Origin of the sequence: Sphingomonas sp. SORGH_AS_0879, assembly GCF_030819175.1 — a bacterium.
GTDB lineage: Bacteria > Pseudomonadota > Alphaproteobacteria > Sphingomonadales > Sphingomonadaceae > Sphingomonas.
On record NZ_JAUTBJ010000002.1, the window covers coordinates 1425156 to 1538512 of the forward strand.

106 protein-coding genes, 2 tRNA genes and 1 pseudogene (2 of these 109 cut by a window edge) are annotated in these 113357 nt (G+C 67.2%); 62 read left to right on the forward strand and 47 right to left on the reverse strand.

Features of this window, described 5'->3' with window-relative positions; genetic code table 11:
- Both QE379_RS07525 and QE379_RS07530 read left to right on the forward strand, forming a co-directional pair.
- Window positions 1-461, forward strand: the 3' end of a protein-coding gene (locus tag QE379_RS07525; RefSeq protein ID WP_306999353.1) for a deoxyguanosinetriphosphate triphosphohydrolase. The gene continues 706 nt to the left of window position 1, outside the view; only the last 461 of its 1167 coding nucleotides appear in the window; the start codon falls outside the window, past its left edge; it ends in the stop codon at window positions 459-461.
- A gap of 72 nt (window positions 462-533) precedes the next feature.
- The gene (locus tag QE379_RS07530) at window positions 534-1154 is read left to right on the forward strand and encodes a DUF4240 domain-containing protein (protein ID WP_306999355.1); all 621 of its coding nucleotides are present in this window, start codon (window positions 534-536) and stop codon (window positions 1152-1154) included.
- A 375-nt stretch (window positions 1155-1529) separates the two neighbouring features.
- Here the strand turns inward: QE379_RS07530 and QE379_RS07535 are convergent, their stop codons facing one another.
- Window positions 1530-1829, reverse strand: coding sequence for a hypothetical protein (locus tag QE379_RS07535; RefSeq protein WP_306999357.1), 300 nt, complete (start codon window positions 1827-1829; stop codon window positions 1530-1532).
- A gap of 231 nt (window positions 1830-2060) precedes the next feature.
- Between QE379_RS07535 and argS the strand changes: the two genes are divergently transcribed.
- The 8 genes from argS (at window position 2061) to tatC (ending at window position 8654) form a co-directional block, all read left to right on the forward strand.
- The gene (gene argS, locus QE379_RS07540) at window positions 2061-3797 is read left to right on the forward strand and encodes an arginine--tRNA ligase (RefSeq protein ID WP_307003132.1); all 1737 of its coding nucleotides are present in this window, start codon (window positions 2061-2063) and stop codon (window positions 3795-3797) included.
- Window positions 3797-4537 carry an SPOR domain-containing protein gene (locus tag QE379_RS07545; protein WP_306999359.1) on the forward strand — a complete coding sequence of 247 codons (741 nt, stop codon included), beginning with the start codon at window positions 3797-3799 and terminating at the stop codon, window positions 4535-4537. Before argS ends, QE379_RS07545 begins: the two co-directional genes overlap by 1 nt.
- A gap of 52 nt (window positions 4538-4589) precedes the next feature.
- Window positions 4590-5594, forward strand: coding sequence for a glycoside hydrolase family 3 N-terminal domain-containing protein (locus tag QE379_RS07550; RefSeq protein ID WP_306999361.1), 1005 nt, complete (start codon window positions 4590-4592; stop codon window positions 5592-5594).
- 111 nt (window positions 5595-5705) lie between these two features.
- Entirely contained in the window at window positions 5706-6428 is a 723-nt protein-coding gene (locus QE379_RS07555) for a ScpA family protein (RefSeq protein ID WP_306999364.1), read from the forward strand.
- Window positions 6425-7033 (forward strand): SMC-Scp complex subunit ScpB, encoded by a 609-nt coding sequence (gene scpB / locus QE379_RS07560; protein WP_306999366.1) that lies wholly within the window; start codon window positions 6425-6427, stop codon window positions 7031-7033. The genes QE379_RS07555 and scpB overlap by 4 nt, the downstream gene beginning before the upstream one ends.
- Window positions 7034-7174: 141 nt before the next feature.
- Window positions 7175-7411: a Sec-independent protein translocase subunit TatA gene (locus QE379_RS07565; protein ID WP_007405493.1), complete on the forward strand. Its 237-nt coding sequence runs from the start codon at window positions 7175-7177 to the stop codon at window positions 7409-7411.
- A 29-nt stretch (window positions 7412-7440) separates the two neighbouring features.
- The gene (tatB, locus tag QE379_RS07570; RefSeq protein WP_306999368.1) at window positions 7441-7872 is read left to right on the forward strand and encodes a Sec-independent protein translocase protein TatB; all 432 of its coding nucleotides are present in this window, start codon (window positions 7441-7443) and stop codon (window positions 7870-7872) included.
- Window positions 7869-8654 carry a twin-arginine translocase subunit TatC gene (gene tatC / locus QE379_RS07575; protein WP_267434816.1) on the forward strand — a complete coding sequence of 262 codons (786 nt, stop codon included), beginning with the start codon at window positions 7869-7871 and terminating at the stop codon, window positions 8652-8654. Before tatB ends, tatC begins: the two co-directional genes overlap by 4 nt.
- A gap of 250 nt (window positions 8655-8904) precedes the next feature.
- Here the strand turns inward: tatC and QE379_RS07580 are convergent, their stop codons facing one another.
- From QE379_RS07580 to QE379_RS07590, 3 genes are all read right to left on the reverse strand, one after another.
- On the reverse strand, window positions 8905-9039 hold the full coding sequence (locus QE379_RS07580; RefSeq protein WP_007405456.1) for an entericidin A/B family lipoprotein: 135 nt from the start codon (window positions 9037-9039) through the stop codon (window positions 8905-8907).
- A gap of 262 nt (window positions 9040-9301) precedes the next feature.
- Window positions 9302-10888, reverse strand: coding sequence for a sensor histidine kinase (locus QE379_RS07585; protein WP_373461743.1), 1587 nt, complete (start codon window positions 10886-10888; stop codon window positions 9302-9304).
- Between the two features lie 11 nt (window positions 10889-10899).
- Window positions 10900-11049: a NepR family anti-sigma factor gene (locus QE379_RS07590; protein WP_267434814.1), complete on the reverse strand. Its 150-nt coding sequence runs from the start codon at window positions 11047-11049 to the stop codon at window positions 10900-10902.
- A 269-nt stretch (window positions 11050-11318) separates the two neighbouring features.
- Between QE379_RS07590 and QE379_RS07595 the strand changes: the two genes are divergently transcribed.
- From QE379_RS07595 to QE379_RS07610, 4 genes are all read left to right on the forward strand, one after another.
- Window positions 11319-12119, forward strand: coding sequence for a response regulator (locus tag QE379_RS07595; protein ID WP_306999374.1), 801 nt, complete (start codon window positions 11319-11321; stop codon window positions 12117-12119).
- Window positions 12120-12192: 73 nt separating this feature from the next.
- Entirely contained in the window at window positions 12193-12330 is a 138-nt protein-coding gene (locus QE379_RS07600; protein WP_306999376.1) for a hypothetical protein, read from the forward strand.
- Between the two features lie 118 nt (window positions 12331-12448).
- Window positions 12449-13087, forward strand: a complete 639-nt coding sequence (locus QE379_RS07605; RefSeq protein WP_306999377.1) for a sigma-70 family RNA polymerase sigma factor — start codon at window positions 12449-12451, stop codon at window positions 13085-13087.
- Between the two features lie 241 nt (window positions 13088-13328).
- Window positions 13329-13721, forward strand: a complete 393-nt coding sequence (locus QE379_RS07610) for a class I SAM-dependent methyltransferase (RefSeq protein ID WP_306999379.1) — start codon at window positions 13329-13331, stop codon at window positions 13719-13721.
- Here QE379_RS07610 and QE379_RS07615 read toward each other — a convergent pair.
- On the reverse strand, window positions 13709-13900 hold the full coding sequence (locus QE379_RS07615) for a hypothetical protein (RefSeq protein WP_306999381.1): 192 nt from the start codon (window positions 13898-13900) through the stop codon (window positions 13709-13711). The two genes, QE379_RS07610 and QE379_RS07615, sit on opposite strands and share 13 nt — an antisense overlap.
- A 107-nt stretch (window positions 13901-14007) precedes the next feature.
- On the opposite strand from QE379_RS07615, the gene QE379_RS07620 reads away from it, so the two are divergent.
- The 7 genes from QE379_RS07620 to QE379_RS07650 all read left to right on the forward strand — a co-directional run bounded on the left by QE379_RS07620 (window position 14008) and on the right by QE379_RS07650 (window position 20900).
- Window positions 14008-16698: a bifunctional [glutamine synthetase] adenylyltransferase/[glutamine synthetase]-adenylyl-L-tyrosine phosphorylase gene (locus QE379_RS07620; RefSeq protein ID WP_306999383.1), complete on the forward strand. Its 2691-nt coding sequence runs from the start codon at window positions 14008-14010 to the stop codon at window positions 16696-16698.
- Window positions 16685-17140 carry a peroxiredoxin gene (locus QE379_RS07625; protein ID WP_306999385.1) on the forward strand — a complete coding sequence of 152 codons (456 nt, stop codon included), beginning with the start codon at window positions 16685-16687 and terminating at the stop codon, window positions 17138-17140. Before QE379_RS07620 ends, QE379_RS07625 begins: the two co-directional genes overlap by 14 nt.
- The gene (locus QE379_RS07630) at window positions 17137-17961 is read left to right on the forward strand and encodes a ferritin-like domain-containing protein (protein WP_306999387.1); all 825 of its coding nucleotides are present in this window, start codon (window positions 17137-17139) and stop codon (window positions 17959-17961) included. The genes QE379_RS07625 and QE379_RS07630 overlap by 4 nt, the downstream gene beginning before the upstream one ends.
- 85 nt (window positions 17962-18046) lie before the next feature.
- Window positions 18047-18793: a M23 family metallopeptidase gene (locus QE379_RS07635; RefSeq protein WP_306999390.1), complete on the forward strand. Its 747-nt coding sequence runs from the start codon at window positions 18047-18049 to the stop codon at window positions 18791-18793.
- Window positions 18794-19150: 357 nt separating this feature from the next.
- Complete coding sequence (gene erpA, locus QE379_RS07640) at window positions 19151-19489, forward strand: iron-sulfur cluster insertion protein ErpA (RefSeq protein WP_306999391.1); 339 nt, start codon at window positions 19151-19153, stop codon at window positions 19487-19489.
- 1 nt (window position 19490) lies between these two features.
- The gene (xth, locus tag QE379_RS07645; protein WP_306999394.1) at window positions 19491-20267 is read left to right on the forward strand and encodes an exodeoxyribonuclease III; all 777 of its coding nucleotides are present in this window, start codon (window positions 19491-19493) and stop codon (window positions 20265-20267) included.
- 198 nt (window positions 20268-20465) lie between these two features.
- Window positions 20466-20900 carry a hypothetical protein gene (locus QE379_RS07650; protein ID WP_306999396.1) on the forward strand — a complete coding sequence of 145 codons (435 nt, stop codon included), beginning with the start codon at window positions 20466-20468 and terminating at the stop codon, window positions 20898-20900.
- A 53-nt stretch (window positions 20901-20953) separates the two neighbouring features.
- Here the strand turns inward: QE379_RS07650 and QE379_RS07655 are convergent, their stop codons facing one another.
- Window positions 20954-21214, reverse strand: a complete 261-nt coding sequence (locus QE379_RS07655; protein WP_007405135.1) for an SWIB/MDM2 domain-containing protein — start codon at window positions 21212-21214, stop codon at window positions 20954-20956.
- Between the two features lie 57 nt (window positions 21215-21271).
- Complete coding sequence (locus QE379_RS07660; RefSeq protein WP_307003134.1) at window positions 21272-21475, reverse strand: DUF2945 domain-containing protein; 204 nt, start codon at window positions 21473-21475, stop codon at window positions 21272-21274.
- 107 nt (window positions 21476-21582) lie between these two features.
- Here QE379_RS07660 and QE379_RS07665 point away from each other — a divergent pair, with 107 nt between their 5' ends.
- The 9 genes and pseudogenes from QE379_RS07665 to QE379_RS07705 all read left to right on the forward strand — a co-directional run bounded on the left by QE379_RS07665 (window position 21583) and on the right by QE379_RS07705 (window position 28645).
- Window positions 21583-22695 carry an S-(hydroxymethyl)glutathione dehydrogenase/class III alcohol dehydrogenase gene (locus QE379_RS07665; RefSeq protein ID WP_306999398.1) on the forward strand — a complete coding sequence of 371 codons (1113 nt, stop codon included), beginning with the start codon at window positions 21583-21585 and terminating at the stop codon, window positions 22693-22695.
- Complete coding sequence (locus QE379_RS07670; RefSeq protein ID WP_306999400.1) at window positions 22695-23081, forward strand: VOC family protein; 387 nt, start codon at window positions 22695-22697, stop codon at window positions 23079-23081. Before QE379_RS07665 ends, QE379_RS07670 begins: the two co-directional genes overlap by 1 nt.
- Window positions 23081-23470 (forward strand): VOC family protein, encoded by a 390-nt coding sequence (locus QE379_RS07675; RefSeq protein WP_306999403.1) that lies wholly within the window; start codon window positions 23081-23083, stop codon window positions 23468-23470. The genes QE379_RS07670 and QE379_RS07675 overlap by 1 nt, the downstream gene beginning before the upstream one ends.
- Window positions 23467-24327: a formyltetrahydrofolate deformylase gene (gene purU, locus QE379_RS07680; RefSeq protein ID WP_306999405.1), complete on the forward strand. Its 861-nt coding sequence runs from the start codon at window positions 23467-23469 to the stop codon at window positions 24325-24327. The genes QE379_RS07675 and purU overlap by 4 nt, the downstream gene beginning before the upstream one ends.
- Window positions 24324-25168: pseudogene (fghA, locus tag QE379_RS07685) on the forward strand (S-formylglutathione hydrolase). The gene purU and the pseudogene fghA overlap by 4 nt, the downstream one beginning before the upstream one ends.
- A gap of 190 nt (window positions 25169-25358) precedes the next feature.
- Entirely contained in the window at window positions 25359-25985 is a 627-nt protein-coding gene (gene folE / locus QE379_RS07690; protein ID WP_306999407.1) for a GTP cyclohydrolase I FolE, read from the forward strand.
- A complete protein-coding gene (locus QE379_RS07695) occupies window positions 25982-26728 on the forward strand; it encodes an SDR family NAD(P)-dependent oxidoreductase (RefSeq protein ID WP_306999409.1) in 747 nt (248 codons plus the stop codon). The genes folE and QE379_RS07695 overlap by 4 nt, the downstream gene beginning before the upstream one ends.
- Entirely contained in the window at window positions 26725-27078 is a 354-nt protein-coding gene (locus tag QE379_RS07700) for a dihydroneopterin aldolase (protein ID WP_306999411.1), read from the forward strand. The genes QE379_RS07695 and QE379_RS07700 overlap by 4 nt, the downstream gene beginning before the upstream one ends.
- A gap of 175 nt (window positions 27079-27253) precedes the next feature.
- The gene (locus QE379_RS07705; protein WP_306999413.1) at window positions 27254-28645 is read left to right on the forward strand and encodes a porin; all 1392 of its coding nucleotides are present in this window, start codon (window positions 27254-27256) and stop codon (window positions 28643-28645) included.
- 3 nt (window positions 28646-28648) lie between these two features.
- Here QE379_RS07705 and QE379_RS07710 read toward each other — a convergent pair whose 3' ends face one another.
- The 7 genes from QE379_RS07710 to miaA all read right to left on the reverse strand — a co-directional run bounded on the left by QE379_RS07710 (window position 28649) and on the right by miaA (window position 37149).
- Window positions 28649-29425, reverse strand: coding sequence for a hypothetical protein (locus QE379_RS07710; protein WP_306999415.1), 777 nt, complete (start codon window positions 29423-29425; stop codon window positions 28649-28651).
- Window positions 29426-29530: 105 nt separating this feature from the next.
- Window positions 29531-31189: a 2-isopropylmalate synthase gene (gene leuA / locus QE379_RS07715; protein WP_306999417.1), complete on the reverse strand. Its 1659-nt coding sequence runs from the start codon at window positions 31187-31189 to the stop codon at window positions 29531-29533.
- A gap of 439 nt (window positions 31190-31628) precedes the next feature.
- The gene (locus QE379_RS07720; protein ID WP_306999419.1) at window positions 31629-32243 is read right to left on the reverse strand and encodes a YceI family protein; all 615 of its coding nucleotides are present in this window, start codon (window positions 32241-32243) and stop codon (window positions 31629-31631) included.
- Between the two features lie 308 nt (window positions 32244-32551).
- The gene (gene ilvC / locus QE379_RS07725) at window positions 32552-33571 is read right to left on the reverse strand and encodes a ketol-acid reductoisomerase (RefSeq protein WP_306999421.1); all 1020 of its coding nucleotides are present in this window, start codon (window positions 33569-33571) and stop codon (window positions 32552-32554) included.
- 138 nt (window positions 33572-33709) lie between these two features.
- Complete coding sequence (ilvN, locus tag QE379_RS07730) at window positions 33710-34225, reverse strand: acetolactate synthase small subunit (RefSeq protein WP_306999423.1); 516 nt, start codon at window positions 34223-34225, stop codon at window positions 33710-33712.
- A gap of 148 nt (window positions 34226-34373) precedes the next feature.
- Complete coding sequence (gene ilvB, locus QE379_RS07735; protein ID WP_306999425.1) at window positions 34374-36131, reverse strand: biosynthetic-type acetolactate synthase large subunit; 1758 nt, start codon at window positions 36129-36131, stop codon at window positions 34374-34376.
- 85 nt (window positions 36132-36216) lie between these two features.
- Window positions 36217-37149 carry a tRNA (adenosine(37)-N6)-dimethylallyltransferase MiaA gene (gene miaA, locus QE379_RS07740; RefSeq protein ID WP_306999427.1) on the reverse strand — a complete coding sequence of 311 codons (933 nt, stop codon included), beginning with the start codon at window positions 37147-37149 and terminating at the stop codon, window positions 36217-36219.
- Between miaA and serB the strand changes: the two genes are divergently transcribed.
- On the forward strand, window positions 37148-38032 hold the full coding sequence (gene serB, locus QE379_RS07745; RefSeq protein WP_306999429.1) for a phosphoserine phosphatase SerB: 885 nt from the start codon (window positions 37148-37150) through the stop codon (window positions 38030-38032). The genes miaA and serB overlap by 2 nt on opposite strands.
- Before the next feature lie 12 nt (window positions 38033-38044).
- On the opposite strand, the gene QE379_RS07750 is transcribed toward serB, so the two are convergent.
- Window positions 38045-39121, reverse strand: coding sequence for an SPOR domain-containing protein (locus tag QE379_RS07750; RefSeq protein WP_306999430.1), 1077 nt, complete (start codon window positions 39119-39121; stop codon window positions 38045-38047).
- Window positions 39122-39293: 172 nt separating this feature from the next.
- Here QE379_RS07750 and QE379_RS07755 point away from each other — a divergent pair, with 172 nt between their 5' ends.
- Window positions 39294-40646 carry an SPOR domain-containing protein gene (locus QE379_RS07755; protein ID WP_306999433.1) on the forward strand — a complete coding sequence of 451 codons (1353 nt, stop codon included), beginning with the start codon at window positions 39294-39296 and terminating at the stop codon, window positions 40644-40646.
- A gap of 3 nt (window positions 40647-40649) precedes the next feature.
- Here QE379_RS07755 and QE379_RS07760 read toward each other — a convergent pair whose 3' ends face one another.
- On the reverse strand, window positions 40650-41837 hold the full coding sequence (locus QE379_RS07760) for an NAD(P)/FAD-dependent oxidoreductase (protein ID WP_306999435.1): 1188 nt from the start codon (window positions 41835-41837) through the stop codon (window positions 40650-40652).
- A gap of 294 nt (window positions 41838-42131) precedes the next feature.
- The gene (locus QE379_RS07765) at window positions 42132-42587 is read right to left on the reverse strand and encodes a GreA/GreB family elongation factor (RefSeq protein WP_306999437.1); all 456 of its coding nucleotides are present in this window, start codon (window positions 42585-42587) and stop codon (window positions 42132-42134) included.
- Window positions 42588-42797: 210 nt separating this feature from the next.
- Here QE379_RS07765 and QE379_RS07770 point away from each other — a divergent pair, with 210 nt between their 5' ends.
- A complete protein-coding gene (locus QE379_RS07770; RefSeq protein WP_306999439.1) occupies window positions 42798-44540 on the forward strand; it encodes a DEAD/DEAH box helicase in 1743 nt (580 codons plus the stop codon).
- A 154-nt stretch (window positions 44541-44694) separates the two neighbouring features.
- Here the strand turns inward: QE379_RS07770 and QE379_RS07775 are convergent, their stop codons facing one another.
- The 4 genes from QE379_RS07775 to QE379_RS07790 form a co-directional block, all read right to left on the reverse strand.
- Entirely contained in the window at window positions 44695-45912 is a 1218-nt protein-coding gene (locus tag QE379_RS07775) for a dihydroorotase family protein (RefSeq protein WP_306999441.1), read from the reverse strand.
- Window positions 45909-46892 (reverse strand): aspartate carbamoyltransferase catalytic subunit, encoded by a 984-nt coding sequence (locus QE379_RS07780; RefSeq protein WP_306999444.1) that lies wholly within the window; start codon window positions 46890-46892, stop codon window positions 45909-45911. Before QE379_RS07780 ends, QE379_RS07775 begins: the two co-directional genes overlap by 4 nt.
- Before the next feature lie 190 nt (window positions 46893-47082).
- Entirely contained in the window at window positions 47083-47547 is a 465-nt protein-coding gene (gene ruvX, locus QE379_RS07785) for a Holliday junction resolvase RuvX (RefSeq protein ID WP_306999446.1), read from the reverse strand.
- Window positions 47544-48650, reverse strand: a complete 1107-nt coding sequence (locus tag QE379_RS07790; RefSeq protein ID WP_306999448.1) for a DUF3089 domain-containing protein — start codon at window positions 48648-48650, stop codon at window positions 47544-47546. Before QE379_RS07790 ends, ruvX begins: the two co-directional genes overlap by 4 nt.
- 138 nt (window positions 48651-48788) lie before the next feature.
- On the opposite strand from QE379_RS07790, the gene gatC reads away from it, so the two are divergent.
- From gatC to gatB, 4 genes are read left to right on the forward strand one after another with little or no spacing between them, the layout of a single operon-like run.
- A complete protein-coding gene (gene gatC / locus QE379_RS07795; RefSeq protein WP_037568622.1) occupies window positions 48789-49076 on the forward strand; it encodes an Asp-tRNA(Asn)/Glu-tRNA(Gln) amidotransferase subunit GatC in 288 nt (95 codons plus the stop codon).
- Complete coding sequence (gatA, locus tag QE379_RS07800) at window positions 49076-50557, forward strand: Asp-tRNA(Asn)/Glu-tRNA(Gln) amidotransferase subunit GatA (RefSeq protein ID WP_306999450.1); 1482 nt, start codon at window positions 49076-49078, stop codon at window positions 50555-50557. The genes gatC and gatA overlap by 1 nt, the downstream gene beginning before the upstream one ends.
- Window positions 50551-50967 carry a hypothetical protein gene (locus QE379_RS07805; RefSeq protein WP_306999452.1) on the forward strand — a complete coding sequence of 139 codons (417 nt, stop codon included), beginning with the start codon at window positions 50551-50553 and terminating at the stop codon, window positions 50965-50967. Before gatA ends, QE379_RS07805 begins: the two co-directional genes overlap by 7 nt.
- A complete protein-coding gene (gene gatB / locus QE379_RS07810) occupies window positions 50964-52445 on the forward strand; it encodes an Asp-tRNA(Asn)/Glu-tRNA(Gln) amidotransferase subunit GatB (protein WP_306999454.1) in 1482 nt (493 codons plus the stop codon). Before QE379_RS07805 ends, gatB begins: the two co-directional genes overlap by 4 nt.
- 338 nt (window positions 52446-52783) lie before the next feature.
- Here gatB and QE379_RS07815 read toward each other — a convergent pair whose 3' ends face one another.
- Both QE379_RS07815 and QE379_RS07820 read right to left on the reverse strand, forming a co-directional pair.
- On the reverse strand, window positions 52784-53026 hold the full coding sequence (locus tag QE379_RS07815; protein WP_306999456.1) for a hypothetical protein: 243 nt from the start codon (window positions 53024-53026) through the stop codon (window positions 52784-52786).
- Between the two features lie 11 nt (window positions 53027-53037).
- Window positions 53038-53196 carry a hypothetical protein gene (locus QE379_RS07820; protein ID WP_230483265.1) on the reverse strand — a complete coding sequence of 53 codons (159 nt, stop codon included), beginning with the start codon at window positions 53194-53196 and terminating at the stop codon, window positions 53038-53040.
- A 122-nt stretch (window positions 53197-53318) separates the two neighbouring features.
- Here QE379_RS07820 and QE379_RS07825 point away from each other — a divergent pair.
- The 7 genes from QE379_RS07825 to QE379_RS07855 all read left to right on the forward strand — a co-directional run bounded on the left by QE379_RS07825 (window position 53319) and on the right by QE379_RS07855 (window position 60494).
- A tRNA-Leu gene (locus QE379_RS07825) sits at window positions 53319-53403 on the forward strand.
- A gap of 60 nt (window positions 53404-53463) precedes the next feature.
- Window positions 53464-55125, forward strand: a complete 1662-nt coding sequence (gene tig, locus QE379_RS07830) for a trigger factor (RefSeq protein WP_306999459.1) — start codon at window positions 53464-53466, stop codon at window positions 55123-55125.
- Between the two features lie 296 nt (window positions 55126-55421).
- Window positions 55422-56354, forward strand: coding sequence for a glycosyltransferase family 2 protein (locus QE379_RS07835; RefSeq protein ID WP_306999461.1), 933 nt, complete (start codon window positions 55422-55424; stop codon window positions 56352-56354).
- Window positions 56355-56476: 122 nt separating this feature from the next.
- Window positions 56477-57166 carry an ATP-dependent Clp endopeptidase proteolytic subunit ClpP gene (gene clpP / locus QE379_RS07840; protein ID WP_306999463.1) on the forward strand — a complete coding sequence of 230 codons (690 nt, stop codon included), beginning with the start codon at window positions 56477-56479 and terminating at the stop codon, window positions 57164-57166.
- Between the two features lie 111 nt (window positions 57167-57277).
- On the forward strand, window positions 57278-58549 hold the full coding sequence (gene clpX, locus QE379_RS07845) for an ATP-dependent Clp protease ATP-binding subunit ClpX (protein WP_306999465.1): 1272 nt from the start codon (window positions 57278-57280) through the stop codon (window positions 58547-58549).
- Between the two features lie 93 nt (window positions 58550-58642).
- Window positions 58643-59239 carry a GNAT family N-acetyltransferase gene (locus QE379_RS07850; protein WP_306999467.1) on the forward strand — a complete coding sequence of 199 codons (597 nt, stop codon included), beginning with the start codon at window positions 58643-58645 and terminating at the stop codon, window positions 59237-59239.
- 127 nt (window positions 59240-59366) lie between these two features.
- Complete coding sequence (locus QE379_RS07855; protein ID WP_306999468.1) at window positions 59367-60494, forward strand: calcium:proton antiporter; 1128 nt, start codon at window positions 59367-59369, stop codon at window positions 60492-60494.
- A 178-nt stretch (window positions 60495-60672) separates the two neighbouring features.
- Here the strand turns inward: QE379_RS07855 and QE379_RS07860 are convergent, their stop codons facing one another.
- A complete protein-coding gene (locus QE379_RS07860) occupies window positions 60673-62430 on the reverse strand; it encodes a M1 family metallopeptidase (protein ID WP_306999470.1) in 1758 nt (585 codons plus the stop codon).
- 135 nt (window positions 62431-62565) lie between these two features.
- Here QE379_RS07860 and lon point away from each other — a divergent pair, with 135 nt between their 5' ends.
- The 3 genes from lon to QE379_RS07875 all read left to right on the forward strand — a co-directional run bounded on the left by lon (window position 62566) and on the right by QE379_RS07875 (window position 65615).
- A complete protein-coding gene (gene lon, locus QE379_RS07865; protein WP_306999472.1) occupies window positions 62566-64995 on the forward strand; it encodes an endopeptidase La in 2430 nt (809 codons plus the stop codon).
- 211 nt (window positions 64996-65206) lie between these two features.
- Window positions 65207-65479 (forward strand): HU family DNA-binding protein, encoded by a 273-nt coding sequence (locus tag QE379_RS07870; RefSeq protein ID WP_267435307.1) that lies wholly within the window; start codon window positions 65207-65209, stop codon window positions 65477-65479.
- A gap of 61 nt (window positions 65480-65540) precedes the next feature.
- Window positions 65541-65615: transfer RNA gene (locus QE379_RS07875), tRNA-Val, on the forward strand.
- Between the two features lie 516 nt (window positions 65616-66131).
- Here QE379_RS07875 and QE379_RS07880 read toward each other — a convergent pair.
- From QE379_RS07880 to QE379_RS07905, 6 genes are all read right to left on the reverse strand, one after another.
- On the reverse strand, window positions 66132-67169 hold the full coding sequence (locus QE379_RS07880) for a c-type cytochrome (RefSeq protein WP_306999475.1): 1038 nt from the start codon (window positions 67167-67169) through the stop codon (window positions 66132-66134).
- On the reverse strand, window positions 67166-67744 hold the full coding sequence (locus QE379_RS07885) for a cytochrome c oxidase assembly protein (RefSeq protein WP_306999477.1): 579 nt from the start codon (window positions 67742-67744) through the stop codon (window positions 67166-67168). Before QE379_RS07885 ends, QE379_RS07880 begins: the two co-directional genes overlap by 4 nt.
- Entirely contained in the window at window positions 67741-68118 is a 378-nt protein-coding gene (locus tag QE379_RS07890) for a hypothetical protein (RefSeq protein WP_306999479.1), read from the reverse strand. Before QE379_RS07890 ends, QE379_RS07885 begins: the two co-directional genes overlap by 4 nt.
- On the reverse strand, window positions 68115-70625 hold the full coding sequence (gene ctaD / locus QE379_RS07895) for a cytochrome c oxidase subunit I (protein WP_306999481.1): 2511 nt from the start codon (window positions 70623-70625) through the stop codon (window positions 68115-68117). Before ctaD ends, QE379_RS07890 begins: the two co-directional genes overlap by 4 nt.
- Window positions 70622-71590: a cytochrome c oxidase subunit II gene (coxB, locus tag QE379_RS07900; RefSeq protein WP_306999483.1), complete on the reverse strand. Its 969-nt coding sequence runs from the start codon at window positions 71588-71590 to the stop codon at window positions 70622-70624. Before coxB ends, ctaD begins: the two co-directional genes overlap by 4 nt.
- 71 nt (window positions 71591-71661) lie before the next feature.
- On the reverse strand, window positions 71662-72174 hold the full coding sequence (locus QE379_RS07905) for a TspO/MBR family protein (protein ID WP_306999485.1): 513 nt from the start codon (window positions 72172-72174) through the stop codon (window positions 71662-71664).
- Window positions 72175-72477: 303 nt separating this feature from the next.
- Between QE379_RS07905 and QE379_RS07910 the strand changes: the two genes are divergently transcribed.
- From QE379_RS07910 to QE379_RS07920, 3 genes are read left to right on the forward strand one after another with little or no spacing between them, the layout of a single operon-like run.
- On the forward strand, window positions 72478-75021 hold the full coding sequence (locus QE379_RS07910) for a PAS domain-containing protein (RefSeq protein WP_306999487.1): 2544 nt from the start codon (window positions 72478-72480) through the stop codon (window positions 75019-75021).
- A gap of 39 nt (window positions 75022-75060) precedes the next feature.
- Window positions 75061-75801: a hypothetical protein gene (locus tag QE379_RS07915; protein ID WP_306999490.1), complete on the forward strand. Its 741-nt coding sequence runs from the start codon at window positions 75061-75063 to the stop codon at window positions 75799-75801.
- A gap of 32 nt (window positions 75802-75833) precedes the next feature.
- Complete coding sequence (locus tag QE379_RS07920) at window positions 75834-76529, forward strand: HAD family hydrolase (protein WP_306999492.1); 696 nt, start codon at window positions 75834-75836, stop codon at window positions 76527-76529.
- A gap of 25 nt (window positions 76530-76554) precedes the next feature.
- On the opposite strand, the gene QE379_RS07925 is transcribed toward QE379_RS07920, so the two are convergent.
- The gene (locus QE379_RS07925; protein ID WP_306999494.1) at window positions 76555-77490 is read right to left on the reverse strand and encodes a cell wall hydrolase; all 936 of its coding nucleotides are present in this window, start codon (window positions 77488-77490) and stop codon (window positions 76555-76557) included.
- A 114-nt stretch (window positions 77491-77604) separates the two neighbouring features.
- The gene (locus QE379_RS07930; protein WP_306999496.1) at window positions 77605-80028 is read right to left on the reverse strand and encodes a TonB-dependent receptor; all 2424 of its coding nucleotides are present in this window, start codon (window positions 80026-80028) and stop codon (window positions 77605-77607) included.
- Between the two features lie 180 nt (window positions 80029-80208).
- Between QE379_RS07930 and QE379_RS07935 the strand changes: the two genes are divergently transcribed.
- Complete coding sequence (locus tag QE379_RS07935; RefSeq protein WP_306999498.1) at window positions 80209-81873, forward strand: alkaline phosphatase; 1665 nt, start codon at window positions 80209-80211, stop codon at window positions 81871-81873.
- A 21-nt stretch (window positions 81874-81894) separates the two neighbouring features.
- On the opposite strand, the gene QE379_RS07940 is transcribed toward QE379_RS07935, so the two are convergent.
- The gene (locus QE379_RS07940) at window positions 81895-82644 is read right to left on the reverse strand and encodes an AcvB/VirJ family lysyl-phosphatidylglycerol hydrolase (protein WP_306999500.1); all 750 of its coding nucleotides are present in this window, start codon (window positions 82642-82644) and stop codon (window positions 81895-81897) included.
- A 451-nt stretch (window positions 82645-83095) separates the two neighbouring features.
- Here QE379_RS07940 and QE379_RS07945 point away from each other — a divergent pair, with 451 nt between their 5' ends.
- Window positions 83096-86398 (forward strand): glycosyltransferase, encoded by a 3303-nt coding sequence (locus QE379_RS07945; protein ID WP_306999502.1) that lies wholly within the window; start codon window positions 83096-83098, stop codon window positions 86396-86398.
- Window positions 86399-86539: 141 nt separating this feature from the next.
- Here QE379_RS07945 and QE379_RS07950 read toward each other — a convergent pair whose 3' ends face one another.
- Genes QE379_RS07950 through QE379_RS07960 form a run of 3 tightly spaced genes read right to left on the reverse strand, consistent with a single transcriptional unit; the run spans window position 86540 to window position 88960 of the window.
- Window positions 86540-87865 (reverse strand): sensor histidine kinase KdpD, encoded by a 1326-nt coding sequence (locus QE379_RS07950; protein ID WP_306999504.1) that lies wholly within the window; start codon window positions 87863-87865, stop codon window positions 86540-86542.
- 8 nt (window positions 87866-87873) lie between these two features.
- Window positions 87874-88563, reverse strand: a complete 690-nt coding sequence (locus QE379_RS07955) for a response regulator transcription factor (protein WP_267435591.1) — start codon at window positions 88561-88563, stop codon at window positions 87874-87876.
- Entirely contained in the window at window positions 88532-88960 is a 429-nt protein-coding gene (locus QE379_RS07960; RefSeq protein ID WP_306999507.1) for a PDZ domain-containing protein, read from the reverse strand. Before QE379_RS07960 ends, QE379_RS07955 begins: the two co-directional genes overlap by 32 nt.
- Before the next feature lie 163 nt (window positions 88961-89123).
- Between QE379_RS07960 and mprF the strand changes: the two genes are divergently transcribed.
- Window positions 89124-91865, forward strand: a complete 2742-nt coding sequence (gene mprF, locus QE379_RS07965) for a bifunctional lysylphosphatidylglycerol flippase/synthetase MprF (RefSeq protein WP_306999509.1) — start codon at window positions 89124-89126, stop codon at window positions 91863-91865.
- Between the two features lie 132 nt (window positions 91866-91997).
- Here the strand turns inward: mprF and QE379_RS07970 are convergent, their stop codons facing one another.
- Window positions 91998-93029 carry a N(4)-(beta-N-acetylglucosaminyl)-L-asparaginase gene (locus QE379_RS07970; protein ID WP_306999511.1) on the reverse strand — a complete coding sequence of 344 codons (1032 nt, stop codon included), beginning with the start codon at window positions 93027-93029 and terminating at the stop codon, window positions 91998-92000.
- Between the two features lie 380 nt (window positions 93030-93409).
- Between QE379_RS07970 and QE379_RS07975 the strand changes: the two genes are divergently transcribed.
- Window positions 93410-96478 (forward strand): TonB-dependent receptor plug domain-containing protein, encoded by a 3069-nt coding sequence (locus QE379_RS07975; RefSeq protein ID WP_306999513.1) that lies wholly within the window; start codon window positions 93410-93412, stop codon window positions 96476-96478.
- Between the two features lie 189 nt (window positions 96479-96667).
- On the opposite strand, the gene QE379_RS07980 is transcribed toward QE379_RS07975, so the two are convergent.
- From QE379_RS07980 to QE379_RS07990, 3 genes are read right to left on the reverse strand one after another with little or no spacing between them, the layout of a single operon-like run.
- Complete coding sequence (locus tag QE379_RS07980) at window positions 96668-97609, reverse strand: Gfo/Idh/MocA family protein (protein ID WP_306999515.1); 942 nt, start codon at window positions 97607-97609, stop codon at window positions 96668-96670.
- 5 nt (window positions 97610-97614) lie between these two features.
- On the reverse strand, window positions 97615-98244 hold the full coding sequence (locus tag QE379_RS07985) for a 2-dehydro-3-deoxy-6-phosphogalactonate aldolase (protein ID WP_306999518.1): 630 nt from the start codon (window positions 98242-98244) through the stop codon (window positions 97615-97617).
- Window positions 98241-99131 carry a 2-dehydro-3-deoxygalactonokinase gene (locus tag QE379_RS07990; RefSeq protein ID WP_306999520.1) on the reverse strand — a complete coding sequence of 297 codons (891 nt, stop codon included), beginning with the start codon at window positions 99129-99131 and terminating at the stop codon, window positions 98241-98243. Before QE379_RS07990 ends, QE379_RS07985 begins: the two co-directional genes overlap by 4 nt.
- Before the next feature lie 435 nt (window positions 99132-99566).
- Between QE379_RS07990 and mqo the strand changes: the two genes are divergently transcribed.
- The 3 genes from mqo to QE379_RS08005 all read left to right on the forward strand — a co-directional run bounded on the left by mqo (window position 99567) and on the right by QE379_RS08005 (window position 103268).
- The gene (gene mqo, locus QE379_RS07995; protein WP_306999522.1) at window positions 99567-101282 is read left to right on the forward strand and encodes a malate dehydrogenase (quinone); all 1716 of its coding nucleotides are present in this window, start codon (window positions 99567-99569) and stop codon (window positions 101280-101282) included.
- Window positions 101283-101639: 357 nt separating this feature from the next.
- On the forward strand, window positions 101640-102134 hold the full coding sequence (locus QE379_RS08000; RefSeq protein WP_306999524.1) for a GAF domain-containing protein: 495 nt from the start codon (window positions 101640-101642) through the stop codon (window positions 102132-102134).
- 144 nt (window positions 102135-102278) lie between these two features.
- The gene (locus QE379_RS08005) at window positions 102279-103268 is read left to right on the forward strand and encodes an RcnB family protein (protein ID WP_306999526.1); all 990 of its coding nucleotides are present in this window, start codon (window positions 102279-102281) and stop codon (window positions 103266-103268) included.
- 112 nt (window positions 103269-103380) lie between these two features.
- Here QE379_RS08005 and QE379_RS08010 read toward each other — a convergent pair whose 3' ends face one another.
- Entirely contained in the window at window positions 103381-104643 is a 1263-nt protein-coding gene (locus QE379_RS08010; RefSeq protein WP_306999528.1) for a M20/M25/M40 family metallo-hydrolase, read from the reverse strand.
- Window positions 104644-104812: 169 nt separating this feature from the next.
- On the opposite strand from QE379_RS08010, the gene QE379_RS08015 reads away from it, so the two are divergent.
- Window positions 104813-105190 carry a hypothetical protein gene (locus QE379_RS08015; RefSeq protein ID WP_306999530.1) on the forward strand — a complete coding sequence of 126 codons (378 nt, stop codon included), beginning with the start codon at window positions 104813-104815 and terminating at the stop codon, window positions 105188-105190.
- 63 nt (window positions 105191-105253) lie between these two features.
- Here the strand turns inward: QE379_RS08015 and QE379_RS08020 are convergent, their stop codons facing one another.
- The 6 genes from QE379_RS08020 to QE379_RS08045 form a co-directional block, all read right to left on the reverse strand.
- Window positions 105254-106114 carry a manganese catalase family protein gene (locus tag QE379_RS08020; protein WP_306999532.1) on the reverse strand — a complete coding sequence of 287 codons (861 nt, stop codon included), beginning with the start codon at window positions 106112-106114 and terminating at the stop codon, window positions 105254-105256.
- A 31-nt stretch (window positions 106115-106145) separates the two neighbouring features.
- Window positions 106146-106667, reverse strand: a complete 522-nt coding sequence (locus QE379_RS08025; RefSeq protein WP_306999534.1) for a ferritin-like domain-containing protein — start codon at window positions 106665-106667, stop codon at window positions 106146-106148.
- A 26-nt stretch (window positions 106668-106693) separates the two neighbouring features.
- Complete coding sequence (locus tag QE379_RS08030) at window positions 106694-107551, reverse strand: SDR family oxidoreductase (RefSeq protein ID WP_306999536.1); 858 nt, start codon at window positions 107549-107551, stop codon at window positions 106694-106696.
- A 65-nt stretch (window positions 107552-107616) separates the two neighbouring features.
- A complete protein-coding gene (locus QE379_RS08035) occupies window positions 107617-108450 on the reverse strand; it encodes a hydrolase 1, exosortase A system-associated (RefSeq protein ID WP_306999538.1) in 834 nt (277 codons plus the stop codon).
- Window positions 108438-109133: a hypothetical protein gene (locus QE379_RS08040; RefSeq protein ID WP_306999540.1), complete on the reverse strand. Its 696-nt coding sequence runs from the start codon at window positions 109131-109133 to the stop codon at window positions 108438-108440. Before QE379_RS08040 ends, QE379_RS08035 begins: the two co-directional genes overlap by 13 nt.
- A complete protein-coding gene (locus QE379_RS08045; protein WP_373461850.1) occupies window positions 109130-109402 on the reverse strand; it encodes an acyl carrier protein in 273 nt (90 codons plus the stop codon). The genes QE379_RS08040 and QE379_RS08045 overlap by 4 nt, the downstream gene beginning before the upstream one ends.
- Before the next feature lie 412 nt (window positions 109403-109814).
- On the opposite strand from QE379_RS08045, the gene QE379_RS08050 reads away from it, so the two are divergent.
- The 4 genes from QE379_RS08050 to QE379_RS08065 form a co-directional block, all read left to right on the forward strand.
- Entirely contained in the window at window positions 109815-111305 is a 1491-nt protein-coding gene (locus tag QE379_RS08050) for an AMP-binding protein (protein WP_306999544.1), read from the forward strand.
- Window positions 111302-112528: a pyridoxal-dependent decarboxylase, exosortase A system-associated gene (locus QE379_RS08055; RefSeq protein ID WP_306999546.1), complete on the forward strand. Its 1227-nt coding sequence runs from the start codon at window positions 111302-111304 to the stop codon at window positions 112526-112528. Before QE379_RS08050 ends, QE379_RS08055 begins: the two co-directional genes overlap by 4 nt.
- 91 nt (window positions 112529-112619) lie before the next feature.
- A complete protein-coding gene (locus QE379_RS08060) occupies window positions 112620-113258 on the forward strand; it encodes an XrtA/PEP-CTERM system exopolysaccharide export protein (RefSeq protein WP_306999548.1) in 639 nt (212 codons plus the stop codon).
- 12 nt (window positions 113259-113270) lie between these two features.
- A protein-coding gene (locus tag QE379_RS08065) for an XrtA system polysaccharide chain length determinant (protein WP_306999551.1) crosses the window boundary here: on the forward strand, window positions 113271-113357 show its 5' end (the start). 1425 nt of this gene lie beyond the right edge of the window; 87 of the gene's 1512 nt are visible here — the first part of the coding sequence; the start codon lies at window positions 113271-113273; its stop codon lies beyond the right edge, outside the window.

Here is a 113357-nt window from a genome sequence, read left to right on the forward strand (position 1 = left end):
AATTCCCCGATGTCGCCCCCAAAAGGCTGGCAAGCGAACTCATCCGGTCGCAGATCGGGGTGATGGTCAATGATCTGGTCGCCGAAACGCGCACCCGCATCGCCGAGAGCGGGGTGGGGGACGTGGCGGACGTTCGCGCGGCGGGCCGGGCGCTGGTCGGCTTTTCGGATGCGATGCGGGTCGAGGAGCGCGACCTGAAGCGCTTCATGTACGCCAATCTCTATCACCACCCGCGCCAGTTGGCGGCGGCGGATGCGGCGCATGGCATCGTGAAGGGGCTGTTCGCGGCCTATCGCGCCGACCCGTCCCAACTTCCCGAGGAATGGCGGGAGCGCTTGCCCGAGGAAGAGCCCGCGCGCAGTCGGCATATCGCAGACTTCATTGCGGGCATGACCGATCGCTATGCCGTGCGGTGCTATCAGCAGGTGGTGGGCGACATCGACCTGCCGGAGGGCTTTTGACGCCGCGATCAAGGGCGTATCGGGGAGTGGATCAGGGTAATGGGGGTGAGAGAAATTCTTGTCTTGGGCATCGTGGCAGCGGCGCTGGCGATGCTCTTCGCTTATGCAGGCGGCGCCCGTGCGGCGAAAAGCGGCAAGCCCAGCCCCGTCAGCATCGGCGCCGGACCATTGAGCCGCGACGATTTTTGGGCGCTGGTCGATCACTCCGCCATCTGGCGCACGGATGCGGACGCGCAAATGGCGGACCTTCGCGCCTCGCTCAATCGGCTGACCCCTGCGCAGATCGTCGCGTTTCAGGGATATTTCGACGAGGCGATGATCGGGGCCTATCGCTGGGACCTATGGGGTGCCGCCTATGTCGCCAAGGGCGGGGCGTCGGATGACGGGTTCGAATATTTCCGAAGCTGGCTGATCGCACAGGGGCACAGCGCCTATGTCAAGGTTCTCGCCGATCCCGATGGATTGGCCGAACTGGCGATCCCGGACGCGGATGACGATCTGGAGTTCGAATCCTTCGCCTATGTCGCGGGGGAGGTCTGGTCGGCGAAGACCGGGCAGGCGGTCACGCGCATGCCGGGGGCGGACGGACGGTCATACCCGAGCCAGCCGGTCGGCGAGCCGTTTCGTGAGGATTCGGCGGAACTCGCCAAGCGCTACCCTGGGCTTTGGAAGCGTTTCGGAAGCTGGTTTTAAGGCGGATCGAGATTCATTTTCACACGAAGACGCGAAGACGCGAAGAATGTGTTCGCGCGGAGGCGCGGAGGGCGCAGAGATGTGGTGCCCGGGGCGATGGCAGTCCATTTTCTTTGCCATACGACGAATAGTGAGGCGCGGTGCCGCGCCTGCCTGATTTCTCTGCGTCCTCTGCGCCTCTGCGCGCAAAAAAGTTGGCGTCTTCGCTTGAAGCTTCACGCTGACGAATGCTGATCCCCCTTGGATCGGAACCCTGTCGGGCTCCCCCAGTCTTCCTTCCTGATCGAGGCGAGAAGGAAGCAAGCAGCCTAAAACGAAAACGGCCCACGCATCCCATCGGATACGCGGGCCGTTCCCCAAGAAAGGGAAGTCGGATCAGCGAGCGCTGGTCTCGACGCCCGAGCCGAGTGCGCCACGGGCTTCGTCGGTGGTGAACGAAACCTGGGTGTTGCCGGTCGTGCCGGTCACGCGGTGGCCCTTCACGACGAAGCGGAACGGCTCGTTGCCCGGATAGCGGCGGCCTTCGATCACGGCTTGGCCGTTCGCGTTGGTGCGGGTGTAGACATAGGTGCTGCCTTCATGGACGAACGACTTCTCGCCCTCGGCGGCGACGGCACCGACGGTGGGGATGGCGGTCGCGGCGATGGCGGCCAGGGTCAGGATGGTCTTGCGCATGATCGAAACTCCCGCTTGTTGGCGTTGAGCCGGATCAGGTCCTCTCGCGCGTTTTCGCGCTTAAACTTTCGTATACCGAAATATTGCGTTGCAGCATGGGCGGCAACTGCAAAGGATTTCCGATCGAGTGCACTGCGCGCAATCGCCCGATCAGGCCATCAAGGCATGATTTGAAGCCGGGCTCCGATTTCGCTAGAGCGCAACGCTTTGCTACCCCGATCGGACGATGTGATGACGCTCTACACCCGCTTTGCCGCGCATATCGATGCGGCGCTGGACACGCTGGTCGCCGCCGGCACGTTGCCCGGCGGGCTGGATCGCCGCAACGTCACGGTCGAGCCGCCGCGCGACGCGAGCCATGGCGACCTCGCCACCAACGCCGCGATGGTGCTCGCCAAGCCTGCCGGAACCAACCCCCGCGCGCTGGCGGAGGCCATCGCGGCCGAACTGGGCAAGCTGGACGAAGTGGAGAGCGTCTCGGTCGCGGGGCCGGGCTTTCTCAACATGCGACTGACCGATGCGGCATGGCGCGACGAGCTGGCTGCGATCCCGCAGGCGGGGGCCGACTATGGCCGATCGACGCGCGGGGCTGGCGTGACCGTCAATATCGAATATGTCTCGGCCAATCCGACCGGCCCGATGCATATGGGCCATTGCCGCGGCGCGGTGGTGGGCGACGCGCTCGCTACCCTGCTGGAGTTTGCGGGGCACAAGGTCATCCGCGAATATTATGTCAACGATGCGGGCGGGCAGGTCGACGTCCTCGCCCGCTCGGCGCATCTGCGCTACCGCGAGGCGCTGGGCGCGACGATCGAAATCCCCGAGGGGCTCTATCCGGGCGAGTATCTGAAGCCGATCGGTGCCGAACTCGCCGCCGAATATGGCGACTGTTACGTGTCCGCGCCGGAGAGCGAATGGCTGATCCTGTTCCGCACCCGCGCGGTGGCGGCGATGATGGCGATGATCCGCGAGGATCTGGCGCTGCTCGGCATCCATCACGACCTGTTTTCCTCCGAGGCAGAGTTGCAGGCAGCGGGCAAGCCCGAGGCCGCCGAGGCCGAATTGCGGTCGCGCGGCCTGGTCTATGACGGCGTGCTGGAGGCTCCCAAGGGCGAGACGCCCGAGGATTGGGAGCCGGTCGAACTGCCGCTGTTCCGCTCCAGCCAGTTCGGCGACGACCAGGACCGCCCGATCAAGAAGTCGAACGGCGCCTGGACCTATTTCGGCGCCGACCTGGCCTATCATTACCAGAAGGCACAGACGGCGGACCAGTTGATCGACATCTGGGGCGCCGACCATGCGGGCACCGTCAAGCGGATCGTGGCGGCGGTCGAGGCGCTAACCGGCGGCAAGACCAAGTTCGACGTGAAGCTGGTCCAGATGGTCCGCCTGCTGCGCGGCGGCGAGCCGGTGAAGATGTCGAAGCGCGCGGGCAATTTCGTGACGCTCGCCGATGTGGTGCGCGAGGTCGGCAAGGATGTGGTGCGCTTCACCATGCTGACCCGGCGCTCGGACGCGCAAATGGACTTCGACTTCGCCAAGGTGGTCGAGGCGTCGAAGGACAATCCGGTCTTCTACGTGCAATACGCCCATGCCCGTATCGCCTCGCTGAAGCGGCGCGCGGCGGAGGCGGGTATCAGCCTGGACAATGGGGGCGGCGCGGCCGACCTGTCCCTGCTTGATACGGAAGACCTGGCGCTGGTGAAGCTGGCGGCGCAGTTCCCGCGCATCGTCGAGACGGCGGCGGCGGCGCGCGAGCCGCATCGAATCGCCTTTTATCTCTATGATCTGGCGGCGGCTTTCCATGCGGCGTGGAATGTCGGTAACGACCGTCCCGACCGCCGCTTCCTGATCGCCGAGAATGCCGAGGTCACGCGCGCGCGTCTTTTCCTCAGCGACGGGATCGGGCAAATCATTCGTAACGGTTTGGCGCTCATGGGTGTCGAAGCGGTTTCGGAGATGAAGTGATGGCGAACGAGATGAACCTGCGCGGCGACGACCGGGAAGAGGATCGCCTTCCCTGGCTGGAAACCGTCGAGCCGGACGAGCCCGAGGGCGTCGGCATCGGCAAGGTGGTGGCGCTGGTCATACTGGGCCTCGCCTTCCTCGCGGCGGTCGGCTTCGGCCTGTACAAATGGCAGGCGCATAGCGCGGCGGCGGACGGCGGCGGTGCGCTGATCGCCGCGCCGGAGGGCGATTACAAGGTGCGTCCGGCCGATCCGGGCGGGCTGAAGGTGAAGGGCGAGGGCAATACCGCCATCGCGACCAGCGCGGGCAAGCCCGGTGGCAACGGGGCGATCGATTTGCGCGCCGTGCCCGAGGCACCGATGAACGGCACCCGCGTCGTCCAGAAGCCTGCCGAGCCCAATGGCGGTCGCAATGCCGTGGCACAGGTGCCCGAATCGGGCGGCAAGCTGGTCGCCCCCGCGCCGGTCACCGCCGCCCGCGCCCCCGCCGCCGCACCGACCGCCAACGGCGCGATGGTGCAACTGGGCGCCTATCCCAGCGAGTCCTCGGCCAACGCCGCCTGGGACCGCTTCTCGAAGCGCTTCTCCTATGTCGCGGCGCTGGGCAAGGTGGTCCAGCCCGTCGAGTCGAACGGCAAGACGCTGTACCGTCTGCGGGTGAATGCCGGTTCGGCCAACCAGGCCGCCAATATCTGCGGCCGCCTTCGCGTGGCGGGCGAAAGCTGCTTCGTCGCCAGCTGATCGATCACGCCCTCCGCCCGCCATGCCGGGCGGGGGGCCGGAGCCTGTTGCCATGATCCCCGTTATCTTCGGCCTGTCGGGCCCGGTGCTGACCCCCGACGAGCGCGCCTTCTTTGCCTCGGTCGAACCGGCGGGCTATATCCTGTTCAAGCGTAATATCGTCGATCGCGCACAGGTCCGCGCGCTGACCGACGATCTGCGCGTGCTGGCGGGACGGGAGGATCTGGCGATCCTGATCGATCAGGAAGGGGGCCGCGTCGCCCGGATGGGGCCGCCCGAATGGCCCGCTTTCCCGGCGGGACCGGCCTTCGCCAGACTCTATGGCACCGCGCCCATGTCGGCGATCCAGGCGATGCGCGCCAATGGCCAGGCACTGGGCGTAATGTTGCGCGAAGTCGGGATCACCGTCGATTGCGCACCCTTGCTCGACGTCGCGCAAGCCGACACGACCGAGGCGATCGCCTGCCGCGCTTATGGGGCCGAGCCGATGCAGGTCGCCGCGCTGGGCCGGGCGATGCTGGAGGGGCTGGCGGCGGGGGGCGTGGTCGGCGTGGTCAAGCACATGCCGGGCCATGGCCGCGCGCTGGTCGATTCCCACCATCTGCTCCCCACCGTCACCGCCAACGAGACGGAACTGGAGGCCGATCTGGAACCCTTCCGCACCCTGAACGCCGCGCCGATGGGCATGACCAGCCATATCGTCTTTCAGGCATGGGATGCCGAGCGCCCCGCGACCCTGTCGCCGGTCATCGTCGAGCAGGTCATTCGCCAGCGGATCGGTTTCGACGGACTGCTGATGACCGACGATATCGACATGAAGGCGTTGTCCGGCACCGCAGGCGAGAAGGCGGCGGGAGCCCTGTCGGCGGGGTGCGATCTGGTCCTGGATTGCTGGGCGCGGATGGACGAGATGGTCGAGATTGCGGGCCGCGTGCCCCCGATCACCGAACAGGCCCGCGCCCGGCTGGACCGCGCAATGGCGAGCGTCGGACCGGGCGAGGGTGATTTCGACGAACTGATCGCCCGCCGCGACGCGCTCTTGGCCCTCGTCAACTAGCAGCGATCGACATTCAGATAGGTCCTTCTTTTCCCTCTCCCCGATCCACGGGAGAAGGAATGATCGACCATGGCTCGCCAATAGGGTTGCCTCAGGCTAAGGTTCCGTTCGATGACGGGGGAACAGCTGACGCTCGATCTGGACGGGTGGGAAGGGCCGTTGGACCTGTTGCTGTCGCTCGCGCGGTCGCAAAAGGTCGATCTGCGACAGATTTCCATCCTCGCCTTGGTCGAGCAATTTCTGCGCTTCGTCGATCGGGCGGGGCGGATGCAGCTGGAACTGGCCGCCGATTATCTGGTGATGGCGGCGTGGCTCGCCTATCTCAAATCCGCGCTGCTGCTGCCGCGCCAGCCCGAAGAGGAGCCCGATCCGGAAGAGATGGCGCTGCGCCTGCAACTCCGGCTCGAACGGCTGGCGGCGATGCGCGAGGCGGGCGCGCGATTGATGGCGCGCGATCGGCTGGGACGCGACGTCTTCCCGCGCGGCGCGCCCGAAGGGCTGGCGGTGCAGCGCAAGGCGATGTGGCAAGCCGAACTCTATGACCTGATTGCCGCCTATGGCCGGATCAACGCCCGCACCCGCCCGGTGATGCATGTCGTCGCCGACCGGCAGGTGATGACGCTGGAGGCCGCGCTGGAGCGGGTGTCGATGCTGGTCGGCAGCCGCATCGACTGGTCGGCGATCGAGACCTTCCTGCCGGACGGCAGCGAGCGGCTGCGTCGGTCGGCGCTGGCGTCGAGCTTCCTGGCGGTGCTGGAACTGGCGCGTCAGGGTAAGGTGGAACTCTGCCAGACTGCCCCCTTCGCGCCGCTGCTGATCCGTCAGCCCGCATGAGCCCGATCGACCCGGTCGTCCGCGCGGTGGAGGCGGTGCTGTTCGCCTCGCCCGAGCCGATGAGCCTCGATTCGATCCGCGCCTATGTCGGCACCGGCAAGGGCGGCGACATCCGATCCGCGCTCGATACGCTGGAAGAACAGTATCGCGGGCGGGGGATCACGTTGGTCCGTCGCGGCGACCGCTGGCATTTCCAGACCGCGCCCGATCTGGCGCATCTGCTCCGCCGCGACCGCGAGGAGGCGCGGCGACTGTCTCGTGCCGGGATCGAGACGCTGGCGATCATCGCCTATCACGAACCCGTCAGCCGCGCGGAGATCGAGGCGATTCGCGGCGTCGCCATTTCCAAGGGCACGCTCGACGTGCTGATGGAGGCGGGCTGGGTCCGCCCCGCCGGGCGGCGCGAGGTGCCGGGGCGGCCGCTCCTCTATGCGACGACGCCAGCCTTCCTCCAGCATTTCGGGCTGACCAGCCGACGCGACCTGCCCGGGATCGAGGATCTGCGCGCCGCCGGGCTGCTCGATCCGGTCGATCTGGCGCTGGAGCGGATGGGCGAGGACGACAGGCCCGCCGATGCGCGCGACGATGACGGCCAGGACGATTGATCGCTTTCCTTTGCGTCATGGCCGCGTCACAATGCTCCGCCACGGCACCACCTCATCCTCATCGTGCCGTTCGCATCGCTCGACCATTGCCGCTGGCGATGCCAAGGCCTAGATAGATGATAGATTCCTAGGAGACGTGCCATGGGCAGCTTCAGCCCGATTCACCTTCTCGTCCTCGCGATCGTCGCGATCCTTCTGCTCGGCGGTGGCCGCTTCTCCAACCTGATGGGCGACGTCGCCAAGGGTGTGAAGAACTTCAAGAAGGGCATGGCCGAGGAAGACGAGAAGCCCGCCAAGCCATCGGCGCGGATCGAGGCGCAGAAGTCCGCCGAGCCCGCCTTCGACCGCGATGGCGAGCGCGTGCGCGACGATCGTTGATCCGGTTCGCCTTCTAACACCGGATTTTCATGTTCAACATCGACTCGAGCGAGTTCCTGCTGGTCGCCATCGTGGCGCTGGTCGTGATCGGTCCCAAGGATTTGCCCAAGGCGATGCGTGTCGTCGGCTATTGGGTGGGCAAGGCGCGTGGCGTGTCGCGCCAGTTCCGGCAGGGCTTCGACAATATGGTGCGCGAAGCCGAGCTGGAGGAAATGGAGAAGCGCTGGGCGGCGGAGAATGAGCGCATCATGCGCGAACATGCCGCCGACGCGCCGTCCGCTCCTGCGCTCGACGCCCCCCATGCCGGTTCCGAACCCGCGGCCCATGCGGCGGACGGGGACCAGGCGGCGCATCAGGACCATAGCGACCAGCCGGTCATGGTCGAAAAGCCGGTCGTCGCTCCCGCACCCGCCGAGCCCGCGCCGCATGGCCCGCGTCCCAATGAGGGGGCGGCGTCATGAGCGAGGATCATGACGAGATCGACGCCAGCCGCGCGCCCCTGCTCGAACATCTGATCGAGCTGCGCCGCCGCCTGCTCTATTGCATCATCGCGATCGCGCTGGGCTTCGGCGTGTCGATGTATTTTTCGGAATCGATCTTCGGCTTCCTGGCCAAGCCGCTCTTGGCGGCGGGGCAGGGCAAGCTGGTCTATACCGAGATTTTCGAGGCGTTTTTCGTCCAGGTGAAGGTCGCCTTCTTCGCCTCGGTGATGATCGCCTTTCCGGTGATCGCGAACCAGCTTTGGCAGTTCGTGGCACCGGGGCTGTATCGCAAGGAAAAGCGCGCGCTGTTGCCCTTCCTGCTGGCGACGCCGGTGCTGTTCCTGATGGGCGCGGCGATGGCCTATTACATCGCCATCCCGATGGCGCTGCACTTCCTGCTGGGCTTTGACGGCGTGGTCGGCGGCGTGCGGCGAGAGGCCTTGCCCGCGATCGGCAATTACCTGTCCTTCATCATGCAGTTCCTGTTCGCCTTCGGCCTGGCGTTTCTGCTGCCGGTGCTGCTGATGCTGCTGGAGCGCGCGGGGATCGTGACGCGCAAGCAACTGATCGGTGCGCGGCGCTATGCGATCGTCGCGGCGACGGCGGTCGCGGCGGTGCTGACCCCGCCCGACCTGATGTCGCAGGTGCTGCTCGCGGTGCCGCTGATCATCCTGTACGAGCTGGCGATCATCGGTATCTGGTTCACCGAGCGGTCGCGGTCGAAACAGGCCGCGGTCGAGGATGCCGACGCGACGGCGTGATCGCTTCCGGGTTTTTGGGGAGGGTCTCGACGGAAGTCGGGGCCCTTTTCGTTTGGGGTGGGGGCAGGGCGTGGCCTTCGACTTCGCTCAGGCTGAACGGAGCGAGGGGGGCGATGATCCCCAACCGCCGTTCAGCCTGAGCGAAGTCGAAGGCCAAGGGACCTCACTCCCCCCCGGCACCACTCCATAACGAAAAAGGGCCCCGACGCTGTCCGTCGAGGCCCTTTTGCCTGTCAGCCGGGTGAGGGGCTTACTTGGCGTCGTCCGCCGTCTTGGCGACCGTGTTGCCCGCCGAGCTGACGTCGCGACCCACGCCTTCGACGGTGTTGCAGGCGCTGACCAGCAGCGCACCGGCGACGATCGCCAGACCCATGAGCTTACGCATTCTCTGTCTCCTCTACGAAATCCGTCTCGGCCCAATGCCTCAACACGGCATTCGTTCCGGTGCTGTCACGGATGATCGGGGGAAGGCGGTGAAAAAGATTAAGGCCTGGAAGCGTCACCGGGGGGGGGAGGGTGGACGCTTCCAGGCCTATGTCTTGGACAGCGAGAGCGGGGGGGCATAAGTTCGCTATCCGAAGAGCAGAACCCACCGCCGGGCCGTCGGTTCCCGGCTTTTTTCGCAATTGCGAATCTTTTTCCGAACGTCAGTCGCGCCCGACGATCGGCACGGCGATCTCATAGGCGCCGGTCAGCGGATCATGGTGCAGCGGGGCGCGAAGCTGTCGTGCCAGCCCTTCCATCACGCGGCCATAACGCTTGCCGATCAGGTGGCGAAGCTCGTCGGTTTCGACCAGGGCGCGCGATACGACCCGGACTACCGCACGACCCTCCCGCTCGGTAGGCTTGATCGCGACGCGGATCTGCGCCGCTGGGTCGCAGTTCATCGCCAGTTCGATCGTCTCGGTCACGAGGAACGCGACGGCGACCGCCACGTCCTGGTTGACCAGCAACGGCGCAACGTCGAGCGAGATGCCGATCCCGGCGGCATTCTCCGGCGCGGTGGCGCGGATATTGGCGGCCAACTCGCCGATCATCGTGCGCAGGTTCAGCCCGCGATTTTCTTCCAGCTCGGCGAAATGATGGCGGTGGACGACCGCCAAGGCATCGACCCGCCGCTGGATCGAGGAATAGGCCGCCATCGCCTCGGGGCCCGTCGCGCCGCGCGCGTGGAAGTTGATGAGGCTGGAGATGACCTGAAGGTTGTTCTTGACCCGGTGATGCACCTCGCGGGTCAATTTGGTCTGGCGTACCAGTCCTTCGGCAAGCCCCGCCTCATGGGTGGCGACGGTCCGGGTGATCGCCTCGAATGTGTCGGCCAGGTCGCGGATTTCCTGGGCGGGGGCCGCCTCGACCCGACTGATGTCCAGGACTTCGCCGGGCTGATAGGTGGCGACGATGCCCCGCAACTGGCGGAGCGGCCGGATGAGCAGCCGGTCCACCACGAACCATCCGATCAGCACCGCCGCCAGCCACATCAGCAGCGGCAGCGCCAGCGCGACGATCAGCGACGAGGTGATGGGGGCACTCGGCGCCGAGGTGCGCAGGACCAGGCCCGCAATGCCCAGGTCGGTGCGGATGGACTTCATCCGCTCCAGCGCCCCGCGCTTCGGCATGTCCTCCAGGGTCAGCGATTCACCGTCCAGCTCCAGTGCCGAGGCGATCGGGCTGGCATGGCTGTTCTGATCGATCAGCGATTGAAGGAAGGGCAGCGGGAAGAAGGCGCGGGCCTGGGCCCGTCCATCCTGATGCGCGACCGACAGGACCAGTCCCTTGCCCGGCAGGATGTCGGCCCCGATCGGCGATCCGCTGACCGGCATGGGCAGCGCGGCGGGCAGGGGATCGCCGCACAGCGTCCGCCCCGAACGATCGGTGATCAGGAACCGCGCGCCGGTCAGCGACTGCTGGGCGAAGACGCCCTGTGCCCGTGCGCAGCTCGGCGTGTCGAGCGGGTCCTGGCCCATGGCGCGGACCGCGACGCGCAGCGCGGTCATGTCGCCCATCAACTCGGTGGCGATGGCACGCGCGTCCTCGTTCGCGGCGATGCGCAACCGGCCGCTGGCCTCGCTATCGGCGAGCCGCGTCGTCTGGAGCGTGGCGAAGACCGCGATGGCGGCCAGGATCAACAGGGTACCGCCAAGAACGAAAACGAGTTTCGCGCCCGTCGTCAAACGCGGCGGGGCGGGGCGGAGGCGTTCGGGAACCTCTGTGTCTTGGGATGGTGCGCTGGCCATGCGGCCGGTCGTCAACCCAGCTTGCTGAGAAGGTCAAGCATCTCGTCAGGAATCTTTTCGTCGACGGTCTTTTGATACGCCTGGCGAAGTGCCGAGCCCGCATCCTTCTCGCCACCCTTTTGAGGAGCGGATGACGGCGTCTTCTTCGTCTTGTTGCCCAAACTCAAAATATCCCCCTGCAACGACCCACAAAGCGGGGCAACCGACGTGTCGACGCACCATGGCGCCGCCGGTCGGCGTTACGCCAGAGCCATAGTTGATGTGGCGATGAAACCAAATTCGATCTTGTTGGTTCCCGATGCGATACGAAAAATCCGAAGGTCGGTTCCGTTCGCGGCTGCCAGAGGGGATTTCGGGAAACGGCATTGAAAACCGGCGCGGCGGCCAGCACATGAGTCACCGCGAATATCTCAGGGAGTGATTATTACCCATGTCGCTTGGACAGCAGCTTGCGCCCCATCTTCCCTTCCTGCGGCGCTACGGCCGGGCCCTGACGGGCAGCCAGATGCACGGCGACAAATATGTTCGCGCCACGCTGGAGGCAATCGTGGCAGCCCCCGACCAGTTCCCGCGCGACGTCGATCCGCGCCTGGGGCTGTACCGGATGTTCCAGGGCATCTGGTCGTCGGCCAATTACGACGAACTCGACAATGACGGTGCGGATGCCGACGGCAATGAAGGGGTGGCGCGCGCGCGTCTCGCCCGCATGACCCCCTTGTCGCGTCAGGCGCTGTTGCTGACCGCGATGGAGGGTTTCACGCCCGAGGATGCGGCCTATCTGATCGATGTCGAGCCCAGCGAGGTCGAGGCGCTCGTGTCCGAAGCGCTGGCCGAGATCGAGCAGCAGACCCGTGCCCGCGTGCTGATCATCGAGGACGAACCGATCATCGCGATGGATATCGAGACGATCGTGCGCGACCTGGGCCATGAGGTGACCGGCGTCGCCGTGACCCGCGACGAGGCGGTCGCGCTGGCGATGGAGGATCGTCCGGGCCTCGTCCTGGCCGACATCCAGCTTGCCGACGACAGTTCGGGCATCGACGCGGTGAAGGACATTCTGGCCGAATTCGAGGTTCCGGTGATCTTCATCACCGCCTTCCCCGAACGGCTGCTGACCGGCGAGCGGCCGGAGCCGACCTTCCTGATCACCAAGCCCTTCCAGCGATCGACCGTGAAGGCGGCGATCAGTCAGGCGCTGTTCTTCGATCAGAGCACGGTCCCGGCCGAATAAGACCGGGCGGGGTGTTCATGGGGAAAGATCGTCGGTTACGGACCCAAAACGGTTAACAAGCGTTGAGGTGGACATGGCTGATCCAGAACACCCCATTCATGTTTCCCGAGAGGATGCGCGGGCAGGATCGACACCGCATGTCACGCGGTACATCCTGCCCATATCGCTGGCCCTGGTGATCGTGATCTTCGCCTATCTGGTGTTGCGCTGATCCGCGTGCGACGACCGGACGGGGCTATTATGACCTTGGCAAGGCTGGCCTTTCCCGGCCGACAACCCTATATTCCGAAGCGGTCGTACCGTCGGCCGTTTCCGACGATCGGATTTTCATGACGCAGCCACAGACGCGGGACGATATCGAGGCCGACGCACCCGTCGAGCACGTCGCCCTGCCCGATTCCGAATTCAAGGCCGAGCTGGCGCGTGTGATCCCGCATCTTCGCGCTTTCGGACGTTCGCTGTCCGGCAGCCGCGATCTGGCCGACGATCTGGTGCAGGAAACGCTGCTCAAGGCCTGGGCCGCGCGCCAGCGATTCCAGGCGGGCACGAATATGCGGGCCTGGACCTTCATCATCCTGCGCAACCTGTATCTGTCGCAGATGCGTCGTGCGCGCTTCAAGGGCGAGTGGGACGATCTGGTCGCCGACCGTATCCTGGCGGCTCCGGCCAGCCAGGACCGCCATGTCGAACTGGGCGATATGCAACGCGCGCTGATGCACCTGCCGCAGCCGCAGCGCGAAGCGCTGATCCTGGTCGGTGCGGGTGGCTTCGCCTATGAAGAGGCGGCGGAAATCTGCAACGTCGCGGTCGGCACGATCAAGAGCCGCGTCGCGCGTGGCCGCGTCGCGCTGGAGGCGATCCTGACCGAAGGCTCGCTGCCATCGCGTCGCCTGCACGAAACCGACAGCAGCAAGACCGCGCTCGACACGATCATGGGCGATGTCGACCAGTTGAGCGGCGGGCGGTAATTCCGCGTCCGATGATTTCGCGACCGCCTCGATCCATGGGTCAGGGCGGTCGTTTTGCGTCCGGTCCCGGCGGTGAGTGATCCCTCGCTGGGTTGGGAAGGGGTGGCGGAGCGGTTCGCCGCTCTCCGAACCGATATCGGCGTCGATGTCCTGCTTCGCTGGGCCGAACATGTCCGTCCCGGCGGCGCTATCGTGGATATCGGATGTGGGACCGGCCTTCCGATCGGGCGGGCGCTGAGCGATGCGGGCTTTCGCATGTTCGGGATCGATCCGTCGCCGCCATGTGCCAAGCGCGGTCACGGCGGAGGAAGGGGTCGAAGCCAGCCGCTTTTTCGACCGCCGATACGATGGCGCGGTCATGGTCGGACTGCTCTTCCTGCTCAGCGAGGAGCGACAGCGCCAGGTCCTCGCCCGCATCGCCGACATTCTGCACCCCGGTGGGCATTTGCTGTTCAGCGCACCGGAACAGTCATGTCAGTGGACCGACAGCCTGACCGGCCAACTTTCCCGATCGCTCGGTCTTGCGGAGTATCGCCGCATTCTCAACGAGATCGGTTGCCCACTGGTCGAGTGCTATCGGGATGAGGGGGGCAACCATTATTGCTACGCCCGGCGGTCGGATTATCGAAGCTGATCCGACCGGGTGCCGGACACGCCGCGAATCCGGTCGAGGTGCGCCAGGAGCCGGACCCAGGGATCGGGTAGCCGCGACGGCTCCGAAAAGGCGGCGCGCAACGTCATGCCGATATCGTCCACGCGGCGCGGCGCGGGCACGATCCGGATATCGTTGGTCCAGGGGTCTGTAGTCGTCATACGATCATAACGAACTTGGTCTTGACAAGTTCAAAACATTATGAAGCGATTCTCGTCATCACATGGAAAGCCTTGGTCCATATGCCGCGTCGGGATAGACGGGACGCATGAATGCGTTTCCGGCCAGCGGCCCGATCATGAGCCTGCCCGATGCGGTCGCCCGCGCGCGGCGGCATTCCTCCTTCCTGGCGATGCTGCTCGATCGGGAGCGGGGGATCGAGGCCAAGGCGCTGGACGGTATTCTGGCCGAGCCGAGCGCGCCCGACCCCGATCTATCGGTGGGAACGGCACTGCGGCGGCAGCGGCGCGCATTGGCTTTGACCGTGGCGCTGGGCGATCTGGCGGGGGTCTATGACCTGACCGAGGTGACGGGGCGGCTGACCGATTTTGCCGACCATGCGCTCGACCGTGCGATCCGGGCGGCGATTGAGGAGCGGACGCCGGGTGCCGAGCCCGTCGGCTTCGCCGCCATCGCCTTGGGCAAGCAGGGCAGCCGCGAACTCAACTATTCGTCCGACATCGACCCCATCCTGCTGTTCGACCCGAAGACCCTGCCGCATCGCCCGCGCGAGGAGCCGGAGGATGCGGCGGTCCGGATCGCCAAGCGGGTGGTCGAACTGCTCCAGGCGCGCGACGGCGAGGGCTATGTGCTGCGCGTCGACCTGCGGCTGCGCCCCTCGCCCGAAGCGACACCGATCGCGATCCCGGTGGAGGGGGCGATCGCCTATTATGAAAGCCAGGCGCTGACCTGGGAGCGGGCGGCGTTCATCCGCGCCCGCGCGGCGGCGGGGGACATGGCGCTGGGACAGCGCTTCCTCGACGCGATCCGCCCGTTCGTCTGGCGGCGGGCGCTCGATTTCGGGGCGGTGGGCGAGATTCGCGACCTGACCCACCGCATCCGCGACCATCATGCGCAGGGGCAGGCGATGGGCCCCGGCTATGACCTCAAGCGCGGGCGTGGCGGCATTCGCGAGATCGAATTCTTCGCGCAAATCCATCAGTTGATCCACGGTGGCCGCGACCCCGCCCTTCGCGCGCCCGCCACCCGCGACGCGCTGGCGCGGCTGGCGGAGGCCGGGCGGATCGATGCGGGAGAGGCGGCGGCGCTGTCCGATGCCTATGTCCTGCTGCGGACCATCGAGCACCGGGTGCAGATGATCGACGATCGCCAGACCCATCAATTGCCGCTGGGCGATGGATTGGGGCGGGTGGCGCAACTGCACGGGCTGGCCGATGGCGAGGCGCTGGTCGCGATGCTGGCCCCGGTGACGGCAAAGGTCGGGCGGTTCTACGACGCGCTCGATGTCGATGAGCGGCCGCGCCTGCCGCATGATCCGGTGCTGCTCAACCAGCGGCTGGCGGCGGCGGGGCTGCGCGATATCGAGGCGGCGGCGCGGCGGATCGCGGCGTGGCGCGGCGGCGACTATGCCGCCTTGCGCAGTCCGGCGGCGCGTGAGGCGCTGGACGCGGTGCTGCCGACCCTGGTCGAGGCCTTGGGCGAGGCGCCGGACCCCGATGCGGCGCTGCTCAAGCTCGATTCGCTGTTCGAGCGGATGACCAGCGCGATCAACATCTTCCGCCTGCTGGAGGCGCGACCCGGCCTCGCCAGCCTGACAGTCGAGATCCTCAGCCATGCGGCGCCCCTGGCGGGCGAACTGGCCCGGCGTCCCGCGCTGCTCGACGGGTTGATCGACGCCTCCGCGTTCGAGCCGCTGCCCGCCGTCGAACATCTGGAACGCGCCATGCGTGGGGGTGAGGCGGGGCAGGATTATCAGGACAGGCTCGACCATGTCCGCCGGGTGGTCGGCGAATTGCGGTTCGCCTTGGGGGCGCAGATCGTGGCGGGGCGGGCCGATCCGCTGGAGGTGGCGGGCGGCTATGCGCGCGTCGCCGAGGCGGCGGTGGGGGTGCTGGCACAGGCGACGGTGGACGAATTCGTCACAGCGCATGGCCGGGTGCCCGATAGCGAACTCGTGATCCTGGCATTGGGCCGGATGGGCGGCGCGGCGCTGACCCATGCATCGGACCTCGACCTCGTCTATCTGTTCACCGGCGATTTCGCCGCCGAGTCCGATGGCCCCAAGCCGCTGGGGGCGACGCTTTACTATAACCGGCTGGCGCAGCGGGTGACGGCGGCGCTGTCGGTCCCGACCCAGGCGGGGCCGCTCTATCCGGTCGATACGCGACTGCGGCCCTCGGGTACGCAGGGGCCGCTGGTCGTCTCGGTGGAGAGTTTCGCGCGCTATCAACGCGAGGATGCCTGGACCTGGGAGCATATGGCGCTGACCCGCGCCCGGCCCATCTATGGATCGGCGAAGGCGCGGAAGGCTGTCGCGTCCGTTATTGCCGACGTGCTGAACGGCAACCGCCCCCCGCGCGATGTGGCGGCGGAGGCGGGAGAGATGCGGACCGAGATGGCACGGCACAAGCCGCCGCAGGGACCGCTGGACGTGAAGCTGCTGCCAGGCGGGCTGGTGGATCTGGAATTCGCGGTGCACCGGACGCAACTGACCCGGCGGACCGGTTTCGACCCCGATCTGGGCCGGGCGATCGCGGCTCTGGTGGGGCAGGGGCTGATGCCCCCCGGCATGGCGACGGCGTATGACGTGCTGACCCGCGCACTCGTCGCCTTCCGCCTGCTGGTCCCCGATGGGCAGGAGCCGCCAGAGCCGACCCGCCCGCTGATCACACGCGCCATGGGGCTGGCCGACTGGGACATGGTGGTTGCCACGCTGGAGGCGACGCGGCAGGAGGTCGGCCAAGTCTGGCAAGAAGGAGTGGGCGATGGAACAGGGTGATCCGATTCCGGCGGTGACGGTCGCGACGGCGGCGGGCGAGCCGCTGGCACTGGGCGAATTGGCCGGGCCGTTGGTCGTCTATTTCTATCCCAAGGACGACACCAGCGGCTGCACGCGCGAGGCGCAGGACTTCACCGCGCTGGCCGGGGCGTTCGCCGAGGCGGGCGTGCGGGTGCTTGGCATTTCCAAGGACAGCCCCGCCAAGCACCGCAAATTTGCCGAGAAGCACGCGCTGACCGTCGAACTGGCGAGCGATGAGGACGGCGCGGCCTGCGAAGCGTTCGGCGTCTGGGGCGAGAAGATGCTCTACGGCAAGGCCTATATGGGGATCGAGCGCGCGACCTTCCTGTTCGGTCGCGACGGGATGCTTGCGCGAAGCTGGCGCAAGGTGAAGGTGCCCGGCCATGCCGAGGCGGTGCTGGAGGCGGCGCGCGCGCTTTGACGACGATCGCCGGACGGTGCGCGGCGGTGCTGCGCGAGAGCGAGCCGCTGGCCAAGGTACGGCTGGCGCGGCAGGTCGCGCGCGAGTGGCGGCGGGGGGCGCTGGCGCATCGTTTCGACATCGCCATGCCCGATGCGCCGGGGCGGCCCGACCGGCCCGAATTGCTGCCCCCCAATCGGATGCCCAAGCGCGGGCGCGGGGGTTCGGAAAAGGGGCGGATCGCGCTGCTCCACGCGCTGGCGCATATCGAGTTTTCGGCGATCGACCTGGCGTTCGACGCGGCGGGGCGGTTCGGCGGGCAATTCCCACGCAGCTTCGTCGACGACTGGATTTCGGTCGGCGCGGACGAGGCGATGCACTTCGCCGTGCTGCACCGGCGATTGCGCACCTTGGGTTCGGGCTATGGCGAATTGCCCGCCCATGCCGGATTGTGGGAGGCGGCCGAGGAAACCGCGCATGACGCGATGGCGCGCCTCGCCATCGTGCCGATGGTGCTGGAGGCACGCGGGCTCGACGTGACGCCGGAGACGGTGGCGCGGTTTCGCGGCGGCGGTGACGAGGCGTCGGCGCGCATCCTCCACCGCATCTATACCGATGAGATTCGCCATGTCGGTTTCGGCGCAAAATGGTTCGGCTATCTGGCCGCCGGGCATGACATCGAGCCCGCCGCGTACTGGCAGATGCTGGTCCGCCGCCATTTTCGGGGGGCGGTTAAGCCACCGTTCAACGTTTCGGCGCGCGAGTCAGCCGGTTTGACGCGGGATTTCTACGAACCACTTGCGGACATGGAACCCATGACGGCACAAGCTGACCGTCTGTAACGCGGTGGGGCTGCGAAACAGCATTGGATGGACGAAGCCGGCAAACCCGCCATGGGGGTGTCTGGCGCAGAAGTGTCGGGGTTCGATGACGCAGCTTCAGTTTACGGGTAAATCGATTGCGTCGCGCGTCCGATCGGCTCTGGGTGCCGCCGCCGTCATCGCACTGACCGGCAACGCCGCGATCGCAGCATCCTCCGCTCCCGTTGCACCCAAGGCGCCGCATCATGCGCCGACCGCCGTCGGCGGCGAGTTCATCCCGGCCAACAGCACCGAGGCTTCCGCCGATATCCGCGCCGACCAGCAGTTCCGTACCCTGTTCCAGACCTGGAAGAAGATGGACACGGGGCAAAAGGGCGTGATCGCGATCCCCTCGGTCCATCCGGTCGAAAAGCTTCAGTTCACCAGCAATTTCGGCATCCGCTCCGACCCGTTCCGGGGCACCGCCGCGATGCATGCCGGGGTCGATATTCCGGGCCCCGTCGGCACGCCGATCTACGCCACCGCCGACGGCATCGTCGATCATGCGGGCTGGCAGGGCGGTTACGGCAATCTGGTCGAGGTCAATCATGGCAAGGGCATCGCCACCCGCTATGGCCATCTTTCCAAGATCCTCGTCGCCGATGGTGCCCGCGTGACGCGCGGCCAGTTGATCGCGCTGATGGGCTCGACCGGGCGTTCGACCGGCCCGCACCTTCATTATGAGGTCCGCATGGACGGTCACGCCGTCAACCCGGTCCCCTTCCTGACCACCGGCGATTATCTGACCGCGTCGCAGGATCATGCGATCCACCAGATCCCCGTCTCCACCGACGGCCCCGCCGCGCAGGATTGACGAATATTCCTCCCCTATGAGGGGAGGGGGACCATGCGCAGCATGGTGGAGGGGTGTCGCCGCTCGCGATCCCTTTCCCGACGGACGGTGACACCCCTCCGTCAGGCCTGCGGCTTGCCACCTCCCCTTGCAGGATTCCTCTGCAAAGCTCCTGCCAGCACCATCCTGGCGAAGGCCGGGATCCAGTTGCGGGGTGATTATAAGTGCCTCTCATCGCTTCCAAACTGGACCCCGGCCTCCGCCGGGGTGGTCGATGTTCATGGGCGGCGTCCCGACTTTCGCAGAGGAATCCTTGCAGGGGAGGAAAGTCCCCTCGCTGGGATTGCCCCACTCGCCCCCCACGCCTATCTGAACGCGATGGCCACCAGCATTTCCGAAATCGCGCTGACCCCGGCCGCTGCGTCTCGCGTCGCGGCGATCGCCGAGCGGCAGAACAAGCCCGCCATCCTGCGCCTGTCGGTAGAGGGCGGCGGCTGTTCGGGCTTCCAGTATAAGTTCGGGCTGGCCGATGGCCCGGCGGAGGACGATGTCATCGCCGAAACCGACGGCGTGCGTCTGGTCGTCGACAGCATCAGCCTGGACCTCGTGCGCGGTGCGGAGGTGGATTATGTCGAATCGCTCGGCGGCGCGGCATTCCGGGTGACCAATCCCAACGCGGCCTCGGGCTGCGGCTGCGGCACCAGCTTCGCGGTCTGACGTGAAGATCACCACCTATAATGTCAACGGGATCAAGGCCCGTCTGCCGCGCCTGCTTGAATATCTTGGCGAGGCGGAGGCCGATATTGTCTGCCTTCAGGAATTGAAGGCCAGCGACGAAAGCTTCCCCATCGCCGAGATCGAGGCGGCGGGATATGGCGCGGTCTGGCACGGGCAGAAGAGTTGGAACGGCGTCGCGATCCTGGCGCGCGGCACCCAGCCGGTCGAGCGGCAACGCGGACTGGCCGGCGAGCCGGACGACGAACAGAACCGCTATCTGGAATGCGACGTCGATGGGCTGGTGGTCGCTTCGCTCTATCTTCCCAACGGCAATCCGCAGCCGGGGCCGAAATTCGATTACAAGCTGCGCTGGATGGAGCGACTGGCCGCGCGGGCGCGGGACTTGCTGGCGGAGGAGGTTCCGGCCGTGCTGGCCGGGGACTATAATGTCATCCCCAACGACGACGACACCTTCTCCGTCCCCGCCATGGCGAGCGACGCGCTGATGCAGCCGGAGAGCCGGGCCGCCTATCGTCGGTTGCTGGCGCAAGGCTGGACGGACTCGCTGCGCACCCGGGCGCCCAAGGGCGGGGTGTGGACCTTCTGGGACTATCAGGCGGGCTCGTGGCAGCGTGACGCGGGCTTTCGCATCGACCATCTGCTGCTTAGTCCGCAGGCCGCCGACCGGCTGGTCGATGCAGGTGTCGACAAAAGCTATCGCGGGCGGGAAAAGGCCAGCGATCATGCCCCGACCTGGGTGAGATTGCGGGCCGAGTAAGCGGCGTACCCATTCCTCCCCAAGCTATGCTTGGGGAGGGGGACCAGCGAAGCTGGTGGAGGGGCATGGGCGGACGTGAGTCATTCGCCCGCTAACGGTGACACCCCTCCGTCAGTCCTGCGGACTGCCACCTCCCCTTGCAGGGGAGGAATTCACGGGTTTATCCCGGCCCCAATCCGATACAGTCGAGACCCGCCCATGCGCCGCGCCGCTGCCCTGATCCTTCTCACCCTGGCCCCGACCCTGACCCTGACCGCCTGTGACCAGCGCGGCAGTCCCGACGCGCGGGTCGCCGATGGGGACGCGCAGGAGCGGTCGCGCCAAGAAAAGGCGGCCAACGACATCGTCGGGCAGACCGAGGATCAGGTGCGGGTGAGGGTGCTGGAACAGCGTGTGGCGGCGCTGGAGGTGCAGGTCGCGGCGATGCAGGGCGATCGCAAGTTGCTCGACGCGCAACTGGTCGAGCAGCGGCTGAACCAGATCGAAGCGCGGAATGTCGGCGATACGGCGTCTTCGCCGATATCGAATGCGCAAGGCGACACCGTGTCGCCCGATCGGGCCGCGAAGACGCGGGCACCGGGCCCGTCCGCGACGCCCGCCGCGCGCAAACCGCTGGTCCTCGACCTGCGATAGCGGCGCGGCGGGGAAGGGCGCTCCGGCCCGACGGACCGGAGCGCGGTGAAGGCTTACTTCTTCAGGTGCGCCGAGATGAACTTGTTCATCTCGAACATGGTGCACTTGTCCTTGCCGAACACCTTCTTCAGCTTGTCGTCGGCCAGGATTTCCCGCTTGTTTTCCGGGTTCTGCAGGTTGTTGGCCTTGATATAGTCCCACACCTTGCTGATGACCTGGCTGCGCGGCAGCTTCTCGTTGCCGACGATCGCGCCCAGTTCCTCGGACGGCTGGACCGGTGCGTGGATGCCGGTGCCCGTGGTTGCGGTGGCCATGTGTTTCCTTCCCTTAATCCTTCTGCGTCCCGGCCTGGTCGGCGGGTCGCGCGTGAATCACGCCTTCTTAAGCGCGTCCGCCTTGTGCGCTGCCTTTCCGCCGTTGTCACTCTCTACTATGTATTGCGGTGCATCCTTGGATGCGCGGACGGTGTGGCCCTTGATGGTCGTGTCGCTGGTCTGCTTCTTCACGACCTTGCCCTCGGCGGTGCCGCCATGGCTGTTCCATTCGACATGGTCGCCCTTCTTGAATTCGGTCATCATCGCTCTCCCGGGTTGTGATCCGCATCAATCCGCCGGGGTCATCCTTGGTTGCATGGGCGCGCGCGACGCGGCATCAGGGCGGCCATCCAAGGAGACAGGAACCCATGAAGACCCGCGCCGCCGTCGCCTTCGAAGCGAAGAAGCCGCTCGAAATCGTCGAACTCGATCTGGAAGGCCCCAAGGCCGGTGAAGTCCTGGTCGAGATCATGGCGACCGGCATCTGCCACACCGACGCCTATACGCTGGACGGCCTCGACAGCGAGGGACTGTTCCCCAGCGTGCTGGGCCATGAAGGCTGCGGCATCGTGCGCGAGGTCGGCGCGGGTGTCACATCCGTGGTGCCGGGCGATCACGTCATCCCGCTCTACACGCCCGAATGCCGCCAGTGTAAGTCGTGCCTGTCGGGCAAGACCAACCTGTGCACCGCGATCCGCGCGACGCAAGGGAAAGGGCTGATGCCCGACGGCACGACCCGCTTCAGCTACAAGGGGCAGCCGATCTTCCATTATATGGGCTGCTCCACCTTCTCGAACTTCACCGTCCTGCCGGAGATCGCGGTGGCGAAGATCCGCGAGGACGCGCCGTTCGACACGAGCTGCTATATCGGCTGCGGCGTGACGACGGGCGTGGGTGCGGTGGTCAACACCGCCAAGGTTCAGCCGGGCGAGAATATCGTCGTCTTCGGGCTGGGCGGCATCGGCCTGAACGTCATCCAGGGGGCCAGGCTCGCCGGTGCGGGCCGGATCATCGGCGTCGACATCAATCCCGATCGCGAGGAATGGGGGCGGCGCTTCGGCATGACCCATTTCCTCAACTCCAAGGGGCTGAGCCGCGAGGAGACGATCGCCAAGATCCTCGAACTCACCGATGGCGGCGCGGATTACAGCTTCGACGCGACCGGCAATACCGAGGTGATGCGCACCGCGCTGGAGGCGTGCCATCGCGGCTGGGGCACCTCGATCATCATCGGCGTGGCCGAGGCGGGCAAGGAGATCAGCACGCGCCCGTTCCAACTGGTGACGGGGCGCAACTGGCGGGGCACCGCGTTCGGTGGCGCGCGCGGGCGGACCGACACGCCCAAGATCGTCGACTGGTATATGAACGGCAAGATCGAGATCGACCCGATGATCACCCACCGGCTGACGCTGGAGGAGATCAACAAGGGCTTCGACCTGATGCACGCGGGCGAGAGCATCCGCAGCGTGGTGATCTTCTGATGTTCAGCCATGTCGTGCTCGGGGCGAACGATATCGCCCAGGCCAAGCGCTTCTACGACGCGATCCTGGGCGCGATCGGCGTACCCGAGGGGGTGGTCGATCCGCTCGGGCGGCTGGTTTACAGCCATAAGGGCGGGCGCTTCCTGATTACCCGTCCGCTGAACGGCGAGCCCGCGACCCATGCCAATGGCGGGACGCTGGGCTTTGCGGTGGGCTCGCCAGAACAGGCCGATGCCTGGTACGCGGCGGGGCTCGCGCATGGCGGCATGGCGATCGAGGACCCGCCGGGCTATCGCCATCCGCCGGTGGGCAAGGTCTATCTGGCTTATTTGCGCGATCCAGCCGGCAACAAGCTGTGCGCACGGCATCTGGTGGAGGCGAACTGATGTACACCCATATCATGGTCGGATCGAACGACATTGCCCGGTCCAAGGTGTTTTACGACGCGCTGTTCACGGCGCTGGGCGGCCAGCCGGGGCGCCAGCATCCCGAGCTTGAGCGCGTCATGTATCTGCACAATGGGTCGATCTTCATCGTGACCCGCCCGATCGACGGACAGCCTGCCACCCACGCCAATGGTGGCACGATCGGCCTGGGCGCCGCCGATCCCGCACAGGTCGAAGCGGCCCATGCGGCGGGTGTGGCGCATGGCGGCACCGCGATCGAGGGGCCGGTCGGTGAGCGTGATACCGGCATGGGCAAGGCCCATCTCGGCTATCTGCGCGACCCGGACGGCAACAAGCTGTGCCTGGGTTGTCGCCTCCCTGCCGCATGAGCGCCGACTATATCCTGACGCTGGCGTGCCAAGACCGGGTCGGCATCGTCGCCGCCGTGTCGGGTGCGCTGGCCGGGATCGACGGGTTCATCCTCGACAGCCAGCAATATGCCGATCTGGAGACGGGGCGCTTCTTCCTGCGCATCGTCTTCACCGGGCAGGGCGCGCGGTTCCCGGCCTCGGTCGAGGGGGTGAAGGCGGCGCTGGCCGAGCCCGCCGCGCGCTTCGGATTCGACTGGCACGTCGCCCCCGCGACCGAGCGGCCCCGGATGCTGATCGCCGTGTCGAAGGGCTCGCACTGCCTGAACGACCTGCTGCATCGCTGGCGGACCAACACGCTGCCGGTCGAGATCGTCGGCGTGGTGTCCAACCATGACAGCCTGCGTGGCTTGGTCGAGTGGCATGGCCTGCCCTGGCATTATTTGCCGGTCAGCGACCCCAATCGTGCCGAGCAGGAAGCGGCGATGCTGTCCCTGATGGACGAGACGCGGGCCGATTACCTCGTCCTCGCCCGTTACATGCAAGTGCTGGGCGAGCGGCTGGTCGCCGCGTTGCCGGGGCGGTGCATCAACATCCATCACAGCTTCCTGCCCGGCTTCAAGGGCGCACAGCCCTATCATCGCGCCCATGCCCGCGGGGTGAAGCTGATCGGCGCGACCGCGCATTTCGTGACGGCGGATCTCGACGAAGGGCCGATCATCGAACAGGCGGTGGAGCGTGTCGATCACCGCGCCAGTATCGACGACCTGATCCGCATCGGCCGCGATATCGAGGCACAGGTGCTGGCCCGCGCGGTCGCCTGGGTGGGCGAGCGGCGGGTGTTTCTCAATGACAACCGGACGGTGGTGTTCCGATGACGATCGAGACGATTTCGACCTCCAAAGCGCATGGCGGCGTGCAGGGCGTCTATGCGCATGACAGCGCGGCGACGGGGACGCGGATGACCTTCTCGGTCTTCGTGCCCGCGCATGAAGAGGGGGAGAAACTGCCCGTCCTCTGGTATCTGTCGGGCCTGACCTGCACCCACGCCAATGTCACCGACAAGGGCGAATTCCGGGCACCGTGCGCCGAGCACCGGGTGATCTTCATCGCGCCCGACACCTCGCCGCGTGGGGAGGGGGTCGCCGATGACGACGCCTATGACATGGGGCAGGGCGCGGGCTTCTATGTCGATGCGACGGAGGAGCCCTGGGCGGAGCATTTCCGCATGCGGACCTATATCGAACAGGAACTGCCCGCGCTGATCGCCGAGCATTTTCCGGTCGCCGATATGGGAGCACAAGCGATCACCGGCCATTCGATGGGAGGCCACGGCGCGCTGACCATCGGGCTGCGCAATCCCGATCGTTTTCGCAGCGTGTCGGCCTTTGCCCCCATCGTCGCGCGCCGTCACAGGTGCCGTGGGGCGAGAAGGCGCTGGGCGGCTATCTTGGGCTGGAGCGGGAGGCATGGCGTCAGGCGGACGCGGTCGCGCTGATCGAGGACGGCGCGCGGCGGCCCGACCTTCTGGTCGATCAGGGCGATGCCGACCAGTTCCTGGCCGAGCAACTCCGCCCCGAACTGCTGGCCGAGGCGTGCGAAAAGGCCGGGATGGCCCTGACCCTGCGGATGCAGCCGGGATACGACCATAGCTACAACTTCATCTCGACCTTCATGGCCGACCATGTGGCCTGGGCGGCGGAGCGGTTGCGGCGCTAAATCCCCAACCTCCGTTCAGCCTGAGCGAAGTCGAAGGCCAAGGGAAACCGTTCGGTTCAGGCGTTTTAGCATGGCCTTCGACTTCGCTCAGGCCGAACGGGCGTGGGGTAGGGGTGGGGATGAAAGGACGCATCTTTGCACCCTCACAAACGATCCGCTATCGCACCCGCTTTGACGTGAAGGACGAGATATGAGTTGCGCCCATGGCGACCCGGAGGATGGCGACCTGATCGGTGAGGACGGCAAGATTGCCGTGCCGGATCATGTCGCCGACGCCATCCGCACGCTGATCGCCTGGGCGGGCGACGACCCCACGCGCGAGGGGCTGGTCGATACGCCGAAGCGTGTCGCGCGGGCATGGGCCGAATATTGCGCGGGCTATGGCGACGACCCCGCCGTCCACCTGTCGCGGGTGTTCGAGGAGGTCGGCGGCTATGACGAGATCGTGCTGCTGAAGGATATCCCCTTCCAGTCGCATTGCGAGCATCACATGGCCCCGATCATCGGTCGCGCGCATATCGCCTACCTCCCGCGCAATCATGTCGTCGGCATCTCCAAGCTCGCCCGCGTCCTTCACGGTTTCGCGCGCCGCTTGCAGGTGCAGGAGCGGCTGACCGCCGAGGTCGCCGATTGTATATGGGAGAATCTGAAGCCTTTGGGCGTCGCGGTGGTGATCGAGGCGACCCATGCCTGCATGACCGCGCGCGGAGTCCGCACGCCGGGCGTGTCGATGGTGACCAGCCGGATGATGGGCGTGTTCCGCGACGACGATCGCAGCCGCAAGGAAGTCCTGTCGCTGATGGGGCTGGGCGGATGAGGAGCCGCACCGTCCTGGTGACCGGCGCGGCCAAAAGGCTGGGCGCGGCGATCGCGCGGCGGCTGGCGGCGGACGGGCATCGGGTGGTGATCCATTATAACGGCTCGGTCCATGAGGCGGCGGCGCTGGCGGTGGAGTTGGGCGCGGTGGCCGTACAGGGCGACCTGTCCGACCTCGACGGCATCGATGCGCTGTTCTGCCGCGCAAGGGACGCGGCGGGCGGCCCGATCGACGGACTGGTCAACAGCGCCTCCGCCTTCGTCTTCGATCGACCGCCGGAGCCGGACGCGACCCTGATGGCGAAGCTCTACGCGATCAACGCCGCCGCCCCCGCGCTGCTCGCGTCGGCGCTGGCGCGGCAGGACGATGTGACGGACGGCGCGGTGGTCGATATCCTCGACCAGAAGCTGGCCAATCCCAACCCCGATTTCTTCGCCTATAGCTGCGCCAAGTTCGCGCTGGCGGGGGCGAACACGATGCTCGCCCAGGCGCTGGGGTCGCGCATCGCGGTCAACGCCGTCGCCCCCGGCCTGACCCTGCAAAGCGGCGACCAGAGCGATGCGGAATTCGCGGCGGCCTCGGCCAAGAACCTGCTCGGTCGTCCCATCGGCGCAGGCGCCGTGGCGGAGGCGGTGTCCTTCCTGCTGACCGCCAGCGGCATTCGCGGCCAGACGCTGTACGTCGATTGCGGCCAGCGCTTCTGCCGCCGCGACGGCGACGTGATGTTCGAGGGGCGGGTATGAGCGCGACCTATACCATCCTGCTCGACGAACTGCGGGTCGCGATGCGGCTGGGCATCCACCCGCACGAGGCCGAGCCGCAGCCGGTCACCCTGTGGGTCGCCATGACCGTCACCTATCCCGCCGCCCCCGGCACCGACCGGATCGAGGAGGTGCTGGACTATGATTTCCTGCGCGAGGGCATCGTGGCGATGGCGGACGGTCCGGGCTTTGCATTGCAGGAAAGCCTGTGCGAGTCGATCGCGACGCTCTGTCTGGCCGATGCGCGCGTCACGGCGGTCAGGGTCCGGTCGATGAAGACCGGCATCTATCCCGATGCGCGCGTGGGGTGTGAGATCGAGCGGACGCGCTGATGCGCTGACGCTGTCACGGAAATATCACTGGACTGTCATCAATCTGTTGCGAAAGGGGCCGGAGCCGTCCTAAGCCGCCGCCGCAAACAGGGCGGAAAGCAGCACGGTGATCAAGTCGAGACCCCAGCGGACCCTTTACCGGGTTGCCGTAGCGATGCTGTTGGCGAGTTGCCCTATGCCCGCATTCGCGCAGACGGTGCAGGAATTGCAGCGTCAGATCGATGAACTCAAAGCCCAGATCAAGGCGCTGACCGATGCGCAAAAAGGTATGGCGGCCTCCGCCGCCCCGGCATCGCCGGTCCCACCCGCGCCCCGTATCGCCTCGGCCGAAACGCTCGCCCCCATGGCTGCCGTACCCGCGGCCGCTCCGGCCTCCCAACGCGTCGCGAGCATCGCCAGGCCGCCATCCAACCGCGCGCCCTGGTATGAGCGGATGCGCCTGCGTGGCTATACGCAGCTTCGCTACAATGCGGTGCTGGATGAGCATGAGCCGCTGTCCGCCACCGGTTCGCGGCTGCGTTCGGTTCACGACACGTCGATCAACGACGATGGCGGCTTCCTGCTCCGCCGGGTGCGGCTGGTGTTACAGGGGGACATCACCGACCGGCTGCAACTCTATTTCCAGCATGATTTCGGCGCGGCGGTGAACAACCAGTCGAGCACCGAGCGGCGTGAGAATTTCGGGCAGTTGCGTGATGTCTATGTGGACTGGTTCCTCGATCCCGAACGCCGCCTGCGGCTGCGCTTCGGCCAGTCCAAGGTGCCGTTCGGATGGGAAAATCTGCAATCCTCGTCCAACCGCCTGCCGCTTGACCGGTCGGATGCGATCAACAGCGGGGTGCCGGGCGAGCGCGATGTCGGGGTCAACGCCTATTACACGCCTGCTCCGGTCCAGGCGATCTGGGACCGGCTGACCAGGAACAAGCAGAAGCTGTTCGGCAATTACGGCGCGTTCGGCGTCGCGCTCTATAACGGGCAGGGGACCAACCGGACCGAGCGCAACGGCAACCTGATGAAGGTCGCGATGGCGACCTGGCCCTTCGCGCTCGACGGGCTGGGGCCGTTGTTCCGGGGACAGGTTCTGGAGGTCGGCGGATCGGCGATGTTCAACCGTTTCCGGCCGGAGATACGCAGCGGCGGCGTCAGTCCGATCGACTATCGCGAGGACCGGGTGGCGTTCCACGCCATCCTCTATCCCCAGCCCTTCGGCATCCAGACCGAATGGACGACCGGCTGGGCGCCGCAATATGACAGCGACCTGCGCACCATTCGCACCAGCCGGGCGGGCGGCGGCTACGTCCAGTTGATGGTGGATGCGGGCCGGACCCCGGCCGGCCGGATGATCCCCTATGCCCGCTGGCAACGCTATCGCGGCGGGTGGAAGGCCAATGTCGATGCGCCGCGTCTGGAAACGGACGAGTGGGAATTGGGCAGCGAGATCCAGTTGGTCGAGGCGCTGGAACTGACCATCGCCTATGCCCGGATGGAACGGCGCGAGGCGGATTCTCGGCGCGTAGGTCGCGCGACGGGCGACCTGATCCGCACCCAGTTGCAATTCACCTATTGACGGTCAGTCTCCGCCCGTCGTCGTGAAGTCTATGCGGATACGCACCCATTCGCCGACCATCACCTTGCCGCCGACGCGCGGTGCGCGGACACGGAATTGCCACGCCGCTTCGCGCATCGCGCGGGCCAGGCCGGAGCCGCGCGGGGATTCGCCCAGGATCTGGCAATTCTCGACCCGATAGTCGGGGATCGTCCGGCACGCGATCAGCGCCCAGCTACCCGGTGGCGGTGCGCTGTGCAGATAGCCGTTGAGTTCGGCATTGGTGGGGCGGCGCGGATACCATTCGGCATTGAAGAGCCTCTGCCCGCCCGGCCCTTCGCCGGGACCATAGGCCGAGGCGCTATCCTGTCCGCGATCGTCGCCGTCGCTCGATCCCACGCCTTTGCCCGAACCCTTGGGCAGGGCGGCGATGTCGCCCGCGTCGAACATCGACTTGTCCCCCCATTGCCACGGCGTCGGGGCGGAGGCGTCGGCCTTCTTCTCGGCGGGCGGGTTGGGGGTGTCGGGCTGTTTGGGGGTGACGGGGGCCTTGGATCCCCCCGCCGCCGCCGGTTTGCGCGTCGTGGTGCGCGTCTCCGGGACCGGCGCGCCTGCATCCTTGTCGGAGGGTGAAAGGGAGAAGGTGCTGAGCGACGAGGATTTCTCCGGTTCGATCAGCTTGGGCGCGAGGTGGAAGAGCAGCCAGGCGAGCAGCAGATGCGCGAGCACCGTCAGCGTGATCGACGCACCCCGCTCGCGCAGCTTTTCCCGGTAGCGTTCGGGGATGAAAGCCCATGGCACCCCTCTGTCGGACCTTCGGCCCGCCACCTCCTCTTGCAGGGGAGGAATGGGAGAGGGTTCGACCGCCGCCATCATCCTAGCCGAGAAGGGCGGCGGTCGGGCGCATCAGGCCCGGTTGGCGGCGGACAGCACCGCGCGGACGCTGGCGGTGGCGATGTCGGTGTCCAACCCGACGCCGAACACGATCCGGCCATCGGCGGTCCGCGCCTCGACATAGGCGGCGGCCTGCGCATCCGCGCCGTGGCCGATCGCGTGTTCGTTATAGTCGATGACTTCGAGGTTCGGGCCGGTGGTATCGGCCAGCGCCGCGATCACGCTGGAGATCAGGCCGTTGCCGCGCCCGGCGATCGACCGTTCCTCGCCATCCACCAGCACGCGCCCGATAAAGGTCCGCTGTCCCGCCGAGCCGCTTTCCTCATAGTCGCGCAGCACGAACCGGTCGCCTTCGCGCGGCAGATAGGTCGCCTCGAACCCCGCCCAGATATCGGCGGCGTTGAGTTCGCGGCTGGTCGCGTCGGCCAGCGCCTGGACATGGCGGCTGAAATCCGCCTGGAGCCGCTTGGGCAGTTTCAGCCCCTTGTCCTGCTCGATCACCCAGGCGACGCCGCCCTTGCCCGACTGCGAATTGACGCGGATCACCGCCTCGTAGCTGCGGCCCAGGTCGGCGGGATCGATCGGCAGATAGGGGACTTCCCACAGATCGTCGTTGCGCTGGCCTTGCGCCGCAAAGCCCTTCTTGATCGCGTCCTGATGGCTGCCCGAAAAGGCGGTGAAGACCAACTCGCCCGCATAGGGGGTGCGCGGATGGACGGGCAGGTTGGTGCAGTAGTTGACCGTGTTCACCACCTCGTCGATGTCCGACAGGTCGAGGCCGGGGTTCACCCCTTGCGTATACATGTTGAGCGCGACGGTCACGAGATCGCAATTGCCGGTCCGCTCGCCATTGCCGAGCAAACAGCCCTCGACCCGGTCCGCGCCTGCCATCACGCCCAGTTCGGCGGCGGCGACGCCGGTGCCGCGATCGTTATGCGTATGCAGCGAGATGACCACCGAATCGCGGTTGGGGATGTTGCGCCCGAACCATTCGATCTGGTCGGCATAGACATTGGGCGTCGCGCACTCGACCGTGGCGGGCAGGTTCAGGATCAGCGGATGGTCGGGCGTCGGCTTCAGCACGTCCATGACGGCGGCGCAGACCTCGACCGAGAAATCCAGCTCGGCGGTCGAGAAGGTTTCCGGGCTATATTCGAAGAACCAGTCGGTGTTCGGGCGCTTGGCCGCCTCGTCGCGCAGGATCTTCGCGCCCTCGACCGCGATCTGCCGGACCTCGTCGCGGGTCATGCCGAACACGATCTTGCGCCAGGCCGGGCTGACCGCATTGTAGAGATGGACGATCGCGGTGCGCGCGCCCTCCAGGCTCTCGAAGCTACGCTCGATCAGGTCGCGGCGCGACTGGGTGAGGACCTGGATTGTCACGTCCTCGGGGATGCGATCGTCGCGGATCAGGCCGGAGATGAAGTCGAACTCGGTCGCGCCAGCGCTCGGAAAGCCGACTTCGATCTCCTTGAGGCCGACCTTCACGAGCAGGTCGAACATCCGCGTCTTCTTCTCGGCGTCCATCGGATCGATCAGCGCCTGGTTGCCGTCGCGCAAATCCGTCGACAGCCAGCGCGGCGCCTGGGTGATCGTGCGGTTCGGCCATTGCCGGTCGGGCAAGGCGATCGTGGGGAAGGGGCGGTATTTGGTCGAAGGGTCGCGCAACATGATCGTCGGGTCTTCCAGCATTCTCGGCCGCGTCTGGCCAGAGGCACGGCGGGGACAGGCTTATCGGTTCATTCAGCCCTTAGGGAAGTCGCGCATGGCCACGCCGATCCTCCCCTAAGGGCGGATAAGTCGAAGCGAACGGAGCAGCGGCGCGGCGATCATGGTGCGCGGTTCATGCCGTGTCGAACGCGGCTTGTCCATATCGAGAATGATGACGGGCGGCTGACGCGAGTGGCACGAAACGACAAGGCCGCCCCCAATGGGGAGCGGCCTTGCGATATCGGCACCGGTGCACGAACGGGATTTCCACGCCCGCCTTGGCTCCACCCCGGCGGAGGCCGGGGTCCAGTTACGGAAGGATGGGAGTGGCTTACCCGCGCTCCCCACCCAACTGGATCCCGGCCTTCGCCGGGATGGTGTTCTGGGTTCGGGGCGGGACTTACTGCGCCGAGAAGGCCGCGTTGATCGTCAGATCGACCTCGTCACCCACGACCGGCACATAGGCGCCGACGCCGAAGTCCGAACGCTTGATCTTGCCCGTGGCGCGGAAGCCGATGTTCAGCTTCTTCGACATCGGGTTGGTGCCTGCACCGAAGAAGGTGGCGTTCAGCGTCACCGGCTTGGTCTGGTCCTTGATGGTCAGGTTGCCGGTGATGACCGCCTTGGTGCCCATGACCTTCACGCCCGTCGAGACGAAGCGCGCGGTCGGATAGGTCGCGGCGTCGAAGAAGTCCTTCGACTTCAGGTGATGGGCGAAGGGCGCGGCGGTGACCGAAAGGTTGTCGATGTTGAAGGTCACGTCGACCTTGGCGGCCTGTGGGCGGGCCGGATCGAGGGTCAGCGAGCCCTCGGACGCGCCGAACTGCCCCTCAAGCGTCGAGAAGCCCATATGGTTCAGCGACCAGGTCACCTGGGTATGGGCGGGGTCGACGGCATAGGTGCCCGCGACGACGCGCGAGGCGACGGGCGCGCCGGGCGTGCCCTGCGGCGCGGTCTGGGCGATGGCGGGGGCGGCGAGGACGAGCGCCAGAGCGGCGGGAAGGACGAAACGCATGGGTATACTCCCTGTTGAACCAGCCCTTTCTGGTCGGTGCGCATAACGCACGTCAAAGGCCAAGGTCGCAACGATGCGTTTCCGGGTTGGGGTGGAGGGTGGTCTCTGCGAGGCACCTTTCCCTCCCCCATCCCCTCCCGCTTGCGGGAGGGGAGCGTCACTGGGCAGCCGTTATGAATAACCGCTAGCTATCGGCAAATTGTTAAGTTTGTCAGCGCGCTTACCGTAGCCGCAAGCACGCCCCTCCCGCAGGCGGGAGGGGATGGGGGAGGGCAACGGTGTCTCACCGAGCCCACCCCCGAGAACAATCAGTTCTTCGCCTTGTCCACCAGCTTGTTCGCGCCGATCCAGGGCATCATCGCGCGGAGTTCGCTGCCGACCTGTTCGATCGGGTGGCGCTTGGCGGCGATGCGGCTGGCCTTCAGTTCGGGCTGGCCGGCGCGGTTGTCGAGCACGAAGTCCTTCACGAAGCGGCCCGACTGGATGTCGGCGAGCACGCGCTTCATTTCCTTCTTCGTCTCTTCGGTGATGATGCGCGGGCCGGTCTTGATGTCGCCATATTCGGCGGTGTTCGAGATCGAATAGCGCATGTTGGCGATGCCGCCCTCATACATCAGGTCGACGATCAGCTTGAGTTCGTGAAGGCACTCGAAATAGGCCATTTCGGGGGCATAGCCCGCCTCGACCAGCGTTTCGAAGCCCGCCTGGACCAGCGCGGTCGCGCCGCCGCACAGCACGGCCTGCTCGCCGAACAGGTCGGTTTCGCACTCTTCGCGGAAGTTGGTCTCGATGATGCCCGAGCGACCGCCGCCGACGCCGCTGGCATAGGCCAGCGCCACGTCATGCGCGTTGCCGCTGGCGTCCTGATGGATCGCGATCAGGCAGGGCACGCCGCCGCCGCGCACATATTCGCTGCGCACGGTGTGGCCGGGGCCCTTGGGCGCGATCATGATGACGTCGATGTCCGCGGGCGGCTCGATCAGGCCGAAATGCACGTTCAGGCCGTGCGCGAAGGCGAGCGCGGCGCCGGGCTTCAGATTGCCCTTCAGGTCGGCGTCATAGATCGCGGCCTGATGCTCGTCGGGGGCCAGGATCATCAGGATATCGGCCCAGGCGGCCGCTTCCTTGTTCGACAGGACCTTGAAGCCCGCCGCTTCCGCCTTGGCGGCCGAGGCCGAACCGGGGCGCAGCGCGATCGCGACATTCTTGACGCCCGAATCGCGCAGGTTCTGCGCATGGGCATGGCCCTGCGAGCCGTAACCCAGGATGGCGATGTTCTTCTCGGAGATCAGGTTCAGATCGGCGTCGCGATCGTAATAGACACGCATTGGTTTCTTCCCTTTCGATACGTCCGTCATGCCAGCGCAGGCTGGCATCTCGTGCAGTGAGGCCCGGAGCCTTCCAAGAGACCCCAGCTTTCGCTGGGGTGACGATGGTGGTTGTGATGTGGTGGTTGTGATAATCTTCTAGGCGGCCTCGGCCCCGCGCGAAATGGCGGCGATGCCGGTGCGGGCGACCTCGACCAGGCCGACTTCGCCCATCAGTTCGACGAACTTGTCGATCTTGGCGATGGTGCCGGTGACCTCGAACACGAAGCTGGAAATCGTCGCATCGACCACGCGGGCGCGATAGACTTCGGCCAGGCGAAGCGCCTCGATCCGGCGGTCGCCGGTGCCCGCCACCTTCACCAGCGCCAGTTCGCGCTCGACATGGTCGCCCAGCACGGTCAGGTCGGCCACCTTGTGGACGGGGACCAGCCGGTCGAGTTGGGCGATGATCTGCTCCATTACCGGCGGCGAGGCGCTGGTAACGATGGTGATGCGACTGACCGCCTTGTCGGCGGTGATCTCCGACACGGTCAGGCTCTCGATATTATAGCCGCGCGCGGTGAACAGCCCCGCGATCCGGGCGAGAATGCCCGGTTCGTTGTCCACGATCACCGCCAGCGTGTGGCGTTCCACCTGTTCGGTCTTGATGTGCATATTCAATTCCTCCCCGGAACGGGGAGGGGGACCATGCGGAGCATGGTGGAGGGGGCCCTCCACCCATGCTGTCCTACGCGGTGATCCCCCTCCACCGTGCCGCTTCGCGTCACGGTCCCCCTCCCCGTGCCGGGGAGGATCTCGAAGGTCAGACCAGTGCCTTGGCCTCGTCGTCCATGGTGCCCGATACCTCATTGGCCTGAAGGATCATGTCGGTATGGGCCGCACCACTCGGGATCATCGGGAAGCAGTTGGCAAGCTTGGCGACGCGGCAATCGACGATCACCGGTCCGTCATGGTCCAGCATCGCGGCGATGCCGTCCTCAAGCTGGTCGCGATGCTCGATCAGGATGCCCTTCCAGCCGTACGCCTCGCCCAGCTTCACGAAATCGGGCAGCGAGTCCGAATAGCTCTCCGCATAGCGGCTCTCATAGGTGAGTTCCTGCCACTGGCGGACCATGCCCATATATTCGTTGTTCAGGATGAATATCTTGACCGGCAGGCGGTATTGCGTCGCCGTCGCCAGTTCCTGGATGTTCATCTGGATCGAGGCTTCACCGGCAATGTCGATCACCAGCGCACCCGGATTGCCCAGTTGCGCCCCGATCGCGGCGGGCAGGCCATAGCCCATGGTGCCCAGACCGCCCGACGTCAGCCACTTGTTGGGCTTCTCGAAGCCGAAATGCTGGGCGGCCCACATCTGGTGCTGGCCGACTTCGGTGGTGATGATCGGCTGGCGCGCCTTTGTCGCGTCGTACAGCGCGCGGATCGCCCGCTGCGGCATGATCGCGTCGCCATTCTCCGGGAAGGAGAGACAGCCGACCGCGCGCCAGCCCGCGATGCGGTGCTGCCACTCGCTGGTGTCGGGCTTGGGATGCTGGCGCGACTTCCAGATGCGGACCGCATCCTCCAGCGCGTGGCCGACATCGGCAATGATGGCCAGGTCGACGCGGACATTCTTGTTCACGCTCGACCGGTCGATATCGACATGGACCTTGCGGCTGTTGGGGCTGAACGCGTCCAGACGGCCGGTCACGCGGTCGTCGAACCGGCTGCCCAGCGCCACCACCAGGTCGGCCTGGTTCATCGCCATATTGGCTTCGTAGGTGCCGTGCATCCCCAGCATGCCCAGCCATTGCGGATCGCTGGCCGGGAAGGCGCCCAGGCCCATCAGGGTCGAGGTCACGGGTGCGCCGGTGATGCGGGCCAGTTCGCGTAAGAGTTGCGACGCGGCCGAGCCCGAATTGATGATGCCGCCGCCGGTATAGAGGATCGGGCGTTCGGCGGCCGCCAGCATGTCGACCAGTTGTTCGATCTGCGTCTGGTCGGCCTTCACCTGCGGGCGATAGGTCTTGTGACGGATCGGACCCGGCTTCTGATAGCGGGCGGTGGCGACCTGCACGTCCTTGGGGATGTCGATCACCACCGGACCGGGGCGGCCCGAGGTCGCGATGTGGAACGCCTCATGGATCACTTCGCCCAGCCGCGCGGGGTCCTTCACCAGATAATTATGCTTGGAACAGTGGCGGGTGATGCCGACCGTGTCCGCTTCCTGAAACGCATCGGTGCCGATCAGCGCTGTCGGCACCTGGCCGGTGATGACCACCATCGGGATCGAATCGAGCAGCGCGTCGGTGATGCCGGTGACCGCATTGGTCGCGCCCGGCCCGGAGGTGACGAGCACCACGCCGGGCTTGCCGGTGGAGCGCGCATAGCCCTCCGCCGCATGGGTCGCCGCCTGTTCGTGGCGGACCAGAATGTGGCGGATGCGCCCTCCGTTCTTGCCGCTGCGAAACAGCGCGTCATAGATCGGCAGCACCGCACCACCCGGATAGCCGAAGACGACCTCCACGCCGAGATCGCACAGCGCCTCGACCAGGATATCGGCTCCGCTTTTCTCGGTCATCGTCTTCGTCCTTCTGCGTCCGTGCCCACTGACGGGGCTTGTCGGGAGAGGCGCGGCTACAAGTTTAAAAAGTGCGCGTCAACCGTCAATCGCGCAATAAAGTTTCTATTATGTTGCGGCGCACATGGGGGGCCGTGTCGGTAATCACGGCCCAATCGGGGCCGGGCTGGTGACGGAACCAGGTAAATTGCCTTTTGGCGTAACGCCTTGTCGCGAGAGCGCCCGCCGCTTCGGCCTCCGGGCGGGTCATGGTGCCCGCCAGCAGCGCGGCGGCCTCGGGGACGCCGATCGCGCGGCGGATCGGGGCGTCGGCGGGCAGGTCGGGGCGGGCAAGGAGCGCGGCGGCTTCGTCCAGTCCTTCGTCTAGCATCTCGCCGAAGCGCCGGTCGATCCGCGCGTTCAGCCATTCACGGTCGGGCAGCAGGATCACGGCGGACAGCTTTATGCGCTCACCGATCCCGCCTTGCCTTTGCGCCTGCCATTCGTGGAGCGGTCGCCCGGTCGAGCGCACCACCTCCAACGCGCGGGCGACGCGGGTGGTGTCGGCGGGGTTGAGCCGCAGGGCGGCTTGAGGGTCTTCGTGCGACAGGGCGGCGTGCGCGTCGGCGACGGGCAGGGCACGAACCTCGGCGCGGATGGCGGGGTCGATCTCGGGCACCGGTGCGATGCCGTCCAGCAGGGTGCGCATATAAAGGCCGGTGCCGCCGACCAGAATGGGGAGCGATCCCGCCGCCACGCTGTCTTCGATCGCCACCCGCGCCTCCGCCGCCCAGCGCGCCGCCGAATAGCCGGTGTCCGCCCCGTCGACATGACCGAACAGCCGGTGCTGCGCCTGGGCTTCCTCTTCGCGCGAGGGGCGGGCGGTCAGGATCGAAAGGTCGCGATAGACCTGCGCCGAATCGGCATTGATGATCGTGCCCCCGGTCGCCTTCGCCAGATCCAGCGCCAATGCGGACTTGCCGCTGGCGGTCGGCCCTGCGATGAGCGCGACCCTGGGTCGGTCAGAGGAGTTCGCCATGTTCATCGCCACGCTGATAGCAGCCAAGGGCCGACTGGCCGATGCGGATTTGTCGTCCGCGCAGGGGAAACTGGCGGCGGCGGGCTGCACCGTCTCGGCGACTCGCTGGATCGACACTGGCATTGCCGTCGATTTCGACTTCACCGGCGATCCGCTGGCGGCGCGCGAAGCGCTGGAGGGTAAATTCGACGCGACCGACGTGATCGTGCAGGCTGCCGAGGGGCGTGAGAAACGGCTGCTGGTCGCCGACATGGACTCCACGATGATTACCGTCGAGTGCATCGACGAACTGGCCGACTATGCCGGGATCAAGGCGCAGGTCGCCGAGGTGACCGAGCGGGCGATGCGCGGCGAACTCGACTTCGCCGCCGCGCTGGATGCGCGGGTCGCGCTGCTCGAAGGACTGGATGAGGCGGTCATCGAACAGTGTCTGGCCGAGCGCGTCACCCTGATGGCGGGCGCGCGGACGCTGATCCGTACGATGAAGGCGCGCGGTGGCCATGCGATCCTGGTGTCGGGCGGCTTCACCCGCTTCGCCGAGCCGGTCGCGGCGGAGATCGGCTTCGACCGCGCCATCGCCAATGTGCTGGAGATCGCGCACGGCAAGCTGACCGGCACGGTGCGCAAGCCGATCGTGGGTTCGGACACCAAGGAAAAGACGCTGGTCGAAGCGCTGGCCGATCTGGGGCTCGATACATCGGCCAGCATGGCGGTGGGCGACGGGGCGAACGACCTGGCGATGATCCGCCGCGCCGGCTTGGGTGTCGCATACCGCGCCAAGCCGATCGTCGCGGGCGCGGCGGCGGCGCGCGTCGATTATAACGACCTGACCGCGCTGCTCTATGCCCAGGGGATTCCGAGCGCGGAGTGGGTCACGGCGTAATCGAACGTCCCGTTACGGCGCCACCACCATACAGGACTGGCCGGAACGGCTGCACGCGGCCTGTGCCTCGCCGCGACCGGCATAGCCGCCCGCCTGCAACCGGGTGACGCCGCCTGCCGTGACATAGAAGGGCTCCGCGCCGCCGAGACGCGCGCGAAGCTTCTGCCACAGGCTGCTGGCGTTTTCCTTGTCGCGGAAGGCACCGAGCTGGATACGCCATGCGCCGCCGCTCTTGCGGGCCGGGGTCGGTTTCGCCGGAGCCTTGGCGACGCTGCGCGGGGTGGTGGCGCGGGGGGCGGCGGCTTTCGGAACCTCGGGAACGCGATCCGGGGCCACCGCCGCCGCGCCCGGAACGGGGTAGCTCGCCCCCGGCGCGACGGGACGCGAAGGCGCGACGGGGACCGGCTGGACCGCCGGACGCGCGGCGGCGACGGGCGTGCCGGTCGCGCGAGGCGGTTCGCCACCCACCACCACCCGGGTCGGCCCACCGGGAGCCGGGGCGGGCGTCGCGGCCAGCCTTGCGCTATAGTCCTGCACCAGTTGCGTGCCCCGCTGCCGGTCGGCGGGGGTGATATACTGGTCCATCTGCGCCAGCGTCTCGGATGCGGACTGCAACCCGGCCTGCGACGCCAGCGTCATCAGCGCATAGGCGCGCGGATAGTCGCGGGTCACGCCGTCGCCGTTGAACAGCATCGTGCCCAGCACCAGTTCGGCACGCGGCTCGCCCCGCGCCACCGACTTTTCGAGCCAGGGCAGCGCTTCGGCCCGCTTGCCCGCCTGGAACAGCGCCAGGCCGTAATTGTCGGCCGCCGGGACATGCCCCTGCATCGCGGCCTTGCGGAACCAGCTTTCGGCCAGTGCGGGGTCGAGCGGCACGCCGCGCCCCAGCTTATAGGCCTGGGCCAGGTTGAATTGCGCATCGGCCTCGCCCGCGACGGCGGGGCCGCGCCATTCCTCGACCGCCTGGCGATAATCGCCGCGCGCCCAGGCATCGACGCCTGCCTTCACATCGGCCAGGGCGGGGGAGGCGGCAAGACAGACGACAATGGCGGTCATTCCTGCGCCGATGACCGGGAATTTGCGCATCATCCTTCGTCCTTCCCGCAAAGATGGTTTCCGCCATCCATGCCCCGGCCCCGGTCGCGGGTAAAGCGGTCGGGCGGATTTAACATTTCCTTAGACCGTTCAGGCTTAGCGTCCGTCCGAAATGGGCAGGATGGGGCAGGGGCATGCCATCCGCCGGGCATGACGGATGACCAGAATGACGACGATCCGCACTTTCATCACCTGTAGCGTCGGCGCGCTGATCGTCGGCGGTGCCCTGACCGGGTGTGCGGCGACCGGCTCGCGGACCGCGCGGCTGAGCGATCGGGCGGGGGACGCGCGGGCGAACGCGAAGCTGGCCGACCAGACCCGGCGCGTGCTCGCCCAGCATGACGGGGACGGCGCGGTGGCGCTGGCCGAACGGCTGGTCGCCGCCGAGCCGCATCGGGCGGCGTATCGCGCGCTGCTCGGGCAAAGCTATCTCCAGGCCGGGCGCTTCGCCTCCGCGCGACAGGCTTTTACCGATGCGCTGCAACTCGATCCGGCGGATGGCCGCTCGGTGCTGAACCTGTCGCTGGCGATGATCGCGGGCGGCCATGGCGAGGGCGCGCGGGCCTTGCTGGCGCGCCATGCGGCGATGATCCCGGCGGCGGACCTTGGGCTGGCCATGGCGCTGGCCGGGGCGCCGGCGGACGGGGTTCGCATCCTGACCGCCGCCGCGCGCGAACAGGGGGCGACCGTCAAGACGCGGCAGAATCTCGCTCTCTCGCTGGCGCTGTCGGGGCAATGGAACATGGCGCGCATGGCCGCCTCCGCCGACATGGCGCCCGCCGATGTCGAGGTGCGGATGCAGGAATGGGCCGCGTTCGCCGCCGCCACCAATCCGGGGGATCAGGTCGCCTCGCTGCTGGGCATCCGGCGTGCGTCCGATGGGGGGCAACCGCTGACCCTGGCGCTCAACGCCGCGCCCTCCGCCGCGGTGGTGCAGGACATGGTGCAGGCATTGCCGCAGCCGGTCGAGGCGCAGGCCGCCACCGCGCCGCAGGCTCCGGCTGACGCGCCGATCCTCTTCGCCGCCCGGCGCGAAGTGGTGCAGCCGCTGCCCATGACCGCCGAACCGTCATCGGCCCGCACCGCGCCCGGCATGATGCTGGCACAGGCCGAAGACGCCCCCGCCACCCCCGCAACGCGCGTCGCGCGCCTCGCCCCCGGCCTGGTCACCACGCCCGCGCTGCTGCGTCGTGCGGAGGAACGCCGCCAACTCGCCCGCCCCAAGGGCGACTGGAACGTCCAGATCGGCGCGTTCGGCAAGGAGGACGGCGCGCAAAAGGCATGGGCGCAACTGACCCGTCGCTTTACCGACCTGTCGGACTATATTCCCCAGAGCGGAACGGTGCGGGGACCCGGCGGCAATCTTTTTCGCCTGTCGGTCGGCGGCCTGGCGCGAGCGGAGGCCGACACGTTGTGCCAGCGTTACCGCGAGGCGGGCGGTGCCTGTTTCGTGCGGCGACAGGCCGACGACCGCATGGCGCATTGGGCGCGTCCCGGCATGGGGCTGGCCGCGCTATAAGGCTTAGACGGCCTCGCCCGCCGCGCGTCCGCTGGCCCAGGCCCATTGGAAATTATAGCCGCCCAGCCAGCCGGTCACGTCCACCGCCTCGCCGACGAAATGCAGGCCCGGAACTGCCTTGGCCTTCATATCGCGCGAGGAAAGCCCGGCGGTCGAAACGCCGCCGACCGTCACCTCGGCCTTGGCATAGCCTTCGCTGCCATTGGGGTGGAAGGGCCAGTCGGCCAGCCGGGCTTGCGCCGCCGCCAACATCTTGTCGGTCGCCGCGCCCAGTTCGGGCGGCAGGGCCAGCCGCTCGGCGAGCGTTTCGGCCAGTCGGTCGGGCAGATGCTGCCCTAGTGCGCGCCGGGGGGAGGTGCGGGGAGCGGCGCGCTTGGCGGCGATCAGCCAGTCCGCCGCGCAATCGGGCAGGAAGTCGATCCCGATCGGCTCGCCATGCCGCCAATAGGACGAGATTTGCAGGATGGCGGGGCCCGACAGCCCGCGATGGGTGAACAGCGCCGCCTCGCGGAACCGGGTCTTGGCGATCCGCGCGATCACCTCCGACGCGACACCGGAGAGCGAGCGGAACAACGTCTCCTCGCCGCCCAATGTCAGGGGGACGAGGGCGGGGCGGGGCTCGACCACCTTCAACCCGAACTGCCGGGCCAGGTCATAGGCAAAGCCGGTCGCACCCATCTTCGGAATGCTCGGTCCGCCGGTCGCGACGATCAGGCGGGGGGTGGTGAACGGCTTGCCGCCGCGCGTGACGCGGAACTGGCTTCCGTCATGCGTGACAGCGTCGATCGGCTGGCCCAGGGCGATATCCACCGCGCCGCCAGACCGGGCGGCCTTGTCGCATTCATCGAGAAGCATCGCCACGATCTGCCGCGCCGATCCGTCGCAGAAGAGTTGCCCCAGCGTCTTCTCATGCCAGGCGATGCCATGCGCCTCGACCAGCGCCAGGAAATCGGTGGGAGTGTAGCGGCCCAGTGCCGATTTGGCGAAATGCGGGTTGGCGGACAGGAAGCGATCGGGCGCGGTGCCGATATTGGTGAAGTTGCAGCGTCCGCCGCCCGAGATGAGGATCTTCTTCCCCGGCGCCTCGGCATGGTCGAGGACGAGCACGCGCCGCCCGCGCTGCCCGGCGGTCGCGGCGGCCATGAGCCCCGCCGCGCCCGCGCCCAGGATGATCGCGTCATAGGATTGCATGGGGGGGCTTTAGGGGGGATCGGGTTGGGGGGATAGGGGCGGGTTTCGTCTTGATCGTCCGTCTCGGTGAGACCCCTTTGCCCTCCCCCATCCCCTCCCGCCTGCGGGAGGGGCGTGCCTGTGGCGACGACGCGGACGGTTACGATGGCGCATGACCTGGCCGCGATACGCTCCCCTCCCGCCTGCGGGAGGGGATGGGGGAGGGCAGGCCACGGGCGGTGGTCTCGGTGAGACTTCTTTCCCTCCCCTCGCTCCCCTCCCGCCTGCGGGAGGGGAGGAAGAAGACCGTGTGCCCTACCGAACGTCCACGACCGCCACCGCGTCCGCTTTCCCGCCGAACGCCACCGTCTCGCCGGCCATCGCACCCATCAGCGCGCGGGCCAGCGGTGCGGCATAGCCGATCCGGTCGTGCGCCGGATCGGCTTCGTCATGGCCGACGATGGTCAGCGTGCGGGGCTGGCCGTTCAACCGGATCGTCACCACGCTGCCGATGCCGACCTCATCCTCGGCAGGCGCGGGCGCGGGTTCGGCGGTGGCGGCGCGGGTATGCCAGTAGCGGAGTTCGCGTTGCAGCCGCGTCCGCTCCTCTTCCTCCGACGCGGCGGCCAGCGCGGCCTCCACCTCGGCGACCTTGGCGCGCGTCAGTTCGGCTCCGCGCGGGGTGACCCAATTGGGGCCGGGCGGGATGGGCAGTTCGAACTTGGGTTCGAGATGCTCCTCATCGGATTCGCGGCGAAAGGCGACACTCATCGGGGATCAACGTTCATGGACATGGTGCGGGTCCATGACGGGCGGTGCGGTTCGCCGCAAGCACGGCTTGAGTTTTCCCCCAGTTGGTGTAAAGGGCCACGCTTTCACGGAACGCAAATATTCACCCGTGCCGCATGGGTGTATCCGCCAGCCGAGAGGGATGGGTCCCTTGGTTCGGCGGTACGCGCTCCTTTTTCTGTTGGAGTCCCCATGCCTTTTTCTGCCTTGCCGCCGGTCCTGTCGGCTGCTCTCTCCGCGCGTGGCTATAGCGCGCCCACCCCCGTCCAGGCCGCCGTCATCGAGGATGACGCGCAGGGCCGCGACCTGATCGTGTCCGCCCAGACCGGCTCGGGCAAGACCGTCGCCTTCGGCCTCGCCATGGCGAGCGAATTGCTCAGCGGCGGCGATCACCTGCCCCAGCCGGGTGCGCCCATGGCGCTGGTCATCGCACCGACCCGCGAACTGGCATTGCAGGTCAGCCGCGAACTGGAATGGCTCTATGCCGGTGCCCGTGCCCGCATCGCCACCTGCGTCGGCGGCATGGACGCCTCGCGCGAACGCCGCGCGCTCAGCCATGGCACGCACATCGTCGTCGGTACGCCGGGCCGTCTGCGCGACCATCTGGAGCGCGGCGCGCTCGACCTGTCGTCGCTGAAGTTCGTCGTGCTCGACGAGGCGGACGAGATGCTCGACATGGGTTTCCGCGAAGACCTGGAGCAGATTCTCGACGGCACGCCCTCCGAGCGTCGCACCTTGCTGTTCTCGGCGACCATGCCGCGCCCGATCGTGCAGCTTGCCAAGCGTTACCAGACCAACGCCAAGCGGATCGAGACGATCAGCGAGGACAAGGGCCATGCCGACATCGCCTATCAGGCGGTGACGGTCGCGCCTGCCGATATCGAGGCGGCGGTGGTCAACCTGCTGCGCCTGCACGAAGCCGAAGTGGCGATCCTGTTCTGTGCCACCCGCGACAATGTCCGTCACCTCCACGCCAGCCTGGTCGAGCGCGGCTTTTCGGCGGTGGCGCTGTCGGGCGAGCATTCGCAGAATGAGCGGAACCATGCGCTCCAGGCGCTGCGGGACGGCCGCGCGCGCGTCTGCGTCGCGACCGACGTGGCGGCGCGCGGTATCGATCTGCCCGGCCTGACGCTGGTCATCCATGTCGAAATCCCGCGCGATGCCGAGGCGCTCCAGCACCGCTCGGGCCGTACCGGCCGCGCGGGCCGCAAGGGCACCGCGATCCTGATCGTGCCATACCCGCGCCGTCGCCGTGTCGAGGGGATGCTGCGTGGCGCGCGGATCGATGCCGAGTGGCGTCGCGCGCCGACGCTGGAGGAAATCCGCGAGCAGGACCGCGAGCGCCTGCTCGCCGCGCTGCTCGCCCCGGTCGAGGTGGACGAGGGCGATCGCGAACTGGCGACCCGTTTGCTCGCCGAAAAATCCCCCGAGGATATCGCGGCGGCGTTGGTCCGTTCGCACCGCGCCGCGCTGCCCCAGGCCGAGGAACTGGTCGAGGGCGATGCTCCGGCCCCGCGTGAGCGTCGCGAAGGCTTTGACGACACCGCCTGGTTCCGCATGAGCGTGGGCCGCAGCCAGAATGCCGATCCGCGCTGGCTGTTGCCGCTGATCTGTCGTCGCGGTCACATCACCCGCAACGAGATCGGCGCGATCCGCATCCAGCCGAACGAGACGCTGTTCGAAATCCCCTCTGCGCTGGCGTCGCGCTTCGCGGCCGCGCTGAAGCGGACCGAGGCGGATCATGCCGAGGACGATATCGCGATCGAGCAGGCCGACGGCCCGCCCGCCGGTGGTTCGGGTCATGGTGGTCCGCGTCGTGGTCCGGGCGGTGGCAATCGTCCGATGGGCGGTCGCCCGGCGGGCGGCCCCGGCGGCCAGCGCCGCTATTCGCCGCGCCCCACCCAGGGCGGCCCGCGCGGTCCGCGTCGCGGCTAACCCTTAATTCCTCCCCAAGCGCAGCTTGGGGAGGGGGACCGCCGGGCGTCAGCCCGGTGGTGGAGGGGCGGGGGCCTATCGCTGGCGTTGCCCGCCCCTCCACCACGCCCTGGCGGGCGCGGTCCCCCTCCCCATCAATAGATGGGGAGGATTTTTAGTGGATCTCTCGCCCGGCCTTCCACAGCCGCAGCGCGCGGCCTTGGACGGGGAAGCCGTCGAACGGCGTATTCCCCGCCGAGGCGAAGGCGTCACCGGACACCATCCACGGCTTTTCGGCATCGAACAGCATCAGGTCGGCGGGCTTGCCCGACTCCAGCGTACCGGTGTCGAGGCCCAGCACCTTCGCAGGATTGCTCGCCAGCAGCGTGAACAGCCGGGGCAGGGTGATCCGCTCGTCGCGCACCAGCATCAGCGCGAGCGGCAGCAGCGTCTCCGCCCCCGCCATGCCCGCTTCGGCATCGACGAAGGGCAGGCGCTTGGCTTCCGGTCCATGCGGATCATGGCCCGATCCGATCACATCGACCGTCCCGTCCGCGATGGCGGCCAGCGCCGCCTGCCGGTCGCTCTCGTCACGCAAGGGCGGGGAGAGGCGGGCGAAGGTGCGGAAATCGGTGATCGCGATGTCGGACAGGTGGAGATGCGCGGGCGTGATCCCGCACGTCACCTTCACGCCGCGCCGCTTGGCCGCGCGGATCAGGTCGAAGCCCGCCGCCGTCGTCACCTGCCGGATATGCAGCGTCGCGCCGGTCTCCTCCGCCAGCATCAGGTCGCGGGCGATGGCGAGCGACTCGGCGATGGCGGGGGCCGATGGCAGGCCCAGGCGGCTGGCCGTCTCGCCCTCGGTCGCGACCGCATCGGCGGCAAGGCCACCATCCTCGGCATGGGAAATGACGGTCAGGCCCAGATCGCCCGCATAGGCCAGGACGCGGTGCATCACGCCTGAGTCGGCGATCCAGCCGCGCCCGGTGCCGACCGCCTTGGCTCCCGCCGAGACGCACACCGCCATTTCGGCGAGGTCCGTGCCTGCCAGTGATCGGGTCGCCGCCGCGATGGGGTGAATCCACAGGTCCGGCCGCCCGATCAGCGCGGCGCGCTGCACCACGCCCGGATCGTCCAGCACCGGCGACTGGTCGGGCATCAGGCCGATGCGCACGATCCCGCCCGCGCGACAGGCGGCCCGGTCGACCTGGAACACGCCCAGATCGACGATGCCGGGGGCCAGCATCTTGCCGCCGCAGTCGATGACCGTCGCGCCCTCAGGGGCTTCGCCGGTGCCGGTGATGACGCCGTCCTCGACCAGCAAGGTCTGGCCCGTGATCTCGCCACCGACCGGGCAGATCAGCGTGGCACCCGTAAAGGCGGTGATGCTCATGCCCAACCCTCCAGCTTGCGGGCTCTGCGGGTCAATACGTCCAGACACGCCATACGCACCGCGACGCCCATCGCGACCTGCTCGGTGATCGCCGATTGCGGGCCGTCGGCCACGTCCGAGTCGATCTCGACCCCCCGGTTCATCGGGCCGGGATGCATGACCAGTGCGCCGGGCTTGGCGCGCTTCAACCGTTCGGCGGTAAGTCCATAGCGCATCCGATATTCGCGCGTGGAGGGGATATAGCCGCCCGCCATCCGCTCATTCTGGACGCGCAGCATCATGACCACATCGGCATCCTCGATGGCTTCGTCGAAATCGGTGAAGGGGGTGACGAACATCCGCTCGATCCCCTTGGGCATCAGCGTCGAGGGCGCGCAGACCCGCACCTCTGCGGCCAGCGCGGTGAGGGCGAGAATGTCCGACCGCGCGACCCTGCTGTGCAGGATGTCGCCGCAGATGACGACCTTCTGCCCCGCGACGCTGCCCCGGCGGCGGCGGATGGTCAGCATGTCGAGCAGCGCCTGCGTCGGATGCTCGTGCCGCCCGTCGCCCGCGTTCAGGACCGGGCAGTCGACCTTGTCGGCGATCAGGCGGACCGCGCCGCTCGCCATGTGGCGGATCACGATCACATCGGCGCGCATCGCGTTCAGCGTCATCGCCGTGTCGATCAGCGTCTCGCCTTTCTTCACGCTCGACTGCGCCGCGTGCATGTTGACCACGTCGGCACCAAGGCGCTTGCCCGCGATCTCGAAGGACAACAGCGTCCGGGTCGAGTTCTCGAAAAAGGCGTTGATCTGGGTCAGGCCCGCCAGCCGCGTGTCGGGCGTGTCGGTCGCGCCGCGATCGAGCCAATGTTCCGCCTCGTCGAGCAGGAACATGATCTCATGCGGTTGAAGGCCGTCGATACCGGTCAGATGCCGGTGCGGGAAAACGGCGCCACCCTGAATGAGCGTGCCGGGGCGATGATCCGAGGTCTGCATTAAAGCCGCCGGGTAGCGAGCGGAAGGAGAGTCGGCAACCCAATTCCTCCCCAAGCTTGCTTGGGGAGGGGGACCGCCGGGCGATAGCCCGGTGGTGGAGGGGCGAGGGGCTTGGCGAGCGTTGTCTGCCCCTCCACCGTCGCTGGCGCGACGGTCCCCCTCCCCATCGGAGATGGGGAGGAATGGGAGGTCAGGCCATCACCAGCGCGTCGATGGCGGCTTGCAGGATGTGCGCGGCGGCGAGGTTGTCGATGCGTTCGGCGCGTTTGGCGCGGCTCATATCCTGTTCGATCATCGTGCGCTCGACCGCGACCGTGGACCAGCGCTCGTCCCAGAGCAGGATCGGCCCTAAGTCCGCACAGTTGCGCGCGAAGGCCCTGGTCGATTGCGAGCGCGGGCTCTCGCTGCCGTCGAGGTTCAGGGGCAGGCCGATGACCAGCCCCTTCACCCCCTGTTGCGCGATCATCGCGATCAGTTGTTCCTTGTCGTGCGTAAACTTGGTCCGGCGGATCAGCGTGGCGGGGCTGGCGAAGCTCCACCCGGCATCGCACAAGGCGGTGCCCACGGTCTTGGTCCCGACGTCCAGCCCGATCAGCCGCCCGCCGGAGGGGAGGGCGGTGCGGAATTCGCTACGGTCGGTGGTGATCAGGCTCATCGAAAGGCTTTCAAACGGCGTTCCGCATCGGCGCGGACATTCGCCCAGAACAGGCTATAGTCATAGACGTGGTAATTGTTGCCGGGCAGCACATAGGGCCCGACATTGGGTCCTTCGCCGATGGTCAGGATACCGCGACCTTCGCATTTGGCGGGGACCTTGCCCGCGACGATCGCGGCCGTCTTGAGATCGGCGGAGGGGAAGAGCGTGCCCAGATTGGCGGTCACGGGGGCCTCGCCGTCCGGCATGCCGGTCAGCGGGTTGGTGCACAGCATCGCGCTGTCCTTACGGGGCGCGCCGGTATAGCCGTTGGTCTTGTCGAACACGTCGAGGATCAGCGACGGGTCGGCGGGCTCGCCGAAGCTCTGCCAACTGAGGATGCAGCCGGTCTGGTCCGCGCGCTCGCAGGCGGGGAGCCCCATGGCGGGCAGGTCGGCGGTCATCGAGATCGGCCAGCCGACGACATAGGCCGCGACGATCCGCCGCTTGAGGCCGGCGTCCTTGGCCACCCGGTCGGTCAGCAGCCGCGACAGGTGCAGCGCGCCCTGGCTGTGCCCGGCCAGGATCAGCGGGCGTTTGGGATCGACCTGCGCCAGAAAGGCGGTGAAGGCCGCATCCACGTCGCGATACGCCAGGTCGAGCGCGCGCTCGGCGTCCGCCACGCTGGTCAGGAACGCGCCGAACGTCGCCTGGCGATAGCGCGGCGCCCAGATGTCGCCCGCCCCGTTGAACGCGCTCGCCTGGCCGCGCAGGAACAGTTCGGCGCGGGCATTGGTGTCGGGATCGTCGATCGGCGCGTTCCAATGCGCCTTGTTGATGTAGGAGGTCGGGTGGATGAAGAAGACCGCCGCCCCCTGGCCGGGCTGGCCGGGCGTATAGCTGGTCGGGGTCCACAGCGCGGGATTGCCGGGCAGGTCGGGCCGCGCCAGCCACATCACGCGCCGCTTGTACAGCTCGGCCGGGGGCGCGGCCTGTTCGCGGAACGACTCGGACGGCACCGTCGACCAGCGGAGCAACTGGTTGCCGAACAGCCGATAGGCAAAGGCCGCCGCGATCGTCAGCACGATGAGCGCCGCCACGACATAAAGGAATTTGCGCGCCAAATCATCACTCCGTTGTGCGGTGCAGCAAAATGGAGAAGCCCGCAATTGCTATCCATGATGCTCCACTTGCCCCCATTGCAATCGCCCGGACGGCAAAAGCGTTGCGCGAAGCCGCGCGGCGATGCTAGCCGCAAATCCATGTCCGTAGATACCGCAACCGTGAAGAAGATCGCGAGCCTGGCCCGCATCGCGATCACCGAGGAGGACGCGACGCGCCTCGCCCCCGAACTCGGCAACATCCTGGGCTGGATCGAGCAACTGGGCGAGGTCGACACCCAAGGGGTCGAGCCGATGACCGCGGTGATCCCGAACCAGCTTCGCCTGCGCGACGACGTCGTCAATGACGGCGGCATCCGCGACCTCCTCATGCAGAATGCGCCGCAGGCCGAACATGGCTTCTTCACGGTGCCCAAGGTGATCGAATAATGACCGACCTGACAACGCTCGGCATCGCCGCCATCCGCGACGGCGTGCGCGACGGCCAGTTCAAGGCGCGCGAAGTCGCCGAGGCCTTCAATGCCAAGGTCGCGGGCGCGCGGGCGCTCAACGCTTTCCTGGTCGAGACGCCCGAGCACGCGCTCGCCGCCGCCGACGCGGCGGACGCGGCGCGTGCGGCGGGTGAAACCCTCAAGCCGCTGGCGGGCGTGCCGATCGGCATGAAGGACCTGTTCGCGACCAAGGGCGTTGCGACCACCGCCGCCAGCAAGATTCTGGAAGGCTTCGTGCCGCCCTACGAATCGACGGTTTCGCAGAATCTGTGGAACGCCGGTGCGGGGATGCTCGGCAAGCTGAACCTCGACCAGTTCGCCATGGGCTCGTCCAACGAGACGAGCGCGTTCGGCAATGTCATCTCGCCCTGGCGGCGTCCGAACGACACGGCGGCGCTCGCCCCCGGCGGGTCGTCGGGCGGTTCCTCGACGGCGGTGTCGGCGGGGCTGGCTCCCGGCGCGACCGGCACAGACACGGGCGGCTCGATCCGCCAGCCCGCCGCCTTTACCGGCATTTCGGGCATCAAGCCGACCTATGGCCGCTGCTCGCGCTGGGGCACGATCGCCTTCGCCTCCTCGCTCGACCAGGCGGGGCCGATGGCGCGCGACGTGCGCGACTGCGCGATCATGCTGGAGGCGATGGCGGGCTTCGACGCCAAGGACGCGACCTCGCTCAAGCTCGACGTGCCGAACTGGGAAGCCGCGCTGTCGGCGGACCTGAAGGGCAAGCGCGTCGGTGTGCCCAAGGAATATCGCGTCGACGGCATGCCCGCCGAGATCGAGTCGCTGTGGCAGCAGGGCATCGACTGGCTGCGCGATGCGGGGGCGGAGATCGTCGAGGTTTCGCTTCCCCACACCAAATACGCGCTTCCGGCCTATTACATCATCGCGCCCGCCGAGGCGTCGTCCAACCTCGCCCGCTATGACGGCGTGCGCTACGGCCTGCGCGACCTGCCCGAAGGGGCGGGGTTGCAGGACATGTACGCCGCGACCCGCGCCGCCGGGTTCGGCGACGAGGTGAAGCGCCGCATCCTGATCGGCACCTATGTCCTGTCGGCGGGCTTTTACGACGCCTATTACACCCAGGCGCAGAAGGTCCGCACGCTGATCGCCCGCGATTTCGAGCGGGCGTTCGGTGAGTGTGACGTGCTCCTCACCCCGACCGCGCCCTCGGCGGCGTTCGCGCTGGGCGAGAAGCAGGCCGATCCGCTGGCCATGTACCTCAACGACGTGTTCACGGTCCCCGCCTCGCTGGCCGGGTTGCCCGCCATGTCGGTGCCGGGCGGGCTGGACAAGGACGGGTTGCCGCTCGGCCTCCAGATCATCGGCAAGCCGCTGGACGAGCAGGGCGTTCTCAACGCCGGGCTCGCCATCGAGCATCGCGCGGGCTTCACCGCCCGTCCGCAGGCCTGGTGGTAAGCGACCGCGTCTTTGCAACCCGCAACATCGCCGTGTTGCGGGAGGCGCAGGGTGCCCTGAACGTCGCGTTCGGGGCGATCCTCAGCGCCTATGTCGGCGTGTCCCTGAGCAATATCGACAATCACCCCTTCGACCATCACATGCTGGCGCGGTTCTTCCTGGGCGTGGCGGGCTTCATCCTGTGCCTGTGCGTGGGCAACAGCGTGATCCTGCGCGGTGAGTTTCGGCTCGGCATCGCCTTTCTGATGCTGGGCGCGGGGGCGGCCTATATCGGGCTGATGGAGGCGCGGCATCTCGGCTTCGAAACCGCGATCCTGCGCATCCTGTCGACTTGCTGGATCGTCGCGCTGCTGGGCAGCAACGCCGTTCTGACGGCGATCAACTATCTTCATCATCGAGATCGAACATGAGCGAATATCGCATCCAGGGCGCGACGGGGGAATGGGAGGTCGTGATCGGCCTGGAAGTCCACGCCCAGGTCACCACCAACGCCAAGCTGTTCTCCGGCGCGGCGACCGCGTTCGGTGCGGAGCCCAACACGCAGGTGTCGCTGGTCGATGCCGCGATGCCCGGCATGCTGCCCGTACCCAACATGGAATGTATCCGCCAGGCGGTGCGAACCGGCATGGCGATCGACGCGCAGATCAACACATGGTCGCGCTTCGACCGGAAGAATTATTTCTACGCCGATCTGCCGCAGGGCTATCAGATCAGCCAGCTCTACCACCCGCTGGTGGGTGAGGGCGCGATCGAGATCAGCCTGGACGAGAAGGACCCCGACGGCCCCACCAAGTCGATCGGCGTCGAGCGTATCCATGTCGAGCAGGATGCGGGCAAGCTGATGCACGATCAGCATCCGACGCGCTCCTATGTCGATCTCAACCGCTCGGGCGTGGCGCTGATGGAGATCGTCAGCCGCCCCGACATGCGTTCGCCCGCCGAAGCCGGGGCTTATCTGCGCAAGCTGCGCGCGATCCTGCGCTATGTCGGGTCGTGCGACGGCAATATGGAAGAAGGCTCGATGCGCGCCGACGTGAACGTGTCGGTGCGCAAGCCCGGCGCCGAGTTCGGCACGCGGACCGAGACGAAGAACGTCAACTCGGTCCGCTTCGTGATGGCCGCGATCGAATATGAGGCCAAGCGCCAGGTCGCGGTGCTGGAGGATGGCGGCAAGATCGTCCAGGAAACGCGCCTCTTCAACGTCGAGAGCGGCACCACGCGGTCGATGCGGTCGAAGGAGGATGCGCATGATTACCGCTACTTCCCCGATCCCGACCTGTTGCCGCTGGAACTGACCGACGCCTTTCTCGAGGAATGCCGCGCCAGCCTGCCCGAACTGCCCGATGCCAAGCGGCGGCGGTACGAAGCGCTGGGCCTGACACCCTATAATGCGGGCGTCCTGACCGCCGAGGTCGAGACGGCGCGCTGGTTCGACGGTCTGCTGGAGGCGCTTGAGGGCACCAGCGCCAAGCCCGCACAGGCGGCCAATTGGGTGGCGGCGGAACTGTTCGGCGCGCTGAACCGGCTGGGCAAGGACATCACCGAGAGCCCGGTGTCGCCCGCGCAGGCGGCCGAACTGCTGGCGCTGGTCGCGGACGGCACGTTGTCGGGGAGCCTGTCGAAGCAGGTGTTCGAGATCATGCTGGAAACCGGCGACGGTCCGAACAAGATCGTCGAGGAGCGCGGGCTCAAGCAGACCAGCGATACGGCTGCGATCGAGGCGGTGATCGCCGAGGTTCTGGAGAAGAACCCCAACCAGCTCGGCCAGTATCGCGGCGGCAAGGAAGCGTTGTTCGGCTTCTTCGTCGGTCAGACGATGAAGGCGATGGGCGGCAAGGCCAATCCGGCGGTGGTCAACGACCTGTTGAAGAAGGCATTGGCGGGCTGATCCAGCGCCACTCCCCCTTCCGCAGGCGAGTTTCAGGTCGGTCCTGCCCCCGGCATGACCTAAATAATGCGGGGCATCGTCTACCAGAAACTGGGGTCGGGGGGACGGCAGGGTGTCTCGCAGAGGGCGTGGTCTGTGGCGTTCCCTCCCCCATCCCCTCCCGCCTGCGGGAGGGGCGTGCTTGGGACGAGCGATTGACGCCTTGGTGAGCTTTTGCCTGGGGCTACGAGCGGCCTGCGGTAATCTTCACGCCTCACCCCATGCATCTCCCCTCCCGCAGGCGGGAGGGGATGGGGGAGGGCAACGGTGTCTCACCGAGCCCAACCCGTGATCAAACCCTATTGCGCATCCAGATCCTGGTTGCGCACCACGCCGCCGGTCCCGCCGACGCCGTCATGCTCACCGGTATCGGTAAACGTCACCGGCTCTTCGCCGCCCTCGCCACGCTTTACCGCGTCGGAGCGCGCCTCCACCGCCTGTTCGATATCGCTGCGCTCGTCCTCGCGCGGCGGGCTGTCCGGATTGGTTTCCGGTGCCTCGACCGGCGGGCTGTCGGGATGGTTTTCGGGATTGGTCGCCATGATGGCTCCTCTCAAATCTGAAGCGGCTGCTGCGTGCCGGGGTCGCCCGGGCCCACGCCGGGGGCGGGCTGGTCGATGTCGGGGCCGGGCGGCACGATTTCGGGCGGGGGCGTATCGGGCTGCGCGGGCTGGGTCGGCTGCGGGCTTTCGGGCGGGGGCTGGGTCGCCATTCTCGCTCTCCAAATCATGCTGGGGAGGGGATAAACGCATGGGCGCGAGCGATGTTGCCTGTTGTCCCTTGCCGAAGCCGCCCATGGTGATATAGACGCGCGCCCATCGGCGGTGTCCTCGTGCGGGCGTGGCGGAACTGGTAGACGCGCTGGATTTAGGTTCCAGTATCGTAAGATGTGGGGGTTCGAGTCCCTTCGCCCGCACCAGTCCCCGGTCAGGAACGGGGCGACAGCCACACGGAATTTCTCCAGATTGAAGGCCTTTAGATGCAGACTGTCGAGACGCTGAACGAGGGGCTGAAGCGCGCCTACACGCTCACCATCACCGCCCAGGATATCGAGGGCAAGGTCGATGCCGAACTGAAGCGCATCGCGCCGCAGATGAAGATGCCCGGCTTCCGCCCCGGCAAGGTGCCCGCGAACCTGGTTCGCAAGATGCACGGCCCGGCGCTCCTTCAGGACGCGCTGAACACCGCGCTGCAGGAAGGCGTGCAGTCGCTGATCGCCGAGAAGAATCTGCGCCCCGCGATGCAGCCCCAGGTCGAGCTGGTCGGCGACTATGAAGCAGGCAAGGACGCGACGCTGAACGTCACGCTCGAGGTTCTGCCGACCGTCCCGACGCCTGCGATCGACGCGCTGAAGCTCGACCGCCTGACCGTGCCGGTCGCCGACGAGGCGGTGGACGAGCAGCTCCAGAAGTTCGCCGACCAGCAGAAGCGTTGGGACGATGCGGGCGACAAGGCCGCCGCCGAAGGCGATCAGGTCACTGTCGACTTCGTCGGCAAGACCGCCGACGGCGTCGCGTTCGAGGGCGGCTCGGGCGAGGACATGGCGGTCGAGATCGGCGGCGGTCGCCTGATCCCCGGTTTTGAGGACCAGCTGGTCGGTGTGAAGGCCGGTGAAGAGAAGCAGATCTCGGTCACCTTCCCCGAGGACTATCCCGCCAAGGATCTGGCCGGTCAGCCCGCGACCTTCGACCTGACGATCAAGTCGGTGAAGACCGCTGGCGAAGCCAAGATCGACGACGAGATGGCGAAGAATCTGGGCCTCGAGAGCCTGGAGCAGCTGCGCGGTCTGCTGAAGGGGCAGATCGAGCAGGAGCATAACGGCCTGACCCGCACCTATATGAAGCGCAAGCTGCTCGACCAGTTGGCCGATGGTCACGACTTCGAAGTGCCGCCGTCGATGGTCGAGGCCGAGTTCTCGCAGATCTGGGCGCAGCTCGAGCATGAAGCGACCCATGAGGAAGACCCCGAGGCCGCCATGGCCGAGATGGAGAAGGAGCGCGACGATTATAAGAAGATCGCCGAGCGCCGCGTCCGTCTGGGCCTGCTCCTCTCGGAAATCGGTCAGGCGAACGGCGTCGAAGTGACCGCGCAGGAAATGAACCGCCTGATCGCGCAGGCCGCGCAGCAGTACGGCCCGGAAGATCGCCAGCGCTTCATCCAATATGTCCAGCAGGAGCCGATGGCCGCCGCGCAGCTTCGCGCGCCGCTCTATGAGGACAAGGTCGTCGACTTCCTGTTCGGCAAGGCCGAGATCACGGACCGCGAGACGACCCGTGAGGAGCTGGAAGCCGCGATCGAGAGCGAGGACGGCTTCGCGACCGGCACGCACGTCCACAATCATGATCACGACCACGATCATGACCACGGCGCGAAGAAGCCCGCCAAGGCGAAGGCCAAGAAGGCCGACGTGACCGAGGAAGCGGCTTCGGACGCCGCCGCCGAGGACGCGCCGAAGAAGGCGACCCGCGCCAAGAAGGCGGCTCCGGCTGAAGCGGAAGCGCCTGTCGAAGCGACCGAGGAAGCCGCTCCGGCCAAGAAGCCGCGCGCCAAGAAGGCTGCCGCTCCGGCGGAAGGCGAAGCCGAGACGGCCGAAGCCCCCGCGAAGAAGCCGCGCGCGAAGAAGGCCGCTCCGACCGAATAAGGCCGGTGCCGGACTTTGGTTCGTGACGAACAGGGAAGGGCGGTCGCGCGAGCGGTCGCCCTTCCTTCGTTAATGCACATCATCCCCGATACGGGAAGGGGGACCGCCGCGAAGCGGGGGTGGAGGGGGTGTGCGGCAAGGGGGCTCCCGTGGGGCGCTCCCCCTCCACCATCCTGCGGATGGTCCCCCTCCCCGTGCCGGGGAGGATAGGGCTGTCCCGCCCGGCCATGGTGGCGCATAGGGAATTTGGGTTGTGACGGGGGGCCGGATCGCCCGCCTTTGGACGAGGATAGGTTGTGAACGAACCCCGGATCGCGGTGCTGTTGCCCTGCTATAATGAAGAGGCCGCGATCGCGCAGACCATTGCGGGGTTCCGCGCCGCGCTGCCCTCCGCCACCATCTATGTCTATGACAATAACAGCCGCGATCGCACGGTAGACGTGGCGCGGACGGCAGGCGCCATCGTCCGGTCGGAGCGCATCCAGGGCAAGGGCGCGGTGGTCCGCCGCATGTTCGCCGATATCGATGCCGATATCTATGTGATGGCGGATGGCGACGCGACCTATGACGCCGCCTCCGCGCCCGATCTGGTGCGGCGGGTGATCGAGGAGCAACTCGACATGGTGGTCGGCCAGCGGATCAGCGAGGCCGAACTCGCCTATCGCCGTGGTCACCGCTTCGGCAATGCCATGCTGACGGGGATGCTCGCCAAGCTGTTCGGGCGCAGCTTCACCGATATCCTGTCGGGTTACCGCGTCTTTTCGCGCCGCTTCGTCAAGAGTTTCCCGGTCCTGTCGGTCGGCTTCGAGATCGAGACCGAGATCAGCGTCCATGCGCTGGAACTCAAAATGCCCTGTGCGGAGATCGCCACCCCCTATTATGCGCGGCCGGAGGGCTCGGCGTCGAAGCTGTCCACCTATTCGGATGGATGGCGTATCCTGCGCACCATCCTGAAACTCTATCGGATCGAGCGGCCGATGTGGTTCTTCGGAGCGATCGCCGTGCTGTTCGCCGCGCTGGCGGTGCTGCTGGCGGTCCCGCTGATCCTGACCTATCTCGACACGCACCAGGTGCCGCGCTTCCCGACCGCGATCCTGTCGACCGGGCTCATGCTGCTGGCGGGGCTCAATCTTTTCACGGGCCTGATCCTCGATACCGTGGTGCGGGGACGGCAGGAGGTACGGCGGCTGGCCTATCTTGCGCTCCCCGCGCCGGGCAACGGCCGCTGACCGGATTTTCGCGGCGGAAAGCCATATTCGCTGCACGGCACCATCCTGGGGTGTCACCGGGGCTTGAATATGCGCGGCCATCACGCGACATAGGGGCTCTTCTGGGCATAAGAGAGATTTCCATGCACAATCCGTTCGAGACCGGCGATTTCGCGAGCCCGCTGGCACATGCTGGCGTCGGGCTGCGGCAGACGCAGGCCGGGCTGGTTCCGATCGTCATCGAACAGTCGAACCGCGGCGAACGGTCGTTCGATATCTTCAGCCGCCTGCTTCGCGAGCGCATCATCTTCGTCACCGGCGGTGTCGAGGACGGCATGGCCTCGCTGATCTGCGCGCAGTTGCTGTTCCTCGAGTCGGAAAATCCGAAGAAGGACATCTATATGTACATCAACTCGCCGGGCGGTGTCGTTACGGCGGGCATGGCGATCCATGACACGATGCAGTATATCCGTCCGCGCGTCGGCACGCTGTGCATCGGCCAGGCCGCCTCGATGGGCAGCTTCCTGCTCGCCGCCGGTGAGCCGGGGATGCGCGTGGCGACGACGAACAGCCGCATCATGATCCACCAGCCTTCGGGCGGGGCGCAGGGAATGGCGGCGGATATCGAAATCCAGGCGCGCGAAATCCTGCGGATGCGGCATTTCCTGAACACGCTGTACGCCAAGTACACCGGCAAGCCGCTCGAGGAGATCGAGCGCGCGATGGACCGCGACAAGTTCATGAGCTCCGAGGAAGCCAAGGAGTTCGGCCTGATCGACCAGGTGTTCGACAAGCGTCCGACCCCGGCCGACGACGCATCGGCCGCCGCATAAGACGGGTCGTTCAGCATGAACGGTTTATTTCGATTGTGACTTTATAGGGGTGCGGTACGATGCGCACCCCGGCAACGGTAGCGCACTATTATCGGGTGCGAGAGGTGATTGATGGACAAGGTGAGCGGTGGCAACTCGAAAAGCACCCTCTATTGCTCGTTCTGCGGCAAGTCGCAGCACGAGGTACGCAAGCTGATCGCGGGGCCGACCGTCTTCATTTGCGACGAGTGCGTGGAGCTGTGCAACGACATCATCCGTGAGGAGACCAAGTCCGCTTTGGTGTCCAAGAAGGATGGTGGCGTGCCGACGCCGCAGGAAATCTGCAACGTGCTCGACGACTATGTCATCGGGCAGAAGCAGGCCAAGCGTGTCCTGTCGGTCGCGGTGCACAACCACTATAAGCGCCTGAACCACGGCGCGAAGGGTGCCGATGTCGAACTCGCCAAGTCGAACATCCTGCTCGTCGGCCCGACCGGCTGCGGCAAGACGCTGCTCGCGCAGACGCTGGCGCGCATCCTCGACGTGCCCTTCACCATGGCGGACGCGACGACGCTGACCGAAGCGGGTTATGTCGGCGAGGATGTCGAGAACATCATTCTCAAGCTGCTCCAGGCGTCGGATTACAATGTCGAGCGGGCGCAGCGCGGCATCGTCTATATCGACGAGATCGACAAGATCAGCCGCAAGGCCGAGAATCCCTCGATCACCCGCGACGTGTCGGGCGAGGGCGTCCAGCAGGCGCTGCTCAAGCTGATGGAAGGCACGACCGCCAGCGTTCCTCCGCAGGGGGGGCGCAAGCATCCGCAGCAGGAATTCCTACAGGTCGACACGACGAATATCCTGTTCATCTGCGGCGGCGCGTTCGCGGGGCTGGAGAAGATCATCGGTGACCGTTTGCAGGGCAAGTCGATCGGCTTCGGCGCCTATGTCGCGGCGCCCGAGGAGAAGCGGACCGGCGAATATCTGCGCCAGACCGAACCGGAGGATCTGCTGAAGTTCGGCCTGATCCCCGAATTCGTCGGCCGTCTGCCGGTCATCGCCACGCTGGAAGACCTCGACATCTCGGCCCTGGTCAAAATCCTGTCCGAGCCGAAGAACGCGCTGGTGAAGCAGTATCAGAAGCTGTTCGAGATGGAGAATGTCGAACTCGACTTCACCGACGACGCGCTGACCACCGTCGCCAAGAAGGCGATCGAGCGCAAGACCGGCGCGCGCGGGCTTCGCTCGATTCTGGAGGCGATCCTGCTCGACACCATGTTCGACCTGCCCGGCATGGACGGAGTGGACGAGGTGATGGTCGACAAGGATGTGGTCGAAGGCCGCAAGGAACCGATCCGCGTCTATGCCGAAAAGGCGAAGAAGAAGGATGACGCGGCGGCCTGATCGCCTTCGTGATCCGGTATCCGCAAGACGGGCGTTCCCCATGGGGAGCGCCCGTTTTTCGTGGAAGTGCTTTTCGGGTGAAAGGATGGGCGCATGGTGACGATCCGCGATGCGGTGAACGACGACCGGGCGGCGGTCGCGGCGATGCTGGGCCGTGCTTTCGCCGATGATCCGGCCATGTCCTATATCTTCCCCGATCCGGTCGAGCGGGCACGGCGCTTGCCGCGCCTGTTCGCGCTGCTGTTCGACGGCGATGGGGTGGGGATGCGGTTGATCGGCGGGGCGGCGGAGGCAGGCACTTTCTGGCGTCCGCCCGGACAGGCCGAGGTGCCGATGACCGTGATGCTTCGACAGTCGCTCCCGATGCTCGCCGCCTTGGGCATGGCGTTGCCGCGGGCGTTGCGGCTTGCCCATGCGATCGAGGCGCATTTCCCGAGCGAGCCCTTTTGGTATCTCCACATCGCCGGGGTCGATCCGGCGCGTCAGGGGCAGGGGCTGGGGGGCGCATCGATCCGCGCTGGGCTCGCCCGGTGCGATGCGTCGGGATTTCCGGTCTATCTGGAGACGGCGACCCAGAGCAATGTCGGGCTGTACGCGCGATTGGGTTTCGAACTGATCGGCGGGTGGTCGGTGCCCAAGGGCGGGCCGCGCTTCTGGTCGATGATCCGCCCGGTAGGTCGGCAAGGATGAAGGGAGCGGCGATGTTGCCGAACCGCAACGAATTTCGATCGGCGAGGGAGCCAATGGCGTGTCTGACGCATTGGCATAGCGGGAGCGTCACCGCCCCCATTTCACGACAAGGGAGGCCCGATCAGCAATGAGCGAACCCGACGCCATCGTCACCCCCGGACAAAAGCGCGCCCTGCTCCAGCGTCTTTTGATGCCCTGGTGGACCCTGGTGTTTCCCGTACTGGGGCTGCTTGCCATCGCGATATCGCTCTACAAGATGGGCACCGTCGGGGTCGTCGTCGCCGCCATCATCCTGTTCGGATGCGTGCTGTCGGCGGTCCATCAGGCCGAGGTCGTCGCTCACCGTGTGGGCGAACCCTTCGGCACGCTGGTCCTCGCGGTCGCGGTGACGGTGATCGAGGTGTCGCTGATCGTCAGCCTGATGCTGTCGGATGCGGGCGACGCCTCCAGCCTGGCGCGGGATACGGTGTTCGCGGCGATCATGATCATCCTCAACGGGATCGTCGGCCTTTGCCTGCTGGCGGGTGGGGTGCATCATGGCGAGCAGCGCTTCTCGCTGCGGGGCGCGAGCGCGTCGCTCAATGTGCTGACCGCGATGGTGGTGCTGTCGCTGGTGCTGCCCAATTACGTCTCGTCCGCGCCGGGGCCGACCTATGCCATGTCGCAACTGATCTTCGTCGCGATCGTCAGCATCATCCTCTACGGCACCTTCGTCATGGTGCAGACGGTGCGCCACCGCGAATATTTCCTGCCCGCCGATGAGGATCTGCCCGCCGATGCCCATGCGGAGCCGCCGACCAATGCGGCGGCCTGGACCGCGTTGGGGATGTTGCTCGTTGCGCTGGTGGGGGTGGTGCTGCTTGCCAAGGGATTGTCGGGGATCGTCGAGGCGGCGATCCTGAACGCCGGGTTGCCGCTCGCCATCGTCGGCGTGGTGATCGCGGCGCTCGTCCTCGCGCCGGAAAGCCTGGCGGCCTATCGCGCGGCGAAGCGGAACCGGTTGCAGACCAGCCTCAACCTAGCATTGGGATCGGCGCTGGCGACGATCGGGTTGACCATTCCGGCGGTAGCCATCGTGTCGCTGACTTTGGGCCTGCCGCTGGCGCTGGGGATCGGCGCGAAGCAGATGATCCTGCTGGTCCTGTCGCTGTTCACGATCACACTGACCCTGGGCAATGGGCGGACAACCGTGCTGGGCGGCGCGGTGCATCTGGTGATCTTCGCGGCGTATCTGTTCGTGACGGTGGTGCCGTGATTCCTTCGCCCCGTTCAGCCTGAGCGCAGTCGAAGGCCACGCTGCGGCGGTGGCCATCGGGCGCTTTGGCAAAGGAACGTCCTTGGCCTTCGACTTCGCTCAGGCTGAACGGGGCGGGGGCGATATCCCAGCCTCCGTTCGCGCTGAGCGAAGTCGAAGCGCACGGGATGCCCGCGCCTCAGTTTGCCTTCTTCTTCGCCGCCTGTTCCGCCTTCCAGGCCTGGACCTGCTCGATCGCGACCGAGCGCTTCAGGATCTTCGACCAGGGATCGATGACGACATGCGCGCCCTCGGGCACCGTCAGCGTGCCGGTGCCGTTCGACATCGGCAGCGTCTCGATCCGGTCACCGACCATCACCTCGACCGGCAGGGGGAACGGCCCGCCGCCCGGCACCTTCCAGGTCAGGGTCAACCGGTCGCCCGCCCGCGTCTCCACGATCTCGGGCAGCGCCGCCTGGCGGAGATAGACGTCGAAGAACCAGCCATAGTCCTTGCCCGTGACCTGCCGGACGAACCCTTCATATTCCCTGGTCGACCCATAGCGTGGGCTGAAATTCCCAGGCTTGGGATCGGTGCGGCCATAGACGGCGAGGCGGGTGACGTCCCAGAACGCCTTGTCCCCGATCAGGTTGTGCAAGGTGTGGAGCATCCACGACCCCTTCATATAGATGTCCAGTCCCGGCCCGCCCTTGGCCGGTTCATAGACATCCTGCTCGGTCATGCTGCGATCATGGACGATGGGGGACTTGTTCGCGATCTGCCCGCGCTGTGCATCCATCATCACCGCATAGCGCGCCTCGCCCTCGCGCCAGCGACCGTAAGAGGGCTGCATATAGCTGCCATAGCCCTCGTGCAGCCAGAAATCGTCCCAGTCGGCATTGGTCAACTGGTTGCCGAACCATTCATGGCTGAACTCATGCTGGAACAGCCAGTCGAAGCCCTCGGGCGCCTTGGCATAGTCATTGCCATAGGCGTTGATCGTCTGGTGCTCCATGCCCTTGTGCGGGGTTTCGACCACGCCCAGCTTCTCGTCGCCGAAGGGGAAGGGGCCGATGGTCGACTCGAAGAAATCCAGCGTCGGCGCGAATTCGGCGAACAGCGCCTCGGCCTTCGCCTTCTCGCCCGGCAGATACCAGTAGAACATCGGGATCGTGTTGCCGAAGCGGCTCTTATACGATCCCTCGACCACGTCATAAGGCCCGACATTCAGCGCGATGGCATAGGTGTTGGGATGCCTGGTCCGCCAGTTCCAGCGCGTCCGCCCATCGGGCAGCGTATCGACGCCCAGCAGCACGCCGTTGGACGGGGCCTTCAACCCCTTGGGCACGGTGATGTGCAGCGTCACCACGCCCGGCTCGCCCATCGGATAGTCGAGGCAGGGCCAGAACAGGTCGCAGCCATAGCCCTGTGTCGTGGTGGCGAACCAGGGGCGACCATCGGGTGTCCTGGCCCAGACGACGCCCGTGTCCCAGGGCGCACGGACCGCGACATGGGGCGTGCCGCCATAGGTGATCTTGGCACTCACCCTTTGCCCCGCGCGAAGCGGGCGGAGCAGGGTGATGACCAACTTTCCTTCGGGGTTGCTCCACTGGGCGGGCTTCAGCGCCTTGCCGTCGATCAGTATCGCCTTGACCGGCAGATTCTTGTCGAGATCGATCACCAGTCGCGCGAGCGGAGCCTTGGCGGTGAAACCCAGCACCGCGACGCCGTTCAACTCCTGCGTATCGGGCAGCACCTCGAACGACAGGTCGGCGCGGTCGAAGCGCATGGCGAGTTGTTCGGGCGGGCGCACGCCGCCCGACACCATCGTCTGCGCGGTCAGCGGCGGTTCGCCCTTGCCGGGTAAGGCCTTGCCATTTTGGGCGTTCGCCGGCGCGAGGGCGCAAAGTGCGGTGGCGGCAAGCAGGGCGGCGGCGACATTCCGTATACGATTCATCGCCAATGTGTCGCGCAACGGCTCGGGCTTGGCAAGCGCTCGGGTGTCGGCTTGTCGCAGCGGGAATTGATGGATCGGCAACCCTCCCCATATATAGTCCTGAAGAGGCCCCGATCAGGGCCGACCGGAGTTTGCATGAACCAGTCCTATCCCGTCCTCCCGCTGCGTGACATCGTCGTCTTCCCGCACATGATCGTCCCCCTGTTCGTCGGTCGCGACAAATCGGTCGCGGCGCTGGAAGCGGCGATGGCGGCGGACAAGGAAATTTTCCTGGTCGCCCAGCTTGATCCCGCCGAGGACGATCCCGCGCGCGAGGATCTGTACGAGATCGGCGTGACCGCCACCGTCCTGCAATTGCTCAAGCTGCCCGATGGCACGGTCCGTGTGCTGGTCGAGGGCAAGACGCGCGGGCGTCTGGACCAGCTCGACGAATCGGGCGCGTTCCTGACCGCCACGATCGACGCGAAGCCGGTGTCGGAAGACGATGCCGCGCTCGAAGAGCAGGACCATGACGTCAAGGCGCAACTCGCCGCGCTGATGCGCTCGGTGGTCGACCAGTTCGAGAATTACGCCAAGCTCAACCGCAAGCTGCCCGCCGAAACCGCGGTGCAACTGGCGGAGATCGAGGATGCCTCGCAACTCGCCGATGCGGTCGCCGCCAACATCTCGGTCAAGGTCGCCGACAAGCAGGCGCTGCTGGTGGAAACCGATCCGGCCAAGCGGCTGGAGATGGCCTATGCCCTGATGGAAGGCGAACTCGGCGTCCTTCAGGTCGAGAAGAAGATCAAGAGCCGCGTCAAGCGCCAGATGGAGAAGACGCAGCGCGAATATTATCTCAACGAACAGTTGAAGGCGATCCAGCGCGAACTGGGCAATGAGAGCGAGGACGGTGACGGCGACGAGATCGCCGAACTGACCCAGAAGATCGCCACGCTCAAGCTGTCCAAGGAAGCGCGGACCAAGGCGACAGCCGAACTCAAGAAGCTGAAGACCATGGCGCCGATGAGCGCCGAGGCGACGGTGGTGCGCAATTATCTCGACGTGCTGCTCGGCCTGCCCTGGGGCAGGAAGTCCAAGGTGAAGAAGGACATCGCGGCGGCGCAGGCGATTCTGGATCAGGATCACTATGCGCTGGAAAAGGTGAAGGACCGGATCGTCGAATATCTGGGCGTCCAGGCGCGCACCAACAAGCTGAAGGGGCCGATCCTGTGCCTCGTCGGCCCGCCGGGCGTCGGCAAGACCTCGCTGGGTCAGTCGATCGCCAAGGCGTGCGGGCGCGAGTTCATCCGCCAGTCGCTGGGCGGCGTGCGCGACGAAGCCGAGATTCGCGGCCATCGCCGGACCTATATCGGCTCGCTGCCGGGCAAGATCGTGACCAATTTGAAGAAGGCCGGCACGGGCAATCCGCTGTTCCTGCTCGACGAGATCGACAAGTTGGGTCAGGATTTTCGCGGTGACCCCGCCTCGGCGCTGCTGGAGGTGCTCGACCCCGAACAGAATGCCAAGTTCAACGATCACTATCTGGAGATCGACATCGATCTATCGGACGTGATGTTTGTGTGCACCGCGAACACGCTGAACCTGCCGCAGCCTCTGCTCGACCGCATGGAGATCATCCGTCTGGAGGGTTATACCGAGGACGAGAAGGTCGAGATCGCCGAGCGTCACCTGATCGCCAAGCAGGTCGAGACGCACGGCCTGAAGGACGGCGAGTTCACGCTGACGCAAGGTGGCCTGCGCGCCCTGATCCAGCGCTACACCCGCGAGGCAGGCGTGAGAACGCTGGAGCGTGAGATCGCGCGTCTCGCCCGCAAGGCGCTGCGCCAGATCCTGGAGGGCAAGGCGACCTCGGTGACGATCACGCCGGACAATTTGCATGAGTTCGCGGGCGTCCAGAAGTATCGCCACGGCCTGTCCGAACAGGAGGATCAGATCGGTGCGGTCACCGGCCTCGCCTGGACCGAAGTGGGTGGCGAATTGCTGACCATCGAATCGGTGACGGTGCCGGGCAAGGGGCAGGTGAAGACCACCGGCAAGCTGGGCGACGTCATGAAGGAATCGGTCCAGGCCGCCTTCAGCTTCGTCCAGGCGCGCAGTCCCAGCTTCGGGATCAAGCCCTCGCTGTTCCACCGCAAGGACATCCATATCCACCTGCCCGAAGGGGCGGTGCCCAAGGATGGTCCGTCGGCGGGCATCGGGCTGGTCACCTCGATCGTCTCGACGCTGACCGGCATCGCGGTGCGCAAGGATGTGGCGATGACCGGTGAGGTGACTCTGCGTGGCCGCGTGCTGCCGATCGGCGGGCTGAAGGAAAAGCTGCTCGCGGCGTTGCGCGGTGGGATCACCACCGTCCTCATCCCACAGGAGAATGAGAAGGATCTGGCGGATATCCCCGCCAATATCCGCGAAGGGTTGAAGATCGTGCCCGTGTCGCATGTCGACGAGGTGCTTCGTCTGGCACTGGTCGGCCCGCTGGAGGCGATCGACTGGACCGACGCCGACGAACTGGCGGCGCTGCCGCCCGCCGCCATCCCGGCGGTCGCGGGGGCCGAACGCCACCATTGATCGTCGCGAGGGCAGGGCCATCCGGCGTAAAGGCGGATGGCCCTGTCGGCGATTGTCACACGATTGTCACGGTCGGGCGCTTAGCGGGTGTTTCGTGCCGGGCACGACAACAGTTTGACAGCGGACGCAACAACGGCATTATCGATCCTTTAAGGTTTGAGCGGCAACCGAGTCCGTCTGACTAATCTTTGGGTTCACAGGGGGTTATGGAATGAACAAGCAGGAGCTGATCGCTACCGTCGCCGATTCTTCGGGCCTCGCGCGTGGGGATGCGATCAAGGCTGTGGAGGCCGTGTTTGAGTCGATCACCGCCGCGCTCAAGAAGGGCGACGAGGTTCGCCTGGTCGGCTTCGGCACCTTCTCGGTATCCCAGCGCAAGGCCTCGACCGGTCGCAATCCCCGGACCGGCGAACCGATGACCATCAAGGCGTCGTCGCAGCCCAAGTTCAAGCCGGGCAAGCTGTTGAAGGACTCGGTCAACTAATGTGATTTTTTGGGCTGGACAGGCGGCGACACGCCGCCTAAAGGCCCGTCCTCCGGTTACCGGGCGCGTAGCTCAGCGGTAGAGCACACCCTTCACACGGGTGGGGTCACAGGTTCAATCCCTGTCGCGCCCACCATCCTTTCTCGCCGATCGGGCGATGACATGAGGATGGTGATCAGGTCGTTTTCATCGCTATCGGCGGTATGTGAGGTAGGGCAACCTTGCCCCTATGGCGTCCATGCCATCCCCCCGTCAGACAAGGGGGAGAGCGGATCAATATTCGTTTTCGCGCAGAGGCGCGGAGGACGCAGAGAGATATTGCTCACGCGGCAGCGCGTCTCATTGACTCCTGGATAGCGAAGAACAAGCCGCTGTTGCCTCAGGCGCACCCCCTCTGCGTCCTCCGCGCCTCTGCGCGCAAAAGAAGTGGGCCGGCGTCTTCGCTTGAACCGCCAGGTCCGTTCGACATTCCCTCATTCCTCCCCTGCAAGGGGAGGTGGCAGGTCGAAGGCCTGACGGAGGGGTATCGCCCTTCCGATAGCGGAACACTCTCCACCATGCTCGGCGTGGTCTCCCTCCCCTTACATGGGAGGAGTGAAGCCCGTTCTGCCTGGACGCAGGTCCGCGATCGGCTCCCCGCCAAAAACCGCGCTTACATCCTGGCGTCGGTATCCCCAGCCAGAGAGCGTGCGATCGGGTCGATCATGTCCTTCGGTATGCGGCGGGCGATGACGGGCATGGTCGCGTGGCTCTTGCGCGCGTCCACCACATTCTTGTCGCCCTGCCAGTGGCGCAGCCGCGCGGCGATATAGTCCGCGCGCTGACCGGCCAGGACGGGATAGGGCTTGCCGGGCGTGTGACAGCTGACACAGGCGGGCAGTTGCTTGTCCGGCAGCCCCCGCTCGACGATCCGCGCCGCCGCCGGGTCGCCCGAGGGGGCGCCTCCCAGGCCCGGCATCGCGGCGAAGCGGCGTGCGGCGGCCTCCATCCGTGCCGCCTCCATCCGCATGGCCACCTGCTGCATCACCGCGCTCGACCGGCGCCCATCGGCATAGCCACGCAGCGCCGCCAGCAGATATTCGGGGCTCTGTCCGCCCAGGATCGGAATGTCGGGCGCGCCGCGGCCGCGTCCGTCGGTGCCATGGCATCCGGTGCAATTGTCCGGATCGACCGCGGGCGAGGCTTCGGCGACCAGCGCCCGGTACTGAGCCGGGGTCATGCCGGGCAGGCGACGGACGAACGCGACCATGCGGCGTACCTCGTCGGGGCGGTCCTGCACGGCCCAGGCGGGCATGCCGGTATATTTGACGCCGTGCTGGATGATCCAGAACAGCTGCTTGTCGGTCCATTGGCGCGCATTGATCGCCAGATCGGGCGCGGGCGGGGTCGCGGCCTGCATCACCGGCGCGGGCTTCTGGCCGGGCGCACCGTGGCAGACCGCGCAGGCATTGGCGAAATGGCCCGCGGCGCTGACTAGGCCGCTGCGGTCGGCGGGGTCGTTGGGCGCGGTCAAGGCGGCATGGGTCCGCACCGAATTGCGCATCGCCCAGTGCAGGAACCAGTCGGTGATCGCCCAATGCCCGCTCGACGCGGCAAGGCTGATCACGCCCGACCAGGCGACCGCCATACCCAGCGTGGCCAGGCCCAGGATGGTGGCGATCACGCGCTTCCAGGTGATACGGATGGTCATGCGCGCGCCTCCGGTCGGGTTTGGAGCAGGCGGCCGAGCATCGCCAGCCCGCCGCACAGATAGGCGATGCCGCCGACCAGCAGCATGACCACGCCCGCAATCTGCTGGTCCTGCAACGCGCCCGCGCCGTGATGGCTGTAGAGCGGACGCGGGGCGAGGCCGATCAGCGCGCCGAGCAGGGTCATATGCATCGATGTGACCAGCAGTGCCGCCACCCCCGCCGCCCGGTGCCGGGGCGCGAGCACCGCCGACCAGAGCAGCAGCCCGGCGACAAGGAAACTGGCCTGCTCGACCACCAGCCACAGCGGCGCATGATCGGCCAGCCGCCGCAGCGCGGGGACGTGCCAGCCCCAGACGATCACCGCCTCCACCAAAGCGGCAGCCATCGGCGTGGCGAGGCGTGGCCAGCGACGGGCGGGGTCGAGGCGGCTGTCCTGGATCGCCAGCGCGAGCAGCGGCGCGGCCACCGCCACCGCGATCATGTGCGCGACCATATGGCCGGTCATGCCTTGGCCGCTCAGTGCCCAGCCAAAGGCGAGCAGGGTCAGGCCCGCGAGGAGATAAGCCCGCTTCACCGGCAATCGCCCAGCACCAGGACCGGCATCGCGGTGAATATGACCGCGACGAAGCTCAATCCCGCGAGAAGGAAGGTCGAATAGGCGAGGAAGCGCAGCCGATCGACATCGGTGCCCTCATTATGCGGTGGCGGGTCGCCGGGGCCGCGCGATTGCTGCCACGCGATCACGCCCGAGGCGACGATCACGACCAGCGCGACGACCGTCCCGATGGCGAAGGCGGTGGGGAAGAGCGCCCATTCGCCGATCCGCTCGCACGAGATCGCCGCCCACAGATAGGAGAAGAGAAAATGCACCGCCCAGGTCGTCGGCGGCACGATCAGCGTCCATAGCGTGACCCGCAGCCGGTGGGCGCCTTTCAACCAGCGCTTCATAGCCCCGTCTCCGGAAACAGGCCGACGGTCAGATAGGCTACGACAGCGGTCAGCGCGAAGAAGTGCAGATAGACGGTGATGTTGCGGATGTCGGCGTCATGGCTCGGCGTCATCCTGCCCGCGATGCTTCGGGCCAGCGTATAAAGCTGCATGATCGCGGCGACGGCGGCATGGACCACGGTCCAGACGACCAGCACCCAGACGATTGCCGGATAGACATTGGCCTTCGGATCGAGCCCTTCCAGACAGGCGAGCCCCGCGAACAGGCTGGCGATCGCCATGCCCGCCCCGAGCAGCAGCAGCGCGCGGGCCGCCATCATCCCGCCGCGACGATGGACCTCGCGCGCCGCCAGCGTCGCCGCCCAACTCGCCAGCGACAGGGCCAGGGCGAGGAGCGGGCCGCCGCTGCCCGGTCCGTCGAACCCGGCGCCGAAATCGGGATGGATCGTCCAGTAGAAATAATAGCCGAAGACGAGGCCGGAAAAGGCCGTCGCGTCGGCCATCATCGTGATGAACATCGCCCACCAGCCCGGCGCGGCGGGCCCGGAGATATAGAGCGGCAGGCGCATGCCATGACCGATCGGCTTTTCGGGTTTCTCGGGGATTTCCGCGGTGTCCCACAACCACCAGAGGATGCAGGCCAAGGTCACCACGCCGCCCAGGGCCGCGATCAGATAGAGGTGATAGGTGGTCAGGATGAAGACGCTGCCCAGCGCGACGGCGGTCAGCATCGGCTTGACGCTGGGCGTGCCAAGCCGGATCACCGAGACGGGCTTGCCGTCGAGGACCGAGGTGATGATCGTCTCGCGGCGACCTTCCTCGGCGTCGGCGAGGAAGAAGCGGCCCTCATCGACCTTGGCGACGAAATCCTTCTGGTCCCAGATCGGATAGCGGCTCTCGACCAAAGGCACCGAGCGGATGCCCCAATCCTCATCATCCGGCTTGGCCAGCCATTCGAGCGTGCCCGCATTCCACGGATTGCGCGGCGCCTTGGTACGGGTCGGCGACAGGGCGAGGTCGATGACCAGCACGGCGACGCCCGCCGCGAACATGTAGGAGCCCAGCGTAGAGGCCAGGTTGAGCCAGCCGATGTTCAAATCGGCGGGATAGGTGAAGACGCGACGCGGCATCCCCTCCAGTCCCGACAGATGCATCGGGAAGAAGGTCAGGTTGACGCCGACGAACATGATCCAGAAGGCGGTTCGCCCCATCCGATCAGACAGCTTCTTGCCGGTGATGAGCGGCCAGTAATAATAAAGCCCGCCGAACAGCGGCAGCAATGTGCCGCCGATCAGCACATAATGGAGGTGCGCGACGATGAAATAAGTGTCGTGTGCCTGCCAGTCGAAGGGCGCCACCGCGACCATCACGCCGGTCAGCCCGCCGATGACGAAGATGGCCAGGCTTCCGCTCGCATAGAGCAAGGGCGTCGACCATTTCACCTTGCCAGCCCACAGCGTGGCGATGAAGGCGAAGATCTGGACCCCGGTCGGGATGGCGACGGCCTCTGATGCGGCGGAGAAGAAGGCGAGGCTGATCTTCGGCAGGCCAGTCGCGAACATATGGTGCACCCACAGCCCGAACGACAGGAAGGCGGTGCCCACGGCCGCGAGCACGATCCATGGATAACCCAGCAGGTGCCGCTGCGCGAAGGTCGGGATCAGCATCGCGAACAGGGCGATCGAGGGCAGGAAGACGATATAGACCTCCGGATGGCCGAAGATCCAGAACAGGTGCTGCCACAACAGCGGATCGCCCCCGCGCGCGGCGTCGAAGAAGGGCCAGTCGAGCAGCCGCTCCATCTCGAACAACAGGTCGCCCGCGATCAGAGGCGGAAAGGCGAACAGGATCATCACCGCCACGACCAGGATATACCAGGCATAGAGCGGCATCAGGTTCAGCCGCATCCCCGGCGGGCGGCATTTGAGCACACCGACGATCAACTCGACGGCGGCGGCGACCGACGACACCTCGATGAAGGAAAGCCCCAGCATCCAGATATCGGCGCCCAGGCCCGACAAATCGGTGCGGGTGGTCAGCGGCGGATACATGAACCAGCCGCCATCGGGCGCGGCGTTGAAGAAGATCGAGCCGCCGACGAACACGCCGCCGATCAGGAAGCTCCAATATCCGAAGGCCGACAGGCGCGGGAAGGGCAGGTCGCGTGCGCCGAGAAGTTGCGGCAGCAGGATGATCGACACTGCCTCGAACATCGGGACGGCGAACAGGAACATCATCATCGAGCCGTGCAGCGTGAACAGCTGGTTGAAGGTGTTCGCCGACACCAGGTCATTGTCGGGCACAGCCAATTGGGTGCGCATGATCAGCGCCAGCGCGCCGGCGAACAGCATGAAGCCGAACGCGGTCAGCGTGTACCAGACGCCGACCCGGTTGTTGTTGACGTCCGTCCAGCGCAGGAACAGCCCGCTGGGCGGCTTCCAGACGGCGCGCAGCCGCTCTTCCTGGGCGGCGCGAAGGGCAGGGTCGTCCTGGGCGTGGAGGCTCATTTCAGACCCTGAAGATAGCGGGCGAGGGCCAGCGCCTCGTCATCCGACAATTGGGGGAAAGAGGGCATGCGCACGCCCGGCTTGGTCTTTTCGGGATGACGGATGAAGTTCGCGACGTTGGCCTCCGTCATCGGCAGGATGCCCGCCGCCAGCGTCCGGCGCGATCCGAAATGGGTGAGGTCGGGGCCGATCCGGGTGGGCGGCGTCACTCCGGCGATGGCATGGCACCCGGAACAGCCATTGGCCGCGAAGAGCCGGGTTCCGGCACTGTCGACGGCCCGGGCGGGACGCGCCTGCTGGGCCAGCCATGCATCGAAGGCGGCGGGCGGCATGGCGATGACGTCGAACGCCATCAGGGCGTGGGACAATCCGCAGAACTCGGCGCATTGGCCGCGATAGCGACCGGGCTTGTCGGCGCGGACGACCAGGCTGTTGATGCGGCCGGGGATCATGTCCATCTTGCCCGCCAGCCCCGGTATCCAGAAGCTGTGCACCACATCGCCCGCGCCCAGGCGAAAGGCGACCGTACGACCGGTCGGGATACGAATCTCATTCGCACCCAGGACGGGAGCGCGACCCGGTGCCTGATAGGCGACGCGCCACCAGAATTGCTCGCCATCGACCGCGACCTTCAGGTCGGCGGGCGCGACCGGCCGGGGCCGCATATAGGGTAGCGAATAGGCGAGCAGTCCCAGCAGCACGATCGTCGGTATGACCCCGCCCAGCCACAGGACCAGGCGCATGCCCTTCTCATGTCCGATCGCCCCTTCGGGCGCACGGACGGCATGGCGCATCAGCAACGCGACCGCCCCCGCGATCACCACCGCGCCGACCAGCATGATGATGAAAAGGTGGCGAATATCCGCCGCATCCGCCCCGAACGGGGCCAGGGTCGATTGATGCGTGTTGCATCCCGCCAACAAGGCGGCCGTCCCGACGACGATGGCTGTGCTCATCCCCCGCATGGCCAACAAACGTTGCCATGGTGGAATGGTTCACCTTCCCTTCATCGGAAATTCATGTCCGAAACAAAATGTCACGTTTGCGGATTGCGCCGCCAGACCTCACCCGCGAGCACCGTGGCGAAGCCCAGCCAGGCGGCCAGAGGCACGACGCTGAGGGCGGCGGGACGGTCGATCTTCCAGGCGGTGGCCGCCAGCGCGGCGGTACCGGCGGCCATCGTCCCGGCGGCGGCGGTGCTGGTGCCGATCCGTCGTTCGCGGAAGAACAACTCGGTCCATCCGCCGATCATCGCGCTGTTGCCGAGCCAGAGCGCGACCGCCGTATCGCGCCGGGGCGAGGAGGGCTGGCGAAGCAGTCGGTAGCCGCCGACCGCCGCCAGGCTTTCGAGCACCGGCCAGACCGCACCGAATACCTTGTCTGGCGGGGTGAAGCCAGGCTTGTCGAGCCGTCTGTACCAATGCCGGATGCGTGGGTGAGACGGATCGGGCACATTGCGCCGCCCGACCAGTGCACTCAACCCCAGCACCGCCGCCGCCACGCCGCCCGCCATCCATGGCGACAACCCCGTCTTCGTCTTGCCGTTCATCGCGAACCCTCTCGATTGCGAGGGGGATAACGGTTCGGCCTCATCCCTGTTCAGCGGCGGCGCGATTTGTCGGCATTGGCATCGGCGGATCGAGCGCCGCGATCGCCAGCAACGACAGGCCCAATATGCGTCGGTTTCGCCGGGCGATTTGCTATCCTGGATCAAGGCCATTTGGCCGATTTACCTGCTATCCGTACTTTTGCGGTAGGATGGCGACCGCTGGCGCGTGGCCGCGCCTTGTTGCAGAAATGGACGATAGTGGACTCCTCCGCATTTGAATTCCTGAAAGGCGTTTCGGGACAGGTGGTCGATGAGATCATCGCGTTCGACTGGGCGGCGACCTCGCTGGGCGCGCCGGGGCAGTGGCCGGTCGCGCTGCGGTGCCAGGTGGCGACGATGCTCGCCTGTCCCGCGCCCATGTATCTGGTCTGGGGCCCGGATCTGATCTCCTTCTACAACGATGCCTATCGGCCGATCCTGGGTTATCGCGCGGCGACCGCGATGGGCACGCCGTTCCGCATCCTGTGGGGCAGCATCTGGGACGAGATCGCGCCTTTGGTCGACCAGGCGCTATCGGGCGGCGTCGCGCGGGTCACGGACATGCGGCTGGACCTGGCGCGCGAGGGGAAGCCCGAGGAAAGCTACTGGACCTTTTCCTATTCGCCGGTCTTCGACGATCGCGGCGACATCGCGGGCATGATCTGCGTCACCGGCGAGACGACTGCGCGCGTGCTGGCCGAACGACGCCAGCAGGAGGCGGACGAACGGCTCGACCTGGCGCTCAGTTCGGGCGCGCATGTCGGCATGTGGGACTGGGACGTGGTCAACGACTCGGTGCGCTCCGATGGGCGCTTCGCGGCGATGTACGGCGTCGACCCGGTCGCCGCCGAGGCGGGCATGCCGATCGCCGAGTTCTTCCAGGGTATCCATCCCGAAGACCGCGCGCGGGTGGAGGCGGAGATCGGGGCCGTCCTCGCGGGGGCGGGCGATGCGAGCGAGGGGGCGGGGCGCTTCGTCTCCGAATATCGGCTGGTCCAGTCCGATGGCTCGGTCCACTGGGTATCCGCGCGGGGACGGTGCATCGTCGATGGGACCGGGCGCTGCGTGCGCTTCCCCGGCGTCAGCTTCGATATCACCGACCGGGTCTGTGTCGAGCTTCAGTTGCGCGAGAGCGAGGCTCGCGCGCGTCTGAATGCCGAGCGGGTGCAGCTCGCGCTGGAGGCGGGGGCGATCATCGGCACCTGGCTATGGGACCTGCCGAACGATCGCTTCACGGTGGACGAGCCGTTCGCCCGTAATTTCGGGCTCGACCCCGCTCTGGGGCATGAGGGGCTGAGCCTGGCGCAGGTGGTCGAGACGGTCCATCCCGACGATCAGGCCGGCCTTGCCGAGGCGATCGCCGAGGCGATCGCGCGCGGCGGTCCCTATGCCCATCAGTATCGCACGCGGCGTCATGACGGTCGCTATCACTGGCTGGAGGCGAATGGCCGGGTCGATCACGCGCCCGACGGCACGCCGCTGCACTTTCCCGGCGTGCTGATCGATGTCGGCGCCCGCCGCGCGCTGGAGGCCGAGCGCGACCATGCCATCGCCGAACTCCGCGCGCTGACCGACCAGTTGGAACAGCGCGTCGCCGACCGCACCGCCGAGTTGATGCGTGCAGAGGAAGCGTTGCGGCAAAGCCAGAAGATGGAGGCGGTGGGCCAGTTGACCGGTGGGTTGGCCCATGATTTCAACAATCTGCTGGCGGGTATTTCCGGCTCGCTGGAACTTATGGCGCTGCGCCTGTCGCAGGGGCGGACGGGGGAGCTCGACCGCTATATGGACGCGGCGCAGGGGGCGACGCGGCGGGCGGCGGCGCTGACCCACCGGCTGCTGGCCTTTTCGCGGCGGCAGACGCTGGCCCCGCGCGCGACCGATATCGGCGCGCTGGTCGCGGGCATGACCGACCTGATCCGCCGCACCGTGGGGCCGGGCATCACGCTGGAGACGAAGGGCGGGGACGATCTGTGGACCGTGCTGGTCGATGCGCCGCAGCTGGAGAATGCGCTCCTCAACCTGTGCATCAACGCGCGCGATGCGATGCCGGACGGCGGGCGCATCACGATCGAGATGGTGAACCGGCGGCTGATCGGCGACAATGCGCGGTTCGGCGATATACCGGACGGCGAGTATCTGGCGTTGTGCGTGACCGATATCGGCATCGGCATGACCCCCGACGTAATAGAAAAGGCGTTCGACCCCTTCTTCACCACCAAGCCGCTGGGGCAGGGGACCGGGCTGGGGTTGAGCATGATCTATGGCTTCGCCAAACAGTCGGGCGGGCAGGTCCGCATCCATTCGACGCCCGGCATGGGGACGACCGTGTTCCTCTATCTGCCCCGCCACGACGGACCGGCGGAGCAGGAGGACACCGGCACGACCACCGCGCTCGACGGTCCCGCCGGGTCGGGCGAGACAGTGCTGGTCGTCGATGACGAGGCGACCGTTCGCCTGATGATCGTCGATGTGCTGCGCGACATGGGCTATCAGGTGATCGAGGCGGCGGACAGCGCGGAAGGGCTGGCGATCCTGCGATCGTCGGTGCGGATCGATCTGCTCGTCACCGATGTCGGCCTGCCCGGCGGGATGAACGGACGCCAACTGGCCGAAGCGGCGCGGGAATTGCGACATGAATTGAATGTCATGTTCATCACGGGCTATGCGGAGGGCGCGGTGCTGAACAGCGGCCATTTGTCGCCGGGGATGCAGTTGCTGACCAAGCCGTTCACCGTGGACGCGCTGGTCACGGGGATACAGGCCGCGATAGGCGCGGCCGCGCGGCGGTACGAACCCCACGCCCCCTGAACCCTTCGCGGTCCCGGTCCGGATCGCGTGCGGCACCGCATGACGATGACGACCGGGAGTTTCGAGACGATGAAGACCAGCCGCCTGGCCCTGTCCCTATTGGGCACGAGCCTGTTCGCCGCCGCCCCGGCCCCTGCGCAGGACGGGCCGGATATTCCCGAGCCGATGGTGTTCGACATGATCCGCCCGCTGACCGCAAAGGCGGGCGAGATCGAGGTCAACGCGCTGGCGCAGCGCGACCTGACCGGCCCGCGCGGCGAACTGGAATGGGCGCCCGAGGTCGAATGGGCGGTGGCCGATGGCTTTGCGGTCGAGCTGGAACTGCCGCTGATCGACAACCGCGTCGTCCAGTACAAGATGGGGCTTCAGGGCAAGCTGGGCACGATCCGGGGCGGACGCGGGGTGCATGGGTTCCAGTATCTGGGACTGCACGATCGCGAGGCGGGGGGATGGACCTCCACGCTTCTCTGGCTGCTCGGCAACCGCTTCGGCGAGCGGTGGAGCACCATGACGATGATCGGCGTCGGCGACGTGACCCTGCGCGAGGGGAATGAGACGGGGATGATCGTCAACCACTCCACCTTCTACGATCTGAACCGCGACACGGTGCTGGGGTTGGAGGTCAATCGCCAGAATGGCGAAGGCGCCTATTGGCTGTTGATGCCGCAAGTCCACCGCGCGCTCGGCAAGCTGGGCGTGCAGGGCGGCGTCGGCGCGGAGAAGGGGCGGGGCGAGCGGTTCCGGCCGCGGCTGGGATTGCGAATCATCCGCGAACTGTGATGGGAGAGCCGTCGCCTCGTGGGAGACAGGATATGGCCGTCGAATTGATCTGTCTGGATGCCGACGACACGCTCTGGCACAATATGCGCCATTTCGCGGAGACGGAGGAAGCGCTGGTCGGCCTGCTCGCCCCCTTTGCCGAAGCGCGGGTGGCGCGGGCCACGCTGGAATCCTGCGAGGCGCGCAACCTGCGGCTCTACGGTTACGGCGCCAAGGGCTTCACCTTGTCGATGATCGAGACGGCGGTCGAACTGGCGGGGCCGACCCTGCCGACCGAACTGGTCGCGCGGCTGCTGGAGGCGGGGCGGCAGTTGCTGGCGCATCCGGTGGAACTCCTCGACGGGATCGCCGACACCATGGCCGCGCTGGCGGAGCGCGGGCGGCTGGTGCTGGTGACCAAGGGCGACCTGCTGCACCAGGAGGCGAAGCTGGCGGCATCGGGCCTGGGCGAGCATTTCGCCGATGTCGCGATCGTCAGCGACAAGACGCCCGACACCTTCCGCCGGATCTTCGCGCGCCACGACGTCGCGCCGGAGCGGGCGGTGATGGCGGGGGATTCGATGCGCTCCGACATTTTGCCCGCGCTGGAGGCGGGGGCCTGGGCCGCCTATATCCCGCAGCCGCTGGCCTGGAGCCATGAGGCGGGGCGGACGCCGACCGACCATCCCCGCTTTCGCCAGTTGGAACGGCTGGGGGACTTGCCGGACTGGATCGACGCGATCGGGTGACGGGGGCGTCCAGTCCGGGCGATCCTCAGCTGGGGTCGTGTTCTTCCCCAACGACGACACCGCGCGCCACTTCGGGTCCGTCATGCGAGAAGCCGTTGCGATGGATGCGCACGCCCGCCGTCGTCACCGGGACGCTGGTCGCCACCGCCGCGACGGGGGCGGTGGCGGCGACGCCTTCGGTGACCGCCTGTTCGCCGCGATGAATGGTCACGCCCCCCACCGTCTCGACGCCCGCCACCGGCGCGGCGGCCAGCATGGCGGGGGCGGGGACGGGGATGCTCGGCTCGACCCCGGCATAATCCTGGCGGAAGGACAGGTCACGCTCCAGCGCCCCCTTCCAGCGATAGAAGATATGGCTGCCGATCGCGCCGATCCGGTTCAGGCTGGGCGCCCACCAGGGCAGCACGTAATTGGCGTGATAGAAGGTCGCGGCCCCCACCGGGGCATAGACCATGCCCGCCAGTGCCGCCTGCGCCACGGCGGCGGCGCGGGCCCAGGCGGCGGGCTCGCGCGGGTGGAGCATCGATCCGTCGCAGGTGAAGCTGAACTGGCAACCCGTCGAGCGCTCCGATCCCTGATAGACGACGCCGCAGATGCTTTTGGGAAAGGCGCGGTCGCGCACGCGGTTGAGGACGACCTGCGCCACCGCACGCTGACCATCGATCGGCTCGGACCGGGCTTCATAATAGATGGCGGCGGTCAGGCATTCGGCGGCGCGGGCGGCGTCTTGCGCCGAACGGGCGATGCCGGAAAAGGCCGGGGCGGCGGCCATCTCGATCGGGGTATTGCCAGTCAGCGTTTCGGGCAGGTCGCTGTCGGGCACGTCGAGCGCGAGCTGGCGCAGCAGAGTCCGCGCGGTCGGCGGCGGCACGTCCAGCGTCAGCCGGGCGGGCGGATGCCGCGACGGGGTGCACGACGTCGCGATCGCCAGCGTCGCCACCAACATCAACCAGCGCAGCACGTTCTTCCTGTTCCCAACCCGTTGCCCCATGACGGCGCATTACCGGATTGGGGGTTAGGAAGCGGTTAAGTCACCGAAAACGGACATATCCCCTGGAACGCGTCCGTTCGTCGGCTATCGGAAGCGCGCGCCCAATTCCACGCCGTAGAAACGCGGCTCGCCCGCGATATAGGTCGGCGCGCTGAAGGTGCCGCCGGTGTTGCCCGCATCGATCAGATAGCGCTTGTTGGTCAGGTTGCGCGCGAAGCCGCCGACATGGAAACCCCCGTCCGCCCCGAACTCGACGCCGGCGCGCAGATTGACCAGCGTATAGCCGCCCTGCGAGATCGCCTCGCTATTGGGCAGCTCGAAATAGACCTTGGACCGATAGGTGGCGCTTGGCGTCGCATAGAAGGTCGCGGAGGACCCCAGCGGCACGCGCAGCGTCGCGCCGCCCGAGGCGGTCGTGTCGGGTTGCAGGCGGAAACGATTGCCCGCGAACACGCCATTGGCCGGCTCGTCGGCGATGCCGCCATCGATATAGGCGAAGCTGCCAAACAGGCTGAGCCAGCGCTGCACCGCCCAGTTCGCCTCCAGCTCGACCCCGACATTGTTCGCCGAGCCCGCGCTGCGCGTCACGGTCCGTCCGCCCTCGAAGACGGTGACCTGGAAGCCCTTATACTGCTGATAGAAGACCGAGGCCGCGCCGCTGAACGCGCCGATCCGCCCCTTGATGCCGCCTTCGTAATTCCACACGTCTTCCTGCGGCACGATCTGAAGCCGGGGGATCGCGCCCGAATTGGCGATGGTCAGCGGCACGATCCGCTGGGCGTCGAGCTGTACCACGGGCGAACGGCGGCCCTTGCTGACCGTCGCATAGACGTTCACGTCGCCGCCCAGCCGATAGAGCGCGTTGAAGCGCGGCAGGATCGCGGCATAGCTGCGTTGCGCTTCGAAGACCTGCCCCTTGGTATTGGCCGCGCCCAGCAGGCTGGTGAACAGCCCCGCCGCCGCCAGCAGGCGGCTGTCGGGCATGACATTGCTATAGCCCGAACGGCGATCCTCGATCAGCACCCGCGCGCCCGCCGTCAGTTCCAGCGCGGGGGCGGGAATCCAGGTCGCGTCGGCGAACATCGAATAGGTGTTGTTGCGACCGAAATTGGTGAAGCTGGCGCTATAGGGCACCATGGTCGCCGTGCCGCGCGACAGGATCGCGGTGGCGCGGGCGCCGGGGATGGTGCCGTCGGGCGCGACGCAGGCGGTGCCGGTCGGCAGGCCCGCCGCGCCGAGCAACTGCCGCACCGGTGCGAAGTCCGTCGCGGTCGAGCAGGCGAGATAGGTGCCTTCCTCGGTCGAGAAGGGCACCCGCTGCTGCCCGTTTTCGAAAAAGGCGTTCCACCCGATCGAGGCGCGGTAATGCGCGCCGTCGAAGGCGAAGCGGCTTTCATGGCTCCACTGGTCGCCCCTGGCGTCCTCGCCGAACTCCAGATACCAGGCGGGGCCGCCATCGGCGTCGAAGATTTCCAGCGCGTCGAACCGGCGATAGCCGTTGACCGTGGTGAAGGTGACGCCCGGCGCGACATCGACTGCGACCGTCAGGTTCGCGTCATAGACGTTGCGGGTCAGCCCCAGCTTGCGCCGCCCCAGCACCTCGGCGGAGAAGGGCGAGCCCGACAGCTCGGCATAGCCATAATCGCCGGTCTGCCCGCCGGTGGGGGCGAAGACGCGGCTCTTGAACGCGGTGCCCGGATTGCGCTGTCCGTCATAGGTCAGGACGAGGTCGGCGGTGACCGAGCCATTGGGCCGCCAGCGCAGCGACCCGCGCACCCCGCGCTGGTCCTGCCCGTTCAGATCGTCCTGGTCGACGCGCCCCTGATTCTGGTTGGGCACATCGGGATCGCCTGCGATATTGCGGACATAGCCGTCGCGATATTTATAGGCGAAGGCGATCCGGCCGGCCAGCGTCTCGTTGCCCGCATTCAGATAGCCCGACACCTGAGTCCGGTTGAAATTGCCATAGGAGGCGATGAGGCCGCCCTCGGTTCCGGCCTTGGGATGCGCGGAGACGATGCTGATCGCGCCGACCGCGGCGGCAGTGCCGAACAGGGTTGCCTGCGGGCCCTTCACCACCTCGATCCGCTCGATATCGTATAGGTCCTGATAGGCGCCGCGCGTCCGGCTGATGTCGATGCCGTTATAATAGAGCGTCACCCGCGCGCCCTGCTGCGCCGAGCCGGAATCCGAGGTGATGCCGCGAATGACGAAGCCCGGATTGTTTGCGCTCTGCTCCTGGATTTGCAGGCCGGGGATATATTGCGCGACTTCCGCCAGCGAGTTGACGCCCAGATTGGCCATGCGTTCGCCCGACACCGCGCTGACGGTGACGGGCACGTCCTCGATCCGCTGCTCGCGCTTCTGGGCGGTGACGATCACCTCGTCGTCGCGGGCGTCGTCCTGTGGCTGGATCATCGCCTGCGCCCAGGCCGCCTGTGCGAACGCGGTCGGCGAAAGGCTCGTCAAAAGCGCGGCCAGCGTCATGCGGCGCATGGTCGAAGTCATATCTATCCCCGGCTATTACCCTGTTTGCCAGCCGCTTAGGGGAAAGGGATTACCGGTTGGTGTCCATCACGCTGCGGATTTGTGACGGTCGGCGCCGGTGTCGCCGAACCGTCATCCATTCGCCATGGCGCTGTCGTGCGGAGCCTCTAGCCGTCCGGGCGAAAGGACCCGATGATGACGATGATGAACCGACGCCGCGCGATCGCCCTGATGGGAAGCGGCGCGACGCTCAGCCTGCCCGCGACGATTGCCGAGGCGGCCGAGCCCTCGGCCCGTTTCGACCATGGCGTGGCCAGCGGCGATCCGGCCGCCGATGGTGCGATCCTGTGGACCCGCGCGACCCCGGCGGAGGGGCAGGGGGGCGACGTCCCGCTGACCTGGCACGTCGCGCCGATGGAGCCGGGCGAGGCAGTCGGCCTGCGCACGGGCCGGGTGACGGCCCGCGCCGCCCGCGACTTCACCGCCAAGGTCGAGGTGACGGGGCTGCGCCCCGGTCGCGATTATCGCTATTGGTTCGAGACGGCGAAGGGAGAGCGTTCGCCGGAGGGGCGTTTCCGCACCCTGCCGCGCGGGCGGATCGAGGATGTGGTGCTGGCCGTCGTCTCGTGCCAGCTTTATCCCGGCGGGCTGTACAACGCCTATGACGCGATCGCGCGGTCCGAGCGGCTCGACGCGGTGCTGCATCTGGGCGACTATATCTATGAATATGGCGCGGAGGGTTATGGCGCGGAGATCGGGCGCAAGCTGAACCGCCTGCCCGAACCGGCGCATGAGATATTGTCGCTCGCCGATTATCGCGCGCGTCATGCCCAGGTGAAGCGCGACCCCGACATGCAGGCCGCGCACGCCCGCGCCGCCTTTATCTGCGTGTGGGACGATCATGAGGTCGCCAATGACGACTGGATCGGCGGCGCGGAGAACCATGATCCCAAGACCGAGGGGGACTGGGCCAAGCGCAAGGCGGCGGCGATGCAGGCCTATTTCGAATGGATGCCGATCCGCGACCCGCGCCCTGGCCAGCCCTGGGCCGCGATCAACCGCAGCTTCGACTTCGGCGACCTGGCGACGCTGGTGATGGTCGAGACGCGGCTGCTCGCCCGGTCGAAGCAGGTGACGGCCAAGGGCGATGTGCCCGAGCCGTCCGAATATGCCGCGATGATGGCCGAGCGTGCGCGGCCCGAGCGCGAATTGCTGGGCGCGGGGCAACTCGACTGGATCGAGCGGACGCTGGCCGCCTCGGTCGGGGCGGGGCGTCCGTGGCAGGTGATCGGCAACCAGGTGGTGATGGCGCGGGTCGACGGCCCCGATCTGGAAAAGCGGATGGGGGCGGAGGGTTATGCGTCGCTGATCGCGCCGCTGTCTCAGGCGATCCGCGCGCAGCTGGCGGCGGCGCAGGCATCCTATCGCGCGGGGCTGCCCATGAACTTCGATAGCTGGGACGGCTATCCCGCCGCGCGCGAGCGGCTTTACGCGGCGTTCCGGCGGGCGGGGAGCCATCCGGTGGTCCTCTCGGGCGACAGCCATGCCGCCTGGGCCAACGACCTGTATGACGACCAGGGCGCGCTGGTCGCGGCCGAGTTCGGCGCGACGGCGATCACCAGCCCCTCCTGGGGGGCGCTGTTCCCCGGTATCGGCCGCCAGATCGCCGAGGCCAATCGGCGCAGCGTGCGCTTCTGCGATCAGGACGCCAAGGGCTATCTCCACCTGACCCTGACCCGCGACACCGCGACCGCGCGGTTCATGACCGTCTCCACCGTCATGGCCAAGCCCTATGCGGAGGCCTGTGTCGCGACCTGGCGGACGCGCGCGGGCGGGACGGCCCCGATCGAGAGCGTGACCGCCTGACCCGGTACCGGCCTTTCCCCGTCAGTTCGGTTTGGCGGGGAAGGGCTGGCCGCGCACCGCCGCCAGCACACGGGCGTTCAGCGTGGCGTCGTCATGGTTCAGATAATGGCCGCCCGGCATGGCGACGACATGCGCATCGGGCAGCTTGAGGAGCGGGCACAGGCTGTCCTGTTCCTCGACGCCATAGATGCAGGTGACGGGCAGCCAGTCGAGCGTGCGGGCGGTGGTGATCGCCATGCTGTCGGGCCGTCCCATATAGGCGATGCCGGAAGGGTCGGAGCGGAAATAGGCCGTCTTGCCCGGCACCACCAGCACCAGTGCCGACACCCGCGCGCGCAGGTCGGCGGGCAGTTTCGCCAGCCCGGTCTGCAACATGTCCGCGCCATAGGACTGGCCGAGCAGCACCAGCCGCCGCTCGCCCGCTTCCCGCGCGGCACGGCGTACCAGATCGGCGATCAGCGCATCGACCTGCCCGCGCGTCCGGCGCTCGCGGAACAGGACGGGGGAATTGACGCCCAGCACCGCGATCCCCCGGGCGCTCAGGCTCCGGGCGACGCTCCCGCTCATGCCATAGCGCAGGCCCATATCCCCCGACAGCGACAGGACGAACACCGGCTGCACCCGCCCCGCCGCCGGATAGCGGGTGAACGGGTCGCGGTCGAAATAGCTGCCCGAATAGAGGAGGATGGAAAGTCCGGCCACGATGACGAACAGGATCGCGGCGAGATAACGGCGATAATGGCGGCGAAGATGGGCCAGGCGAACGGACATGCCTCATCTTAGGGCCAATCGACATTCATGCTACTCCTTCCTTCCTCTCCCCTGGATAGGGGAGAGGGTTAGCGGAGCTTGCCAGCCTGCTGGCTAGCGCAGCTTGGGTGAGGGGTCGAGCGAGCCACAGGCTCACGCGCGCTCTGCGCGCCCACCCCTCACCCAGCTCCGACTAAGCCTTTGCTGTACAAAGACTAAGTCTGCGCAACCCTCTCCCCTCTACGAGGGGCGAGGGAAGAGAAGGGCATATCGGAATGTCGATCGGCCCTAATCCCGCCGCCCGCCCGCTGTCACGAGCCGATCGAAGCGCCGATAAGAGCGGTCATGAAAAATCTGTAATGTCACGATCACGCGCTCTATGCGCGCGATCTGCCATCGGCGACAGGGTGCAGACAGGGGATGGCCGGGGGCCGTCGTCCGTGTCGATGACCAGGCGTAAGGAATACCGTCCGTGACCAACCCGATCTTCTTTGACCCGACCGGTCGCCGGGGCGCGTGGGCGCGGCGCAGCGTCGGGGTGCTGATCTTGGCGGTGGTGATCGCGGCGATCGCCTTTGCCACGACGCTGGTCGCGGTGCCCAATTCGGGCGTGCTGCCCTTGCCCTTCGCACGCCGCCAGGCGATGACGCTGGAGCCGACCGCGCAGTTGAAGGGGCGGCGCGGCGAATGGCTGCCGCGCAAGGCGGCGGCGCCGGGCCATACCCCGCTGACCATCGCCTTCTACACGCCGGGTAACGATTCCGCGCTCGCCTCGGTCCATGCGCATATGGGGCAGATCGACTGGCTGGTGCCCTCGCTGATGAATGTCGCGGGTCCCAAGGCCGAATTGCAGATCAGCAACGATCCCAAGCTCGCCAGTCTGTTGTCGCATGCGGCCAAGCCGCCGCGCCTGTTGCCGATGGTGCAGAATCTGGGCGCCGACGAATGGGACGGCCAGGCGATCGCGCGGATCATCGCCAGCCCGGCGGCTTCCGAGAAGCTGGCGACCCAGCTTGGGGACTCGGTGACGGCCAACCGCCAGTCGGGACTGGTCATCGACTTCGAGAATCTGCCCGCCAGCGCCATGGCGCGCTATCCGCGCCTGCTGCAACGGATCAAGGCGCATCTGCCCAAGGGGGCGGTGCTGGCCGTCACCGTTCCCTCGGAGGATGACGCATGGCAGCTAAAGCCGATCGCCAGGGTCGTCGATCGCGTCATCCTGATGGCCTATGACGAGCATTGGCAGAGCGGCACGCCGGGCCCGATCGCATCGCAGCCCTGGTTCCTCCAGGCGAGCCAGAAGGCGTTGCGCGAGGTGGGTCGCGACAAGCTGATCGTCGCGCTCGGCAGCTATGCCTATGATTGGCCCGCCAAGGGGCCGGCGGATGCCAAGTCGATCGAGGAAGCGTGGCTGATGGCGCATGACAGCCAGGCACAGGTGACGTTCGACCCGGCCAGCGGCAATGCGGGCTTTGCCTATGACGAGGATGGCGATCATCACACCGTCTGGATGCTCGACGCCGCGACCAGCTGGAACCAGCTCCAGGCGCTGAAGCATCTGGGCATCGACGATGTCGCCTTCTGGCAGATCGGCACCGAGGACCCCGGCCTGTGGGCGGATTTCGCCGCGTTCCGCAGCACCGCGCGCGGCGTCATCCCGCGGCTGAACGCGATCGCCTCGCCGTTGAACGTCGATGTGGAGGGGCCGGGCGAAATCCTGCGCATCACCGCCCAGCCGACCGAGGGGCGGCGTGTCCTGCAATATGACAAGGACGGGATCATCCGGGGCGAGGTCTATCGGACCTATCCGACGCCCTATGTGGTGCAGCGGGCGGGCGCGCTGGACAAGACGATCGCACTGACCTTCGACGACGGGCCGGACGCCGAATGGACGCCCAGGATCCTCGACGTGCTGGAGCGGGAGCATGTGCCCGCCACCTTCTTCGTCATCGGCGAAAATGCGCTCCAGCATCCACAGCTTTTGCGCCGGATCGTCGCGGACGGCAGCGAGATCGGCAACCACAGCTACACCCACCCCAATATGGCGACGGCGGGCGAGCGGACGATCAAGCTGGAGCTCAACGCGACCAAGCGGCTGATCCAGGCCTATACCGGGCGTTCGACCACGCTGTTCCGCGCGCCCTATTTCGGGGACGCCGAGCCGACGACGGCGGACGAAATCGGACCCGCGCTGATCGCGCAGAATCTGGGCTATACGGTGGTCGGGCTGCACGTCGATCCCAATGACTGGCAGACGCCGGGCACCGACAAGATCGTCCATGAGGTGATCGAGCAGGTCCACGGCGCGACGCCCGACAATTCGGCCAATGTCGTCCTGCTGCACGATGGCGGCGGCAACCGCGAGCAGACGGTCGAGGCCTTGCCCCGCATCATCGATACGCTGCGCGCCGAGGGCTATCGCTTCGTCCCCGCCTCGCAACTGGTCGGGGTCAGCCGCGATCAGGCGATGCCGCTGGTCGAGGGGAAGGACCTGCTGGCGGTGCGGACCGACGTGGCGATCTTCGTCGTCCTGGCGACGCTGTCGGCGGGGCTGGCCTGGCTCTTCTACCTCGCGATCGCGCTGGGCATCGCGCGGGCGGTGGTCATGGCGGGGCTCGCCTGGTTCCAGGGCCGCCGGTCCAAGCCGGTGCCGCCCGAATATACCCCCAGCGTCTCGGTCATCATCCCCGCCTATAACGAGGAGCGGGTGATCGCCCAGTCGGTCGCGCGGGTGCTGGCCAGCGATTATCCGGGGCTTCAGGTGATCGTGGTCGATGACGGGTCGAGGGACGCGACCAGCGCGGTGGTGCGCGAGGCCTTCGGCGAAGAACCGCGCGTCCGCCTGCTGACCCTGACCAATGGCGGCAAGGCGGCGGCGCTGAACCGCGCGCTGCGCGACGCGACCGGCGAGGTGGTGATCGCGCTCGACGCCGATACCCAGTTCGAGCCGGAGACGATCGCCAAGCTCGCCCGCTGGTTCGCCGATCCGAAGCTGGGCGCGGTGGCGGGCGATGCGCGGGTGGGCAACCGGGTCAATCTGGTCACCCGCTGGCAGGCGGTCGAATATATCACCGCACAGAATCTGGAGCGGCGCGCGCTGGCCGGTTTCGACGCGATGACGGTGGTTCCGGGTGCGGTCGGCGCATGGCGACGCGCGGCGCTGGACGCGGTCGGCGGCTATCCCGAGGATACGCTGGCGGAGGATCAGGACCTGACCATCGCGATTCAGCGGGCGGGCTGGCGCGTCACCTACGACCCGCGCGCGGTCGCCTGGACCGAAGCGCCAGAGAGCTTCCGCGCGCTCGCCAAGCAGCGCTATCGCTGGGCGTTCGGGACGCTCCAATGCCTGTGGAAGCACCGCGCCGTGCTGCGCACCGGGCGGCCCAAGGGGCTGGCACGGGTCGGCCTGCCGCAGGCGTGGCTGTTCCAGATCCTGTTCGCCGCCATCTCTCCGCTGATCGACCTGTCGCTGATCCTGTCGATCATCGGCACCTCGGTCCGCGTGGCGCAGCATGGCTGGGCGCAGACGCATACCGATGTGTTCCAGATGGGGGCCTATTGGCTGGTCTTCACCTCGGTCGACGTGCTGTGCGGATGGATCGCCTATCGGCTGGACGGCAACCGGGTGCGTTACCCGGCGCATCTGCTGGTCGCGCAGCGGCTGGTCTATCGCCAGATCATGTACTGGGTCGTGCTCCGCGCGATCAGCTCGGCGATCGGCGGGTGGATCGTCGGCTGGGGCAAGCTGGAGCGCACCGGGAATGTCGGGGCGTAGGGCGTAGGGGGTTGCCCCTCCACCATCCTTCGGATGGTTCCCCTCCCCAAGCATAGCTTGGGGAGGAATGGGGTTTCCCAAATTCTCCCCATCTTCGATGGGGAGGGGGACCGCCCGGCGGAGCCGGGTTGTGGAGGGGCGTCACCCCAGCGTCATCCGCACCACCAGACCCGGCGCATTCTCCTCCAGCGCCAGCGACCCGCCGTGCAGATGGGCCACCGCGCTGGCGAGCGACAGGCCCAGCCCTGCGCCGCTTTCGGTCCGCGCGGCGTCCAGCCGTCCGAACCGCTTGAGCGCCTCCTCGCGCCGTCCGGGGGGAATGCCGGGGCCGTCATCGGCGACGGTCAGGACGGGGCCGGGCTCGACCCGCACGGTGATCAGCCCCGCACCATATTTCAGCGCATTGTCGATCAGGTTCGCGACCGCCTGACCCAGCAGCTCCCGGTGGACGGTCGCGACCAGCGTCTCCGGCCCCTCGGCGCGGATCGTCATGCCGCGATCCTCGGCCAGCGGCTCGAACATGTCGGCGACGTCGCGGATCATCTCGGCCAGATCGGTCCGGACGAAGGCGTCGCGGCCCAGCCCGGCCTCGGCGCGGCTGATGCGCAGCGCGGTGTCGAGCATGGCGAGCAGCCGGTCCCCTTCGTCCAGCGCGCGCGCCACCGCGATCCGCGCATTCTCGTCCCGGCACTCCGCCATCGCCCGGTCCAGCGTCGCGCGCAACCGGGTCAGCGGCGAGCGCAGGTCGTGCGCCAGTCCGTCGGTCGCGACCTTCAGTTCCGTCATCAGCAGGGCGATGCGGTCGAGCATGGCGTTGACCGCCTGTGCCAGCGAGTCGAAGGCATCGTCGCCGCCATTGCGCTGCACCCGGCGCGACAGGTCGCCGCCCGCGACCGCATGGGCGGTGGCGACCGTACCTTCCAGCCGCGCCTCGATCATCCGCGCGGCGGCCCAGGCGGCGAGCGCGGCGAGGACGATCGCGGCGGCCATGCCGACCGCCATCGCCTCTTCCATCGCCAGCGCGACGCGCAACTCGCTTTCCACCACATGCCCCGCGAGCATCCGCGATCCGTCGGGCAGGCGGGTCGCCATCACGCGCATCCGTTCGGGCTGCGAATGGCCGATCCGGAAAATCTCGATGGTGGCGACACCGGGGGCCGGGACATTGGGCGGCCAGTCGGCGATGTTGCCCGCCACGAAACGCCCGCGCGGATCGGTGAGCAGGATGACCGACTGCGGCAGGCGATCGGTGTTCAGCCGCCGGTCGACCGCCGCACGCACTGCCGCCGATCCGCCGGTGGCCCACATGCCCGACAATTCGTCGCGCAGGTCGCTGGCGGCATCCTCCGCCTGTGCCGCGATCTCGCTGCGGGTCAGGTGGCGAACCATGGCGACCATCGCGCCCGCACCGACCAGTTGCAGCGCGAAGACCAGCAATGCGAAGCGCAACGTGGTCGAACGGAGCATGACGGGCGCTATTTCTCGACGCCCAGCTTATAGCCCGAACCGCGCACGGTATGGAGCAGGGGGCGGGCAAAGCCCTCGTCGATCTTCTTGCGCAACCGGCTGATATGCACGTCGGTGACGTTGGTGTTGGGGTCGAAATGGAAATCCCACACCCCCTCCAGCAACATGGTGCGCGTCACGACCTGATCGACATGCTGGAGCAGATATTCCAGCAGGCGATATTCGCGCGGTTGCAGGTCGATCGACTTGCCCGCCCGCCGCACCCGGTGCGCGAGCAGGTCCATCTCCAGATCGTCGCACACCAGCTTGGTCTGCACCGCATTGCCCGTCGTCCCGCCGCGCCGGATCAGCAGGCGGACCCGCGCCAGCAATTCGGCGAAGACGAAGGGCTTGGTCAGATAATCGTCGGAGCCGGATGTCAGCCCCGCGACTCGGTCCTCGGGCGAGGACAGGGCGGACAGGATCAGCACCGGCGATTCGATCCCGGCGGCGCGGATCGCGGCCAGCACCGACATCCCGTCCATGCCGGGCAGCATCCGGTCCAGGATGATGCAGTCATAGGTGCCGTCCGTGGCATGGAACAGCCCGTCGCGCCCATTGGCGGCATGATCGATCAGGAAACCTTCTTCCCGCAACCCGTTGGCAATATAGTCCGCCGTCGAGCGATCATCTTCGATCAGCAAAATCCTGTTGGCCACGCAATCCTCCCGACCCGCTCCTTAGCAGCGTGATCGTGATGAGGCCATGGTCGCGCGCGACCCGCAGGCGCACCGGCGCATCGCCGCTTCGCGACGCTTCCTCGCGCAACAGCGAGAAGGATGTCGCGGGCCTGTCGTCGATCGCCAGTACGGTGTCGCCGACCTTCAGCGGTGGCTTGACCGCGGCGGCGGTGCCGTCGTCCACATCGCTGCGCAGGCTGGTGACGACCAGGCCGGGGCGATCCGCAGCGGCGGGGGCGAAGGTCGCGCCGTACAGCATCGATGGCGTGCGAGGACCCGCGTGAAGCGGCATATGCCCGACGAGCAGCGCCATCGCAGCCCCGCCGACCAGCGCGGCCAATCCCGCGCCCCAACCGACGATCCGCAGGCCCTTCACCGGAACGGCCGCCCGACCACGCGGCGCGCATGGGGCGTCACGGGCACGGCGTCGGGGGCAGCGGGCATGGTCGATCCTTTCACGCTGTCCTCATAATCTTAACCACATAAGCGAAGGGTGGGCGAAGCATGACGCTTCTGTCATCAAGGCCCGTTTCACCGGCATGACGAACTTGTCATGCGACCGTAAGGCGGCGAGGGCGGTGCCGGTTCTATGCCGCGCCCGCCACCGCCAAAAGAATTGGACGATCGAGAAAGATGCGCGTGAGCGGGGAGAATATGACGGGCGACCCCAGCGTGACGGTCGCGACGGGTTGGGCGTCGTGACGGACACGGTCCGCCCGGTGCCGTTGCTCGATCGGGTCGTCGCCTATGCCCGGGCGCGGCGCGGCTATCTGGCGGTCGGGGCGGTCGTGCTGCTGGTCGCGCTGGGCCTGTCGGCGCTGCATCACCTGACGCGGCAGATCAGGCTGGCCGATGTCCGGTCGGCCTTCTACGCGATCGATCCGCAACAGATCGCCCTGTCGGTCGCCTTCACCATCGCCAGCTATGTCGCGCTGACCTTTTACGACGTGATCGCACTGCGCGTGATCGGGCGGCCGCAGCGCTGGCGGACCGCCGCGATGGCCTCCTTCACCAGCTATACGCTCAGCCATAATCTGGGGCTGGCGCTGCTGACCGGCGGGTCGGCGCGCTACCGCGTCTATGCCGCCGCCGGGCTGGACGGGCCCGACATCGCGCGGGTGATCGCCATCGCCAGCGCGACCTTCTGGTTCGGGGTGTTCAGCGTCACCGGGCTGGGCCTGCTCTTCCATGAGGGGCCGATCACGCTCGAAGCCTTTGTGCTGGGGCAGGGGATCGTCCGCTGGCTGGGCGGCGCGGTGGTGGCGGGGGCGCTGCTATTGATCCTGCTCTGCGCCTTGCGGCCCGGACAGCGTGTCGGCTGGCGCGCCTGGAGCGTGCCCTTGCCGACCCCGGCCCAGGCGATGGCGCAGATCGGCATCGCCACGCTGGACCTGACCTGTGCCAGCGCTGCCCTGTTCGTGCTGCTGCCGGGGGCGTCGCCCGAACTGCTTCCCGCCTTCATCCTGGCCTATGCGCTGGCGATCATCGTCGCCTTGGTCAGCCATGTGCCCGGCGGCATCGGCGTGTTCGAGGCGGTGGTGCTGGCGACCGTCCCTGCCAACCGGACCGAGCTGTTCGCCGCCCTCATCGCCTATCGCGTCCTCTATTATCTCGCACCGCTGGCGCTGGGTATCGCGCTGCTGGCGTGGGACGAGGCGCGGCGGCGGCCGATCAAGGCGTTGCGCGACATTCGCCGGGTGCTGCTGGGCGTCGCGCCGACATTGCTCAGCGCGGCCTGTTTTGGGGGCGGGGCGATCCTGCTGCTCTCGGGGTCGCTGCCCGCCATCCCGCAGCGTGTGCATCAGCTCGTCCATATCGTGCCGCTGCCCTTTATCGAGGCGTCGCACTTCGCCGCCAGCCTGGTCGGCACCGGGCTGCTGCTGCTCGCGCCGGGTCTGTACCGGCGGCTGGACGGGGCGAGCCTGGCGGCGCGGGCGCTGCTCGTCGCGGGGGCGGTCTTCTCGCTGGCCAAGGGGATCGATTATGAGGAGGCGGCGGTCTGCCTGACCATCGCGCTGCTCCTCCAGATGAGCCGCCGCGCCTTCTACCGGCGGACCTCGCTGGTCGCGCGGCCGCTGTCGCCCGCCTGGTTGTTCAGCGTCGCGGTGGTGATCGTCGGCACCGGCTGGATCGGCTTCTTCGCCTATAAGCATGTCGATTATCAGGAAGCCCTATGGTGGCGTTTCGCGCTGTCGGACGATGCCTCGCGCTTCCTGCGTGCGGGGCTGGGCGTTGCGGTGATGCTGGCGGCGGCGGGGCTGTGGCGGCTGTTCCTCGCCGCGCCGCAGGGGGAGGCGGATCACCCGGCGATGGAACGGGTGCTGGCGGTCGTCGAACAGGCCGAGCGGACCGATGCCGCGCTGGCGCTGCTCGGCGACAAGCGTTTCCTCTTCTCGCCGGAGGGCGACGCCTTCGTCATGTATCAGGTGCGCGGCAGCAGTTGGATCGCGATGGGCGATCCGGTCGGCCCGCGCGCCGCCTGGGCCGATCTGTTGTGGCAGCTTCGCACGCTGGCCGATGCGGCGCAGGGGCGGTTGCTCCTATACCAGATCACCCCCGATGCGCTGGAGATCGCGATCGAGATGGGGCTCCAGATCATCAAATATGGCGAGGAGGCGCTGATCGACCTGGGCGGCTTCGCGCTGGAGGGCGGGCGGATGCGCGGCCTGCGCCAGACGCTCAACCGCTTTCGCACGCGCGAGAATGCCAGCTTCGCCATCGTCCCCGCCGCCCAGGTGCCCGCCATCCTGCCCGAACTGAAGTTCGTGTCCGACGACTGGCTGGCGGCCAAGGGGCATGGCGAGAAGGGGTTCAGCCTGGGGCGGTTCGACCCCGCCTATCTGTCGCTGACCGATTGCGCGGTGGTCCGGGTCGAGGGGCGGATCGTCGCCTTCGCCAATATCTGGAAGGCGGGCGATCGCCGCGAATTGTCGGTCGATCTGATGCGCCATGTCGAGGACGCCCCCGGCGGGGTGATGGACTATCTGTTCGTCGAGTTGATGCTGTGGGGCCGGGCGGAGGGCTATGCCCGGTTCGCGCTGGGGCTGGCGCCGCTGTCAGGCGTCGGCGGGCGGCGGATGGCGCCGACCTGGGCAAAGGTCGCGGCGCTGGTCTTCCGCCACGGGGAGCGCTTCTACGGCTTTCGCGGGTTGCGGGCGTATAAGGAGAAGTTCCAGCCCGAATGGGCGCCGCGCTATATCGCGGGGCCGCGGGGGCTGGGGCTGGTCAAGGCGCTGCGGGATCTGAACGCGCTGATCGCCGATGGGGGTGAGGACCTCTGATCCTCCCCGATACGGGGGAGGTGGCAGGCCGAAGGCCTGACGGAGGGGGGCTTCCTCATAGGACATCCCTCGCGGAGAGCCCCCTCCACCACCGCTACGCGGCGGTCCCCCTCCCCGTACCGGGGAGGAGAATCACGCCTTGAACAGCGACGGGGCCTTTTCCACCCGTGTCCGCCCGGCGGCATCGGTCACCGCATAGGTGAAGCCCGGCAACAGACAGAATGCCCCGATCCGCCCGCCGGTGTCCATCGCCAGGAACCCGACCTGCACGCCCTTGATCGCATCGCCGCGCAGCGAAGCGATGTGCCGGGCCGCTTCCTCGCATGCCGCCTGCGGAGACAGCCCATGCCGCATCGACGCGACGACGCGGGCGGTGCCGACGGTGCGCGTCACTTCCTCGCCCAGCCCTGTCGAGGTCGCGCCGCCGACGCCGCGCTCGACATACAGGCCCGATCCGACCTGCGGCGAGTCCCCGACCCGCCCGCGCATCTTGAACGCCATGCCGGAGGTGGTGCACGCCCCCGCCATCCTGCCCTGCGCATCGCGGGCCAGCATCCCGATTGTGTCATGGTCGAGCGCGCCGCCCGGCGTACCCGGGCGGCCCGTACCGTAAGTGCCGGTCTCGCTATTGGCGACGGGGCGGTAATTCTGGGTCTTCAGCCAGTCGCGCCACGCCTTTTCCGCCTCGGGCGTCAGCAGGTTGACCTTGGGAAAGCCCCGGTCGCGGGCGAAGCGGGTCGCGCCTTCGCCGACCAGGAAGGTGTGCGGCGTATGCTCCATCACCGCGCGGGCGACCGAAATGGCGTGGACCGTATCCTCCAGCGCCGCGACCGCGCCGACCCCGCCGGCATCGTCCATGATGACCGCGTCCAGCGTGACATGCCCGTCGCGGTCGGGATAACCGCTATAGCCCACCGAATGGTTGTTCGGATCGGCCTCGGGTACCTTTACGCCCGCCTCGACCATGTCGATCAGCGATCCGCCCGCCCGGCCCGCGGCAAAGGCCGCGTCGTTGGCGGGGGCGCCGAAGTCCCATGTCGACACGATCGTCGCACGTGGGCCTGCCGCTTGCGCGAAGGCGCGGGCAGGGGCCGCCGCCCATCCCGCACCGATCCCGGCGAGCGTTACCATGCCGCCCAGAAATCCACGCCGTCCGTCCTGCATTCGCCTGCTCCCCCCAATGTGCCGTTCCGGGCACGTGACATCGGGCCCGATTGTGCGCGGGGATTACGAAGCCCGCAAGCCCGCCGACCGAACCTATGTGGAACCAATAACCCGAATCAGGTGCTTCCCGTTCGCGAAGGAACGTCGGCACGGCCGCATATTGTGTCGAAACATTGCCAGGATGGTGCCCAAATCACTGAAATCGTTTGAATTAGTGTCTTTATGGTTACACCGCTCGGCTAATGTCGTGATGGGTGTTGCATAGGTATGCATTAGGTATTGACCTGATACGACAAAACAATTGTCCTTTCCCCGCACCCGGCAGGTCATCAGCCGGGACGAAGGGGAGACGTATGAGAATCCAGCAGTCCGCATCATGGTTGGCCCTGTCGGCCGCGTCGATGATGCTCGCCGCGCCCGCCATCGCGCAGCAGGTCGGATCGACCGCCACGCAGGACGAGGGTACCGACAGCCGCGACCGCGACACCACGCTGAGCGCCGATGCCGCCGCCACCCGGTCTGCCGCGATCACCGGCACGCCGCAGGCCAGCAGCGGGGGCGAGGTGATCGTCACCGGCACCCGCATCACCCGGCCCAATCTCGCATCGGCCGCGCCGATCACCTCGGTCACGCGCCAGGACATCCAGGCCCAGGCCCCGCTGAACGTCGAGGAAGTGCTGAACCGCCTGCCGCAGGTCGCACCCGACGCCCAGTCCAACTATGCCGATTCCGATGGTCGCCAGCGGATCAAGCTGCGCAGCCTGGGCTTCGAGCGGACGCTGGTGCTGGTCGACGGCAAGCGTCTGGGCACGCAGAACGGCCAGGACACCGGCATCATCCCGGCCACCCTGCTGGAGCGCGTCGACGTGCTGTCGGGCGGTGCCTCGTCGGTCTATGGCTCGGACGCGATCTCGGGCGTGGTCAACTTCGTCCTGCGCAAGGATTTCGAGGGGCTTCGCCTCGACGGCAATTACAATTTCTACAACCATAACAACACCAGCAACATCGTCACGCCGATCGCCACGGCGGCGGGCTTCAGCAGCCCGCGCGGCCTGACCAATGACGGTGGTCGTGCCGACCTGACGCTGACGGCGGGCAAGAAGCTGTTCGACGGCCGCCTGAACGTGTCGGGCTTCGTCAACTACCGCCAGGCCGACCTGGTCCAGAACGGCGCGCGTTCCTATGCCGCCTGCCCGATCGCGCAGCTGACCAAGGACTCGGCGCTGTCCTGCTCGCCGCTGTCGACCTATTCGCGCAGCGGTTTCGTGTCGCCCTTGTCCGGTCCCAACGCGAACGCGCAATATGTCAACAATCCCAACGGCGACCGTGGCTTCGTTCCCTTTGGTCCCGGTGCGGGCAATGCCGCGAATGGCTATGACGACGTGTCCTTCCAGCGCGCCAACGAGCGCTACACGGCGGGCGGCTTCGTCAACTTCAAGATTTCGCCGGAAGTCGAGATCTATGGCGACGGTATCTGGTTCCGCGACACCTCCGAGAACCCCACACCGCGCCGGGTCTATTCCTACACCGTGGCGGGCACGACGCCCTATCAGGTGAATTGCGACAATCCCTTCCTGTCGGGTGGCCAGGCGGGTGCGCTGGGTTGCGCGCCGGGCAGCACCGGCTTCGTGCCGCTCGACGTGCGCTATCGCTTCGACGGGCAGCCCGCCCAGGCGGACCGCTTCGTCAACATGGGCTTCCGTGCGACCGGCGGCGTCCGGGGCAAGATCGGCGAGGCCTGGTCCTATGACATTGGCGGCGTCTATGCCCGCAACCAGCAGGAGTGGTATCTGGGCCCGACGTCGCAGAACGACCGGGTCAACCGCTCGCTGAACGTCGTCAACGTCAACGGCGTGGCCACCTGTCGCTCGGTCATCGACGGCAGCGATCCCAACTGCATCCCCTTCGATGCGTTCCGCGCGGGTTCGGGCAGCAATGCGCTGACCAACTATCTGTTCACCAGCGGCGCGACGGGCCTTCGCCGCCAGGTGACGCAGTTGTTCGACGCCATCGCGGTGGTGAATGGAGACCTGACCACCTATGGCATCAAGACGCCCTGGGCGGATGACGGTCTGGCCGTTTCGCTGGGCACCGAATATCGCAAGGATCGCCTGATCTCCGAAGCCGATGCCGGTTTCGTCGCGCAGTTCGGCAACCAGGACGCACGGCTGAGCCAGGATGTCTGGGAATCGAATATCGAGCTTCAGGCGCCGCTGGTCCAGAATAAGCCGTTCGCGCATCTGCTCCAGACCAATGGCGGCTTCCGCGTCTCGAAGTACAGCTCCAACCCCAAGACCTTCTCGACCTGGAAGATCGAAGGGCTGTACGCGCCGGTTGCGGACATCACCTTCCGCGCCTCGTACAACAAGGCGCAGCGCGCGCCGACGGTGATCGAGATCCGGCAGGCGACGCAGATCAACTATGGCCGCAACACCACGCTGACCGACTTCTGCGCGCCGGTGTCGCGCACGCTGCCGGACGGCACCGTCACCACCACGCCGCTGGGCTCGCGCGAGCTGTGCAGCAAGACGGGGTTGGCCGACAATCTGTACGGCAGCACCTCGCTGCTCTGCCCGACCGAGGGTTGCACGACGCGCTCGGGCGGCTTCACCGCCGATCCGGAAACCGCCTACACCCTGACCTTCGGTCTGGTCGTGAAGCCAAGCTTCATTCCCGGCCTGGTCTTCTCGGCGGACCGGTATCAGGTGCGGATCGTCAACTCGCTGGGCTTCAACGGCGCGGACTATTATCTACAGGGCTGTCTGGCGTCGAACGGCGATCCGTTCTTCTGCAACGGCATCGTTCGAGATCCCACCACGGGGTCGATCGGCAACGCGCCGGCGGGCAATCCCACGGCCGGTTTCGTGCGGCAGGGGACGACCAATTATTACCGCACGCTCGCCAATGGCTGGGACTTCCAGGGTCAGTATTCGCTGGACCTGAACGGGGCCGGTCGCCTGGACTGGGGCTTCAACGGCTCGCTGTCGACGCTGGCCGGTGGGCAGGACTCGCCGCTGCGGCTTCAGTATAACTGCGCCGGTTACTTCTCGAACGGGATTTCGTGCGGACAGCTGGTTCCGAAATGGGCGCACACGCTGCGCACCACCTGGACCACGCCGGACCGGACGTTCAACGCCTCGTTCAACTGGCGCTATACCGGCTCGCTGACCACCGCGAACAATTCGGGCAACCCGGATATCGGCGGCACGCCCGAGCGGTTCCAGAACACCTTCGCCCGCATCGCGCCGCAGAGCTATTTCGACCTGGCGCTGACGTGGAATGTGGCGCGCAAGTTCGCGTTTCGCATCATCGCGAACAACCTGTTCGACAAGACGCCGCCGATCATCCCGAACTCGTACCAGGTCGCCCTGTCGCGCACCAACACCGCGCCGCAGCGTTACGACGCACTGGGCCGCCAGATCGCGATCGGAACGACGATCAACTTCTGACCTTCCCCCCGGCGGAGTGTTTCGGCGCTCCGCCAATCCCTGAACTGAAAAGGCCGGTCGTCCCTGGGGACAACCGGCCTTCTTTTTTGGGGCGGGGCGTGCACTTCGACTTCGCTCAGTGCGAACGGGGTTTGGGGATATCCCAGCCTCCGTTCAGCCTGAGCGAAGTCGAAGGCTACCGGACTGCGGTCACTCCACGAAGGCTTCCACCTCCCGCCGCTTGCCGCGCATGAAGGCGTCGGCGACATGGCGAAGCGGCGCGATATCGACGTCCGAGCGCCCGCCTTGCACCAGTTCCGCGAAACGCGCGTAAAGGCCGGGATATTCCCCGTGCAGCCCTTCCTCATGGTGCGGCGTCGAGCCGTCGGGCAGGGTCAGCACCGCGCCGCCCTCGGCCAGCTTCAGCGTGCCGTCCTCGGTCTCGACGACGATGTCCCAGCTCTGATGCCCTTCCTGCCGCCAGTCGAGGTCGAGCGTCACCGGCGTGCCCGCGGTCGTGCGGAAAGCGACATCGGCGGCGATCGGCGCATCGCGATTGGCCGGGAAGTCCAAGGTCGCGCGCTCGATGAAGAAGGGCTCCGGCATGATATGCGTCGCGATCGACAGGGCGTTGATGCCCGGATCGAACACGCCGAAGCCGCCGGCTTCCCAAATCCAGGCCTGACCCGGATGCCATTGGCGAACATCCTCGCGCCAGGTGATCGCCGCCGAGGTGACTTTGCGGGCAGACAGCCATTCGCGCGCGGGCTCGACCCCCAACGCATAGCGCGAGTGCCAACTGGCGAAGAGGGTGACGTTCGCCTTGGCCGCCAGTTCCTCCAGCACCGCCACTTCGGCCAGCGTCGCGCCCGGCGGCTTTTCGAGGAAGACGTGCCAATTGTTGGCCAGCGCGGCGGCGGCGATGGCGTGGCGGACCTGCGGGGGCGTGCAGAGCGCCACCGCGTCGACCTTCACGTCGCTCTGCGCGAGTTCGTCGATGTCGTGGAAATGCGGCACGCCCTCGACCCCGTTGGGCGAGCGGCTGACGGTCGCGACCAGTTCGAAGGCCGGGTTGCCCGCGATGGCGGGGACATGCTGGTCATGGGCGATCTTGCCCATGCCGACCAGTGCGAGACGGATCGTGTCGGTCATCGGTATCAGCGTGCCTTTTCGACATAAGCGCGCGCCGACACGGCGACATCCGCCGCCGGCTTGCCCGCGCGATAGAGGTTGGAGCCCAGGCCGAATCCGTCCGCGCCGTGCGCGCGCCATTCGGCCATGTTGTCGGGCGTGATGCCGCCGACCGCCAGCACCGCCACGTCGCGCGGCAGGACGGCCCGCTGCGCCTTGAGGAAGGTGGGCGATGCGCCCTCGGCCGGGAACAGCTTCAGGCCATGCGCACCCGCCTTCAGCGCGGCGAAAGCTTCGGAGGGCGTGAAATAGCCGGGGAGCGAGATCAGCCCTTGCGCGACGCTATGCGCGATGACCTCGATATCGGTGTTGGGCGAGACGATCAGGGTGCCGCCCGCCGCCTTCACCCGATCGACCTGTTCGGTGGTCAGCACGGTGCCGGCACCGACGATTGCCTTGTCGCCGACATGCGCGGCGATCGCGGCGATGCTGTCATACGGATCGGGCGAGTTGAGCGGCACCTCGATCAGGGTGAAGCCCGCTTCCACCAGCGCGTCGGCGACCGGGATCGCCTCGTCGGGCGTCAGGCCGCGCAGGATGGCGACCAGCGGGCAGGCGGCGAAGGCCTTGGCGAAAAGGCTGGCGGGGTCGGTCATGACAAATGCTCCCGAATGGCGTGAAGTCCGGCGAGAAAACCGGCATGGCTGTCGAGCGCGACGACGGTGCCGCCGCGCGCCTCGATTCCGATGGTGTAGAGGTCGGCCAGAAGACCGCTGGACAAAAGATGGACCGGGTGGCCCGCCATATCCGGCACCGCGCCGATATCGCTGCCGATCAGCAGGCCGCTGGCATAGGCGGCAGCATCCTCCGCCGCGATCCGCCCGAGCAGGACCGAGGCGCGCACGCCGAACAGCGCGGCGGTCAGATCGCACGCGCCGCTGCCCCGCGACAGCCCGTCGCGAAAGGCCGGGCCGTCCGCGACGGGACCGTCGAGCATCCCCGCGAGGATGCCATGGCCCTTGACCAGCGCGAACAGCTCACCGGTCATGGTGGTCGCGAAATCGGTGATCCGACCGCCCTCGGTACGGACCCATTTGTTGTGCGTACCTGGCTGCGCGAACAGCGCATCGGCGGGGGCCAGCCCGGCGGCGATCGCGCCCAGCACCTGCACCTCCTCACCGCGCATCACATCGGCGCGGGTGTCGGTCAGCAGCGATACGCCGGGGACGATGGTCACGTCATGCTCGGCGATCCGCGTCGCCGCTCGTGCCAGGGTCGGCAGGTCGGCGGGGGCGGGGACATAGGCGGCCTCGCGCCAGCCGCGCGTCGAGCCGACCATACCCGCCGCGATGATCGGCAAGGGGCCGAACCGCATCCGGATCGCCGCGATCTCCCCGGGATAATCCTCCGGCTGCATCGCCAGCACACCGCGATCGTCGCGCACCGTATCCAGCATCGCGCCGTCATCGGCCAGAACATAGACGCGACGATTGGTCGTGCCCCAGTCGATCGCGATATAGGCGGGCGTCATGTCTGATGGCACGGTGGGCACGGCCTCTCCAAAATTTTTTCTAGCGCGATTTGTAGGACAATAAAATCACTGGCGCAAGCAGGCTCGGGCAGGCGGCCCCGCGCTTTTTGCCCTATGGGGTGGGATAGTGACCATGCCGGGAATAATGCGGATCATTCGCCTGAATTGCCCTTGGTCGATCCCGATACTGGTTAAAGCATTGCGCCGACAAAGGTGCGGATGACGCGGTTGTCGGGATATGGACACCGCGTCACGGCCCGCTATGCGGGCGATCAAAGATATCGAATGCAATATCGAGGCGAGGATGATGAGGCCGGGCACGGTCGCATTCCGCCCTGCGTGTCGGTGGCGGGACGCGACGCCCGAATGACATCAACCCCATGGCGGGGCCCGCGCGACATGTCTGGCGCCGGGTCGTCCCGGGGCGGTAGCGAAAAGGCGTCTGACATGCGGAATGACAATCAGAAGCGGGGCGAGGGCTCTCCAGGTGCGTCGCGCGAGGGGATCACCCGCCGCGCGATGATGGGCTCGGCGCTGGCTGCGGGCAGCGCGGCGGTCGCGCCCTTCGCGGCGGAAGCGGCAGGGTCCGAGCATAAGGTCGATGTCCTGCTGATCGGCGGCGGGATCATGAGCGCGACCTTGGGCGTGATGCTCCGTGAACTGGAGCCCAACTGGACGATCGAACTGGTCGAGCGGCTGGACAAGGTGGCCGAGGAAAGCTCCAACGGCTGGAACAATGCGGGCACCGGCCACTCGGCCTTGTGCGAGCTGAACTATACGCCGGTGAACGAGGCGGACGGCCGGGTCGAGATCAAGAAGGCGATCGAGATCAACGAGCAGTTCCAGGTCACTCGCCAGTTCCTGAGCCATCAGGTCCGCACCGGTGTGCTGAAGAATCCGCGCAGCTTCATCAACTCGACCCCGCACATGAACCTGGTGTGGGGCGACGAGAATGTGGCCTTCCTCCAGAAACGTCATGCCGCGCTGCTCGCCAGTCCGCTCTTCTCGGGCATGGAGTTCACCACCGATCCGCGCCAGATCGCCCAGTGGGTGCCGCTGATGATCGAGGGGCGCAAGGCCGGTCAGAAGATCGCCGCCACCCGCTCGGTGCTGGGCACCGATTGCGAATGGGGCGAGGTGACACGCCAGTATATCCGTGCGCTCCAGGGCCAGCCCGGTGTGACCCTGACCACCGGCCATGAAGTCCGCTCGCTCGAAAAGAACGCCGACGGTACGTGGCGCGTGACCGCGCGTGACCGCAAGACCGACGAGAAGCGGATCATTACCGCGCGCTTCGTGTTCGCGGGCGCGGGCGGCGGGGCGCTGCCCATCCTCCAGAAGTCGGGCATTCCCGAGGGCGACGACTATGCCGGTTTCCCGGTCGGCGGTTCGTTCCTGGTCACCGAGAACCCCGCCATCGCCAGGCGGCACATGGCCAAGGTCTATGGCAAGGCGGCGGTCGGCTCGCCGCCGATGTCGGTGCCGCATCTCGACACCCGCTATCTGAACGGCAAGCAGGTGCTGCTGTTCGGTCCCTTCGCCACCTTCTCGACCAAGTTCCTGAAGGAAGGGTCGTATTTCGACCTGCCCAAGTCGGTGACGCTCGACAATTTCCGCCCGATGCTGGCGGTCGGCTGGGACGAATTCTCGCTGGTCGAATATCTGGCCGGGCAGTTGATGATGAGCCAGGAAGACCGGATGAACGCGCTGCGGGAATATTTCCCCAACGCCAAGGACGGCGACTGGCGGTTGTGGCAGGCGGGTCAGCGGGTGCAGATCATCAAGCGCGATCCCGAAAAGGGCGGCGTGCTGAAGCTGGGCACCGAGATCGTCGCGTCGAAGGACGGATCGATCGCCGCGCTGCTGGGCGCGTCGCCGGGTGCCTCGACCGCGCCGTCGATCATGCTGAACCTCATCAAGAAGGTCTTCCCCGACCGTCTGGCGACCCCGGCCTGGCAGGCCAAGATTCGCGAGATCGTGCCGAGCTATGGCACCGCGCTGAATGAGGATCGCGATCTGCTGGCGCATGAATGGTCCGCGACCGCCGAGACGCTGCAACTGGCGCTCGCTCCGCCGCCGGTCAGTGCCCCTACGGTCACCGAAGCGCCCCGTCCCGAAGCGACGCGGGTCAGCCCGAACCGCCATCCCGATCTGGCGCTCTGATCGGCGCGGGTCCCTGATCGACATTCGGATATGCCTTCTTTTCCCTCGCCCCTCATAGAGGGGAGAGGGTTGCGCAGACTTGGTCTTTGCGAAAGCAAAGGCTTAGTCGGAGCTGGGTGAGGGGTGGGCGCGCGGAGCGCGCGCGAGCCTGCGGCTCGCTCAACCCCTCACCCAAGCTGCGCTAGCCAGCAGGCTGGCAAGCTCCGCTAACCCTCTCCCCTGTCGAGGGGAGAGGGAAGCAGCAGTATGAAGGTCGATTATTCCTGACGATTCCCGTCGGCGCGACGATGCCGCGTGGAACGTCAAAAAGATCGTCCGGGGATGACGGGCGGTGCGCATCATCCTACATCATCGCCCATGTACCAGTTCGACATCGCCGCCGGATCGAAGGCGGAGCTTTATCATGACCTTCACGCCGCGCTCGACGCGCTGACCGCTGGCGAGCAGGATGCGATCGCCAACATGGCCAATGCCGCCGCGTTGATCGGTCAGTATCTGCCCGACCTCAACTGGTCGGGTTTCTATCGGATGGTGGAGGGCGAACTCGTCCTGGGGCCGTTCCAGGGCAAGGCGGCGTGCATTCGCATCGCCGTGGGCAAGGGCGTGTGCGGCACGGCGGTCGCCACCGGGCGGACGCAGCGCGTGGCCGATGTCCATGAATTTCCCGGCCATATCGCCTGCGACGCGGCGAGCCGCTCCGAACTGGTCGTGCCGATCGTTCATGACGGGCAGGTGATCGGGGTGCTCGACCTCGACAGCCCGGTGCCGGGACGCTTCGATGCGGAGGATCAGGCGGGCTGCGAGGCCCTGATGACGCTCCTGGCCCCGCGACTGGCCGCCGGTCCCCGCTGATCCACCTGACCCGATTCGGGACGCGCGGCGACGCTATCGGTAGCGTCAGGGCGCTGATATCAAAGCGTGTTTCGGCAAAGGCGTTTCCAGTGACGTCCTTGTCATGATTGTCCTTGTCATGATCCAGGGGAACAGGCTCTCGCCATGCGGAGAACGTCGCATCTGATCGCCGCGTCGACCACCATGTCGATCGCCTTGATGCTGAGCCCCCCGGCGGCCGGTCAGGCTGGCGCGCGCTATCCGCGCCCCGATATCGGGGCGTCTCCCATTCCCTCGACGCGGCCGGTCGTCACGACCAGCACGGTCGGCACGCACCCGCCGCGCGCGGCCCGCTGGGGCAGCCGGATCGGCGGGCGTTGGTGGGGTGGTGCCAATGCGCCGGGCGGCTGGTCGGCCTATCGCCGTCCGGTGCGCGGCATGGTGGTGCCCGCCTATTGGAACGACCGGCGCTTCGTCGTCGAGGATTGGGCGAGCTATCCGCTGCCGCAGCCTCCCGTCGGCTATCGCTGGTCGCGCTATTATGACGATGCGATCCTGATCGACTCGCGCGGTGCGGTCTATGACAGCGTTCCGGGGGTGGACTGGGACGGCAGCGGAGCGCCCGCTTATGCCGGTGCGGGATATCCGCCGCCAAGGCCGCCCGCCCGTCGCGACGACGGACTGGGCGGTGCCGCGATCGGCGCGGTCGCGGGCGGTGTCGCGGGCCATGTGATCGCGGGGCAGGGCAACAGGCTGGGCGGTACCTTGATCGGGGCGGGTGTCGGCGCGGCGGCGGGCTATGCGATCGACCGGGCGGAGGATCGGCGGCGGGCCATGCCGCCGGGGCATGACGATTACGGAGCCCCCGATTACGCCTATCGCGACGATGACGCACCGCCACCGCCGCCACCCGCCATGGGACGGCGCATCGTGACCCGCGACGGTACGACCGTGACCACCACGACGACCGTCGGCACGCTCGCATCGGGCGAGCCGGGTTACTTTGATGGAGGTTATTATTATCCGGCTCCCACCACGACGACGGTTGTGGTACAGGGGGCACCGGTTACCACGACAACGACAACCACCACGACGGAGACGGTTCGATCCGCGCCGCGCCGGATGCGCGCGCGGGGTCGGGTGGTGCGTCGCTAACGCTCTCCCCCAGGGGGGATTTCAACCCGAGAGACGCCGGGTTGAAAACCGGGATGCCGCCCCGTCCACTCCCTCGGGGCGGCATCCCAATTCATCGCATTGGTTAACCCGATTAACGCCCGCCGAAGGTGACGAGGCTTTCGGCACCGTTCGCCGCCACGGCGGAGACGCCGATGAAATGATCGTCGACCGGGATCTGGGTCAGCAGCGTCTTCGTCTCGGTCACGTCGCGCGACTGGGTCCAGTCGGGCGCATCGTTGCGCCGCCAGTGCACGCGGTAGCGGACCGCGCCCGGCACCGCCGCCCACTCCACCTGTGTATCGCGCGACAGCGCGCCGCTGATCGTCACGTTGTCCGGGGCAGCGGGGGCGGCGGCGAGGCGGGCGAGCGTGGCGATGTTGATCGCCGTCACCTTCGCCAGATAGGGAAAGTCCATCTTGTCGATGGTATCGCCGAACGCGGTGGTGCCTTCCTTGCGCAGATCCTGATGCTGCGCGTTCCAATCCTCGTTCGCGACCGAGAAGCGGACGGCGGGATAGCCGAGCTTGAGGAACGGTTCGTGATCGCCGCCGCGCCCGAATCGGTCGGGCCGCCGGTCGAGAAACACGTGCAGCCCGCCCAGCTTGTCCGCCACCCCGTCGATCGCCTTGGCCAGCGCGCGGCTGGGCCCGTCATCCTCGCCGCCATTGCCGCGCCGCTGCATCTGCTGCGGCAGGTCCTCGGACGAGCGGATGCCTTCGGAAAAGACGCGGACCCAGCGCGCCTCCCGCACGCCGCCCTGGCCCACCGTGTTGCCGACGATATCGTTGTTGAGCATCGCCGACACCCGCCAGCCCCGCGCCTTCGCGGTATCGGCGAGCAGCGTCGCGCCCCATAGCCCCTGTTCCTCGCCTGAGAAGACGGCATAGACGATGGTCGCATCGAATTGCTGCTTCGACAGATGCCGCGCCGCCTCCAGCACCAGCGCGACGCCCGAGGCATCGTCATTGGCCCCCGGCGCGTCGGAGGTCGCGTCCATCACATCGGTAACGCGACTGTCGATATGCGCGCCCACGATGACCACGCGGCCCGGATCCCGCCCGCGCTGGATGCCCAGCACATCCTCGACCATCACCCCGTTCGGCGCGCGCGGGCCGGTGAAGCGGCGATTGATCCGCTCGACGCTGATGCAGCCGTCGCACCCTTGCGCGATCGTCTCGAACTGCCTGGCCGTCCAGTCGCGCGCCGCGCCGATGCCGCGCTTGGGATCGGTGGTGGTGGAGGCGGTATGCCGCGTGCCGAAGCCGACCAGCGCCTCGACATCGGCCTTCAGTCGGGCGGGGGAGGGCGTGGCGGCGGGCGTCGCGGCAGCGGCGAGGAGCAGGGGAAGGATCATCGCATCAGACTGGCCGAGCGAGGCGGGGGAGGCAAGTGCCGGATGGTGTCGGAGCGATCCACCCCTGCCACGGATGATGGCATTAAGTGACTGACATACATCGATTTGTGGAGAAGCCTAAGGGGTGCCCGCGTTGCCCGAAGACCTATCTCATCGACGAGGAATCATCATGAACGCCAAATCCGTCAGCCTGGGCCTCGGCCTGTTCTCGCTCGCCCTGGGGGCGGCCGAACTCTTCGCATCGCGGCGCATCGCGGACCGCCTCTCCGTCCCCGGTGGGAGCGGCACCGTCAAGGCCTATGGCGTGCGCGAGCTGATGGCGGGCGTCGGCCTGCTCCAGGCCCCGGCCCATTCGGCGCGGGTGTGGAACCGGGTGGCGGGCGATCTGCTCGATCTGGGGACGCTGGCCGTATCGGCCCGACGTTCGCCAAAGGAACGGGCCGTGTGGGGCGCGATCGGCTTCGTGGTCTTCGCTACCGCGCTGGACCTGCTGACCGCGCGGGCGTTGGACCGGACGACGGGCAAGACGATGCCGGTCGGGGCCTGATACGAAGACCGCCCCGGGCCATGCGGCCGGGGCGGTTCGATCCTCCTCGCGCCGGGGAGGATTTTACAGTCTCTCGCCAATCTGCTCGGCCTGGGCGCTGCTGTCCGGGCGGGCGGGGCCGAGTACGGGTTCCTCGCCCATCGGTTCGTTGCGGAACACGGTGAACTCGCCCTTGCCGTCGACGCTCGGCCCCTTGGTCCATCGGCCTTCCGGATAGGTGCCGTCGACCGAGGTTACGAAGAAGTCGTAATTATGCTCCTGGCTCTCCTGCGCCTGCGGGAAGGAGTTGGGGATGGGGAGCGACGCCTGTTCGCCCAGTTCCTCGATCACGGCCAGCCATTGCTCCTGATGCATGGTGTCGCGCGCGATCATGAAGTGGAGCATGTCCTTCATGCCCTGATCGTGCGCGGCGTTGTAGAGGCGGGTGGCCAGCACACGCCCGGTGCTCTCGGCGGCGACGTTGCAATACATGTCGGCGGCGACGTTTCCGCTGGCATAGATATGGCTCATGTTGAATGGGATACCGTCCGAATCCACCGGCTGTGCGGCCAGGCCGGTCGACAGGATATGCTTGTGCAGTGCGCCCTCGATCGCGTGACGCGCGCTGCCGCCGCCCATCACCGCGCCGACGATGCCGTCCGCCGCGCCCTCTTCCTGAAGCGAGGCGGGTGCCTTGTCGAGATTGAGCGCGACCGCGGTCGCCAGCATCTCGATATGCCCGATCTCCTCCGTGGCGGTGTGGAGCAGCATGTCGCGGTACTTCGGCGTCGGCGCGCGGTTGCCCCATGCCTGGAAGAAATATTGCATGCAGACCCGGATTTCGCCCTCCACGCCGCCGATGGCCTGTTGCAACATGCGTGCGAACAAGGGGTCGGGGCTCTCGCAGCGGACTGGATATTGCAGGCGTTTGTCGTGATAATACATGATCGGCCTCGCGTGGTCGGTGGTGTGGGGATCAGTGGCTGGCGGTTTCGCCCGCCGCGCGACGTTCGAGGTAGCGGCGAGTCAGCGCGGCGTTGTTGTCATCGACCCAGGCCGCCATCGCGAGTTCCTCGTTCAGCGACTGGGTGAGCAGCGGCGTCGCGCTGCCGAAGCCGCCGACATCGGCGATGGTGATGAGCGATTTGTAGCTGGCCGCCTCGAAATTCTCGAAAGCGAAGTTCGCGAAGCTGTTCTTCAGGATTTCGTCCGGGGCGAAGGTGTGGCCCAGCGCCGCCATATTGCCCGAGAAGGTCAGCGCCGCGTCCTTCAGCAGCGAGCGGCTCTCGTTGAAGCCGTCCAGGATATCCTCCAGCCGGACGATCTGCTGCTCGGTCTCGCCCCGGTGCATCCGCAGATGATCGGCGACGTCCGGATAATTGGACAGATGGTCGAGTTGCCGGTCGATCAGCGCCAAGGCCTGATGCTCGACCGCGTGCGCGTTCTTCAGCCCGGCGACGAAGACCGCCGCGACGACGTCATTGGGTAGGGATGCCATGGATCATCGCTCCTTGCGTTTCAGGGTCAGAGGAAGGGGGTGCCGCCGGTCACGGGAATGGTCGCGCCGCTGATGTAGCTGGCCTCGTCGCTGGCCAGCATCACATAGGGGGGCGCGAGTTCGGCGGGTTGCGCGGCGCGGCCCATCGGCGTCTGCTCGCCGAAGCTCTTCACCGCCTCGGGCGGCATGGTGGAGGGGATCAGCGGGGTCCAGACCGGCCCTGGCGCCACCGCATTGACCCGGATACCCCGCTCGGCCAGCATCTGCGCGAGGCCAGCGGTGAAATTATGGATCGCGCCCTTGGTCGTCGCATAGGCGAGCAGTTGCTGGTTGGGCTTGTCGGCGTTGATCGAGGTCGTGTTGATGATCGAGGCCCCCTCGCCCATGTGCGGCAGGGCGGCCTTCACCAGATAGAACATTGCGTGGATGTTGGTGGCGAAGGTGACTTCCCACTCCTCGTCGCTGATGTCCTCCACCGCCTGGAAGCTCGCCTGGTGCGCGGCGTTGTTCACGAGGATATCAACCCGGCCGAAGGTCTGGACCGCGCGCTCGACAATGGTGCGGCAATGCGCCGGATCACTGACGTCGCCGGGGATCAGCAGCGCGCTACGCCCGGCCTGTTCGACCAGTCGCTGGGTCTCGGCGGCATCCTCGTCTTCCGACAGATAGGAGATCACGACGTCCGCGCCTTCGCGGGCAAAGGCGATGGCGACGGCACGGCCGATGCCGCTGTCCGCGCCGGTGATGATCGCCTTTTTGCCGGTCAGCTTGCCATGGCCGATATAGCTATGCTCGCCATGATCGGGGCGCGGGGTCATCGCCTCGGTCTCGCCGGGCATGTCCTGCTGCTGTTCGGGCTGGGGTGGGGTAGGGCGTTCGTTCATGGACCGTCTCTCCTCGCCCGGTCCAATGGGCAGGGCGAGGAGGCGTTCCGGTAAAAAGCGTTATCTTAAAACGTATTAGTCGGTATTTTGGGGTTCCGTGGACCCATCGCGCCAGCGGCTCGCCCCGTCGATACCGGGACCGACAAGCGCGCGAGGATGGCGCGCTCCAAATGGTCGAGCGCGTCGGCATAGCTGTGCGAGTCCGTCGGCAGCGCTTCGATCGCAAAGGCCTGTCCGCGCGCCGCGGCCCGGAAGGCGACGCCGGTCGCGTCCCCGCGCGCGATGACGATCGCCGCGTCCGTTCCCCAGCCCGCGATCGCGCCCAGCAACGGCGCGGCGGTCTCGTCGAGCGGGGCGGGGGGCGCGGCGATCTTGGTCAGCCCCTGGCGCAGCTTGGCGAGGTCGACCGCCCCGCGTGCAAGCCGCAGCCATTCGGCGGGATCGGCCAGCTTGCGCGCGTAATGGCGGCGGATCGCGGCGGCGGGGGGCAGGGGATCGGGCTCGTCCGACAGCCAGGGGTTCGACAGCAGTACGCCATCCAGCCCCGCCGCCTGCCCGAACATGGCGAGCGCGGCGGCGGCGTCGCAATTGCCGAAGCCGAGGATCCGGGCGCACCCGGCGCTTTGGGCAAAGGCGGCGACGGCGGCGGCGATATCGGGGCCGCTCGACTCCCAGCCGCCATTGGTGCCTTCGCTGTCGCCGACGCCGCGCCGGTCGAAGCGGAACACCGGATAGCCCCGCGCCGCGATCCGCGCCGCCAGCATCGCCTGGCCGCGATGCGCGCCCATGCGCGGCTCGTTCCCGCCCGAAACGATCAGCAGGCCGGTATCGCCGTCCGCCTCGTCCAGCGTGCCGAGCAGCGTCGCCCCGTCGCAGGGAAAGGCGATCAGCCTTCGCATGACGCGATCCACTCCGCGATATCCTGCGCCAGCGTGGCGGCCAGTTCCGGGTCGTCCTGCGGCTCGGCACGGCGCCAGGGGGGGACGGCGTCGATGGTCCGATCGGCGGGAGCGCGGTCGTGGCCCAGCCGAACGACCCGGCGCGGCACGCCCGGCTGGTCATAGGGCTCGGCCCCCGCAAGTTCCGCCAGGAAGTGCGGCGAGACGCGATTGCCCGCGATTCGAACCGGGGATTCCGCACCGAACAACCCATGTTCGTTCCCGCGCAGACCCGCCGCCGCGCGCAGGCGGATCACGTCGCGCAGCACCGCCTCGCCCGTCATCGGGGCCAGATGCCAGCGCCCGGACAATAGTCCGAAGCTATCGACCAGGGTGCCCGCCCGGATCGACACGCCGTAACAGCGCCGGTCGCCCAGCGCATTGGCGACCGCCTCATGCGCCTGACGCCATTGCAACAGGGTCGCTTTCTCGGTGTCGATCAGGCTCTCGCCCGTCCCCGGCCAGTCGGGCAGCGCGCCGCCGATACCGTGATCGGCCAGCCGCCGCAGCATCGCCACGGCGAGTGCGCGCGTCCGGTTCGCCTCTTCCCAGAAGGGCAATGCGACCAGCACGACCGGTCCCTGTGCCGGGCCGAAGCGCAACATTGCCTCGCGCCCGCCGGGCCAGTCATAATGGTCGATCAAGCGGGCGCCTTGGCGCTGGCGAAGGCGACCAGACTGCCGAACGTCTCCAGCATCTCGCCGTCCACCTCGTCATCCTCGATCAGGATGCCCAGGCGATCCTCCAACTCGGTCAGCACGCCCGCGACCGCCATCGAATCCAGCTCGGGCAGCGCGCCGAACAGCGGCGTATCGGCGCGAAAGCTCTCCACGCGCTCCTGCGACAGCCCCAGCACATCGGCCAGCACGCCGCGCACCGTCGCCTCCACATTTCCGCTCGCCTGGAGTTCCAAACCCTGTCGCCTTGCTGTTCGTGTCTTTGCCACAGCGTTAGAGCGGCGGCGAGCGTTGGGCAACCGGGCTGTGCGGGGGGCGGCGGGGGGCGGGGTGGCTCCCTATGGGCGTGAGAGGGACAAGCCCACCGCATGCGAAGCCCCCTCCCGCAGGCGGGAGGGGGTTGGGGGAGGGGACACGGTCTTCGGTGGCGTGCGTCGGTCGCTTGTCTGGCGTTCGGGTAAGGGGGGGTGATTGTGAGGCGATGGCAGGAGACCCAGGCCCTCCCCCGGCCCCTCCCGCCTGCGGGAGGGGAGTGGAAGGGGGGAGCCCGCCGTATGCGAAGCCGTGTCCCTATGGGCGGACGGACGTCTCCTCATCACCTGTCCCCATGCGCTCGACTTTATCCCCCGGCCCCATGTAGATGGCCCGATGACCCTCGATCCGACCGCTTATCCGATCGACCATGTCCTGTGCGGCGCAGGCGATGCCCCTGCGTTGATCGAGCGTGACGCGGGCCTGACCTTCGCCGAGGTCGAGGACGCGGTCGGGCGGCTGGCGGGGTGGCTCGCGGCGCAGGGCTTCGCGCCCGGCGACCGGGTGGCGAGTTGGTTGCCCAAGACCCGCGCCGCCGCGCTGATGCCGCTGGCCGCGCCGCGTGCCGGGCTGGTCCATGTCCCGGTCAATCCGCTGCTCAAGCGCGCGCAGGTGGCGCATATCCTGGCCGATAGCGGGGCGGCGATGCTGCTGACCCATGGCCCGCGCGCCGCGACGCTGGAGCCCGGCGATGTGGCCGAGGGCGTCCGCCTGTTCACCGAGGCGGGGGAGGGCGATGCGCTGCACCGCTCCGCTGCCGATCCCGATACGCTGGCGGCGATCCTCTATACCTCCGGCTCCACGGGGCGGCCCAAGGGAGTGATGCTCAGCCACGCCAATCTGTGGTTCGGGGCGGTCTCGGTCGCCGAGTATCTGCGGCTGACGCCCGATGACCGGGTGCTGGCCGTCCTGCCCTTCAGCTTCGATTATGGGCAGAACCAGCTCTTCTCGACCTGGGCGGCGGGGGGCGCGGTCGCGCCGCTCGACTATCTGACGCCGCGCGACGTGGTGAAGGCGGTAGCGCGGGTCGGGGCGACGACACTGGCGGGGGTGCCGCCGCTCTGGACCCAGTTGCTGTCGAGCGCCTGGCCGGAGGTGGCGATCGCACCGATCCGTCGCCTGACCAATTCCGGCGGCGCGCTGACGCCACGCCTGGTGCGTGGCCTGCGCGAGCGTTTTCCGGCGGCGGACCTCTATGCCATGTACGGGCTGACCGAGGCGTTTCGGTCGACCTATCTCGACCCCGCGCTGATCGATGCGCATCCCGATGCGATCGGCCGGGCGATCCCCTTTGCCGAGGTGATGGTGCTGCGCCCCGACGGGACACGCGCGGCGCCGGGCGAACCGGGGGAACTGGTCCATGCCGGGCCGCTGGTCGCACAGGGCTATTGGCGCGATGCGGAGCGGACGGCGCAGCGCTTCCGACCCGCGCCGGGCTGGCCTTGCGCCGTCTGGTCGGGCGATACGGTGGTGGAGGGAGCGGACGGCCTGCTCCGCTTCGTCGGGCGCGATGACGAGATGATCAAGGTCGCGGGCAACCGGATCAGCCCGCAGGAGGTGGAAGAGGCGGTACTCTCCGGCGGCGAAGCGCGCGAGGCGGTGGCGATCGGCGTGGCGGACGAGGCACAGGGGCAGGCGATCGTCGTGGTGTTGGCGGGCGATCCCGCCATGGAACCCGAATTGCGCGCCCGGTTGAAGCGCGACCTGCCCAATTTCATGCAGCCCGCACGGTTCGAGTGGCGCGAGGACCTGCCGCGCAACGCGAACGGCAAGCTGGACCGCGCCGCGCTGCGCCGGGGACTGCTCGACAAGGATATGACGCGATGAAGCCGATGGGCCCCATCCCCCCCGAATTCGCCGGTCCGCAGGGCGCGCTGACGATCGCCGGGCGCAGCGCGGAGGATTGGATGCGCGGGCGTGATGGTCCGCTCTTCGTCTATGATCCCGCCATCGTCGCCGCGCGGGTCGCCCGGTTCCGGGCCGGTTTTCCCTCGATCGACCTTCATTATGCGATCAAGGCCAATCCGTTTCCGCCGCTGCTGTCGGTCATGGCGGAGATGGTGGACGGGTTCGACGTCGCCTCGGCGGGCGAACTGGCCAAGGTGGCGGGGCTGGGCAAGCCGGTCAGCTTCGCCGGGCCCGGCAAGCGCGATGCGGAACTGACCGCCGCGATCCAGGGCGGCATCACCCTCAACCTGGAATCGGAGGGCGAGGCGACCCGCGCGCTCGCCATGGCCGAGCGGCTGGGGATACGGCCGCGCCTCGCCGTCCGGGTGAATCCCGATGTCGAGTTGCGCGGATCGGGGATGAAGATGGGCGGGCGGCCCTCGCCCTTCGGCATCGATGCGGAGCGGGTGCCCGCGCTCGTCCGGCATCTGGTCGCGGGCGGCGCGGACTGGCGCGGTTTCCACATCTATGCGGGCAGTCAGGCGCTCGACCCGCAGGCGATCATCGATACGCAGGCGGCCACGATCGCGCTCGCCGCGCGGCTGGCGGAGGAGGCGGGACAGGCGCCGCCGCTGGTCAATCTGGGCGGCGGCTTCGGCGTTCCTTACTTTGCGGGCGACACAGCGCTCGACATCGCGCGGGTGGGTGAGGCGCTGGAACAGGCGCTGCACGCGCGGCCCGCGATCCTGGCCGACAGCCGTTTCGCAATCGAGCTGGGCCGCTGGCTGGTCGCGGAGGCGGGGGTCTATCTGGCGCGCGTCATCGACCGCAAGGACAGCGGGGGCGAGACGTTCCTGATCCTCGACGGCGGGCTCAACCATCAATTGGCGGCGAGCGGCAATTTCGGTACCGTCGTCCGACGCAACTATCCGCTGGCGCTGGCCCATGCGATGGGGGCGGAACCGGTGGAGACGGTGTCGGTGGTCGGTCCGCTCTGCACCCCGCTCGACCGGCTGGGCGACCGGGTGGCGTTGCCGTCCGGGCGGGTGGGCGATATCGTCGCGATCTTTCTGGCAGGGGCCTATGGCGCCTCGGCCAGCCCCGCCGCGTTTCTGGGCCACCCCCCCGCCGGGGAAGAGATGGGTCCGTTCGCAAGGGCATAACGCTCTGTTCACCTATTGGGTGTCATAGCGGACCATGCGCAATTTGCCTTTCGTGACCTGTCGGCGCGGAAGGTTCAGGAGACTTGTTCGCATGGCTTGGTTCGCCCGTTCCCTTCTGCTCGTCGGCATGGCCGCCTCGACACTGACCGCCTGTTCGACCGGCGGCACCAAGGCCGAGCTGCCCTCGGCCGGCTATGTCGCGCGCAAGGAGCAGCCGGGCGAGGAATATGTGATCGGCCCGCTCGACACGCTCAACATCTTCGTGTGGCGCAATCCCGATCTGTCGACCAAGGTGCAGGTGCGCCCCGATGGCCGCATCACCACGCCGCTGGTCAACGACATGCCCGCCGTGGGCAAGACGCCCGCCATGCTTCAGGAGGATCTGAAGAAGGCGCTGTCCGAATATGTCTCCAACCCGATCGTGTCGGTGATCGTCGAGAATTTCTCCGGCACCTACAGCCAGCAGGTGCGGATCGTCGGCGCGACCGAAAAGCCCGCCGCCATCCCCTACCGCGCGAACATGACGCTGCTCGACGCGATGATCGCGGTGGGTGGGCTGAACCAATATGCGGCGGGCAACAAGGCGAAGTTGGTGCGGACCGACCGCGCGACCGGCAAGCAGCAGGAATTCGCGTTGCAGATCAACGACCTGTTAAGGAAGGGCGACTCCAGCGCCAATGTCCGGCTGGAACCTGGCGACGTCATCATCATCCCCGAATCGATGTTCTGAGGTCGATCGCCGGTGTCGAGCATTCAGGACGAGATCCGCATCGCGATCCATGCCATATGGATACGCCGCTGGCTGGCGCTGGCGGTGGCGTGGACCGTG

Excerpts from the sequence above, each read along its gene's own strand:
- QE379_RS07550 (WP_306999361.1), top strand. The coding sequence starts at position 4,590 with ATGATCCCCGTTATCTTCGGCCTGTCGGGCCCGGTGCTGACCCCCGAC.
- QE379_RS07765 (WP_306999437.1), bottom strand. The coding sequence starts at position 42,587 with ATGAGTGTCGCCTTTCGCCGCGAATCCGATGAGGAGCATCTCGAACCC.
- QE379_RS07940 (WP_306999500.1), bottom strand. The coding sequence starts at position 82,644 with ATGTCCGTTCGCCTGGCCCATCTTCGCCGCCATTATCGCCGTTATCTC.
- QE379_RS08020 (WP_306999532.1), bottom strand. The coding sequence starts at position 106,114 with ATGTATTATCACGACAAACGCCTGCAATATCCAGTCCGCTGCGAGAGC.
- QE379_RS07775 (WP_306999441.1), bottom strand. The coding sequence starts at position 45,912 with ATGAGCATCACCGCCTTTACGGGTGCCACGCTGATCTGCCCGGTCGGT.
- QE379_RS07870 (WP_267435307.1), top strand. The coding sequence starts at position 65,207 with ATGAACAAGCAGGAGCTGATCGCTACCGTCGCCGATTCTTCGGGCCTC.
- tatB (WP_306999368.1), top strand. The coding sequence starts at position 7,441 with ATGTTCAACATCGACTCGAGCGAGTTCCTGCTGGTCGCCATCGTGGCG.
- gatA (WP_306999450.1), top strand. The coding sequence starts at position 49,076 with ATGACCGACCTGACAACGCTCGGCATCGCCGCCATCCGCGACGGCGTG.
- QE379_RS07650 (WP_306999396.1), top strand. The coding sequence starts at position 20,466 with ATGCGCCGCGCCGCTGCCCTGATCCTTCTCACCCTGGCCCCGACCCTG.
- QE379_RS07970 (WP_306999511.1), bottom strand. The coding sequence starts at position 93,029 with ATGCAGGACGGACGGCGTGGATTTCTGGGCGGCATGGTAACGCTCGCC.
- serB (WP_306999429.1), top strand. The coding sequence starts at position 37,148 with ATGTTCATCGCCACGCTGATAGCAGCCAAGGGCCGACTGGCCGATGCG.
- QE379_RS08000 (WP_306999524.1), top strand. The coding sequence starts at position 101,640 with ATGTACCAGTTCGACATCGCCGCCGGATCGAAGGCGGAGCTTTATCAT.
- leuA (WP_306999417.1), bottom strand. The coding sequence starts at position 31,189 with ATGTTGCGCGACCCTTCGACCAAATACCGCCCCTTCCCCACGATCGCC.
- QE379_RS07615 (WP_306999381.1), bottom strand. The coding sequence starts at position 13,900 with ATGACGACTACAGACCCCTGGACCAACGATATCCGGATCGTGCCCGCG.
- QE379_RS07920 (WP_306999492.1), top strand. The coding sequence starts at position 75,834 with ATGGCCGTCGAATTGATCTGTCTGGATGCCGACGACACGCTCTGGCAC.
- QE379_RS07850 (WP_306999467.1), top strand. The coding sequence starts at position 58,643 with ATGGTGACGATCCGCGATGCGGTGAACGACGACCGGGCGGCGGTCGCG.
- QE379_RS07985 (WP_306999518.1), bottom strand. The coding sequence starts at position 98,244 with ATGACCGACCCCGCCAGCCTTTTCGCCAAGGCCTTCGCCGCCTGCCCG.
- QE379_RS07890 (WP_306999479.1), bottom strand. The coding sequence starts at position 68,118 with ATGAAGCGCTGGTTGAAAGGCGCCCACCGGCTGCGGGTCACGCTATGG.
- QE379_RS07720 (WP_306999419.1), bottom strand. The coding sequence starts at position 32,243 with ATGCGTTTCGTCCTTCCCGCCGCTCTGGCGCTCGTCCTCGCCGCCCCC.
- QE379_RS07535 (WP_306999357.1), bottom strand. The coding sequence starts at position 1,829 with ATGCGCAAGACCATCCTGACCCTGGCCGCCATCGCCGCGACCGCCATC.
- QE379_RS07780 (WP_306999444.1), bottom strand. The coding sequence starts at position 46,892 with ATGCAGACCTCGGATCATCGCCCCGGCACGCTCATTCAGGGTGGCGCC.
- QE379_RS07930 (WP_306999496.1), bottom strand. The coding sequence starts at position 80,028 with ATGACTTCGACCATGCGCCGCATGACGCTGGCCGCGCTTTTGACGAGC.
- QE379_RS07585 (WP_373461743.1), bottom strand. The coding sequence starts at position 10,888 with ATGGCCAGCGCACCATCCCAAGACACAGAGGTTCCCGAACGCCTCCGC.
- clpP (WP_306999463.1), top strand. The coding sequence starts at position 56,477 with ATGCACAATCCGTTCGAGACCGGCGATTTCGCGAGCCCGCTGGCACAT.
- mprF (WP_306999509.1), top strand. The coding sequence starts at position 89,124 with ATGACGAACTTGTCATGCGACCGTAAGGCGGCGAGGGCGGTGCCGGTT.
- QE379_RS07610 (WP_306999379.1), top strand. The coding sequence starts at position 13,329 with ATGCGGGCTTTCGCATGTTCGGGATCGATCCGTCGCCGCCATGTGCCA.
- QE379_RS08025 (WP_306999534.1), bottom strand. The coding sequence starts at position 106,667 with ATGGCATCCCTACCCAATGACGTCGTCGCGGCGGTCTTCGTCGCCGGG.
- QE379_RS07950 (WP_306999504.1), bottom strand. The coding sequence starts at position 87,865 with ATGCTCCGTTCGACCACGTTGCGCTTCGCATTGCTGGTCTTCGCGCTG.
- QE379_RS07660 (WP_307003134.1), bottom strand. The coding sequence starts at position 21,475 with ATGACCGAATTCAAGAAGGGCGACCATGTCGAATGGAACAGCCATGGC.
- folE (WP_306999407.1), top strand. The coding sequence starts at position 25,359 with ATGAGTTGCGCCCATGGCGACCCGGAGGATGGCGACCTGATCGGTGAG.
- QE379_RS07755 (WP_306999433.1), top strand. The coding sequence starts at position 39,294 with ATGACGACGATCCGCACTTTCATCACCTGTAGCGTCGGCGCGCTGATC.
- ilvN (WP_306999423.1), bottom strand. The coding sequence starts at position 34,225 with ATGCACATCAAGACCGAACAGGTGGAACGCCACACGCTGGCGGTGATC.
- QE379_RS07905 (WP_306999485.1), bottom strand. The coding sequence starts at position 72,174 with ATGAACGGCAAGACGAAGACGGGGTTGTCGCCATGGATGGCGGGCGGC.
- QE379_RS07565 (WP_007405493.1), top strand. The coding sequence starts at position 7,175 with ATGGGCAGCTTCAGCCCGATTCACCTTCTCGTCCTCGCGATCGTCGCG.
- QE379_RS07935 (WP_306999498.1), top strand. The coding sequence starts at position 80,209 with ATGATGAACCGACGCCGCGCGATCGCCCTGATGGGAAGCGGCGCGACG.
- QE379_RS07670 (WP_306999400.1), top strand. The coding sequence starts at position 22,695 with ATGTTCAGCCATGTCGTGCTCGGGGCGAACGATATCGCCCAGGCCAAG.
- QE379_RS07820 (WP_230483265.1), bottom strand. The coding sequence starts at position 53,196 with ATGGCGACCCAGCCCCCGCCCGAAAGCCCGCAGCCGACCCAGCCCGCG.
- scpB (WP_306999366.1), top strand. The coding sequence starts at position 6,425 with ATGAGCCCGATCGACCCGGTCGTCCGCGCGGTGGAGGCGGTGCTGTTC.
- tatC (WP_267434816.1), top strand. The coding sequence starts at position 7,869 with ATGAGCGAGGATCATGACGAGATCGACGCCAGCCGCGCGCCCCTGCTC.
- QE379_RS07700 (WP_306999411.1), top strand. The coding sequence starts at position 26,725 with ATGAGCGCGACCTATACCATCCTGCTCGACGAACTGCGGGTCGCGATG.
- QE379_RS07620 (WP_306999383.1), top strand. The coding sequence starts at position 14,008 with ATGAATGCGTTTCCGGCCAGCGGCCCGATCATGAGCCTGCCCGATGCG.
- tig (WP_306999459.1), top strand. The coding sequence starts at position 53,464 with ATGCAGACTGTCGAGACGCTGAACGAGGGGCTGAAGCGCGCCTACACG.
- QE379_RS07815 (WP_306999456.1), bottom strand. The coding sequence starts at position 53,026 with ATGGCGACCAATCCCGAAAACCATCCCGACAGCCCGCCGGTCGAGGCA.
- QE379_RS08035 (WP_306999538.1), bottom strand. The coding sequence starts at position 108,450 with ATGCGAAGGCTGATCGCCTTTCCCTGCGACGGGGCGACGCTGCTCGGC.
- QE379_RS07595 (WP_306999374.1), top strand. The coding sequence starts at position 11,319 with ATGTCGCTTGGACAGCAGCTTGCGCCCCATCTTCCCTTCCTGCGGCGC.
- QE379_RS08050 (WP_306999544.1), top strand. The coding sequence starts at position 109,815 with ATGACCCTCGATCCGACCGCTTATCCGATCGACCATGTCCTGTGCGGC.
- QE379_RS07545 (WP_306999359.1), top strand. The coding sequence starts at position 3,797 with ATGGCGAACGAGATGAACCTGCGCGGCGACGACCGGGAAGAGGATCGC.
- coxB (WP_306999483.1), bottom strand. The coding sequence starts at position 71,590 with ATGCGGGGGATGAGCACAGCCATCGTCGTCGGGACGGCCGCCTTGTTG.
- argS (WP_307003132.1), top strand. The coding sequence starts at position 2,061 with ATGACGCTCTACACCCGCTTTGCCGCGCATATCGATGCGGCGCTGGAC.
- QE379_RS07555 (WP_306999364.1), top strand. The coding sequence starts at position 5,706 with ATGACGGGGGAACAGCTGACGCTCGATCTGGACGGGTGGGAAGGGCCG.
- QE379_RS07760 (WP_306999435.1), bottom strand. The coding sequence starts at position 41,837 with ATGCAATCCTATGACGCGATCATCCTGGGCGCGGGCGCGGCGGGGCTC.
- gatB (WP_306999454.1), top strand. The coding sequence starts at position 50,964 with ATGAGCGAATATCGCATCCAGGGCGCGACGGGGGAATGGGAGGTCGTG.
- QE379_RS08060 (WP_306999548.1), top strand. The coding sequence starts at position 112,620 with ATGGCTTGGTTCGCCCGTTCCCTTCTGCTCGTCGGCATGGCCGCCTCG.
- ilvB (WP_306999425.1), bottom strand. The coding sequence starts at position 36,131 with ATGACCGAGAAAAGCGGAGCCGATATCCTGGTCGAGGCGCTGTGCGAT.
- QE379_RS07705 (WP_306999413.1), top strand. The coding sequence starts at position 27,254 with ATGCCCGCATTCGCGCAGACGGTGCAGGAATTGCAGCGTCAGATCGAT.
- ilvC (WP_306999421.1), bottom strand. The coding sequence starts at position 33,571 with ATGCGTGTCTATTACGATCGCGACGCCGATCTGAACCTGATCTCCGAG.
- QE379_RS07665 (WP_306999398.1), top strand. The coding sequence starts at position 21,583 with ATGAAGACCCGCGCCGCCGTCGCCTTCGAAGCGAAGAAGCCGCTCGAA.
- erpA (WP_306999391.1), top strand. The coding sequence starts at position 19,151 with ATGGCCACCAGCATTTCCGAAATCGCGCTGACCCCGGCCGCTGCGTCT.
- QE379_RS07880 (WP_306999475.1), bottom strand. The coding sequence starts at position 67,169 with ATGACCATCCGTATCACCTGGAAGCGCGTGATCGCCACCATCCTGGGC.
- QE379_RS07625 (WP_306999385.1), top strand. The coding sequence starts at position 16,685 with ATGGAACAGGGTGATCCGATTCCGGCGGTGACGGTCGCGACGGCGGCG.
- QE379_RS07635 (WP_306999390.1), top strand. The coding sequence starts at position 18,047 with ATGACGCAGCTTCAGTTTACGGGTAAATCGATTGCGTCGCGCGTCCGA.
- QE379_RS08005 (WP_306999526.1), top strand. The coding sequence starts at position 102,279 with ATGCGGAGAACGTCGCATCTGATCGCCGCGTCGACCACCATGTCGATC.
- QE379_RS07695 (WP_306999409.1), top strand. The coding sequence starts at position 25,982 with ATGAGGAGCCGCACCGTCCTGGTGACCGGCGCGGCCAAAAGGCTGGGC.
- QE379_RS07855 (WP_306999468.1), top strand. The coding sequence starts at position 59,367 with ATGAGCGAACCCGACGCCATCGTCACCCCCGGACAAAAGCGCGCCCTG.
- QE379_RS08055 (WP_306999546.1), top strand. The coding sequence starts at position 111,302 with ATGAAGCCGATGGGCCCCATCCCCCCCGAATTCGCCGGTCCGCAGGGC.
- gatC (WP_037568622.1), top strand. The coding sequence starts at position 48,789 with ATGTCCGTAGATACCGCAACCGTGAAGAAGATCGCGAGCCTGGCCCGC.
- QE379_RS08030 (WP_306999536.1), bottom strand. The coding sequence starts at position 107,551 with ATGAACGAACGCCCTACCCCACCCCAGCCCGAACAGCAGCAGGACATG.
- lon (WP_306999472.1), top strand. The coding sequence starts at position 62,566 with ATGAACCAGTCCTATCCCGTCCTCCCGCTGCGTGACATCGTCGTCTTC.
- QE379_RS07580 (WP_007405456.1), bottom strand. The coding sequence starts at position 9,039 with ATGCGTAAGCTCATGGGTCTGGCGATCGTCGCCGGTGCGCTGCTGGTC.
- QE379_RS07675 (WP_306999403.1), top strand. The coding sequence starts at position 23,081 with ATGTACACCCATATCATGGTCGGATCGAACGACATTGCCCGGTCCAAG.
- QE379_RS07860 (WP_306999470.1), bottom strand. The coding sequence starts at position 62,430 with ATGAATCGTATACGGAATGTCGCCGCCGCCCTGCTTGCCGCCACCGCA.
- mqo (WP_306999522.1), top strand. The coding sequence starts at position 99,567 with ATGCGGAATGACAATCAGAAGCGGGGCGAGGGCTCTCCAGGTGCGTCG.
- purU (WP_306999405.1), top strand. The coding sequence starts at position 23,467 with ATGAGCGCCGACTATATCCTGACGCTGGCGTGCCAAGACCGGGTCGGC.
- QE379_RS07600 (WP_306999376.1), top strand. The coding sequence starts at position 12,193 with ATGGCTGATCCAGAACACCCCATTCATGTTTCCCGAGAGGATGCGCGG.
- miaA (WP_306999427.1), bottom strand. The coding sequence starts at position 37,149 with ATGGCGAACTCCTCTGACCGACCCAGGGTCGCGCTCATCGCAGGGCCG.
- QE379_RS07915 (WP_306999490.1), top strand. The coding sequence starts at position 75,061 with ATGACGATGACGACCGGGAGTTTCGAGACGATGAAGACCAGCCGCCTG.
- QE379_RS07770 (WP_306999439.1), top strand. The coding sequence starts at position 42,798 with ATGCCTTTTTCTGCCTTGCCGCCGGTCCTGTCGGCTGCTCTCTCCGCG.
- QE379_RS07655 (WP_007405135.1), bottom strand. The coding sequence starts at position 21,214 with ATGGCCACCGCAACCACGGGCACCGGCATCCACGCACCGGTCCAGCCG.
- QE379_RS08015 (WP_306999530.1), top strand. The coding sequence starts at position 104,813 with ATGAACGCCAAATCCGTCAGCCTGGGCCTCGGCCTGTTCTCGCTCGCC.
- QE379_RS08010 (WP_306999528.1), bottom strand. The coding sequence starts at position 104,643 with ATGATCCTTCCCCTGCTCCTCGCCGCTGCCGCGACGCCCGCCGCCACG.
- ruvX (WP_306999446.1), bottom strand. The coding sequence starts at position 47,547 with ATGAGCCTGATCACCACCGACCGTAGCGAATTCCGCACCGCCCTCCCC.
- QE379_RS07980 (WP_306999515.1), bottom strand. The coding sequence starts at position 97,609 with ATGACCGACACGATCCGTCTCGCACTGGTCGGCATGGGCAAGATCGCC.
- clpX (WP_306999465.1), top strand. The coding sequence starts at position 57,278 with ATGGACAAGGTGAGCGGTGGCAACTCGAAAAGCACCCTCTATTGCTCG.
- ctaD (WP_306999481.1), bottom strand. The coding sequence starts at position 70,625 with ATGAGCCTCCACGCCCAGGACGACCCTGCCCTTCGCGCCGCCCAGGAA.
- QE379_RS07750 (WP_306999430.1), bottom strand. The coding sequence starts at position 39,121 with ATGATGCGCAAATTCCCGGTCATCGGCGCAGGAATGACCGCCATTGTC.
- QE379_RS07605 (WP_306999377.1), top strand. The coding sequence starts at position 12,449 with ATGACGCAGCCACAGACGCGGGACGATATCGAGGCCGACGCACCCGTC.